This is a genomic window from Lysobacter sp. CFH 32150, from assembly GCF_022758295.1.
GTDB lineage: Bacteria > Pseudomonadota > Gammaproteobacteria > Xanthomonadales > Xanthomonadaceae > CFH-32150.
In genome coordinates this window covers 1-115,343 of sequence record NZ_JALDWJ010000009.1, presented here as the reverse complement: position 1 = coordinate 115,343, position 115,343 = coordinate 1, and the positions used below count along the sequence as shown (strand labels likewise).

The 115,343-nt window shown below is 63.8% G+C and carries 98 protein-coding genes and 3 pseudogenes; 38 read left to right on the top strand and 63 right to left on the bottom strand.

Annotated features, from left to right (window positions below):
• The first annotated feature begins 57 nt into the window (after positions 1–57).
• Entirely contained in the window at positions 58–1,053 is a 996-nt protein-coding gene (locus tag MO486_RS13315; RefSeq protein ID WP_242908580.1) for a DJ-1/PfpI family protein, read from the top strand.
• 122 nt (positions 1,054–1,175) lie between these two features.
• Here the strand turns inward: MO486_RS13315 and MO486_RS13310 are convergent, their stop codons facing one another.
• On the bottom strand, positions 1,176–1,793 hold the full coding sequence (locus MO486_RS13310) for a glutathione S-transferase (RefSeq protein WP_242908578.1): 618 nt from the start codon (positions 1,791–1,793) through the stop codon (positions 1,176–1,178).
• A gap of 62 nt (positions 1,794–1,855) precedes the next feature.
• The gene (locus MO486_RS13305; RefSeq protein WP_345779214.1) at positions 1,856–3,295 is read right to left on the bottom strand and encodes a M20/M25/M40 family metallo-hydrolase; all 1,440 of its coding nucleotides are present in this window, start codon (positions 3,293–3,295) and stop codon (positions 1,856–1,858) included.
• Between the two features lie 140 nt (positions 3,296–3,435).
• On the opposite strand from MO486_RS13305, the gene MO486_RS13300 reads away from it, so the two are divergent.
• The gene (locus MO486_RS13300; protein ID WP_242908576.1) at positions 3,436–3,912 is read left to right on the top strand and encodes an Lrp/AsnC family transcriptional regulator; all 477 of its coding nucleotides are present in this window, start codon (positions 3,436–3,438) and stop codon (positions 3,910–3,912) included.
• 110 nt (positions 3,913–4,022) lie between these two features.
• Positions 4,023–5,069, top strand: a complete 1,047-nt coding sequence (locus MO486_RS13295) for a pyridoxal-phosphate dependent enzyme (protein ID WP_242908574.1) — start codon at positions 4,023–4,025, stop codon at positions 5,067–5,069.
• Between the two features lie 39 nt (positions 5,070–5,108).
• Here the strand turns inward: MO486_RS13295 and MO486_RS16515 are convergent.
• The 3 genes and pseudogenes from MO486_RS16515 to MO486_RS13285 form a co-directional block, all read right to left on the bottom strand.
• Positions 5,109–5,315, bottom strand: a pseudogene (locus MO486_RS16515) (hypothetical protein); the annotation flags it as partial.
• Positions 5,316–5,523: 208 nt separating this feature from the next.
• A complete protein-coding gene (locus MO486_RS13290) occupies positions 5,524–7,830 on the bottom strand; it encodes a heavy metal translocating P-type ATPase (protein ID WP_242908979.1) in 2,307 nt (768 codons plus the stop codon).
• 55 nt (positions 7,831–7,885) lie between these two features.
• The gene (locus MO486_RS13285; RefSeq protein ID WP_242908572.1) at positions 7,886–8,290 is read right to left on the bottom strand and encodes a heavy metal-responsive transcriptional regulator; all 405 of its coding nucleotides are present in this window, start codon (positions 8,288–8,290) and stop codon (positions 7,886–7,888) included.
• Positions 8,291–8,550: 260 nt separating this feature from the next.
• Between MO486_RS13285 and MO486_RS13280 the strand changes: the two genes are divergently transcribed.
• Complete coding sequence (locus MO486_RS13280) at positions 8,551–9,591, top strand: DUF4440 domain-containing protein (protein ID WP_242908569.1); 1,041 nt, start codon at positions 8,551–8,553, stop codon at positions 9,589–9,591.
• A gap of 20 nt (positions 9,592–9,611) precedes the next feature.
• Here MO486_RS13280 and MO486_RS13275 read toward each other — a convergent pair whose 3' ends face one another.
• The gene (locus MO486_RS13275) at positions 9,612–11,171 is read right to left on the bottom strand and encodes a hypothetical protein (RefSeq protein ID WP_242908567.1); all 1,560 of its coding nucleotides are present in this window, start codon (positions 11,169–11,171) and stop codon (positions 9,612–9,614) included.
• A 412-nt stretch (positions 11,172–11,583) separates the two neighbouring features.
• Positions 11,584–12,207, bottom strand: coding sequence for a TetR/AcrR family transcriptional regulator (locus MO486_RS13270; protein WP_242908565.1), 624 nt, complete (start codon positions 12,205–12,207; stop codon positions 11,584–11,586).
• Between the two features lie 139 nt (positions 12,208–12,346).
• On the opposite strand from MO486_RS13270, the gene MO486_RS13265 reads away from it, so the two are divergent.
• Complete coding sequence (locus MO486_RS13265) at positions 12,347–13,330, top strand: alpha/beta hydrolase (protein WP_242908563.1); 984 nt, start codon at positions 12,347–12,349, stop codon at positions 13,328–13,330.
• Between the two features lie 96 nt (positions 13,331–13,426).
• Here the strand turns inward: MO486_RS13265 and MO486_RS13260 are convergent, their stop codons facing one another.
• The gene (locus MO486_RS13260; RefSeq protein WP_242908561.1) at positions 13,427–13,921 is read right to left on the bottom strand and encodes an Lrp/AsnC family transcriptional regulator; all 495 of its coding nucleotides are present in this window, start codon (positions 13,919–13,921) and stop codon (positions 13,427–13,429) included.
• On the opposite strand from MO486_RS13260, the gene MO486_RS13255 reads away from it, so the two are divergent.
• The 3 genes from MO486_RS13255 to MO486_RS13245 all read left to right on the top strand — a co-directional run bounded on the left by MO486_RS13255 (position 13,920) and on the right by MO486_RS13245 (position 15,888).
• Positions 13,920–14,639: a LysE family translocator gene (locus tag MO486_RS13255; RefSeq protein ID WP_242908559.1), complete on the top strand. Its 720-nt coding sequence runs from the start codon at positions 13,920–13,922 to the stop codon at positions 14,637–14,639. The two genes, MO486_RS13260 and MO486_RS13255, sit on opposite strands and share 2 nt — an antisense overlap.
• 112 nt (positions 14,640–14,751) lie before the next feature.
• The gene (locus MO486_RS13250; protein ID WP_242908557.1) at positions 14,752–15,132 is read left to right on the top strand and encodes a PaaI family thioesterase; all 381 of its coding nucleotides are present in this window, start codon (positions 14,752–14,754) and stop codon (positions 15,130–15,132) included.
• A gap of 48 nt (positions 15,133–15,180) precedes the next feature.
• Complete coding sequence (locus MO486_RS13245; protein ID WP_242908555.1) at positions 15,181–15,888, top strand: RraA family protein; 708 nt, start codon at positions 15,181–15,183, stop codon at positions 15,886–15,888.
• A gap of 38 nt (positions 15,889–15,926) precedes the next feature.
• Here MO486_RS13245 and MO486_RS13240 read toward each other — a convergent pair whose 3' ends face one another.
• From MO486_RS13240 to MO486_RS13225, 4 genes are all read right to left on the bottom strand, one after another.
• Positions 15,927–17,552 carry a family 43 glycosylhydrolase gene (locus MO486_RS13240; RefSeq protein ID WP_242908549.1) on the bottom strand — a complete coding sequence of 542 codons (1,626 nt, stop codon included), beginning with the start codon at positions 17,550–17,552 and terminating at the stop codon, positions 15,927–15,929.
• 29 nt (positions 17,553–17,581) lie between these two features.
• The gene (locus MO486_RS13235) at positions 17,582–19,462 is read right to left on the bottom strand and encodes a DUF3857 domain-containing protein (RefSeq protein WP_242908547.1); all 1,881 of its coding nucleotides are present in this window, start codon (positions 19,460–19,462) and stop codon (positions 17,582–17,584) included.
• A 145-nt stretch (positions 19,463–19,607) separates the two neighbouring features.
• Complete coding sequence (locus tag MO486_RS13230; RefSeq protein WP_242908545.1) at positions 19,608–19,955, bottom strand: hypothetical protein; 348 nt, start codon at positions 19,953–19,955, stop codon at positions 19,608–19,610.
• Between the two features lie 173 nt (positions 19,956–20,128).
• Entirely contained in the window at positions 20,129–21,004 is an 876-nt protein-coding gene (locus tag MO486_RS13225; RefSeq protein ID WP_242908543.1) for a class I SAM-dependent methyltransferase, read from the bottom strand.
• Between the two features lie 239 nt (positions 21,005–21,243).
• Between MO486_RS13225 and MO486_RS13220 the strand changes: the two genes are divergently transcribed.
• Together MO486_RS13220 and MO486_RS13215 are read left to right on the top strand one after the other, a co-directional pair.
• Positions 21,244–21,930 carry a ThuA domain-containing protein gene (locus MO486_RS13220; protein ID WP_242908541.1) on the top strand — a complete coding sequence of 229 codons (687 nt, stop codon included), beginning with the start codon at positions 21,244–21,246 and terminating at the stop codon, positions 21,928–21,930.
• 118 nt (positions 21,931–22,048) lie between these two features.
• Positions 22,049–23,716, top strand: a complete 1,668-nt coding sequence (locus MO486_RS13215; protein WP_242908539.1) for a glycoside hydrolase family 43 protein — start codon at positions 22,049–22,051, stop codon at positions 23,714–23,716.
• A gap of 237 nt (positions 23,717–23,953) precedes the next feature.
• On the opposite strand, the gene MO486_RS13210 is transcribed toward MO486_RS13215, so the two are convergent.
• Complete coding sequence (locus MO486_RS13210; RefSeq protein WP_242908537.1) at positions 23,954–24,781, bottom strand: MBL fold metallo-hydrolase; 828 nt, start codon at positions 24,779–24,781, stop codon at positions 23,954–23,956.
• Here MO486_RS13210 and MO486_RS13205 point away from each other — a divergent pair.
• The 3 genes from MO486_RS13205 (at position 24,780) to MO486_RS13195 (ending at position 26,641) form a co-directional block, all read left to right on the top strand.
• Positions 24,780–24,926 carry a hypothetical protein gene (locus tag MO486_RS13205; RefSeq protein ID WP_242908535.1) on the top strand — a complete coding sequence of 49 codons (147 nt, stop codon included), beginning with the start codon at positions 24,780–24,782 and terminating at the stop codon, positions 24,924–24,926. The two genes, MO486_RS13210 and MO486_RS13205, sit on opposite strands and share 2 nt — an antisense overlap.
• 90 nt (positions 24,927–25,016) lie before the next feature.
• Positions 25,017–25,979 (top strand): LysR family transcriptional regulator, encoded by a 963-nt coding sequence (locus MO486_RS13200; RefSeq protein WP_242908533.1) that lies wholly within the window; start codon positions 25,017–25,019, stop codon positions 25,977–25,979.
• A gap of 311 nt (positions 25,980–26,290) precedes the next feature.
• Complete coding sequence (locus tag MO486_RS13195; RefSeq protein WP_242908531.1) at positions 26,291–26,641, top strand: hypothetical protein; 351 nt, start codon at positions 26,291–26,293, stop codon at positions 26,639–26,641.
• 3 nt (positions 26,642–26,644) lie between these two features.
• Here MO486_RS13195 and MO486_RS13190 read toward each other — a convergent pair whose 3' ends face one another.
• Positions 26,645–27,478 carry an AraC family transcriptional regulator gene (locus tag MO486_RS13190; RefSeq protein WP_242908529.1) on the bottom strand — a complete coding sequence of 278 codons (834 nt, stop codon included), beginning with the start codon at positions 27,476–27,478 and terminating at the stop codon, positions 26,645–26,647.
• A 117-nt stretch (positions 27,479–27,595) separates the two neighbouring features.
• Between MO486_RS13190 and MO486_RS13185 the strand changes: the two genes are divergently transcribed.
• Entirely contained in the window at positions 27,596–28,549 is a 954-nt protein-coding gene (locus MO486_RS13185) for an alpha/beta hydrolase (protein ID WP_242908527.1), read from the top strand.
• 50 nt (positions 28,550–28,599) lie between these two features.
• Here MO486_RS13185 and MO486_RS13180 read toward each other — a convergent pair whose 3' ends face one another.
• Positions 28,600–29,319: a response regulator transcription factor gene (locus MO486_RS13180; RefSeq protein ID WP_242908525.1), complete on the bottom strand. Its 720-nt coding sequence runs from the start codon at positions 29,317–29,319 to the stop codon at positions 28,600–28,602.
• Positions 29,316–30,752 (bottom strand): annotated as a pseudogene (locus tag MO486_RS13175) (ATP-binding protein); the annotation flags it as partial. The pseudogene MO486_RS13175 and the gene MO486_RS13180, both read right to left, overlap by 4 nt.
• Before the next feature lie 257 nt (positions 30,753–31,009).
• Here MO486_RS13175 and MO486_RS13170 point away from each other — a divergent pair.
• The 3 genes from MO486_RS13170 to MO486_RS13160 all read left to right on the top strand — a co-directional run bounded on the left by MO486_RS13170 (position 31,010) and on the right by MO486_RS13160 (position 34,939).
• Entirely contained in the window at positions 31,010–32,935 is a 1,926-nt protein-coding gene (locus MO486_RS13170) for a potassium transporter Kup (RefSeq protein WP_242908523.1), read from the top strand.
• A gap of 101 nt (positions 32,936–33,036) precedes the next feature.
• The gene (locus tag MO486_RS13165) at positions 33,037–34,083 is read left to right on the top strand and encodes an oxidoreductase (protein WP_242908521.1); all 1,047 of its coding nucleotides are present in this window, start codon (positions 33,037–33,039) and stop codon (positions 34,081–34,083) included.
• A 181-nt stretch (positions 34,084–34,264) separates the two neighbouring features.
• On the top strand, positions 34,265–34,939 hold the full coding sequence (locus MO486_RS13160) for an N-acetylmuramoyl-L-alanine amidase (RefSeq protein ID WP_242908977.1): 675 nt from the start codon (positions 34,265–34,267) through the stop codon (positions 34,937–34,939).
• Between the two features lie 47 nt (positions 34,940–34,986).
• On the opposite strand, the gene MO486_RS13155 is transcribed toward MO486_RS13160, so the two are convergent.
• On the bottom strand, positions 34,987–38,547 hold the full coding sequence (locus tag MO486_RS13155; protein ID WP_242908519.1) for an EAL domain-containing protein: 3,561 nt from the start codon (positions 38,545–38,547) through the stop codon (positions 34,987–34,989).
• A 295-nt stretch (positions 38,548–38,842) separates the two neighbouring features.
• On the opposite strand from MO486_RS13155, the gene MO486_RS13150 reads away from it, so the two are divergent.
• Positions 38,843–39,127 (top strand): hypothetical protein, encoded by a 285-nt coding sequence (locus MO486_RS13150; protein ID WP_242908516.1) that lies wholly within the window; start codon positions 38,843–38,845, stop codon positions 39,125–39,127.
• A gap of 54 nt (positions 39,128–39,181) precedes the next feature.
• On the opposite strand, the gene MO486_RS13145 is transcribed toward MO486_RS13150, so the two are convergent.
• Complete coding sequence (locus tag MO486_RS13145; protein ID WP_242908514.1) at positions 39,182–39,463, bottom strand: hypothetical protein; 282 nt, start codon at positions 39,461–39,463, stop codon at positions 39,182–39,184.
• Positions 39,464–39,497: 34 nt separating this feature from the next.
• Between MO486_RS13145 and MO486_RS16510 the strand changes: the two genes are divergently transcribed.
• On the top strand, positions 39,498–40,745 hold the full coding sequence (locus MO486_RS16510) for a HAMP domain-containing sensor histidine kinase (RefSeq protein ID WP_242908512.1): 1,248 nt from the start codon (positions 39,498–39,500) through the stop codon (positions 40,743–40,745).
• A 90-nt stretch (positions 40,746–40,835) separates the two neighbouring features.
• Here the strand turns inward: MO486_RS16510 and MO486_RS13135 are convergent, their stop codons facing one another.
• Entirely contained in the window at positions 40,836–41,036 is a 201-nt protein-coding gene (locus tag MO486_RS13135; protein WP_242908510.1) for a hypothetical protein, read from the bottom strand.
• Between the two features lie 155 nt (positions 41,037–41,191).
• Positions 41,192–44,164 carry a TonB-dependent receptor plug domain-containing protein gene (locus MO486_RS13130; protein WP_242908508.1) on the bottom strand — a complete coding sequence of 991 codons (2,973 nt, stop codon included), beginning with the start codon at positions 44,162–44,164 and terminating at the stop codon, positions 41,192–41,194.
• A 725-nt stretch (positions 44,165–44,889) separates the two neighbouring features.
• On the opposite strand from MO486_RS13130, the gene MO486_RS13125 reads away from it, so the two are divergent.
• Entirely contained in the window at positions 44,890–46,323 is a 1,434-nt protein-coding gene (locus MO486_RS13125; protein ID WP_242908506.1) for a PLP-dependent aminotransferase family protein, read from the top strand.
• A gap of 43 nt (positions 46,324–46,366) precedes the next feature.
• Here the strand turns inward: MO486_RS13125 and fghA are convergent, their stop codons facing one another.
• The 4 genes from fghA to MO486_RS13105 all read right to left on the bottom strand — a co-directional run bounded on the left by fghA (position 46,367) and on the right by MO486_RS13105 (position 49,846).
• Positions 46,367–47,197, bottom strand: a complete 831-nt coding sequence (fghA, locus tag MO486_RS13120) for an S-formylglutathione hydrolase (RefSeq protein ID WP_242908504.1) — start codon at positions 47,195–47,197, stop codon at positions 46,367–46,369.
• Between the two features lie 23 nt (positions 47,198–47,220).
• Complete coding sequence (locus tag MO486_RS13115) at positions 47,221–48,336, bottom strand: S-(hydroxymethyl)glutathione dehydrogenase/class III alcohol dehydrogenase (protein WP_242908502.1); 1,116 nt, start codon at positions 48,334–48,336, stop codon at positions 47,221–47,223.
• A gap of 113 nt (positions 48,337–48,449) precedes the next feature.
• Positions 48,450–49,130 carry an alpha/beta family hydrolase gene (locus tag MO486_RS13110; protein WP_242908500.1) on the bottom strand — a complete coding sequence of 227 codons (681 nt, stop codon included), beginning with the start codon at positions 49,128–49,130 and terminating at the stop codon, positions 48,450–48,452.
• An 8-nt stretch (positions 49,131–49,138) separates the two neighbouring features.
• Entirely contained in the window at positions 49,139–49,846 is a 708-nt protein-coding gene (locus tag MO486_RS13105; protein ID WP_242908498.1) for a DUF72 domain-containing protein, read from the bottom strand.
• 32 nt (positions 49,847–49,878) lie between these two features.
• Here MO486_RS13105 and ligD point away from each other — a divergent pair, with 32 nt between their 5' ends.
• From ligD to MO486_RS13085, 4 genes are all read left to right on the top strand, one after another.
• A complete protein-coding gene (gene ligD / locus MO486_RS13100; protein WP_242908496.1) occupies positions 49,879–52,665 on the top strand; it encodes a DNA ligase D in 2,787 nt (928 codons plus the stop codon).
• A gap of 18 nt (positions 52,666–52,683) precedes the next feature.
• Entirely contained in the window at positions 52,684–53,574 is an 891-nt protein-coding gene (locus MO486_RS13095) for a Ku protein (RefSeq protein ID WP_242908489.1), read from the top strand.
• 194 nt (positions 53,575–53,768) lie between these two features.
• On the top strand, positions 53,769–54,581 hold the full coding sequence (locus MO486_RS13090; RefSeq protein ID WP_242908487.1) for a tetratricopeptide repeat protein: 813 nt from the start codon (positions 53,769–53,771) through the stop codon (positions 54,579–54,581).
• Between the two features lie 412 nt (positions 54,582–54,993).
• Entirely contained in the window at positions 54,994–57,675 is a 2,682-nt protein-coding gene (locus MO486_RS13085; protein ID WP_242908485.1) for a LuxR C-terminal-related transcriptional regulator, read from the top strand.
• A 5-nt stretch (positions 57,676–57,680) separates the two neighbouring features.
• On the opposite strand, the gene MO486_RS13080 is transcribed toward MO486_RS13085, so the two are convergent.
• Together MO486_RS13080 and MO486_RS13075 are read right to left on the bottom strand one after the other, a co-directional pair.
• Positions 57,681–58,727, bottom strand: a complete 1,047-nt coding sequence (locus MO486_RS13080; protein ID WP_242908483.1) for a hypothetical protein — start codon at positions 58,725–58,727, stop codon at positions 57,681–57,683.
• A gap of 40 nt (positions 58,728–58,767) precedes the next feature.
• A complete protein-coding gene (locus MO486_RS13075) occupies positions 58,768–59,895 on the bottom strand; it encodes a S1 family peptidase (protein WP_242908481.1) in 1,128 nt (375 codons plus the stop codon).
• Positions 59,896–59,970: 75 nt separating this feature from the next.
• On the opposite strand from MO486_RS13075, the gene MO486_RS13070 reads away from it, so the two are divergent.
• The 6 genes from MO486_RS13070 (at position 59,971) to MO486_RS13045 (ending at position 63,930) form a co-directional block, all read left to right on the top strand.
• The gene (locus MO486_RS13070; RefSeq protein WP_242908479.1) at positions 59,971–60,693 is read left to right on the top strand and encodes an RNA polymerase sigma factor; all 723 of its coding nucleotides are present in this window, start codon (positions 59,971–59,973) and stop codon (positions 60,691–60,693) included.
• A gap of 52 nt (positions 60,694–60,745) precedes the next feature.
• Positions 60,746–61,087 carry a hypothetical protein gene (locus tag MO486_RS13065; protein WP_242908477.1) on the top strand — a complete coding sequence of 114 codons (342 nt, stop codon included), beginning with the start codon at positions 60,746–60,748 and terminating at the stop codon, positions 61,085–61,087.
• A 10-nt stretch (positions 61,088–61,097) separates the two neighbouring features.
• Positions 61,098–61,526, top strand: coding sequence for a DUF2231 domain-containing protein (locus MO486_RS13060; protein WP_242908475.1), 429 nt, complete (start codon positions 61,098–61,100; stop codon positions 61,524–61,526).
• A 111-nt stretch (positions 61,527–61,637) separates the two neighbouring features.
• Positions 61,638–62,471 (top strand): AraC family transcriptional regulator, encoded by an 834-nt coding sequence (locus MO486_RS13055; protein WP_242908473.1) that lies wholly within the window; start codon positions 61,638–61,640, stop codon positions 62,469–62,471.
• Positions 62,472–62,682: 211 nt separating this feature from the next.
• Positions 62,683–63,024, top strand: a complete 342-nt coding sequence (locus tag MO486_RS13050) for a hypothetical protein (RefSeq protein WP_242908471.1) — start codon at positions 62,683–62,685, stop codon at positions 63,022–63,024.
• A 132-nt stretch (positions 63,025–63,156) separates the two neighbouring features.
• Positions 63,157–63,930: a hypothetical protein gene (locus MO486_RS13045; protein WP_242908469.1), complete on the top strand. Its 774-nt coding sequence runs from the start codon at positions 63,157–63,159 to the stop codon at positions 63,928–63,930.
• 547 nt (positions 63,931–64,477) lie between these two features.
• Here the strand turns inward: MO486_RS13045 and MO486_RS13040 are convergent.
• From MO486_RS13040 to MO486_RS13025, 4 genes are all read right to left on the bottom strand, one after another.
• A complete protein-coding gene (locus MO486_RS13040) occupies positions 64,478–65,284 on the bottom strand; it encodes an MBL fold metallo-hydrolase (protein WP_242908467.1) in 807 nt (268 codons plus the stop codon).
• Positions 65,285–65,368: 84 nt separating this feature from the next.
• A complete protein-coding gene (locus MO486_RS13035) occupies positions 65,369–67,102 on the bottom strand; it encodes a protein-disulfide reductase DsbD (RefSeq protein WP_242908465.1) in 1,734 nt (577 codons plus the stop codon).
• Positions 67,103–67,118: 16 nt separating this feature from the next.
• Positions 67,119–68,225: a redoxin domain-containing protein gene (locus MO486_RS13030; protein WP_242908463.1), complete on the bottom strand. Its 1,107-nt coding sequence runs from the start codon at positions 68,223–68,225 to the stop codon at positions 67,119–67,121.
• 10 nt (positions 68,226–68,235) lie between these two features.
• Positions 68,236–68,715 (bottom strand): cupin domain-containing protein, encoded by a 480-nt coding sequence (locus tag MO486_RS13025; protein ID WP_242908461.1) that lies wholly within the window; start codon positions 68,713–68,715, stop codon positions 68,236–68,238.
• 154 nt (positions 68,716–68,869) lie between these two features.
• Here MO486_RS13025 and MO486_RS13020 point away from each other — a divergent pair, with 154 nt between their 5' ends.
• The gene (locus MO486_RS13020) at positions 68,870–70,267 is read left to right on the top strand and encodes a PLP-dependent aminotransferase family protein (protein WP_242908459.1); all 1,398 of its coding nucleotides are present in this window, start codon (positions 68,870–68,872) and stop codon (positions 70,265–70,267) included.
• A 176-nt stretch (positions 70,268–70,443) separates the two neighbouring features.
• Here MO486_RS13020 and MO486_RS13015 read toward each other — a convergent pair whose 3' ends face one another.
• The gene (locus MO486_RS13015; protein ID WP_242908968.1) at positions 70,444–71,706 is read right to left on the bottom strand and encodes a phospholipase D-like domain-containing protein; all 1,263 of its coding nucleotides are present in this window, start codon (positions 71,704–71,706) and stop codon (positions 70,444–70,446) included.
• A gap of 191 nt (positions 71,707–71,897) precedes the next feature.
• On the bottom strand, positions 71,898–72,740 hold the full coding sequence (locus MO486_RS13010; RefSeq protein WP_242908457.1) for a helix-turn-helix transcriptional regulator: 843 nt from the start codon (positions 72,738–72,740) through the stop codon (positions 71,898–71,900).
• A 143-nt stretch (positions 72,741–72,883) separates the two neighbouring features.
• Between MO486_RS13010 and MO486_RS13005 the strand changes: the two genes are divergently transcribed.
• Positions 72,884–73,867 (top strand): alpha/beta hydrolase, encoded by a 984-nt coding sequence (locus MO486_RS13005; RefSeq protein WP_242908455.1) that lies wholly within the window; start codon positions 72,884–72,886, stop codon positions 73,865–73,867.
• A 150-nt stretch (positions 73,868–74,017) separates the two neighbouring features.
• Here the strand turns inward: MO486_RS13005 and MO486_RS13000 are convergent, their stop codons facing one another.
• The 15 genes from MO486_RS13000 to rlmE form a co-directional block, all read right to left on the bottom strand.
• Positions 74,018–76,675, bottom strand: a complete 2,658-nt coding sequence (locus MO486_RS13000) for a M1 family metallopeptidase (RefSeq protein ID WP_242908453.1) — start codon at positions 76,673–76,675, stop codon at positions 74,018–74,020.
• 182 nt (positions 76,676–76,857) lie between these two features.
• On the bottom strand, positions 76,858–78,150 hold the full coding sequence (locus MO486_RS12995) for an adenylosuccinate synthase (protein WP_242908451.1): 1,293 nt from the start codon (positions 78,148–78,150) through the stop codon (positions 76,858–76,860).
• Between the two features lie 178 nt (positions 78,151–78,328).
• On the bottom strand, positions 78,329–78,517 hold the full coding sequence (locus tag MO486_RS12990; protein ID WP_242908449.1) for a DUF2065 family protein: 189 nt from the start codon (positions 78,515–78,517) through the stop codon (positions 78,329–78,331).
• Positions 78,514–79,377, bottom strand: coding sequence for a protease modulator HflC (gene hflC, locus MO486_RS12985; protein ID WP_242908447.1), 864 nt, complete (start codon positions 79,375–79,377; stop codon positions 78,514–78,516). Before hflC ends, MO486_RS12990 begins: the two co-directional genes overlap by 4 nt.
• Positions 79,374–80,471 carry an FtsH protease activity modulator HflK gene (hflK, locus tag MO486_RS12980; RefSeq protein ID WP_242908445.1) on the bottom strand — a complete coding sequence of 366 codons (1,098 nt, stop codon included), beginning with the start codon at positions 80,469–80,471 and terminating at the stop codon, positions 79,374–79,376. The genes hflC and hflK overlap by 4 nt, the downstream gene beginning before the upstream one ends.
• Positions 80,472–80,535: 64 nt before the next feature.
• Entirely contained in the window at positions 80,536–81,852 is a 1,317-nt protein-coding gene (hflX, locus tag MO486_RS12975; protein WP_242908443.1) for a ribosome rescue GTPase HflX, read from the bottom strand.
• 84 nt (positions 81,853–81,936) lie between these two features.
• Positions 81,937–82,221 (bottom strand): RNA chaperone Hfq, encoded by a 285-nt coding sequence (gene hfq, locus MO486_RS12970; protein WP_242908441.1) that lies wholly within the window; start codon positions 82,219–82,221, stop codon positions 81,937–81,939.
• Between the two features lie 121 nt (positions 82,222–82,342).
• Entirely contained in the window at positions 82,343–83,299 is a 957-nt protein-coding gene (gene miaA / locus MO486_RS12965) for a tRNA (adenosine(37)-N6)-dimethylallyltransferase MiaA (RefSeq protein ID WP_242908439.1), read from the bottom strand.
• A 63-nt stretch (positions 83,300–83,362) separates the two neighbouring features.
• Positions 83,363–84,856 (bottom strand): sodium/proline symporter PutP, encoded by a 1,494-nt coding sequence (gene putP, locus MO486_RS12960; protein ID WP_242908437.1) that lies wholly within the window; start codon positions 84,854–84,856, stop codon positions 83,363–83,365.
• 120 nt (positions 84,857–84,976) lie between these two features.
• Positions 84,977–87,406, bottom strand: coding sequence for a TonB-dependent receptor (locus MO486_RS12955; protein ID WP_242908435.1), 2,430 nt, complete (start codon positions 87,404–87,406; stop codon positions 84,977–84,979).
• Positions 87,407–87,431: 25 nt separating this feature from the next.
• Positions 87,432–89,489: a tetratricopeptide repeat-containing sulfotransferase family protein gene (locus MO486_RS12950; RefSeq protein ID WP_242908433.1), complete on the bottom strand. Its 2,058-nt coding sequence runs from the start codon at positions 89,487–89,489 to the stop codon at positions 87,432–87,434.
• A gap of 101 nt (positions 89,490–89,590) precedes the next feature.
• Positions 89,591–90,490, bottom strand: coding sequence for a dihydropteroate synthase (gene folP, locus MO486_RS12945; RefSeq protein WP_242908431.1), 900 nt, complete (start codon positions 90,488–90,490; stop codon positions 89,591–89,593).
• Positions 90,491–90,523: 33 nt separating this feature from the next.
• On the bottom strand, positions 90,524–92,179 hold the full coding sequence (locus MO486_RS12940; RefSeq protein WP_242908429.1) for a tetratricopeptide repeat protein: 1,656 nt from the start codon (positions 92,177–92,179) through the stop codon (positions 90,524–90,526).
• A gap of 146 nt (positions 92,180–92,325) precedes the next feature.
• Entirely contained in the window at positions 92,326–94,221 is a 1,896-nt protein-coding gene (ftsH, locus tag MO486_RS12935) for an ATP-dependent zinc metalloprotease FtsH (protein ID WP_242908427.1), read from the bottom strand.
• A 37-nt stretch (positions 94,222–94,258) separates the two neighbouring features.
• Positions 94,259–94,903, bottom strand: coding sequence for a 23S rRNA (uridine(2552)-2'-O)-methyltransferase RlmE (rlmE, locus tag MO486_RS12930; protein ID WP_242908422.1), 645 nt, complete (start codon positions 94,901–94,903; stop codon positions 94,259–94,261).
• A 66-nt stretch (positions 94,904–94,969) separates the two neighbouring features.
• Here rlmE and yhbY point away from each other — a divergent pair, with 66 nt between their 5' ends.
• A complete protein-coding gene (gene yhbY, locus MO486_RS12925; protein ID WP_242908420.1) occupies positions 94,970–95,275 on the top strand; it encodes a ribosome assembly RNA-binding protein YhbY in 306 nt (101 codons plus the stop codon).
• Positions 95,276–95,309: 34 nt separating this feature from the next.
• On the top strand, positions 95,310–95,678 hold the full coding sequence (locus tag MO486_RS12920; RefSeq protein WP_242908406.1) for an Mth938-like domain-containing protein: 369 nt from the start codon (positions 95,310–95,312) through the stop codon (positions 95,676–95,678).
• Positions 95,679–95,682: 4 nt separating this feature from the next.
• On the opposite strand, the gene MO486_RS12915 is transcribed toward MO486_RS12920, so the two are convergent.
• The 5 genes from MO486_RS12915 to surE are packed head-to-tail and all read right to left on the bottom strand — an operon-like array spanning position 95,683 to position 99,433.
• Positions 95,683–96,570 (bottom strand): endonuclease/exonuclease/phosphatase family protein, encoded by an 888-nt coding sequence (locus tag MO486_RS12915; RefSeq protein WP_242908404.1) that lies wholly within the window; start codon positions 96,568–96,570, stop codon positions 95,683–95,685.
• Positions 96,567–97,331, bottom strand: a complete 765-nt coding sequence (locus MO486_RS12910) for a peptidoglycan DD-metalloendopeptidase family protein (protein WP_242908402.1) — start codon at positions 97,329–97,331, stop codon at positions 96,567–96,569. Before MO486_RS12910 ends, MO486_RS12915 begins: the two co-directional genes overlap by 4 nt.
• Entirely contained in the window at positions 97,331–97,945 is a 615-nt protein-coding gene (locus MO486_RS12905; RefSeq protein ID WP_242908400.1) for a YqaA family protein, read from the bottom strand. Before MO486_RS12905 ends, MO486_RS12910 begins: the two co-directional genes overlap by 1 nt.
• Positions 97,946–97,961: 16 nt before the next feature.
• Positions 97,962–98,642: a protein-L-isoaspartate(D-aspartate) O-methyltransferase gene (locus MO486_RS12900; RefSeq protein ID WP_242908398.1), complete on the bottom strand. Its 681-nt coding sequence runs from the start codon at positions 98,640–98,642 to the stop codon at positions 97,962–97,964.
• On the bottom strand, positions 98,639–99,433 hold the full coding sequence (gene surE / locus MO486_RS12895) for a 5'/3'-nucleotidase SurE (RefSeq protein ID WP_242908396.1): 795 nt from the start codon (positions 99,431–99,433) through the stop codon (positions 98,639–98,641). The genes MO486_RS12900 and surE overlap by 4 nt, the downstream gene beginning before the upstream one ends.
• Positions 99,434–99,556: 123 nt before the next feature.
• Here surE and MO486_RS12890 point away from each other — a divergent pair, with 123 nt between their 5' ends.
• Positions 99,557–100,132, top strand: coding sequence for a Smr/MutS family protein (locus MO486_RS12890; protein ID WP_242908393.1), 576 nt, complete (start codon positions 99,557–99,559; stop codon positions 100,130–100,132).
• Between the two features lie 94 nt (positions 100,133–100,226).
• Here the strand turns inward: MO486_RS12890 and truD are convergent, their stop codons facing one another.
• From truD to MO486_RS12845, 9 genes are all read right to left on the bottom strand, one after another.
• A complete protein-coding gene (truD, locus tag MO486_RS12885; RefSeq protein WP_242908391.1) occupies positions 100,227–101,261 on the bottom strand; it encodes a tRNA pseudouridine(13) synthase TruD in 1,035 nt (344 codons plus the stop codon).
• Between the two features lie 10 nt (positions 101,262–101,271).
• Positions 101,272–101,766, bottom strand: a complete 495-nt coding sequence (ispF, locus tag MO486_RS12880; protein WP_242908389.1) for a 2-C-methyl-D-erythritol 2,4-cyclodiphosphate synthase — start codon at positions 101,764–101,766, stop codon at positions 101,272–101,274.
• Complete coding sequence (ispD, locus tag MO486_RS12875; protein ID WP_242908387.1) at positions 101,763–102,446, bottom strand: 2-C-methyl-D-erythritol 4-phosphate cytidylyltransferase; 684 nt, start codon at positions 102,444–102,446, stop codon at positions 101,763–101,765. Before ispD ends, ispF begins: the two co-directional genes overlap by 4 nt.
• Positions 102,443–102,748, bottom strand: coding sequence for a cell division protein FtsB (ftsB, locus tag MO486_RS12870; RefSeq protein WP_255747112.1), 306 nt, complete (start codon positions 102,746–102,748; stop codon positions 102,443–102,445). The genes ispD and ftsB overlap by 4 nt, the downstream gene beginning before the upstream one ends.
• A 24-nt stretch (positions 102,749–102,772) precedes the next feature.
• The gene (eno, locus tag MO486_RS12865; RefSeq protein WP_242908385.1) at positions 102,773–104,056 is read right to left on the bottom strand and encodes a phosphopyruvate hydratase; all 1,284 of its coding nucleotides are present in this window, start codon (positions 104,054–104,056) and stop codon (positions 102,773–102,775) included.
• Positions 104,043–104,975 carry a hypothetical protein gene (locus MO486_RS12860; RefSeq protein ID WP_242908383.1) on the bottom strand — a complete coding sequence of 311 codons (933 nt, stop codon included), beginning with the start codon at positions 104,973–104,975 and terminating at the stop codon, positions 104,043–104,045. The genes eno and MO486_RS12860 overlap by 14 nt, the downstream gene beginning before the upstream one ends.
• Positions 104,968–105,804: a 3-deoxy-8-phosphooctulonate synthase gene (kdsA, locus tag MO486_RS12855; RefSeq protein WP_242908381.1), complete on the bottom strand. Its 837-nt coding sequence runs from the start codon at positions 105,802–105,804 to the stop codon at positions 104,968–104,970. The genes MO486_RS12860 and kdsA overlap by 8 nt, the downstream gene beginning before the upstream one ends.
• Positions 105,801–107,468, bottom strand: a complete 1,668-nt coding sequence (locus tag MO486_RS12850) for a CTP synthase (RefSeq protein ID WP_242908379.1) — start codon at positions 107,466–107,468, stop codon at positions 105,801–105,803. The genes kdsA and MO486_RS12850 overlap by 4 nt, the downstream gene beginning before the upstream one ends.
• A 161-nt stretch (positions 107,469–107,629) precedes the next feature.
• Positions 107,630–108,376: a hypothetical protein gene (locus MO486_RS12845; RefSeq protein WP_242908377.1), complete on the bottom strand. Its 747-nt coding sequence runs from the start codon at positions 108,374–108,376 to the stop codon at positions 107,630–107,632.
• Positions 108,377–108,570: 194 nt separating this feature from the next.
• On the opposite strand from MO486_RS12845, the gene parE reads away from it, so the two are divergent.
• Both parE and MO486_RS12835 read left to right on the top strand, forming a co-directional pair.
• The gene (gene parE, locus MO486_RS12840; protein WP_242908375.1) at positions 108,571–110,460 is read left to right on the top strand and encodes a DNA topoisomerase IV subunit B; all 1,890 of its coding nucleotides are present in this window, start codon (positions 108,571–108,573) and stop codon (positions 110,458–110,460) included.
• 132 nt (positions 110,461–110,592) lie between these two features.
• Positions 110,593–112,545: a prolyl oligopeptidase family serine peptidase gene (locus tag MO486_RS12835; RefSeq protein ID WP_242908373.1), complete on the top strand. Its 1,953-nt coding sequence runs from the start codon at positions 110,593–110,595 to the stop codon at positions 112,543–112,545.
• A 102-nt stretch (positions 112,546–112,647) separates the two neighbouring features.
• On the opposite strand, the gene hutG is transcribed toward MO486_RS12835, so the two are convergent.
• Together hutG and MO486_RS12825 are read right to left on the bottom strand one after the other, a co-directional pair.
• A complete protein-coding gene (hutG, locus tag MO486_RS12830) occupies positions 112,648–113,427 on the bottom strand; it encodes an N-formylglutamate deformylase (protein WP_242908371.1) in 780 nt (259 codons plus the stop codon).
• 17 nt (positions 113,428–113,444) lie between these two features.
• Entirely contained in the window at positions 113,445–114,704 is a 1,260-nt protein-coding gene (locus tag MO486_RS12825; protein WP_242908369.1) for an FAD-dependent oxidoreductase, read from the bottom strand.
• A 258-nt stretch (positions 114,705–114,962) separates the two neighbouring features.
• Between MO486_RS12825 and MO486_RS12820 the strand changes: the two are divergent.
• Positions 114,963–115,343 (top strand): annotated as a pseudogene (locus tag MO486_RS12820) (peptidase M4 family protein); the annotation flags it as partial.

Below are 115,343 nucleotides of genomic sequence, written 5' to 3'. Positions count from 1 at the left end.
CCGCTTTTGCGCGCACGCCTTGCGCACGCTTGCGGCATTCCAACTCGGGGGCTTCCCATGCGCGCCTTACTGATCGCTGTGGTGATGTTGTTTTCGCTCGTTGTTCCGCGGCCGGCATCGGCCGCCCATGCGCCGCATTCAAAACCCGAGGTGCGCGTCGGCATCCTCCTCTTCGATGGTGTCCAGATCATCGACTTCTCCGCGCCGTACGAAGTCTTCGGTACCGCCGGCTTCGGCGTGGTGACCGTCTCGCATGACGGCAAACCGGTGAAGACCGCCATGGGATTGACCGTCACCCCGGACCACAGCTTTGCCGACGCGCCGGGCTTCGATGTGTTGCTGGTTCCTGGTGGTGAGGTACATGAGGCGCATCACGACAAAACGGTGTTGGACTTCGTCCGCACGCGCTCGGAGTCGGCACGCTACGTCCTGTCGGTCTGCACCGGCGCGTACATCCTCGGCGGGACCGGGTTGCTGGACGGACTCAAGGCGACCACGTTCCATAGGGCGCTGGACGGCCTGGCGAACATGTACCCCAAGGTTGACGTGGTGCGCGACGTACGCTGGGCGGACAACGGCAAGTACATCACCTCCGCCGGTTTGTCCTCCGGCATCGACGCGGCCTTGCATCTCGTGGCGAAACTGCGCGGCGAAGAGAAGGCGCGCGCTACGGCATTGCACCTCGAGTACGACTGGCACCCAGAAGGTGGTTTCGTCCGCACCCGGATGGCCGATCGCAACATGCCCAATGCGCTGGAGAAAGCCATTGCGTGGCCCAAGGACATTGCCTTCGAACAACTCATCTCCGTCGGCGACGAACGCAACTGGCGTGCGCGCCACCGCGTCACATCGAGCACCACGCCAGCCGAACTTCTGGAACTCATCGCCCGCGGCGCCGAAACGCTTGAAGGCTGGAAGCGCGAAACGGGAAGCTACCGCTGGCAGAACATCGTCGACGGGGAGCGCACGACACTGGCGTTCGCGACCTACCCTTCCGACACGAGCGGCTCGTACGAAATCGAAATCACCATTGCCGTGGATGACATCCAGTAAGCGGATGTCCGCTTTCGGCCGGTAGCGGTCTTTCGATCCACCCAAATCGACTACGGCCAGAGCGGACATACGCAACACTTGGATAAGCGGAACGCGAATTGCCTTCGCTTGACAGCAGACTGCTAATCCTGTGTTTCCCCCGATAGTGGCGTGGCACGCATCGACAGCCGGGCCTCGAACGCATCCAGCCAGGCGGAGAGGCGCGGCCGCTTCTCGCGGAAGTCCGGCAGTTCGCGGAACTCAATCCAGCTTAGTGCGGTGGCAACGGCAATATGGCCGACATGAACCGCGGCATCGACGTCCAGCTCCCGCTCCAGCCAGTCGTAACTGGCGATCATCTTCTCGACGTAGCCGTCGCGCAGCGGTGAGTAGCGCAGTGCCTCTGGCCGACGGACCGTTTCCCAGCGCACCGCTATGCCGGCGTCGGCCAGCCCTTGCGCTACCGCCTGCACGCGTAACACGTGCCATCTGGCCTCGCCGTTGACCGGGATCAGCTTCGGACCATCGTGCAACGTGTCGAAGTAGGCGCAGATCACGTCCGAATCGAAGATGGGCGACAAGCCCGGTCGCAGCAGCACCGGCACTTTGCCAAGCGGATTCTCGGCGAAGACCTGTTCGTTCCGATTGGTCGGACTGGTCTCGTGGTGCATCACTTCGACCTGCGATGCGAGACCGGCTTCGTGAGCAAACACCAGGGCTTTGCGGGCGTAGGGGGAATGGGTTTGATAGAGGAGTTTCATGGTGTGAAAGAGATCCAGTGAGAAAGGAGAAATGACGAGATCAGATCGGGTCGCGCGATGGTTCAGCTCGCCTGCACGTCTTGCAGATCGCTGGTTACAGGCATGGAGGCGATCACGCATGCATCTCGCAGCAGCAGCGCCATCGCGGCGGTGATGCGCTTTGCGTACGGGATATGCAGGAACTCGTTCGGGCCGTGCGCGTTGGACTGCGGACCGAGCACGCCTGTCACCACGAACTGTGCGTCGGGAAAGCGGTCGCCCAGCATGGCCAGGAATGGAATGCCGCCACCACCGCCGATCGGCGCGCTGGGTACGCCGAACACGCAGCTTGAGGCGCTATCAAGGCTGGCCTGCAGCCACGGCTGTGCCACAGGCGCATGCCAGCCCTGGGACACCATGTCGATTCGAAACGAAACCTTGCATTGGTACGGCGGATCCCTTTCGAGCAGTGCCTTGAGGCGCTGCGCAGCAACCTGCGGATCGAGCGTCGGGGGCAGCCGCAGACTGAGCTTGAGCACGGTCACCGGCTGCATGACCGCAGCTGCGTTCGCTACGCTCGGAAAGCCGTCGATGCCGGTGATCGCCACCTGCGGTCGCCACGAGCGATTCAGAACAAGCTCGGTCACGTCATCGTGAACCGGCGCCATATCCTCCGGAAACGGTAACGCCGAATGGAAGCCGGTGCCGAGCGCGGCCGCGGCCCGGGCTGCCTGCGCACGACGCGCATCGGGAATGCTCACATGAAACTCGCGTGCTATTTCGCCGGTGGCAGGATCCTCCAGGCGCGAGAGCAAGTAGTTCGCGATCCGGAAACTGGACGGCACCACACCCGATGCGTCGCCGGAGTGAACGCCTTCATTGAGCACGCGCACGGTCAGGGCGCCCGCCACCTGGCCTCGCAATGACGTCGTCAGCCACAGCTGGTCGTAGTTTCCACACCCCGCGTCGAGCGCAATCACGACGGCCGGAACACCGAGCCGTGGCGCCAGATGGTTCATGTAGTACGGAAGGTCCGCGCTACCCGATTCTTCGCAAGCTTCGATCAGGATCATGCACCGCGGATGTGCCTGCCCCTGCTCGCGCAGTGCCCGTACTGCGGTGATGGCGCTGAAGATCGCGTAGCCATCGTCAGCGCCGCCACGACCGTATAGCCGATCATCTTCGATCGACGGGTGCCAGGCGCTCCGCCCGTTCGTCCATCCCGTCATGGGTGGTTGCTTGTCGAGGTGTCCGTAGATGAGCACGGGCGCGCCGTCATCGCCGGGAATGTCGACGAAGATCACCGGAGTGCGTCCCGGCAGAGTGACCACGTCGACGCTCGCGCCTGGCACGTCAGCAAGTTGTGCGCGCGTCCACTGCGTCATCAATCGCACGGCTCGATCCATGTGGCCGTTGGCCGCCCATTCCGGATCGAATGCGGGCGACTGACAGGGAATCGCCACGTAGTCGAGCAACGCGGGCATAACGTCAGCCTTCCAATGCTGCTCGATGAAGTTCTGCAATCTCGAAAAATCCATTGGCCTTTGTCCCGACGGTGAGGCTAGGATGCTAGAGACGCCGTGTTGTCGAATGGCCGCGATCTGCACCCGGCTTGCGCGTTTTTTCTGCGCAGTGGCCGCCCATCGCCCGGAAACAAAAGTCCATGGAACTCGATAGATTCGATCGCCAACTGCTGAACCTGATGCAGGAGGACGCTGGACAGACGGCAGATCGCCTGGCGGAGCAGGTCGCCCTGTCGCCCTCCGCAATCCAGCGCCGCATACGCCGCCTGCGCGAGCAAGGCGTCATTACACGCGACGCGGCAGTGGTCGATCCGCGCAAGGTGGGGCGACCGACCTTCTTCATCGTTTCGCTGCAGGTCGAACGCGAGCGCCCAGAACTGCTGGCGCAGTTGCGCAAATGGCTGGCGGCACAGGAACACATCCAGCAGGCGTTCTACGTCACGGGCGAAGCCGACTTCGTGCTGATCATCACCGCGCCCGATACCGAAACCTACGACGCCCTGATGTCGCGCATGGTCGGCGAGAATCCCAACGTGAAACGATTCACAACCAATGTGGCGTTGAGCGTGGTCAAGCGTGGGCTGACTATCCCGATTCCCCTGGAGGACACCGAGTGACATCGTCGTAGGCGCGCCACACGGTTTTGGGGCGGTCATAGCGCCGCTTTTCCGCGAACGAGCATGCAATCTTGCGGCCGATCCGCGACCGCCCTCGCCATACTGGCGGCATGAACAATACCTCGACCGAACTGACCTGGGATCCCGCGCAGATTTGGGCGGATTACCAGCCGACACCGCTCCTGGAGCTGCCTGCACTGGCCCGTCGCGCCAACGTGGCTCGCCTCTTCGTGAAAGTGGAAGCTGAGCGTCCGCTTGGCAACTTCAAGGCACTGGGCGGCATGTTCGCCGGCCTGCGGGCGCTCGGCCGCGTTGCAGGCGCAGTATTTCCGCATGATCTCGGCCATGACTTGCGCGCGCCGTTGCCGCGATTGATCTGTGCCAGCGACGGCAACCACGGCCTCGCTGTTGCAGCCGCCGCCGCCCGCGCAGGGACGAGCGCCCGTGTCTATCTGCCGGTAGATGTAAGTTCGGCGCGGGCGCAGCGCATCGAGGCCTTTGGCGCCGAAGTGGTCTGGATTGACGGAACCTACGATGACGCCGTGTGCGCTGCAGCCGAGGCAGCACGAAGCGGTGAAGGTTTGCTTATTCCCGACACGACCTCCGATCCGCATGACACGATCGTCCAGGACGTGATGGATGGGTACGCAGTGATCGCGCGCGAGTTGGTCGCGCAATTTCGTGCAGAAGGAAACACCCGCCCCAGTCACCTGTTGGTGCAAGCCGGTGTTGGCGGCCTCGCCGCGGCGATGGCGGATGGACTGATGGATCTGATGCAAGCACCGCATCGGATTGTGGTCGTCGAACCAAAGTCCGCCGCATGTGTGGCTCACGCATTGGCGGTCGGACATCCGGTGCACATCCCGGGAGAGCTGCGCACATCGGCAACGATGCTGTCGTGCGGGCTAGCCTCGGCGCCAGCGCTGCAAATTCTGCAGCGCCACGACGCCCGTGCCGTAGTCGTCGACGAGGACGAACTCCGCACTGCCCCTCAAGCATTGCGCGAAGCTATGGGACCCGCAACGACCGAGTCCGGCGCGGCCGGCCTCGCCGGCCTACTGCATCTGGCCGCGAATCCTGCGTTGCGTGCGGAGCATCAGCTTGACGCAAATAGCGTTGTTCTGCTGATCGTCACCGAGGGCATTGTCAACGGCTAAGCGAACGCGCAATGGCTGCGAGGCCTGACGAAGGGCGGCTCACGGCCAAAGCGGACACAAGTTAATGGTCAGCTTGAAAACTGCCGGAACCCCGCTCCATGCCGCACCGAGAATGCGGATTGCCGAGCCGAGAAACATGGCCAGCAGAGCGACGGCTACGATTACGTCCGGCCACCCGGCATTGCGTGAGCATTCCCACACTGAGGCCAGGTTCACATCGCCATGCCGATAAGGCGTCAGCAGACGCTGCACACCACATCAAGATTCAGCAATGCCGCCACCTATCCCTTCGAAGATTGGAATGGTGGAGTTACTCAAGACAAGGGATCTACTCCAGGGTTAGCGAAACATTGAAATTTGCATTGCACTGCATCAATCCTGGGCGCGTCCATCCCGCCATCGCACGGAATAAGAGTGCACCGATGTTTGCCTAGGCAGCGCGAAGGCACCTGTATCAGTGGCAGGAAGCGGCTGGCTTGCTTTCTCTGAAGGCGTGTTCCTGACTCCGCGATGACGGTGATCGCGCCAAGCGCAGCGCATTGGTCACGACGGATACCGAACTCAAGCTCATAGCAAGCGCCGCAATCATCGGACTGAGTAACAAGCCGAACACTGGGTACAGCACGCCGGCAGCAATAGGCACGCCGATGGCGTTGTAGAGGAACGCAAAACCCAGGTTCTGTTTCATGTTGGCGACAGTGGCATCCGAGATTTCTCGTGCTCGCAGGATGCGCCGCAGATCACCTTTGACCAACGTTACCTGCGCGCTCGACATCGCCACGTCCGTGCCCGTGCCCATCGCAATGCCGACATCGGCGGCGGCTAACGCCGGAGCATCGTTGATGCCGTCACCGGCCATCGCCACACGGCGGCCTTGCGCCTTGAGCTGCTGCACCAGTTCGGCTTTATCTTTTGGTCGCACTTCGCCACGCACGTCTTCAATCCCGAGCGTGCGACCCACGGCTTCTGCAGTGGCCTGTGCATCGCCTGAGGCCATCACGATGTGCAAGCCCGCGGCCCGCAATTCGTTTAGGGCGGGCAGCGTAGTCGCCTTGATCGGATCGGCGACGGCCACCGCACCTGCCAGACGGCCTTCCACCGCCAGGAACATCACGCTAGCGCCTTCCTTGCGCAACCGTTCGGCACTTTCCAGCACGGGTGTGATGTCAGCGCCGACTTCGGCCATCAACGTTCTGTTGCCGAGTGCCAGTGCCTTTCCGGCGACGCGTCCGCGCACGCCCATGCCGGTCACCGAATCGAAATCCTCGGCGCGCTCCAGTGTCAGATTGCGACGTTTGGCCTCGGCCAGAATCGCTTCTGCGAGCGGATGTTCGCTGCCTTGCTCCAAGCTCGCCGCCAGTTGCAGCACTTGCTCAGCGGTGAAGCCTTCGGCCACGATGCTATCGCGGAACGCCGGTCGCCCCTCGGTCAGGGTGCCCGTTTTATCGACGATCAGCGTGTCGATGATGCGCAACTGTTCGATGGCTTCGGCATCCCGGAACAACACGCCGTTTTGCGCTGCGCGTCCGGTGGCGACCATGATCGACATCGGTGTCGCCAGTCCCAACGCACAGGGACAGGCAATGATCAGCACCGACACCGCGTTCAGGACGGCATAGGTCCAGGATGGTTCCGGGCCCAACAGGCCCCAGCCAAAGAATGTCAGCACGGCGATAGTCAGTACCGCGAGGACGAACCAGAACGCCACCTTGTCCGCCATGCGCTGCATCGATGCCCGAGAACGCTGCGCCTGCGCCACCAATTGCACGATCTGCGACAACACCGTTTCCGAACCGACTTTCTCCGCGCGGATGATCAGGCTGCCGGTGCCGTTGATCGTCGCTCCTATGACGCGTGCGCCGTGCGTCTTTTCGACCGGGATGGGCTCGCCGGTCAGCATCGACTCATCAACACTGGAGCGGCCTTCGAGGACCACGCCGTCCACGGGCACCTTCTCCCCTGGTCGGACGCGTAAGCGATTGCCGACGTGGACATGCTCCAGCGGAATGTCTTCCTCGCTGCCGTCGTCGTTGATACGACGTGCCGTCTTCGGTGCCAGCCCCAGTAATGCTTTGATCGCCGCGGAGGTTTTGGAACGCGCGCGCAACTCAAGTAACTGGCCGAGCAGCGTCAACGACACGATGACGGCTGCAGCCTCGAAATACACACCGACGCGGCCGTGTTCGCGAAACGAAGCCGGGAACAAGTCCGGGGCAATGGTCGCCACGACGCTGTAGCCGAATGCCGCCGCTACACCGATGCCAATCAGCGTCCACATGTTGGGACTGCGGTTACGAATCGACTGGGCGCAACGTTCGAAGAAGGGCCAACCGGCCCACAGGACGACCGGGGCGCCCAGGGCCAGTTCGACCCAGATGCGCGCCTCAGTCGTGAGGAAGGAGATGCGAGGACCCAGCATCGCCAGCGCCAGCACGAGCGCGGTCAGCGGCAACGTCCACCAGAAGCGACGCGAAAAGTCGCTCAGCTCCTGGTTGTCTTCCTCCTCCAGGCTTGGCATTTCCGGTTCAAGCGCCATGCCGCAGATCGGGCATGTGCCCGGTCCGGGCTGGCGAATCTGCGGATGCATCGGGCAGGTGTAGATCGTGCCGGTCGGCAATGGCTCTGCAGGTGCCCCGCTCGATGGTCTGAGGTGCTTCGTCGGTTCCGCTACGAACCGCTCGCGGCAGCGTGCCGAACAGAAGTAATAGTCGGCGCCCGCATGCTTGGCATGATGAGCGGTCTTCGAGGGATCGACCGACATGCCACACACCGGATCGATCACAGTGTGGGCGCTCCGTACTGGAGAATGGTCGTGATCATTGTTCATGCATTTCCTCTGCTAGCGCATTGAGGATTGGACATTGCTTGAGCGCCCCGTGCCCCGGGCAGGCCGCGACCAGGGTTTGCAACCCCGCGCGTATGCGGGAGAGTTCGGCGAGCTTGTGGTCGATGTCGACCAACTTGGCAGTGGCCGCCGCCTTGAGAGTCGCCATGTCGTCGTCGCGATGATCCGACAGTGCGAGCAACTCGCGGATCTCGTTTAAGGTGAATCCCAACGCTTTGGCCCGGCGCACGAAGCGCAATCGCGCGACATCTTCCGGCCGATAGTCGCGATAGCCAGATGCGCGCCGGGCCGGAAGCGGTAGCAGGCCATTGCGCTCGTAATAGCGCACCGTATCGATGGGAACGCCCGCTTCGCGGGCCAATTGACCGATATGCATGGGCGATTGTCCGGGGAACCTGATCGGATTCTGCAGGTTGGACCTTAGTCCAGAGTCAAGCCATCGATATGTCCCTGCCTATATTGATCCCGGATCTCGCCGCCTTCAGGGCTTGTCGTGTTCTTCGGCGCTCGATGTCGTCCAGCGCCGATCAAAATGCCGAGATGGCGCGGCCACTTAGGGAGGAGTAGCGTGGCGCGGCGGCGTTCACAATGTCATTTCATGGAACATCCGTTGAAACAACTGGAGCTCGTGGACACATGAAATTGTCCGTCCGGCTATTGCTTGCTGCCCTCATCGTGGCCGTTCTCGCGATCGCGTTCATCTACTCCGGGATCTATAACATCGGTGCTGATGATCCGCATTACCGCCTAGTCCATTCACTGCTGGAAGTGACACGGGAGCGCTCGATCGAGGCCCGTAGCGATGAGATCAGCGTTCCGGATCTGAATGACAAGACCCGGATACGTTCTGGCGCCGGTAACTACGATGCAATGTGCACGGGCTGCCACCTGGCGCCCGGCATGCCCCCAACGGAGCTGAGCAAGGGGCTGTATCCGCCCCCACCGAATCTTGCGAAACGTGCCGCGCAAAACCCCGCCGAAGACTTCTGGGTGATCAAACACGGCATCAAAGCGACCGCCATGCCAGCTTGGGGCAAGAGCATGGAGGACGAATACATCTGGGGCATGGTGGCGTTCCTCCGCAGTCTGCCGCAGTTGAATGCCGAGCAATACCGCGCGACCGTCGCAACGAGTGGCGGGCATTCGCACGGCGGCGGAGAAACCGGTGAGCCGGAACATCATGACGAGCACGATGAGGAGTCCAGCGAGCCTTCGCATGCTGCCAGGCCGGAGCCGGAGATGCATCCCCATGCCGACGGCAAGCAGCATCTGCATGACACGTCAGCGACGGGATCGCCGGAAGCCGCAGCAAAAGCCTTGCATGCCGCGCTGTCATCCGGCGATGCCGCGCAGGTCCAAGCGCTACTCGACCCCGAAGTGTTGATCCTGGAAAGTGGCGGCGCAGAACGTTCCCGCGCCGAGTACGCCGCGCACCATCTACAAGCCGACGTGGAGTTCCTGAGACACGCCAAGTACGTGGTGCAACGTCAGACTGGCGACAGACTAGGCGACATGGCCTGGGTGGCCACTGAGTCGTCCATCGACGGCGAGTCCAACGGCCAGTCGGTCAAGCTGACCAGCGCAGAGACACTGGTGCTGCGCAAATCCACCGATGGATGGAAGGTCATCCATGTGCATTGGTCATCGCGACCACGGCAAGACAAACACACTCACTGATTATTGGAGCTTCCCGCTTATTAGTGACGCTTCTCTGGCGCCGCCACGTTCGCTGGTGGAGTCTCTGAGTGGTGTTGCATGGCGTCTTCGAGTTTCCAGCGCAGGAACACCATGGTCGATAGCGGATCGCCACCATAAACCTCGTCCAAGCCCGCTGGCAGGACGTGCTGGCTGATGACCACACCGACGCCGAAAGTACCGAAGCGGGTGGCACTGAAATCGCGCACTGCGCCGATGCTGAGCTTGTCGACCTGAAACATCTGCCCGTGCCGTGGCGAATCGTCAGCGAACAGCTCATCTTTCTCGCCGGATTCAAAGCGGCCGAATAGCGTCCAAGCCGGTGCCAGGTGCAAAGCCGATTCCAACAACCAGGCATCGGTGGTGAGACCAGGATTCTTCTTGTTGCGACCCCAGGCCAGCATGGCTTGCCAATCGCCGTCCGCAATTTCGCGGTGATAAGCCACAGAGGCTGTGGTGCGGTCGATATCGACGTCTGGTTCGAGTTGTTCGGGTTCGTTCAAGCGCGCACGACTGATTTGCAGCGCCCAATTCGGCGTCGGGTTGTAGCTCACACGGACGGCAGTGGAATCGAGCGAGTGTAATTCGATGTCATAACGGTCCTGGTCAGGCTCGCGGCCATTGAAGACCGACGCCTCGATCTTCCAATTGCCATGCACGTAGCCACCAGTGAGTACACCGAAAGTGATATGGGAGGAATCAAGCCAGTGATGTCCCAACGGCGCTTCAGGATTATCGACACCGGAAAAGCGATGCATGAACGCCGGGGGGGCCAATGCCGGTTCACCAGGCAGGCCAAAATAGACGAACCAGGCGTTATTCGCGGCCAGCGGCCTGCTGTAACTGACCGCCAACTCCATAAACAGATCGTGTGGATGTTGGTGATCGATCAAAGGCGTCAGGCCATCAGCCGTTTCGCCGGTCTGCAGCAGCAGCGGGTAGCCCTTCTTGCCAATCAAGATCGGGTCCAGCGATACCATCGCGCGCCAGCCGAACGTGCCTGCGCCCACCATCCGATGGCCCATCAACATGCCCATGCTGGCTGCAAACACATCATCATCGCCACGTGGGCCGGGCTGATGGTCGTAGGCGACATTGGCAAAGCCGTGCGTCATCAGGTTCCAATCGCCACGCGTGAAATGCTTCCCACCCATTGGTGTCGCTTCTGGCTGCCAACTGGTGCCGGAGGCCTCGCGTGACATGGGATACGGACCGAGTAAGCCCATCATCTCGCCGCCATGGACGGGCTGCTCCCCATGTCCGGCATGAGCTTGATCAACCACCGGATGTGCCGAGGGGTGGTCCGGGTGTGTTTCAGCAGGTTGCTGCGAGGGTTGCAGATAGCGAGACGTTTCCTCTTCCGAAGATGGCTCTGGCTGAGGAACAGGCGCAGGTTGGGGTTGTAGATACTCCGATGGCTGCGACTGCTGCGTGCCCGATGGCGGCGTCGATGACTGTGGCGTTGGTGGATGTTGCGAATGCTGTGCGCGCGCAGTCGACGTTACGCTCGACGCAAAGCAGATGAACAAGCAGGAAGCGACGGAGTAGGAAAGCTGGCGCATGGTGTGAACCGCTCTTGTCTCCTGTTAGCTCAGCGGAACACATAGCGGGTCGACATGCCGTGACCATCGGCAAGGCCGGCAACTGGGTGCATCAGCCATCCTGCTGCGTGTTTGTAGCTTGAAAATGCCGATCGCCAGGTCCGGTCGCGACTCAAATGCCGGACAACTAGATCGTGGAGGCCCAGAAAGGGAAAGGCGGGCGTAACGCTCCTGCCCGGGCGGCTGGGTCATCAAGCCTGTGGTTGCGTGAGGTCGATTGCATGCCGAGCAGCTTGCGAGCCATCGCTCGCATCGTCTACTCGTATTCGCAATCTGCATCTGATGGCGCGCGCAATCCAACGATGGAGAAGCTGCTGGATGCGACTACTCGCATTCTCGCAGGCACGAGCGTCGTCTCGCTCGGTGCAGGCGACTACTGCAGATATCCGACTACCATGCGCGTGGTCTCGTCGACGAGCTTTCCAACCGCTTCATTCGAGAGCATTTCGGGGTGGTGCAGAACCGCAGTATGGGCCACCGCTTCTATCGAGTTCGCGCACACGAATGCCGCAAGCTCCAGGTCGATCGCGCGAAGTTCGCTGCGGTGGTCCTCAAGATAGGCAATGAAGAGCGCATAGGCCTCGCGATTGAATGCCTCTACATGCTCAAAACGCCCCGTGCGCGGAATCTGCTCTGCCAGGACGCGATGCAGCTTGGGGTCGATGCGATGCGCCTCGATCGCCACGCTTACGAGCCTGCGCACCGCTTTCTCAACCGGCTGCGAGGCCACCTCCGCCAGTGCGCGACGGACCACCTGCATGATGTCCTGATTGTGCCGATCGATGACGGCGGCAACGAGCGCCTCTTTGCCAGGGAAGTACTGGTAAAGCGAACCAATGCTCACGCCCGCCTTTTCAGCGATGCGGTTGGTGCTCGCTTTGTCGAAGCCTTCCCTGACCAGAATGCGAGCTGTCGCTTCAATCAGCGCGTCAACCGTCGCGCGCGACCTCTCTTGAGAGGCGTGCTTTCTAGGTTTGGTAAGTGGCTTGCGCGCCATTCTTCTCCTGCGTGCCGAATGCGAGTGGAAAATGAGAGCTATTGCTCGCATTGTATTTCCAGACGGCGACAAATGGACAAGTGACATTGCTTGCCGAGTCGACGAAGAAATCCGCACTCGCATCCAAGCCGGAGTAGTCATGAGCGTTGGGAAGACCGCAACAGCACCGCAGGTTCGAGAGGATGGAAGGACACAGGGGTTGCTGTCGGACGATGCCGGACCGAGCTGGCAGAGTCGCTGCATCAATGGTCTTCTACGGCTTCTTCCCATCAAGAAGCAAACGGCGTCCGCTGCGGCCGTGCAAGAGCACGTGCGCAGACTGGCACTGCGGCCGGCCCCCTATGGACCGACAGGTCTGGGTCGAGGTGTCGAGGTAACGTTGAAGAACGTCGCGGGATGGCCTGTCTACTACACGGCGCCGTCTGCAAATCCCGATGTGGGCCACTACGTGGTGTTCCTGCATGGCGGCGGCTATATCAACGAGATCGTTCGCGCGCATTGGCGCTTCATCGGTGACCTGACCCGTAATGCTGGCGTCCGTTGCGTCGTTCCCATCTATCCGCTGGCTCCCGGTGCCACCGCGAAGGACGTCGTGCCGGCCATGGGCGACTTGTTGCGCAAGCTTCTGGAAGATGCCGCGCCTGCGAAGGTCACGGTGATCGGCAATTCTGCGGGTGCCGGATTGGGACTGGCGACAGCGCAATGGTTACGGGACGCCGGATCTCGGCAACCGGACCGCCTGGTGCTGATTTCGCCCGCGCTGGATGCTGCGCTCAGCCAGCCAGAGCACATGGCGATCGCCGCTCGTGACCCCATGCAGGCCATTCCCGGCATCCTCGAAGCGGCGCGTCTCTATGCGGGCGACTTGGATGTCGCCCATCCGTATGTCAGTCCATTGAATGGCGATTTCCGCGGACTGGCGCCGATGATCGTGTTCTCCGGCACGCTCGACCTTCTTTATCCGGACAGCATCGAACTGGCCGCGAAGGCGCGGGCGGCGGGCGTGCCGATCGAGCTACATCTACGACAGGGTCAACCACACAACTATGCAGTGCTGCCGACACCAGAAGGCCGACAGGCGCGTGCGACCATTCTGCGTGTCGCTGCCCAGGGACTTTCGTAAACAGCGGCCGATCAGATTCCGCCTTGAGTCACTGCCGGTTTCGATGACCGGCTGCATCCGGCCAAGAGCGGACGTGCGCAAATCTGGAGGGCTTTCCTACTTTGCGCTCAACGGAAGAGGTCGGTCTTCAACGACGCTCTTCATGACGAGCGTGGAGGTGAGTCGCTGGACGCCGGGCAGCGTAGACAAGCGCTCGTCGTAGAGAAGCTGGAAGGCTGGCAGGTCACGAGCGATGACGTGGAGGAGATAATCCGGATCGCCAAAGAGCCGTTGCGCCTGGATCACCTGGGACACTTCCGCGACCGCGGCCTCGAATGCTTCGACGGCCTGGCGATCGCCCTCGCGTAGCGTGACGAAAACGATCGCTGAGAAGTTCAGGCCAAGCGCACCGGGGTCGAGCTGAGCGCGGTAGCGCTTGATGGCGCCGGACTGCTCCAAGGCTCGGAGTCGACGATGACAAGGCGAGACGCTGAGGTTGACGCGTTCGGCCAGCTCCGTGACCGAAAGTCGCCCGTCTGACTGCAGTTCAGCAAGGATTTTTCTATCTGTGGCGTCCATATGGACATATTTTTGCCAATTCTTAGCTTGCATGGCAAATAATTGGAAGCACATCGCTGAGTATCAGGAATATTCTGCCTGCCACAGGGCCGGCGGGCTCTTCTGCCTGACGGGAGAAGGGGTGGATGAAGCCATGATGCTGGGCACTTTGGCCGCCTTCTGGGCGGTGTCGCTTCTGTTCGTGATCACGCCCGGTGCGGACTGGGCCTACGCGATCTCCGCGGGCATGCGTGGACGCGTGGTCACGCCCGCTGTGACCGGACTGCTGTTCGGACATTTGGCGGCGACCATAGTCGTAGCCGCCGGCGTGGGTGCCCTCGTCGCCAGCATCCCGATCGCATTGACGATGCTCACCGTGACCGGAGCAGCCTATCTTCTGTGGCTCGGCATCAGCATGCTCGCCCACCCGCCCGTGCCGAGCGCCGGAACAGACCAGGAATCGGGACCATGGATTCGATGGCTGGCAAAAGGCGCCTGCGTGAGCGGCCTCAATCCCAAAGTCTTCCTGCTGTTCTTGGCATTGCTGCCGCAGTTCACCGATCCGACAGCCGGTTGGTCCATTCCGGCGCAAGTCATGGCCCTGGGACTGGTCCACATCCTGAGTTGCGGTGTGGTCTATCTCCTCGTTGGGTTCGGATCGCAGGCCGTATTGCGCTCACGCCCACGAGCCGCCCAGGCCGTCAGCCGGTTCTCTGGCGGTGCAATGATCGCGATCGCCGTGATCCTGCTCGCTGAGCGACTCGGCAGCTGAAGCACCAACATCTTTACAGGCAAGCGCCATGACGAAATCTTCGAATCAACGGAGCGACTCCGAATCGCAAGCCTTGGAGCGGGTTCGCTCCAGCTTCGCTTTGCAGGGGCTCATGGCGCACCTGGGCGCTGAGCTGGCCGACGTCGCGCCGGGGCGCGTCGTGATCCGGTTGCTGTTCCGCGATGAACTCACGCAGCAGAACGGTTTCTTCCACGCTGGTGCCACGAGCGCCATCGCGGATTCGGCCGGAGGATACGCGGGGCTCACTCTGTTCCCGGCTGGCAGCTCGGTCCTGACGGTCGAATACAAGATCAACCTGCTGGCGCCTGCACAGGGCGACCATCTGGAAGCGATTGGATCCGTAGTGCGATCGGGGCGAACCCTGACCGCTTGCCAGCTCGAAGTGTTCGCCGTGGCAGGGGGCGAGCGAACCCTCGTTGCATTGGGACAGCAGACGCTGATCTGTTTGCAGGCGAAGCCCGACTCGCGCTGACGCCGACGCTCCACATCTACTTGCTCCGCCGCATTCCGAGGACACAGCATGGAATCCGTAAAGCTTCAACGAACCTACCTCGACCTCACGACACCGCATGTTGCCGATGCGTGCATGCGGCTCGGCATCCCGGTTCGCTGCGCGCCTACCGGCATGCGTCCCTTGTGGAATAACACGCACTTGGCCGGTCGTGTCTGCCCCGCACGGCACTACGGCAGCGTCGATGTATTTCTGGAAGCCATCGATCGAGCGGCTCCTGGCGATGTTCTCATCGTCGACAACGAAGGCCGTCAGGATGAGGCCTGCGTCGGAGACCTGGTGACGCTGGAAGCAAGCCGCGCAGGTTTGTCGGGGATCGTCATCTGGGGATTGCACCGCGATACCGCCGAACTGCGGACGATACGCCTGCCAATCTTCAGCCTCGGCGTCCTGCCGGTCGGCCCGCAGCGACTGGACAGACAAGAATCCCATGCGCTTTCCTCCGCCACCTGCGGCCAGCACATGGTCACCGCCGACGACTTCGTGCTCGGTGACGACGATGGCGTCCTGTTTGTTCCGCTAGCCCGTGCTGGCGAGGTCGCCGAAGTGGCCGCCAGCATCCGCGACACCGAACGCCATCAGGCGGCCCGCATGCACTTCGACACAACGCTCAGGAAGCTTTGCCACTTCGACGAGTACCTCGCGGCACGGAACTCGGGTGCGGACATCACGTTCCGACAACATCTGCGTTCCATCGGCGGGGAGATCGAGGAGTAGCGTCGACACGTCAGCGAACCCATCGCTGCATCAGAGGGTCATGATCGTTCGATCACACGGTAACGGAGGTCCCTCAGCACGACTCCGCCACTACCCGCACTGTAGACACCGACCTTCAGGCTCAGGAAACCACCAAAGACGTTGTGGTGCAGGCCGGAGACTTCCATGCGCGTGGGATGCAGTCGCCATGAGCGACCATCGTCGTGGGAGTACTCGTAGGTGACGATGTGCTGGTCGTTGGTGAGCCGCACGCGCACGCGCCGATTCGCGATCGGAACTCGCCCCCAGACCTGTTCTTCCGCGTACTGGAACGTCTTGATCGTGTCGCGCGCGAAGCCCACGCCCACGAAGGCCTTGTGGTTGTAGAACAACAACAGGCCACCTTCAGCGTCGCTATCGAGTTCCAGCGTGACTTCCACCTGGTAGGCGCGGTCCGGCACGATGAAGGCCAACGGCGAGCTGTCCGCTGGCGAAGTTCCCACCGCCGCCAGTTTCAGTGCATTGCCTGTGCGCACGACGCGCTTCATCTCATCGGAACTGGGGTCGTGGAACGCCCACTGGATGCCGAAGCGGTCGGTGGAAAAGTCATCCGACAACGCGAACCCAGCAGAGCTCGTCTTGCCCTTAGCCGGCTTGCGAATGGGCTTGGACAGGTCACCGCCCTTGGCGCGAAACCAGCCGTCTGACGTCCACTCGATGGGCTCCAGCAGGGTCTGGCGGCCCAGCGTCCTGAAGCCATTTTCGTAAGCGTGGTAGACCATCCACCAGTCGCCGGCGGGACCTTCCACCAGCGAAGCGTGTCCTCGCGACCACCAGGGCTCGGATGCCGACAGCGTGCGTACCAAAGGATTGTGCGGACAATGTTCCCAAGGTCCATGCACCGATCTTGATCGGGCTGCAATCACCATGTGACCCGTCGGCGGCCCGGCCGTGCCGCCTACCGCGGTGATCAGATAGAACCAGTCGTTGTGGCGGAGCAACTTCGGACCTTCCGGTGCGAAGTTCTCGACGATCCAGTCGTCGGGATACCGCCATGGACTGTAGGCAGGCTCGAGCGCGCCATCCGTCGCGAGCCCGTCGTCGGTGAGCCGGATCCTGCGGATGCCGTTGACGAAGAGATAGCGCTTGCCGTCTTCGCCGACGACATGGCCCGGATCGATGCAGTCGAAGATCTTGAGATCGACCGGTTCGCTCCAGGGCCCGCGGATGTCGTCGGCCCAGATCGCGTAGATCGACCAGCGTTTGTCGTCGGGATTGGCGGGAAGGTAGATGTAGTAGCGGTCGCCGTGCTTGCACAGGTCGACCGCCCAGATCGTCCCGAGTTGCTTTCGCAATGCCGCGCCGATGGGCGCCCAGTTGACCAGGTCGGTCGAATGCCAGATCACCAGGCCTGGATAGGAATAGAACGACGAGAACGTCATGTAGTAATCGTCGCCATCCTTGAGGATGGTCGGATCCGGATGGTCGCCGGCGACGATGGGGTTGAGGTAAGTGCCGTCCCCCAGATCCGCCTTGCGCTGCCCTTCTATTCCCTTCCCCCATCGTGGGGTGATCGGGCCACATTCCGATGCTGGCGGCCGCGCTTCTGACAGCAAGGGCAATGGCGATACCACCGCTCCTGCCGCCAAGGCCTTGAAGAGAGTTCTGCGGGTGATGTTCGACATGAGGCACTCGGTCCTGTCAGTGCGTCCTCTCACTCCGTCCCGTAGACAACCTGTGCCTTGAGGTTCGACAACACTTTCTTCATGAATGCATCGTACCGGGCGTTGAATTCAGGGGTGCAGATTGGACCAGGCGTGCGGTCATCAAGTACTCGCCTGACCTTGAGCACGTTGTCCTTCAGCTCATAGGTTGCAGCGTAGCTCAACGTATCGTTCGACAGCGACAGATTCGGCGGCACCGCAAGCACTTTGAGGTCCTTGGCGAATTCGTAGGTGTATTCCTCCTCCGAGTATCCACTGCCGCATGCGGTATCGAACTGCCCCTCGACTTCGTCCGATGCCTGCGCCGCAAATGCCATGACACTTCCAATGCTGAAAAACATGGGCTGGATCGGGAACGCGCCCGGTACCGGCAACATGTCTTTGACTTCGAACTGCGCGGCATAGCGATGCCTGTCCAGCAAGGCCTTGGCGTCATCCCATTCGATGCCGCCGCTGGCCTCGTGGCCAATCGCCTGGAAGTAGTTCTTGACCATTTCCTTGCGCTGCTCGTCCGTGACATTACGGAAGCCGGCGCGCGATGCACTCGCGAACATTCCCTCCACCGCGACATCCACTTGCGCCGTGACCGACCCGTCGGCCTGAATCTTGAGCGTCGTCGTCATGCGCTGGCGGTTACTGCCCAACGGCATTGCCGGAGTGCGTGTGCCTTCACGATATCCGTTGACCAGAAGCACCGGCTTGCCCGCGCTGTTGGGCGGCAACATCCCGAACGGTGTCTCCGAGGACGTGGAGTCCAGGTAGAGGTCCAGGCTGGGGATATAGGTGATGACGTGGTTCACCATCGACACCACCGGGACCTTGGGCAGCGTGTAGGAGTTGCCTGCGTTGATGAGGGCTTGCTGGCTGGTGACGCCCTTGGCGGTCAGCAGCGCTTGCAGCAGGGTTGCATGGTCCTTGCAGTCGCCCATGCGGTTGTCGAGTACGAAATCGGTATCGCGCGGCACCACCGCACCCAGGCCGATGCAGTTGCCGGCATAGGTGATGTTGGTGGCAACCCAGTCGTACAGCGCGCGCGCAATGTCACGTGGTTCCTTTTTTCCGGCCGCGACCTCGTCGGCCAGTTTCTGGATGCGCGGCGTCACCGCAGCCTTGGGCTGCGCGCGCAAGCCGTAGGCATCGGCAATGCTGGCGTAGTCGCGGAAGGTGGAAAAGGCAAAGCCTGGCGACTGTTCGATATCGTAGACCGACCAGTCCTTGCGCTTGCTCTTCACCGGGTTGCGATTCTGCCAGGACCATTCGACGACCTTGCGGTCGGCTTTCTGTTCGTTGCGTACTTCCTTCAGCTGCCAGGCGCGGTGTTGCGTCCATAGCGATGCCGGTGCATCGATCTTGATGCGCACATCGCCGTAGTAGGTGGAGGTGCTGAAGCTCTCAACGGTCGAGAAATGCCCGTCGAACATCGGCTTGCTGCCAGTCAGCTTGTAGGACAGCACCACGGTGTCGTTGACCTCTACGTCGGGAAACACCACGGCCATGGTGGTGACGTCGGAGAACGCCGGCCCGCCGTCACCCTTGCCGCCGTTGGTCTGGACCTGGAAGTTCGATTCCGGCACGTCGATGCGGCGACCATCCGCCTTCAGCGTGTAGGCGGCGATCACATCGGCCTTCTGGATGCTGGTGCTGTAGCTGATCGAGGTCCGTTTCAGGTACTCGACCGCCTGCTCCTTCAACACCTTCACTGCCCATTCGCGGCTCTCGATGAAGGACCCGTCGGCATTGACCGTGTAGTCGATGTTGTAGCGCTCGGTCTGTGCGAACAGTTCCGGCGCTTCGTCTTTTTCAGCTGCCAGAACGGTGGCGCAGGCAAGCCACGATACAATCGCCAGCCAGCGGAATATTCCGAGCTTCATGCATGATCCCCATTGAGTGGTTGCGGCGCGACATACCGGCGCAAACGATCCTAGCAGGCTGCCGTCTATCGCGCCGGGCGAGACCCGGGAGCAGATTTCCGACCTGCTGAATCAAGCCGAGCCGCGAACCGGCTTGAATGAATTGTTAGGTGCCGTGTCGACGAAGGCGCTGCCACCCAAAGCGAACACCAGCAAAAGCCGCCACGAGCATCGCCGGACAGACCCACCCAAAAAGGATCGCGATACCAGAAGTGTTGTTGTCATAGCGCCCTTCCGGGAAATGCTGTCCCAAAGCGTGACCAGCCGCTATGCCGGACGGGATATAGACAAGGGTGGTGAACAGGACAGTGCACAGCCAGCCAGCGAATATGGCGATCAGGCACCGAAGCCAGAACCGACGAGGTCTTGGAATGAGCAGCAGCACAAATACCAGCACAGGAATGAGCCAGACCCACAAGACTTTCACATACTCAAACTTTGAGACTGGGTCCATGATTTCAGTGTCCAAAGTCGCCTGATGCCTAGTAGGCCCCAAATAGGGGATATGCGACCGATGTTCAGGCAGCCTCCGGACGCCGTCAAGGCAACTCTGAGCAGGGAAAATCAGGTGAGTTATGGATAGGCCAACGCCCCGACGCTGCGCAGAATGTCCGCACAAGTGGACATCTAGACGCTGCGAAACAACGCGGGCTGATCGATACTCGCCACGTTGACGTACTCGAGCCACGGCTCTCGAGCGATGATCGGGGTGCAAGGTCCGAGGGTGCAAATGCGAATCTCGCGCGTGACAGCCTCCTGCCTCAGCCGGGTCAACACATCCCTCAGCATCGCGCCTGTGAACGGCGTGTACAGATAGAACATGGTCCCCATCGACAGATCGGCTTCTCGCGCGTCCTGCCGAACGAACGTTACATTGGCCAGGTTCAGTGCATTCGCGCAACGCTGTGCGCAATCCACATACGCCGCTTCCCACTCAATGCCTATGCAACGGGCACCCGTGCAGATGGCGGCAAGTAATGGAACATGTCCCAGGCCGGAACCAAGGTCGATCAACACATCACGTTCGGCGATTTTGGCACTGCCAATCAGCTCGAAAATGTGGCGCGCCGGAGTGGGTTGATAGAACACCATCTCCGCGGCCAGCTCAGCAATTCCGGGCGCGGGCTCGTCCAATTGCAGGACGCCACTGAGTAGCGTATCGAGATAGTCGTAACTCTCGCCGTCGACCTGCTGCCCTGCGTGCCCATTCGATCCGACCGCGGGCGCCCACTCAAGCATTCGCTCCGCGCCCATGCCACGTTGTATTTCTTGACGGATCGACTGATAGAGCCGCTGGTTGGCCGCTTCAAGGTCAGCGCACAGGGTTTTCATCCTGTCGTGAAGATCCGCGCCAGGCACGAACGCAAGATAGTTCTCAAGGCGATCCAGCGCTTCTATGCGCTGGCGCAATCGATTCGGTTCGAGCAGCAAATGGTCATGCTCCAATTCGCTGATCAAGGCATGTAATGTTTCAATCACTCTTCCGTAGTCCCCGCATTCCATGGCACTCCTGATTTACCGACACAACACACCTGATCGCGCGGATGACCGACATATACATCCAAAAACTACCCTGGCCGACCTCGACGCGATGTGGAGCATCAATGTCTTGCTCCTCGTAGCATCGATGGTGACGGCGAGCAGGTACGTTACCTGTGCGTCGCTCTTCCTGACACCTCTTTCGGCATAATCCGGAGATGCGTCGACATGTCGTGATATTGCTTTGCTTGCTCATCGCGTTGATGGCAGATGCCGCTCCGTCGGGTGCCGCGGCGGAACGCGTACTGGTGTTCAGCAGGACGGCTGGCTACCGGCATGACTCGATTCCGACCGCGGTGGCGACGCTGCAACGGCTGGCGACCGAAGCGGGCCTCGTCGCCGACCACAGCGAGGACGCCGGCGACTTCAACGCGGCCAACCTTGCGCGTTATCGCGTGGTGGTGTTTGCAAGCACCACTGGCGACGTGCTCGACCCGAAGCAACAGCAGGCGCTGGAAGACTTCATGCGTCGCGGCGGTGGTTTCGTCGGCGTGCATTCGGCGGCCGACACCGAGTACGACTGGCCGTGGTACGGCCGCCTGGTCGGCGCGTACTTCCTGTCGCATCCACCGGGCCTGCAGTCCAGCCGCGTGCAGCCCGAGCGCAACGGCCGGCCCGTCGGCACGGCGTGGCCGATCCGCGATGAGCTCTACAACTACCGCGGCAACCCGCGCAGACAGGTGCAGGTGGTCGCCACCGTGGACGAGCGCCTGTACGAGGGCGGCACCCTGGGCGCGGATCACCCGATCACCTGGTGCCACGCCTTCGCAGGCGGACGCAGCTGGTACACCGGCCTGGGCCACGATGCCGCGCTCTACGACGATCCGAATTTCCTGGCGCAGTTGCGGCGCGGGTTGCGCTACGCGGCTGGCCAGTCCGTCGACTGCTGAGGCACAGCGCGCAGGATCTGCACCCATTCGTCTTTGGAATAGACGGCGATAAATCCTTCATTGGTCGTGACCGGCCTATCGGGTGAAGCTCCACGATCGCGACCATAATGGCTTCCGAATGAAACGATTTGCACTGGCGCTAGCCGCCTGCATCGCCGCGCTGCCGGCATTAGCGGGCGACGTGACGTTCACTGAAGTCCGTTATGCGGGCGATGACGGCGGCCCTGCCGTTGCGCCGACGCAGTACCGCAACCCGATCGTCGCCGGCTTCTATCCGGATCCTTCCGCGATCCGCGTGGGCGACGACTTCTACCTCGTCACTTCCACCTTCGGTTACTTCCCGGGCCTCCCGATCTTCCGCAGCCGCGACCTGGTGTCGTGGCACCAGATCGGCAACGCCATTGATCGTCCCGGCCAGCTCAACTACGCCAACGACGAACTGACGCGCGGCTTGTTCGCCGCGTCGATCAGCCATCACGACGGTACGTTCTACATCGCCAACACGTGCTTCTACTGCGACGGCGGCAACTTTATCGTCACTGCGAAAGATCCGGCGGGCCCGTGGTCCGATCCGGTGTGGCTGGGGTTCGAGGGCATCGATCCTTCGCTGTTCTTCGACGACGACGGCAGCGCGTGGATGGTCAACAATGGCATGCCCGAAGGCAAGCTACGTTACGACGGGCATCGCGCGATCTGGCTGCAGCAGTTCGACGTGGCGACGAAGAAGATGGTCGGCCCGCGCAAAGTACTGGTCGATGGCGGCGTCGACCCGGCCAGCAAGCCGGAGCATGTCGAAGGTCCGCACCTGTTCAAGCGTGACGGCTGGTACTACCTGACCGCGGCCGAAGGCGGCACCGGCGAACAACACGCGCAGATGATCTGGCGCAGCCGGCAGGTCGCCGGTCCGTACGAACCCTGGTCGGGCAATCCCGTACTGACGCAGCGCGATCTCGATCCTGCGCGCGCGAATCCGGTCACCTCCACCGGACACGCGCAATTCATCGAACTGAAGGACGGATCGTGGTGGGCCGTGTTCCTCGCCACGCGTCCCTACCGCGGCAACCAGTACAACCTGGGGCGCGAGACCTTCCTGCTGCCGGTCACGTGGCGCGATGGTTGGCCCGTGATCCTGCCGCGCGGCGAACGTGTCCCGATGGTGCTGGCGCGCCCCGCGTTGCCGCGCGATCCGCAGCTGGTGCCAACCAGTGGTGCCTTCGAGTGGACCGAGCGCTTCACCGCCGGCAAGTTGCCACCGCAGTGGATGACGATCCATCCACCCAAACAGGCCTGGTTCGCGACCGGAGCCGACGGCCTGCAGGTCAAGCCGTCGTCCACGCCGCTGGGCGGACACGGCAGCGGCGGCGGACAACCGGCCTACCTCGCGCATCGCCTGCAACACCATCGCGCGACGCTGACCGCGACGCTCGCGCCTTATCAACCGGTTGCGGGTGAACTGGTCGGGCTGGCGCTGTTCCAGAACGAAACCCACCACTACGTCGTCGGTGTGGAACAGGGCGAGCATGGTGCCGCGGTGGCGCTCTATCGCCGCGCGAACAAGGACGAACCCGCGACTGGGAAACGACAAGCCAGCATGGATCTGCCCTCCTCCGATAAGCCGGTGTCGCTGCGCTTCCAGCTCGATGGCCCACGCCTCGATGTCTTCTACGCGGTGGAACCCGGGCAGTGGAAACCGCTCGCGACCGAACTGGATGCCAGCCTGCTGAGCACCGATGTTGCCGGCGGCTTCATCGGCGCCACGTTCGGGCCGTATGCATTCCGGCCATGACATGAACGTGTCGATCAATCTGGACTGATCGGGTCGGGCTCAATAGCTCATTGAGCCTCCTGTGGTGCGTGTCGTCGCTTGGATCAAGCAGCCACTGATACGAACAGGCCCCGCGATGCCGGGGCCTGTTCTGTTGGCATCAGGCACTACTTGTTTGCGGCTTCTGTCGCGAGGGCGCGTTGCAGCGTTGTGCATCTTCGCTGCATGGCCGCGACATGCATGGCCAGGCGGGGGCCATCACGGCCATGTCATCTCGCCCTTGGCGACCTTGGCGCTCAGCTCCAGCGAAGGCACGCCGCCGACGTCGGGATAGCGCTGCTTCAGCGCCGCGATCAGTTCACCGGAGTTCTTGGCCTTTGCCGTTTCCTCATCGAAGGCGCGGATGTAATCGCCGGTAAAACGCACCGCATCGAGGTTCTGCGGCGAACCCGGCTTGAAGTGGCCCGGGATCACGGTGTCGGGCTTCAGTGCGGCGATGCGATCGAGTGTCGCCAACCAATCGGCGTGCGACTGCGGCGTTTGGGTATCCGCCATCCACACGTGTTCGCCTGCGAAGACACCAATACTTCCCAGCACCGTTTTGATCGACGGAATCCACACGAACGTGCGATCGGGAGTGGGGCCGTCGACACCGACGATCTCAAGCGTGTTTCCTTCCAAGTCGATCTTGTTGCCTTCGATCGGTTCTGGAATCACGACTTTGCCGGGGGCGCCCGCGCCAAGCTTCGGGCCCCAGAACTGCAATTTGCCGGCTGAGGTTTCCTGGATGTGCGCGATGGTCTGCTGTGTGGCGAGCACCTTCGCTTCGGGGAAAGCCGTCGTCAGCGTCACCAGGCCGAAATAGAAGTCCGGATCGCCATGGCTGATGTAGATCGTGGTCAGGCGCTTGCCGGAGGCCTTGATCAGGCCGACCAGCTTCTGCGCATCGATGGTGGAGAATTGCGCGTCGATCAACACCGCGTCGTTCGCGCCGGTGACCAGCGTCGAGGAGACTTCGAAGATGCCGTTTGCACCGGGGTTGTAGGTCTCGGTCTTCAGCGGTTGAGTGACGGGTGCGGTGGCCATGGGCGTCGTCGCCTCGCTATTCGTGGAGGTGGGCGCCTTCTCGGCGCAGGCGGTGAAACCAACGGCAACTGCGATTGCGCAGGCGGCGCTCAGCGCGTGTTTTTTCATGGTCGTGGTCCTGATGGGTATTCGCTGGTTGGGCTGACGTGATTCGGTTGGACACGATCACGATAGGACACTGAAACGCAGCGAAAAACCGCGTATAAGTCGAATAACTGTTGCACAGATCGAGCGAATGGATCGGATCACCGCCATCAACGTGTTCGTCGAGGTAGCTGACCGCGGCAGCCTGACCGCTGCGGCGGACGTGATGTCCATGTCGCGGGCGATGGTGTCGCGCTATCTGGCCGAGCTGGAGGACTGGCTGGGTGCCCGGCTCCTGCACCGGACCACGCGTCGCCTCAGCCTGACCCCCGCCGGCGAAGCGGCACTCGCACGTTGCCGCACGATCCTGGAGTTGGGCGAAGACATGCGCGCAGCGCTGGCAAGTCCGGACGCTGCGCCGCATGGCCAGATCCGCATCACGTGCAGTACCTCGTTTGGCCTCAGCCACATGGCCGCGGCCGTGGCGGACTATGTAGCGCGCTATCCCGGCACCGCGGTCGACATGATGCTGATCGACCGTGCGGTGAACCTGGTCGAGGAGCGCATCGACCTGGCGATCCGGATCAGCGGCGAACTCGATTCGGGCCTCATCGCGCGCAGACTCTCGGTGTGCCGGTCGGTGCTGTGCGCGTCGCCGGCCTATCTCGCGGCGCATGGTGTTCCGCAGCGCCCGGAGGATCTGGCGACGCACAACTGCCTGACGCACCACTACGTCGGCAGGAGCCTGTGGCATCTCCAACGCGATGGCGAAACGGCATCGGTCGCGGTCAGCGGCAACATCAGCGCCAACGAGGCGACGGTGCTGCTGCAGGCGGTGCGTGCGGATGCGGGCATTGCCATGCTGCCGACTTATCTCGTCGCACCGTTGATCGCTGCCGGAACACTTGCCGTCGTGTTGCCGGCCTATGCACTGGACGCGATGGGCATCTACGGCGTCTATGCGTCACGAAGGCAGATGCCGCTGATCGTGCGCAGCTTTCTCGATTTCCTTGCTGCGCGCTTCGGCGAGGATCCGGAGTGGGATCGAGTATTCGGGCCGATCCAGAATCCGGCAATGCAGGAGCCAAAGCGCGGAATCCGACCGGAATCGTGAACGGTTCAGGCATCGGATGGCGTTGGGCAAGACTTGATGCGATTTTCAGCGGGGCACTGACAAAAGAGCGCAAATTCCCAAGTGGCCAACGTCGTCCGCGCGGCGGCCACGCCGGCTAGCACTCGGGGGAGAGGTGGCCGGGACGTATTTTTCTGATGGCCCGGGAGCCGATCGGGCGCGTCGGCGTAGGTGAATTCCCCGATTGAGTCGCAGACGGAAGGGCCTGTAGCTTTTTCCGGACACGGACGTGTGGCGGATGGCGCTGCTCGTTGGGGATATGCGGGGAATTTCCAGCGTCAAGGGACGCGCCAATGGAAATCATCATCTACAAGGCGAAGTCGGGGCAGTTCCTGCTGGTGCCGAACTGCTTCCTGCCATCGCAGGAGGCCGTGCGCATGCATGGTCCAGTGCGACGCCATGGCCGTGCATTCGTATCGGATGCCAATCCCTCGAAACGCTGGCAGGCACTTGTCGTCGAGATCGACCGATGCACGTACGCCGTCGTGACTGCCGCCGAAGCCGAACGCATTTTCACGACGCATCGCCGCGATGCAGCGTTGGAGGCCACTCGCGTTGCCCGGTTGCGACAGTGGTCGAAGCGCAGTCGGCCCCTGGCACGGTTGCGGACAGGAAAAGTGCTTAGCCGGCTACGGCGGCTTTGACGATCAGCGCCTGGGTTCCTGCGCCTGCTTCCATTCCCGGGGCGAGAGGCCGCAGGTCGCCTTGAAGGACCTCGACAACGCCGATTCGCTGCCATAGCCGACCTCATCGGCGATGAGCTTCAGCGAACGTCCTTGCCGCAACGCCTGCTGCACCAGGGCAACACGCCATCGCTGGAGATAGACACCTGGCGTGCAACCCACGGTCTCGCGGAATGCATTCGCGAAAACGCTTCGGGACATGCCGGCAATCGTCGCCAGCCTTTCCAGGCTCCAGTCTTCCGCGGGCCGCTCATGCATGGCGACCATCGCTAACCGCAATCGCGGGTGCGCCAGGCCGGCCAGCATCCCGACCTGCGTCTGCCCGCTATCCATCAGGTGGCGCAGGATCTGGATCAGCACCACTTCGAACAAGCGATCGAGCAGCGCCCTGCGCCCGCATCGTTCCTCGAAGGCCTCTTCGAAGATCAGTGCGAGCACATCGCCCGATCCCTTGAGCTGTTCCAGCGGAAGGCAAACGAACGCAGGCAGCGTGGCCGCAACCGGATTCGCGCTGCCACCTTCGAATCGCAGGTCGGCACAGGTGAGCTCGGCTCCCTCCTTCATGTCCATGACAAAACGATGCGCCAGGGGTCGCGGATACAGCAGCAGGCTGGGTGAGGTGATCCGCAACTCCTCTGCGCCGCGATGGCTCACGCTGACCGCGCCCCGCTTGACCAGGTGCAACTGGCCGGTATCGCCCTCCGGGGCCAGGTCGTTGATCCCGCACAGCGTCCCCGCATGAAACATTTGGGCCCGCACTGAGAAACGCTCGAGCAGCACTTCAAGCCGATCGGCCATATTGATACTCCGGGTCATCTTTTCAGGATTTTAAGCAACATTCCGTACCCCGCGTGCCTGCAAAGTACGTCCTGCCGACAGGCATTGCCTCCCCACCCCACTTCCAAGGAGAACACCATGAACGTTCTGAATCGCGCCCTGGCCTCGGCCGTGCTGGCCCTCGCCGCTTCCGGCCAGGTCGCAGCTGCACAGCCCGTTGGTTCGCAGGGCAACGCACCCGTCGCAGGCATCGAAAAGGCTGCCAGCTACATCACCACCCGTGACGGCGTGCAGCTCTACTACAAGGACTGGGGCCCGCGGAACGGTCCGGTCGTCGCCTTCAGCCACGGCTGGCCGCTGAACTCGGACAGCTGGGAATCGCAGATGATCTTCCTGGCTTCGCAGGGCTATCGCGTCGTCGCCCATGACCGTCGCGGACATGGCCGCTCCAGCCAACCCTGGGAAGGCAACGACATGGATCACTACGCCGACGACCTGGCGGCGGTGATCGACACCCTCGACCTGAAGGACGTCACCCTGGTCGGCTTCTCGACCGGTGGCGGCGAGGTGGCGCGCTACATCGGCCGCCATGGCACGAGTCGAGTCAAGAAGGCCGTGCTGGTCAGCGCCGTGCCGCCGTTGATGCTCAAGACGGAAAGCAATCCGGGCGGCCTGCCGATCGAAGTGTTCGACGGCCTGCGCAAGGCGTCGCTGGATAACCGATCGCAGCTGTACCTGGACATCGCCTCGGGTCCGTTCTTCGGCTTCAACCGTCCCGGTGCAAAACCTTCGCAGGGCCTGATCCAGTCGTTCTGGGTGCAGGGCATGCAGGCGGGCCACAAGAACACGTACGACTCGATCGCGGCATTCTCAGCCACCGATTTCCGCGACGACCTGAAGAAGTTCGACGTGCCCACCCTGGTGGTCCATGGCGACGACGACCAGATCGTGCCGATCGATGCGTCCGGCAAAGCCTCGGCCAAGCTGATCAAGAACGCGCAGCTGATCGTCTATCCAGGTGCGCCGCATGGCTTGGCCGACACGCACAAGGATCGGCTCAACCAGGATCTCCTGGACTTCATCCGGAAGTAATGATCCGCAAACCATCGGCCCCGCAATCGCGGGGCCGATGCAATATCGCTCTAGTCCTGGGATCGCGACAGGAACCGCAAGCCGATGCCGGGCTCGGTCGCGATCCAGCGTGGCGCCGCTGCATCATCGCCAAGTTTCTGTCGCAGCTTGCCGACGAGGATGCGCAGGTAGTGCGTGTCATCCTGGTGCGTCGGCCCCCACAGTTCGCGCAGCAATTGAGGCTGCGTGACTACGCGGCCGGCATGCTGGACGAGGAACGCAAGCAGCGCGTACTCCTTGCGCGACAGCGGCACGGGTTCACCGGCGATGCTCACTTCGCGGCGCGACAGGTCGACGCGCAGGTGGCCATCGTCGAATACCGGCGCTGCCTCACCGGAACTCGCCCGCAGTCGCAGCAGTGCACGAATGCGCGCCATCAATTCCTGTACGCCGAATGGCTTGGTCACATAGTCGTTGGCGCCGGCATCCAGCGCCGCCACCTTCTCCGTCTCGCTTGAGCGGACGGTCACCACGATGACCGGCACCTGCGACCACTGCCGGATGTCCTGCAGCACCTGCAATCCGTCGCGGTCCGGCAGGCCCATGTCGAGCACCACCAGATCCGCGCCTTGGGTCGCCAATGCTTCCAGGCCGGAATCGCCGGTCTCCGCGAGGCCGACCGTGTAGCCCTGGGCGCGCAGGCTGATCTCCAGGAACTTCCGGATCTGCGGTTCGTCATCGATCACCAGCACGCGCGCGGGTGCCGCTGTCGCTTGCGGAAGGTCGGTCATTGCGGCGGCGCCTTGAACGGCAACGTGATGCGAAGGTGGGTGCCGCGGCCATCCGGACCAGGCAGCGCTTCAACTTCGCCACCATGGGCGCCGATCATGCCGCGACAGATCGCCAGGCCGAGCCCCGTGCCGTGGCGGCCGCGATCGCCGCGCTCAACGCTGTAGAACATGTCGAAGATGTGTCGGCGTTCTTCCTCGGGGATGCCAGGTCCGCGGTCGCGCACTTCGATGTGCAGCTTGTCGTTTTCCCGCCATGCGGCAATCGCCACGACTTCGTCCGGCGGCGAGAACTTGGCCGCGTTCTCGATCACGTTGAACAATGCCTGTTCCACCAACGCCGGGTGCACCCAGATCGGGCCGAGGTCGTGGTCCACTGAGACTGCGAATCGCGTACCGGGCTGGTAGCGATGCAAACGTCCGACCGCCGATCCGATCAGTTCATCGACGCCGATCCAGTCGCGGTTGAGCGCGAGTGAGCCATGGCCCAGGCGTGTCATGTCGAGCAGGTTCTGGATGTAGCGGTCCAGACGTTCGCCTTCGCTGCGCACGGTGTCGAGCAGTGCATGACGATCGTCGTCGTTCATCGATTGGCCATAACTATCCAGACTGCCGGCGGCGCCGATGATCGCCGCCAGCGGCGTGCGCAGGTCGTGCGACACCGATGAAAGCAAGGCACTGCGCAGGCGTTCGGTCTCGTTCGCGACACGCTCCGATTGCAGGTCGGCCACCAGCCGCGTACGCAACAGCGCCTGCGCGACGTCGTTGACCATGTCCCTCGCCAGTTGCCGCCGGCGTTCATCCAGCTGGACATGGCCTGGAAGTTTCAAACCGATCACGCCCAGTGCACCCCGCGGCGCCTGCAACGGCAGGAACCACCAGCCATGTTCCTCGATCGTCTCGGCATGACGTTGGGTCAGTCCTTCGATCTGGCGCAGTACCGGTAGCGCAGGCGGCTGGACGTCTGCGGCATGCAGGCCGCGCTCGCCCAGGCGAACCCAGACATGAGCATCCAGGCTCTGCCTGAAGATGTCGTTCGCCACCTTGACGACTTCGTCCTCGTCCGCGGCGACGGCGAGGCGTTGCCCGAGTTGCTGGCGGGCCAGGGCATCGCGGTTTGCGGCACGCAATGCCTGCACCTGCATGGCAAGGCGCGAAGCGAGGCGTCCAGCCAGCAATGCCGCCGCGAGGAACAAGGCGACCGTCGCAACGCCCTGGCTTGCGCTGATGTAGAAGGTGTAACGCGGCTCGATGAAAAAGAAGTTGTAGGCAAGGAAACACAACAACGCGGTGAGCACGGCCGGACCGGTATGCGTGCGCGCGGCCACCACCAGCACCGCCAGCATGAACACCAGCGACAGATCGTCTAGCCCGACCCAACGCTCCGCGGCGGCCGCAACGAACACCGCCAGCAGCGAGCCCACTACCGCCAGCAGGTAGCCGGCGGCGGGGTTGACGGTACCTGTCGATTCGTCATTCGGATGCATCGGCGGTTCCATCGGGGACAAGCCATTGTGCCGGGAGCGCATCGATTTCCCCATCTGCGCGTCGTCCGGCCCGGGAAAATTTACGCGGAATTTACGCGTGAGGCGCCAGAGGCGGCTTCTGCGTTTATGCCCGGCACGGGAACACTGGCATCCACGCCGATACGTATCGAAGCGGCCTTGCAGCGTGCCACGACGCGAGAAGACCAATGAGCACCACGACCGAAAGCCCTGACTCCGCAATCGCACTTTCCACCCAACACGATCGTGGCGGCGCCAGCTTTGGCGCGCTGATGCTCGGGGCTATCGGCGTCGTCTTTGGCGACATCGGCACCAGTCCGCTGTACACCATGAAGGAAGCGTTCTCGCCGCACTACGGCCTGACGCCAGACCATGCCACCGTGCTCGGCATCCTGTCGCTGGTGTTCTGGTCGCTGGTGATTGTGATCACGGTGAAGTACGTCCTCGTGATCATGCGCGCCGACAATGAGGGCGAAGGCGGCATCATGGCGTTGACCGCGCTGGCGCAACGCACGTTGCCGCCTGCATCCAAAGCGGCCTACTTGGTCGGCATTCTCGGCGTATTCGGTGCCGCGCTGTTCTTCGGCGACGGCGTGCTGACGCCCGCGATCTCGGTGCTGTCGGCAGTCGAGGGCCTCGAAGTCGCTACGCCCGCGCTGCACAGCTGGGTGCTACCGGTCACCATCGCGGTGCTGTTCTTCCTGTTTGCGACGCAGCGCTTCGGTACGGACCTGATCGGTCGCGCCTTTGGTCCGATCATCGTCCTGTGGTTCCTGGCGTTGGCCGCGATCGGTGTTCTCAGCATCAGTCGCAATCCGGAAGTCCTGAATGCACTCAACCCCTGGTGGGGTGCCCGCTTCTTCATCGAACACGGCTGGCACGGGATTTTCATCCTGGGTGCGGTGGTGCTCGCCGTCACCGGTGGTGAAACCCTGTACGCCGACATGGGCCATTTCGGCCGCCGCCCGATCACGTTCGCCTGGAACTTCCTCGTGCTGCCCGCTTTGACCATCAACTACCTTGGCCAGGGCGCGCTGCTGCTCGCCAATCCCGAAGCCGTCAAGAACCCCTTCTATCTCGGCGTGCCGGAATGGGCGCTCTATCCGATGGTTGGTCTCGCGACAGCGGCCACGGTGATTGCCTCGCAGGCGGTGATCAGCGGCGCCTACTCCGCTACACGACAAGCGATCCAGCTCGGCTATCTGCCGCGCATGGCGATCAAGCACACATCCCGTCAAACGATGGGCCAGATCTATATCCCGTCCATCAACTGGCTGTTGATGTTCGCAGTGATCGCGACCGTGATCGGCTTCGGCAGTTCCACCGCGCTGGCGACCGCTTATGGTGTCTCCGTGACAGGCACGATGCTGATCACCAGCATCATGCTGATCGTCGCGATGCGCGCACGTGCGGCGATGCCCAGCTATGTGTTCTGGCCGCTCGCGGCACTGTTCGTGCTGGTGGACGTGGCATTCCTGTTCGCCAACCTGGTGAAGTTCATGGATGGTGCGTGGTTCCCGATCGCACTGGGCATCGTCGTGTTCACCATGCTGCGCACCTGGGGACGTGGACGCCAGCTCCTGCAGGCCGAGATTCTCAAGGACGGCATCAAGCTGGATACTTTCCTGCCCGGCCTGATGCTGTCGCCACCGGTTCGCGTGCCGGGCACGGCGGTGTTCCTGACGGCACAGCAGGGCATCGTGCCGAAAGCCCTGCTGCACAACCTCAAGCACAACAAGGTGCTGCACGAGCGGAATGTGCTGCTGACGGTGGAGACCAAGGCCGTGCCCTTCGTGCCGACGAATTCGCGGCTCACCATCGACACCATCGGCGAGGAGTTCTATCGCGCGACGATCCGCTACGGCTTCATGGAAACGCCCGATGTTCCACTGGCCCTGATGCGGTCCAGCGATTGCGCCAGCATCTGTTTCGACCCGATGGACACTACGTACTTCGCGAGCCGGGAAACCATCGTCGCGATCCGACACCGCGGCATGCCCATCTGGCGCGACAGGCTGTTTGGGTTCATGCACCGGAATGCGGCGCCGGCAACGGATTTCTTCCGCATCCCGACTACGCGGTTGGTGGAGCTGGGCGCACCTGTCGAGATCTGAGCCCGCGTCAGAGGAGGCATTCTGCAATCTCCATCGCGCCGTTCTCACCTGCGACCAACGCGAAATTTGTACTCTTGGTCCAGCCTTGACAGGAACAGTGCATGAGCGAGCGCGAAGCCCCTCTACGTGTGTCGTTGGTTGGCTATGGCTTCGCCGGCCGCACGTTCCATGCGCCGCTGATCCAGGCCGTGCCCGGTTTGTCGCTGGACTTCGTGGCTTCGCGCGATGCCGGCAAAGTGCATGCGGACCTGCCGGACGTCGAAGTCATCGATGATCCGATGCGCGCAGCAACCGACCCGCGCGCCGACCTGATCGTCATCGCCTCGCCCAACGACAGCCATGCATCGATCGCTCGCGCCGCGCTGTCGGCAGGCAGGAATGTCGTGGTCGACAAGCCGTTCACGCTGTCGCTGACCGAAGCCCGTGCACTCGGCACGCTGGCGCAGGAGCGCAATTGCCTCCTCTCCGTCTTCCAGAACCGTCGCTGGGACACCGATTACCTGGCGATCAGGCAGGCGATCGACGACGGACTGATCGGCGACGTCATGCATCTCGAATCGCGCATCGATCGCTTCCGTCCCCAGCCGCGTCCGCGATGGAGGGAACAGACGGGGCCTGGAAGCGGCGTGCTGTGGGACCTGGGACCGCATCTGGTCGACCAGGCGTTGCAGTTGCTTGGATGGCCGGACACCGTGCAGGCATGCGTCGCGGCACAGCGTGAGGGGGCGCAAGTGGATGACTGGATGCACATCGTGCTCGGCTTCGGCCAACGACGCGCCATCCTGCATGCCGGCATGCTGGCCGCCGGTGGCAGCCATCGCTTTCTCGTGCACGGCACGCGCGGCAGCGTGGTGAAACGACAACCCGATCGGCAGGAGGCGCAGCTGGTCGCGGGGTTGCGCCCTGGGGATGCGCAGTGGGGTGTCGATGACGACGACCTGTTCGTATACGACGAATCTGGCTCCGCACGACGCATGGCGGTACCGCGCGGCGACCAGTCGCGCTACTACGCTTCGATACGCGATGCGCTGCTCGGGCACGGTGAGAATCCGGTCCCACCCGTGCAGGCGATCGCGGTGATGGCGGTGCTCGAAGCGGCTGTCGTCTCGGCGCGCGAAGGGCGTGTTGTTGTGCCTGATTTGGGTTGAGTTTGGGCGTGGCGAATCGCGACTTACGTCGCTCCCACAGGTGTGGGGTGGGCGTGGGGCGTGGACGCATGGATTCGATGCAAGCACTATTGACGCTCTTTCGAAGCGGGTGGAGAGCATCTTGCGATCGAATCCACGGCGACTGGCGGTATTGGGCGCGGTTCTGTTGCTTGCCGCGTGCATGCATGCACCGCAACGCAACCCGATGGCGCAGTGGGTGCCGTCGCCGAACTACAGCGCGCGCAAGGCCACGCTGATCGTCTTGCATTACACCGAGCAGGAGTCGGTGCAGCAGAGCCTGCACACGCTGCGCACGCGCAACTCGGGCGGGCCGGTCAGCGCGCACTATCTCATCGGAAAGGATGGCGAGCTCTACCAGCTCGTCGCCGACGAGCATCGCGCATGGCATGCCGGTGGCGGCAGCTGGGGCGCGATCAGCGACGTCAACTCGGCTTCGATCGGCATCGAGATCGACAACAACGGCCGCGAGCCGTTCCCGGAACAGCAGATCGCGACCTTGCTGCGCCTGCTCGACGACCTGTGCACGCGCCATGGCATTCCGCGCACCAACGTCATCGGCCATGCCGACATGGCGCCGACGCGCAAGATCGATCCGGGTGCTCTGTTCCCATGGCAGCGCCTCGCCGATGCCGGGTTCGGGCGCTGGCCTGCGGCCGACCGTGGTCCGGCGCCGCTTGGCTTCGATGCGATGGTGGCACTACGCCTGCTCGGCTATCCGCTCGACGATCCCGCGGCCGCCATCCGCGCCTTCCACCTGCATTACCGCGGTATCGATACGACGACGCTCGACGAGGAAGATGCCAGCCTCTTGTACGCGCTGACTGCCGAAAGATAGCGATTTTCATCGCGACTTACGTCGCTCCCACAGGGGAGCGGGCGCCGCTACTTCGCCTCTTCGGACTCCATTTCCTGCAGGACATCGTGCGCGAATCCGTTGCTCCTGTGCCACAACTGCTCGAGTTCATGCACCGGCATGGCGCGTGCGATGTAGTGGCCCTGCACCTGGTCGCAACCGTGCGCACGCAGGAATTCGAGTTGCTCCACCGTTTCCACGCACTCGGCGACCACGCGCATATTGAGTCGATGCGCCATGTCGATGATGGCCAGTGTGATCGAAGCATCTTCGGCATTGGTCGTGAGGTCGCGGATGAAGGCGCCGTCGATCTTGACCGTGTCCACCGGGAAGCGGCGCAGGTAGGCCAGGCTGGAGTAGCCGGTTCCGAAATCGTCCACTGAGATCCGCACGCCCAAAGCTTTCAAGCGCTGCAGCATCTCCACGCTGTATTCGGCATCGCCCATGACGGCGCTTTCGGTGAGCTCCAGCTCCAGATGCCCCGGCATCACCTTGTACTTCTGGAGGCTGGCGGCGGTGACCGACGAGAGGCCGAGCGGATCGTTATCGATGTGCACGCGCCGGCGGGGATCGGCCGGCGCCGGCAGCAGGCTCTTGCGCATGATCTGCTGGGCCGAGACGTTGACCGCGATCGGCAGCGGCCCAAGGCCGGTGCGCTGCCAGTTGCGCAACTGACGACACGCCGTGGTGATCACCCAGGCGCCGACCGGCACGATCAGGCCGGTGTCCTCCAACACCGGAATGAACTGCGCCGGCGACACCAGTCCGTGGCCAGGCCGATGCCAGCGCACCAGGGCCTCTACCCCGGTCCAGCGACCGCTGCGCAGGCAGACCTTGGGCTGGTAGTGCAGCTCGAATTCCTCCCGCTCCAGGGCGCCGCGCAATGCCAACTCCAGCTCGAGCTTCTTGCGGACGCGCAGGTTCATCGCCTCCGTGTAGAAGCGGTAGCAATTGCGGCCGCCCTGCTTGGCCTCGTACATCGCCAGGTCGGCGTAGCGCACCAGGCTGTGCATGTCGTTGGTATCGGACGGATACACGGTGATGCCGATGCTGGCGGTGGTGCTGACCGCGTGATTCTCCACGTCGAATGGCACCGCCAGCGTGTTCTGGATCTTCTTGGCGACCTTGGCGGCGAGCTGCGGATCGCTGGGCGTCAGCAGGACCATGCCGAACTCGTCGCCTCCGAGCCGCGCGACGGTGTCGCGCAGGCGCAGGCAGCCTTGCAGGCGTTGACCGACCTGGCGCAGCAGTTCGTCGCCGACCGCATGCCCGAGGCTGTCGTTGATGTCCTTGAAGCTGTCCAGGTCGAGGAATAGCAGGAACACCTGCCAACCATGGTTGTCGGCCATCGCCATCGCGCTTTCCAGCGATTCGTGGAACAGGCGACGGTTGGGCAGGCCGGTCAGCACGTCGTAATGCGCCAGTTGCTGGAGGCGCTGCTGGGCTTCCTTGCGCTCGGTGATGTCCTGGCCCGTGCCCACCATCCCCGTGACCCGCCCGTGGCCATCGATCAGCATCCGACCCCGCGTCTGGATGACGCGAACCTCGCCGTCCGGGCAAACGACGCGATGCTCGAAATCGAATGGCTGTTTCTGGTGGAAGGCTCGATCGACAGTGCGCAGGACAAGCCTCTGGTCCGCTGGATAGATCAGCCTCAGATAGCCTTTTGGTGTGTGCTCGAAATCCTGCGGATCGCTTCTGTGGATGCGATACAGCTCATCGCTCCACGTGATCCTGTTGCTGGCGAGGCTCCACTCCCAACTGCCGACATGCGCAATCTGCTGGGCCTCGGCGAGATGCTGCTGGTTATCGGCGAGCGCGCTTTCCGCCCGCTTCCGCGCCATGAACTGCCCGAGCAAACTGCCCAGCGTATCCATCATCCCGAGCAATTCCGGATCTGGCTCCTGGATCGCAGGGGCATGGAACTCAGCCACGCCGAACACTTGCGTGCCGCTGAGGATCGGAAAACCGATCCCACCAAGGAATCCCTGTCCGGCGGCAGACCAGGCACGAGGCGAATCCGTGCCGAGCGCGACATTGGGGACCCACAAGGGCTGGCCACTGGCCCAGATACGACCAGGCAGTTCTTCTCCCGGAACGACGGACATCGCCAACGTCATGTCCAGGAAGGCATGGGCCGAGTCACCAGTGTCCGGATGCTGCCAGACCTCGACGCAGCGCATCGTATTGGTGATGTTGTCGACGGCCCACAAGGCGCCGACCGTCCACCCCATTGCCGTACCCACCGCCTCCAGCACTTTCGGCGCGGCGTCAGCGAGCGTGGCCGATTCGATCAGCGTGGCGGCGGCGGCGGTTTGCGCAACGAGCCTCCGGATCGCGCGCTGGCGTTTGATGTCATGCAGGAACGCACTGAATTTGTACGTCCCCCCCAGCTTGGTCGGCCAGATCGTCAATTCGACCGGGAGTTCATGGCCATCGCGATGCAGCGCCGTGATCTCGATGCGTTTGTTCAACACCGGTCCCTCGCCGGTCGCGAGGAAATGCTGGATACCGCGGTAATGGGCTTGCCGGAATGGTTCTGGAATGAGAATCTCGGCCATGTTGCGACCCACCACTTCCTCGCGTGACCAGCCCAGGGCGCTTTCGGCCTGCTTGTTCCAGTCCAGGATCACGCTGTGGGTATCGATGGCGATGTAGGGATCGTACGCCGTGTCGATGATGGCGCGGGCTTCGTCCTGGCTCTCCCGCAACTCCTGTTCGGTGAGTTCGTGTTGTCCGATCTCGGCCTGCAGCGCGTCGTTGGCCTGCGCCAGCTCAGCGGTGCGCTCGTGGACGCGTTGCTCGAGCTCGTCATGCATTTCCCGTAGCGCGTTCATCCGGTCTTGATGAAGGCTGACTTCACGCGCGCGCCGCGCGTCCGCCATCGAGACCATGAGGGTGGTCGCAAGCAACATGAAGGTGAAGCAGGAGATCGTCACCGCCATCCAGAAGTTGGGAATGGTCGGCGCGCCCACCGTCGCCACGCACAACGGCGAGAAAATCGCCGCGGCCATGCCGGTGTAATGCATGCCGCAGATCGCGGCGCCCATCAGCAACGCGCTACCGCCCTTGCGCCAGAAGCCCGACAGCAGCGTCTCGAGGCGAAGCTGGAATGCGATCCACAATGCCGCCCACGACGCCACCATGGCGATGACGATCGACAGCACGAACAGCATGGGGTCGTAGATCACCGGCGGCCGCATCTCCATCGCCGCCATACCGGTGTAGTGCATGGAGGCGATGCCGATCCCCATCAGCACGCCACCGCGTGCCAGGCGCCGCAGCCCCAGGCTGTCCCTGCTGACCGTGTGCAAGGCGAAGCCGGAAACGACCATCGCGATGAGCAGCGACAGGGCCGTGATCGGCCCGTTGTAGGACATCGGGATGGGCAGCCGGAACGCCAGCATGCCGATGAAATGCATCGACCAGATGCCGATCCCCATCGAGACCGCGCCGCCCACCAGCCAATAGCGCGCGGCCGGCCCGGCACTGGCCGTCACCCTCGACGCCAGGTCCAAGGCTACGTACGAGGCCATGACCGCAACGGCCATCGACAGCATTACCAGCCAGTAGTCGTAGGTGCCTTCCATGCGCCACCACTTCGAAGAAGTGTCCGCGTACCACTGCGGTGCAGACCAGCCTAGTACCACAAGCCCGGGTTAGCCGGGTGAAAGCCACCGTATACCCCCAGCGGAGCCGCTTCAACCAGGCCCGGCGGCAGGGCCGCCAAGGCCTGATTCCAGGCACCTGAGGGAAGGCAAAAAACGACGACCACAACGGATCGCTGATGCGATGAACGACGTTACGTCGACATTGACGCCATGCGCGCAGCGAACTAACAGCACAAAGCGCAATGCTTGGTAGCCAGTTACCGAGGAGCCATCGATGCCTACCAAAAACACACGGGATGATTCGAATCAGTCCCGCCCCGAGAACAGGGGCGGCCGGCAGCAAGGTCGTGGATTCGCCGATATGGAGAACAACGAGCAAAGCAAGATCATCAGGACCGGAGGAGAAGCCGTCAGTGGTGACAAACCGAAGGCAGCCGATCAGAGGGTCGGTGCGCGCAGGAATCGTCCAGAGTCACGCAAGCACGACGAGAAACCGGCATGGCTGTCCGCCACCAGCGATCGTGACGAGCAGGATGAGCACAGCGGCGGGCATCAGTAGGACTTCAACCCCATCGCACCGACAACGCAATCGTTGAAACGAATCACCAAGCGCTCAGGCCGCGGTCGCCGATGCCAAAGCACAGTCGTCGGTACTCGAGTGTAGGGAACGTCCTAAAGCTTCGGCGTGTGCCTGGCACGCATCCATCGCGGCTCGCTTGCCCGCAGGTCCGCCCTCGAAGCGCCCGAGGTCGATCTTGTCGGCGGCCGCAAAGTGCGCGCCTTCCGCGCGGCCAGCCGTGGGGAAGCAGGTAATTCGGTAATGGATGCCGTTCGCGACAGCCTCCCATTCGCCCGGGAGGAAACGGCTTGGTGTCCAGCTGAGTTCGTTCGTCATGCCCGCAACGTAAGGCCTGGCCGTCTCAAATCCTGTGAAGGCCGACCGCTCCTGCAAGCCGGATGCCCGCAAACGGCGTCAGGCCTCGGTCTGCGCAACTGGAACGAACAGGGCGTATGGTGCGGGAATGATGCACGAGTTCCTCACCGCGAACCGGGCGGAACTGATCGCACGGTGCAGGACCAAGGTCGCCCAGCGAGCGCCTCCGGGCGTGCTTGAGAAAGAGTTGGAACACGGGGTGACGATCTTCCTCGAACAGCTCATCAAGACGCTCCAGGTGGAACAGACGTCGGACCCGATACGCAGTCGCAAGGTGTCCGGACCGTCCGGGGGAGGCAAGCCGGCGCTATCGGAGATCAGCGAATCGGCGGCGCTGCACGGCAAGGAGTTGTTGCAGCACGGCTTCACGGTCGAGGAAGTCGTTCACGACTATGGCGATTTGTGCCAGTCCATCACCGACCTGGCATTCGAACGGGGCGTACTCATCGACATCGATGAGTTCAGGACGCTCAATCGCTGCCTGGACAACGCCATCGCCAATGCCGTCACCGAGTTCGGCTACCAACGCGATTCCGTCGTGGCCGGCCTGCAGGCCGATGCGTTGAACGAACGGCTGGGCTTCTTCGCCCACGAACTGCGGAACCTGCTGTGCACCGCGACGCTGGCGCTTTCGATCATCAAGGAAGGCAATGTGGGTTTGAGCGGCGCGACGGGTGGCGTGCTCGATCGTGCCCTGGTGGGCCTGGCCAATCTGATCGACCGCTCCTTGGCCGATGTGCGGATGGCGGCTGGAGCGCCCGTACAGAACCAGCTGTTTTCTCTGGCCGACTTCATCGCCGAGATCAAGCTTTCCGCATCGCTCGAGGCGAAGGTCAAGAACTGCATATTGACGGTCTCGCATGTCGATCCGCTGCTGGCGGTCGATGCGGACCGCGACCTGCTGCTATCGGCGGCAGGGAACCTGTTGCAGAACGCCTTCAAGTTCTCGCACCCGCTCAGCGAAGTGAGCCTCAACGCCTATGCCGTGGGCGATCGCATTCTGATCGACGTTGAAGATCGCTGCGGCGGCTTGCCCCCAGGGGCCGAAACGATGTTCCTTCCGTTTACGCAGATGGGCGCGGATACCAGTGGCCTGGGCCTGGGCCTGTCGATCTCTCGCCGCAGCGTTGAAGCGAACGATGGCACTCTCAGCGTTCGCAACGTTCCCGGCTCAGGATGCGTGTTCACCATCGATCTGCCCCGCCACTCGTTGCCGGTAGTTGCTGCCGTCAGTACGGTGTAGTGCCCCGCGACTTTGGCGTTCGTAACATCGCATTGGTTGAGGCAAGCCCCGCACGGCCATTCGTAACGCCTGCTTAGACTTGAATCGTCGCTAAGCAGAATTGCCGGACGGCTCGTCGGACTGGGTGTGCTCCCGCTTCTTTTTGTTCAGGGCAAGAATGCCCTTGCCAAGCCAGAAAATCCCAAACCCGTCAAAGATGAAACTCAAAGGACTGAAGTCGCCCAGGAACACCGATTGATCAGAGAGCACGCCAATCGCAATGATCACGATGCCCCAGTAGATATCCAGCATTCTTCCTCCAGCAGTTGATGTTGCCGCACGCCTGAAGCCAAGTCGTCCCGAGCCTTCGCACCAGAAAAATACCCCGCACCGGCAATGGCGGCCGGTGCGGGAAGTCCGGGGGGTTACTCAATGGCACCATGGATGGCGCTCTATGTGCTGGTGAATCAGAAGTCGTAGCTGACGCTCAGGCGGAACGAGCGCGGTGCCTGCCAGGCGATCGGTTGGTGGAAACGCGATGCGGGGTTTTCGCGTTCGTTCACCGCGGTAACGGCGTCTTCGTTGAACAGGTTGAACACGTCGAGTCCGACACGGAGTCCTTCCAGCCACTTGGGCTGGTATGCGATCTGGACACCCACGTTGCGCTGCCATTCCGTCCGGCCCCACGAGCCACGTGGCGATGGCCTGCCTCCGCAATAGAACGAGACGTTCGAGTACAGGGTTGGGTCCTGCGGCGTAATCGGTCCGGCGTAGCTGCCGAAGCAGTTCTTCGGGCGCCCCGACTGGATCAGGATATTGCTGCCGACGCTCCACTCGTCGGTGACCTTGTAGGCGCCGAACACCTTCAAGGCATGGCGGCGATCGTTGGGCAGGTAACCGTAGGAGTGCTCGGTGAACTCGGCGAAGTCGAAATCGGCGGTGATGCCGGCGTCAGGCTGCGCCAGGTCCGACTTCACGTAGCCCTCGCTGTTGCCGAAGCTCTTGGCCCAGGTGTACGAGCCCTGCACGGTCCACTTGTCGTCCCAGGCGCGTTCGAAGAAGAACTCCAGGGCCTTGTAGGTGCGGTTCGGCTTGGGCAGGCCGAGCACCGAGTTCGGTATGACGAGCTGCGTCAATCCGTTCGGGCCATCGCCGTCGAGGTCGACATTCATGGTCAGGTCGGTGCCGGGGTTCATCAGGAAACACGCACTGGTGGCGTTGGCGATGCGTCCGGCTTCATGCACCGCGATGACATTACCGGCTGCATCGAACTCGTTCGGGGTGTAACCGTTCGCCACCGCCCAGTCGTACGGACGCTGGTAGCCACAGTAATCGTCCATGCCGGCGCTCATCTTGCGATAGATGCCGCGCACGCCTGCACTCCACTTCTCGCTCAGCTGCTGCTGGAAGCCGACGATGTACTCGTCCTGGTACAGCGGCGAGAGGTTCGGATCGACCACGCCGCGCGGGTCGTTGGCCACGCCGTCGGCCTGCACCACGGTGCCGAGATTGGTGCCCAGCTGCGGCAGGTCGAAGCGGCCGCCGGTGAAGGTGCCGTTGGACGCGTAGTAGGTCTGGATATCCGTTTCCGCACCCGCCAACCGTACGTTGGTGTTGGTCATGATCGGGATGTAGTAACGGCCGGCGTTGCCGAACAGCTTGGCGCTGGAATCGCCGTGCACGTCCCAGGCGAAGCCCAGGCGTGGCGCGCGAGTGTTCTTGACCTCGACGAAGGTCACGCCATCGGCGTTGAGGTTCTTGAACGACTCGCTGCGGAAGCCGAGATAGGCGAGGAAGTTGTCGGTGACCTGCCAGCGGTCCTCGAGGTACCAGGCGGTGTTCTCGGTGTCGAATTCGCCGCCGTTGGCGAACTGGCGGACCGTGACGATCGTGGTGGTGCCGACGGGGACATTGGCCTCGATCTGTGCCGGGAGGTCGATGTCGTCGATGTCGTCCACGGTGTACTGCAAACCACCGGAGGACACGGTCTGGGCGATGGAATGGATTTCCTCGCGGTCGAGGCCGAAGCGCAGGGTGTGGTCGCCGATCGCCCACTCGCCATCGATGCGGTAGGCGGTGCGGCTATCGCCGTCTTCATCCGTGCCGAAGCTCTGTTGCACCGCGCAGCCATGCTGGTGACTGTCGCGGTTGTCGAACACGTATGGACAGTCCTGGTTCGGCACGATGGAGGCATTGACGTACTCGCCCTTGCCGTACAGCGCCGACAGGGTGAGGGTGTCGGTCAGGTAGCCGGTCCACCGCGCGCTGTAGTTGTCGCCGCCGGTGAGGAACGTGGTCCGGCCGACCTCGCGGATGCGATCGGTGCCCCATGGCGTGCGCGTGTCGTAGGACGTGCGCAGGGTCTCGTCGCGATCACGGAAGGCGGTGAGTTCGAGCAGGTGGTTGTCGTTGATGTTCCAGTCGAGCTTGACCAGTCCCTGCGAGTTGGAGGCTTCGTCATGGTTGCTGCGCGTGGCGGTCTGCCGGCCAGCGGCGTTCTGCGTGCCGTAGAAGTCATCTTCGTCTTTTTCGCCCTGGTACAGGCCGTACAGGAACAAGCGGTCCTTGATCAGCGGACCACCGGCGGCCACGGTGTAGATCAGGTTGGAGCGTTCGGTGTTCGAGTCCAGCAGCACGAACGGACCGCTGCCGTTGTCGACACGGCCGACGCGCTGGGTGGGCGCGCGCAATGCATCGGGCGACCAGACCGCGCCCACGCTGAACTTCCACTCGTTGGTACCGCGCTTGGTGATGATATTGGTTACGCCACCGAGCGAGCGGCCAAACTCCGCGCCATAGCCGCCGGTCTTGACCTGGGTCTCGGCGATACCTTCGAACGGCACCTCGTTGTATGCCAGGCCACTGCGGATATTGGTGACATTGAAACCGTTGATGTAATACGCGTTCTCCGCCGCCGAAGCGCCGCCAAACGACACGGCATTGCCGCCAAAGATGTCGGTACGCACCGTGCCCGGTGCCAGGAGCGCCACGGCCGCGACGTTACGTGCCACCGGCAGGCGGTCGATGACTTCCTCCGTGAGCACCGTGGCCGACTCGACCGAGGTCACGTCGATCGGGTTGATCGCGCCGGTGCCGACGACGGTGACGGTGTCGAGGGCGGCAGCATCCCCGCTGCCCTGAAAATCGACGTTGGCGGCGGTGCCTACGTTGACGCTGACATTGCGGGCACTGCCCCCATTGCGCGTCACGGTGTACTGGCCGGGAGCCAGCGCCGAGAAACGGTAGTTGCCGTCAGCCCCGACCGTGATGGTGCGGGAGAATCCGGTGGCTGGATTCGACACGGTAATGGTGTCGCCGGCCGTGGCATTGCCGGCGACGGCACCTGCGGTGTTGGATTGGGCGTGGATGCTGCCGGCGAAACACAAGCCGAGAGCGACACAGAGTGTGCTGCGCCGTAGCGCGCGATGACGATGAATCATGATGGATGGATTCCCCGGAGCATGGTGGTGATGGGTCACGCTTAGCGACGCCGATTGCGCCGCGCGTAACGAAAACCAAACTATTTGGGAAGCGAAGACGCAGCTAGAACCAGGCCTGGTGCTTACATCGGATCCAGTTGCGTGTCCGGATCTGCGAAGAACGCTCGGCACGCGCTGGACATGCCGCAGCGGTGGTCAGTCGATTGCTGATTGGCGTTTGTCCCGGAAACGTCGGCCTGCGCAACGTATCCATGCGCAGGCATCGTCAGTGATCGTCATTCGCACGCGCGCTTCTGTTCCGCGGCCATAGGACGATGCGATCCCGCAGGCTAGGTCCAGTTGGACGACTTTCATTGGGACCAGTGGCGCCGATGTGGCCGACGTCGCATTGCATGCAGTCGTATTGCATGCATGCGTATCGGGTACCTATTTCAACATCGCATTGAGTGTCCGCCCGGACACTTTGGAGTGTCCGGGCGGACACTCGTGGACATGCCTGTCCGAGCTACATCAAGGCGTTCGTGGATGGCACGGGTTATGCATCCGCCACTGGTTCAGGCCATTGATGCAAAGACACGCCGTGGAGGGACGCGACATTTCAATCCATGATCGATCCAACCCTGTGACGCACCATGCGCGTCGCCGGCACGTGCCGTTGTTGCGCATGCAACTGCCCAATCGGACTCACGCTGTCTTTCCGGAGTGCCAATCGTTGGGACCCTGCCATGCACCTTGAACTCGACGGTCTTGGTCCATTGCATGCCCAGCTCACCCGCGCACTGCGCGACCGCCTAGTTGCGAGCATCGGCGGAGGATCGCGCCTGCCATCCTCGCGCCAGCTCGCGAATGAGCTCGGCATATCGCGCAACACGGTGATGGCGGCCTATGAGCAGTTGCGTGCCGAAGGATTCATCGAATCACGGGCTGCGTCCGGCAACTTCGTGGCAGCGACCAGGCGCATCGACTCACCTGCTGCCACGCGCGAACGACTCGAGCCGCAGTCACGTTACTCGCGCCGCATGCGCAGGTACCACAACCAATCGAACCTGCCGAGTCACCACATCAGCGGTGTGCGCTACAGCTTCGATTGCAGCACGCCATTGACCAATCCTGCATTGACCAGTGCCTGGGCGCGCGAACTGGCACGTGCCGCTGCCTACACCTCGCCCTTCAATGCCGAAGCCCAGGGGTTACCCGAGTTACGCGAGGCCATCTGTGACTATCTGGTGCGCCGGCGCGGCGTCCAGGCCACTCCCGATGACGTACTGGTGGTCGCGGGAACCCAGCAGGGCATCGCGTTGACCGCACGCGTATTGCTGGACGAAGGCGATGAAGTTGCAATCGAGGAGCCTCAGTACTTTGCGACCCGGCAGGTACTGCAGGCCCACGGCGCCCAGCTGCATGGCGTGCCGGTCGATCAGGAAGGCCTGTGCTGCAGTGCACTTCCGGATGAAGCGCCGCGCCTGGTGTGTGTCACGCCGTCCCACCAGTTCCCGAGCGGCGCGATCATGTCCATGTCACGCCGACTCGCCCTGCTCGAGTACGCCGAACGCCATCGCTGCTGGGTCTTCGAGGATGACTACGACGGAGAGTTCCGCTATGACACCAAGCCGATCCCGGCGCTGCGTTCGCTTGACGGCGGAAACCGGGTCATCTATTCCGGCACGTTCTCGAAGGCGATGTTCCCGGCACTCCGCCTGGGTTACCTGGTGATGCCACCGAGCCTGCGGCAGGACTTCGTCGCCGCGAAGTGGCTCAACGACTTCAGTTCGCCCGCAATCGAACAGGCGGCCCTCGCCAACTTCATTGCCACCGGCGGATTCGAGCGGCACATGCGGCGCAGCGCGAAAGCATTGCAGGAGCGACGGACGGCATTGATCGACGGCCTGCGCCAGCATGCCGGGGACCGACTCGAGATCGCGGACTCGCACGCCGGGATGCATTTGCTGGTGTGGCTACGCGGAAAATCAAGGCAGCAGGGCGAGGCATTCCTCGTTCGCGCCCGCGCGGCGGGCCTCGGCATCCCGCCTATCGCACCCGAATACATGGACCCGCCCGACCGCGCCGGCATGCTGCTGAAGTACGCGGGCCTGTCGACCGCGGAAATACGTGAGGCGGTGCCGTTGTTCGTCCGCTGCCTCGATCAGATGGGGTTCTGAGCAAAACTTGCGGGGCCGTGCTGGAGGAGATGTTGATACCACATCACCTCCGCAACGCAGTCGCGTGGTGCGCGAAGTGCTCGCCGATGAAACTGGCAATGAAATAGTAGCTGTGGTCGTAGCCGGGGTGGCGTCGTAAGCGCAACGGGTGGTTGGCCTGCTTGCAGGCGGCTTCGAGCAATTCCGGCTTGAGTTGCGTGGACAGGAAATCGTCGGCTTCACCCTGGTCGACGAATAGCGGCAGGCGTTCCGACGCGCCGCGCACCAGTTCGCTGGCATCCCATGCCCGCCATGCGGCGCGATCGTCGCCGAGATAAGCGGCAAATGCCTTCTCGCCCCATGGCACCTGTGCAGGTGCCACGATCGGGGCGAACGCCGACACGCTGCGATAGCGTCCCGGGTTGCGCAACGCGATCACCAATGCACCATGGCCACCCATGGAGTGGCCACTGATGGCGCGTGCGTTGCTGGCCGGGAAGTTCGCTTCGATCAGCGCGGGCAACTCGTCGACCACGTAGTCGTACATGCGGTAATGCGCTGACCACGGCGCCTGCGTGGCATTGAGATAGAAGGCGGCACCCAAGCCGATGTCGTACCCCTCGGCGTCGGCCACGCCATCGCCACGCGGGCTGGTATCCGGTGCGACGACAATGATCCCGTGCTCGGCGGCATAACGCTGCGCGCCGGCCTTGGTGATGAAGTTCTGCTCGGTACAGGTCAGCCCCGACAACCAGTACAGCACCGGGCACGAGCCGTGCGCGGCTTGCGGCGGCAGGTAGACGCCCACGCGCATTTCGCAATCGAGCGCGCTCGAACGGTGTTTCCAGACTTGCTGCTCGCCGCCGAAACAGGCGTGCGACTCGATCTTCTCCATGTCCGTCCTTCAGTGCGCTGCTACTAGGCGTCGTAATGGATGACAGTCCGGATCGACTTGCCCTCGTGCATCAGGTCGAAGGCTTCGTTGATGCGTTCCAGCGGCAGGGTGTGGGTGATGAAGGGATCGAGGTCGATCTCGCCCTTCATCGCGTCCTCGACCATCCCCGGCAATTGCGTGCGTCCCTTGACCCCGCCGAAGGCACTGCCGCGCCATACGCGGCCGGTCACGAGCTGGAAGGGCCGCGTGCGGATCTCCTGTCCTGCGCCGGCCACGCCGATGATCACCGACTCGCCCCACCCCTTGTGGCAACACTCCAGTGCGGCGCGCATCACATCGACATTGCCGATGCATTCGAAGGAAAACTCGACGCCGCCGTCGGTCATCTCCACGATCACGTCCTGGATCGGCCGGTCGTGGTCCTTCGGATTCACCACATCGGTGGCGCCCATCTGCCGCGCGAGTTCGAACTTCCCGGGGTTGGTGTCGATGCCGATGATCCGCCCGGCCTTGGCCTGCCTGGCGCCCTGGATCACAGCGAGGCCAATGCCACCCAGTCCGAACACCGCGACGGTGTCGCCCGCTTTCACTTTGGCGGTGTTGTGCACCGCGCCGATGCCGGTGGTGACGCCGCAGCCGAGCAGGCAGACCTTCTCGTGCGGTGCCTCCGGGTTGATCTTCGCCAACGAGATCTCCGCCACCACCGTGTATTCGCTGAAGGTGCTGCAGCCCATGTAGTGGTGGATCGGCTGGCCCTGGTAGGAGAAGCGCGTGGTGCCGTCCGGCATCAGGCCCTTGCCCTGCGTGGCGCGGACCTTCTGGCACAGGTTGGTCTTGCCGGACTTGCAGAATTTGCACTCGCGGCATTCCGCCGTGTACAGCGGGATCACGTGGTCGCCCGCCTTGAGCGAAGTCACACCTTCTCCCACTTCCACCACCACACCCGCGCCTTCATGGCCGAGCACGGACGGGAAGATGCCTTCCGGATCGTCGCCGCTGAGGGTAAAGGCATCGGTGTGGCAGACGCCGGTGTGCGTGATGCGGACCAGCACTTCGCCTGCCCGCGGCGGATCGACGTCGATCTCGACGATCTCCAATGGTTTGCCCGGGGCGAAAGCGACGGCAGCACGTGACTTCATGGCGGATTCCCTTGCGTGGTGGGGTGCACGCTTCGACAGGAACGCAGGGATATAGAACGCGACACGCACAAACACAAGTCGCAGGACTGTTTGATTCGGGTGGAACGACGGATTCAATCCAGGTGGCTGGTGATCCACTCCGCCAGCGCATCGAGCGCTTCATCCAGCACCTGCGCGTCTTTCCGTCCCGAGCGTGCGGGCACATGGAAGGAATGATCGGCATCCTGGAACAGATGCAGCGTCGCGCGCTTGCCGAGGCGCTTCACCAGCGGCTGGAGGAGATCCAGCGTCGCGAGGTCGTCGCGCGTGCCTTGCAGGAACAGCATCGGCACCGTGACATCGAACAGGTGGGCGGCACGTTCGTCCGAAGGTTTGCCGGCCGGATGCAGCGGGAACCCAAGGAACACCAGGCCGCGAATCCCGGGCATCGGCGATTCGGCCTGCGCCTGCGAGGTCATGCGGCCGCCGAAGGATTTGCCGCCAGCGAACAGCGGCAGGCCCGGAAGCAGGCGCGCGGCCTCCGACACGGCCGCGCGCACGGCGGCGTGCGCAACACGCGGCGTATCGGTGCGCTTCGAGCCACGCTCCATGTAGGGAAACTGGTAACGCAGCGTGGCGATGCCGCGTGTCGCGAGTCCTGATGCAGTGACCGCCATGAACGGATGCGCCATGCCCGCCCCCGCACCATGCGCGAGCACATAACAGGCGCGTGCATCCGACGGCGCAAGCAGCAGGCCGGAGACGCGTTGCTCGGCGGCGTCGATGGCGATGGTCACAGGCTTCGGCTTCGACATGTCGTGACCTACAACGCGCCGAACCGCAACAGGGACTGCGCGTAACCCGGCGCAGTTGGCTCATGCATGAAATACACGTGGATGTCCTGCCACGTAGTCGCCAGCAGTCGCTGCCCCCACTGCGCAAGCGCATCGTCGGAATACTCTTCCAGGCGCAGGCGCACATAACCCCACGGTGCGGTTTCGACCAGCGGCGGCGGCGCATCGTTCTCGCGCTCGGACAAGCACAACGCGGCGCCTGCCGCCTTGAGCGCGGCGTAGACGTCGTCGTCGAACCAGCTGTCATGGCGGAACTCGAACGCGGCGCGATGATCGCCAGGCAGCACCTGCAGGAAGTCGGTGAGGCGCGGCAGGTCCTTCTTCAGGAACGGCGGCAACTGGAACAACACCGGGCCGCGCTTGGCACCGAGCGTTTCAAGCGTGCGATAGAGGTAAGCGACCGAATCGGCCGCGGCATCCGCCTTCAGGCGTGCATCGTGGGTGATGCGCCGCGAGGCCTTGATCGCGAAGCGGAAGTGCTCTGGTGTCGCTGCCGCCCAGTGTTCCAGCACCGACGCCTTGGGCATCTGGTAGAAGGTATTGTTGATCTCGACCGTGGGCAGGCGTTCGGCGTACCAGGCGAGCATGGCGTCCGGCTTTATCTTTTCGGGATAGAAGCTGCCCTGCCATTCCTTATAGGAATAGCCGCTCGCACCTGCCAACAGTCGTGCTGTCATTGGTCCGGCCCTGTGTCCAGGTAAATACCGACATGGCGAAGCTCAGCGAATATTCCGCCAAGCGCCGCTTCGAAGCCACCCCCGAACCGGCGCCGTCCGTGCCGGAAGGCGGCAGCGGGCCCTTGCTCTTCGTCGTCCAGCAACATTCGGCGCGGCAGCTGCATTACGACTTCCGGCTCGAATGCGATGGCGTGTTGAAGTCCTGGGCCGTGCCCAAAGGGCCTTCACTCGACCCGAACGACAAACGCCTCGCGGTCTACGTGGAAGATCACCCTTACGACTACGGCTCGTTCGAAGGCGTGATCCCACCCGGCCAATACGGCGCGGGCGAAGTGATCGTGTGGGACTGCGGCGTCTATAGTCCCGACGAAGGCGGCATCTGGTTCCATGACCGAGCCGAAGCCGAGCGCAGGGTTCGCGATGGCATCGCCGCCGGCAAGCTCAGCATCCAGTTGCGCGGCGAAAAGCTGAAGGGCTCGTTCGCGCTGGTGCGCACCAAGGACGCGAAGACCTGGCTGCTGATCAAGCACAAGGACCGCTTCGTGACGTCCACCAATGTCACTGTGCGGAATCGTTCCGTGCTGTCCGGCGTCGCAGTGAAGGACCTCAAGGTCGTGCCCGTGCACCAGATGCCGGCGGCGCAACTCGTCCCTACCGGCGACATCACCGCGATGCCAACGAAGCTCGAGCCCATGCTGGCAGAGGTCGCCGATGCTCCGTTCAACCACGCGGACTGGATGTGGGAGCCGAAGCTCGACGGTTACCGCGTGCTCGCCTTCATCGACGAGGATGGTGTGAAGCTGCGCTCGCGCCGCGGCCTCGAGCTGGCCAAGACATTCCCGAAACTGGCGGCGGAGCTGCGCCAGCAAGCCACCAGCGGCATGATCATCGATGGCGAAATCGTCGCGTTCGACGCGAGCGGAAAGCCGTCGTTCAACGCGCTGCAGAATCGCTTCCAGCTGAAGACGGAACGCGACATCACCGCAGCCGACAAGAACTCGCCCACCCTCTTCTACGCATTCGACCTGCTGCATTTCGAAGGTATCGATCTACGCAAGACGCCGTATCGCGATCGGCGGCGCTACCTCGCGCAATGCCTGCTGCCCTCGCCGCTCGTGCAACTCGTGCATGCGGCGGACGATGGCGTGGCGCTGCACTCGGCGGCACTCGCCAGCGGCTTCGAAGGCGTGATCGGCAAGCGCAAGGACAGCACGTATCAGGCGGGTCGTCGCTCTACGTCGTGGTTGAAGGTCAAGCCGACGCACAGCGCGGATTTCGTCATCGGTGGCTACACCAAGGGCAAGGGCTCGCGCGGGTCGCTCGGTTCGCTGCTGATCGGCTACTGGGACAAGGATGGCCTGCGTTATGCCTCGCACGTTGGTTCCGGCTTTGACGATCGCACGCTGGCGCAGGTGCAGGCGCGCCTCGAGCCGCTGACTGCGCGTACCTGCCCATTCATCGAAAAACCCGTAGTCAACGGGCCCGTCACCTGGGTGAAGCCAGAATTGGTTGTCGAAGTGAATTTCCAGCAATGGACGGAAGACGGATCCCTGCGCGCACCGATCTTCCTGAGGCTGCGCGACGACGTCGATCCGAAGACCGTGCACCGCATCGAGAGCCATAAACCTTCGAGTACGTCATCGTCATCCCTGCGGAAGCAGGGATCCAGTGCCTTGAAAACAAAGCAGGCAGCTCCACTGCCCGCGAATGACGAACAGAAAAAGAGCAAGAAGGCAGCCCCCGGCACGAAGGAAATCGACGAAGTCCTTGCCCAACTCGACAACACGAAGAAGGCCATCGAACTCGCTGTCGGCCAGCACAGCATCCGCCTCAGCAACCTCGATCGCGTCTACTGGCCCGCCGACGAAGCCTTGCAGCAACCCGCGCTGACCAAGCGCGACCTGCTGCGCTATCTCGCGCAGGTGTCGCCGCTGATGCTGCCGCACCTGGCCGACCGCCCGCTCACCATGATCCGCATGCCGGACGGCATCGATGGACAACGTTTCTTCCAGAAACACTGGACGCAGGAACGCCCGGCATTCACCGAGACCGTCACCGTGTTCTCGGAACACAAGGACGAACGCCACGAGTACCTGCTGTGCAACAACCTGCCCTCGCTGCTGTGGCTGGCGCAGTCAGGGACGCTCGAATTCCATGTCTGGCATTCGCGCGCGAAACCCGGCCCCGATGCGAAGTCGAAGTCCACCGACTATTCGAGTTCGATCGAGTCGCTGGAAGCCTCGGTGCTGAACTATCCCGATTACGTCGTGTTCGACATCGATCCCTACATCTACTCCGGCAAGGAAGCGAAAGGTGCGGAACCGGAGCTCAACACGGTCGCGTTCGAAAAGGGCAAGGACATTGCTTTTGCCCTGCGGGAACTGCTGCAAGGCATGAAACTGGAACCCATCGTCAAGACATCGGGCAAGACCGGCCTGCACGTGTTCGTCCCGATCAAGCGCACGCTCGATTTCGACGAGGCGCGCCATGTGTCCGAACTGGTCAGCCGGCACCTGATGCGCCTGCACCCTAAGGACATCACCATGGAGTGGAGCGTGCCCAAGCGCACCGGCAAGATCTTCATGGACCACAACATGAACGTGCGCGGGAAGACCTTGAACGTGGCTTATTCCCCGCGCGGCGCACCCGGGGCGCCGGTGTCGATGCCGCTGGACTGGGATGAGCTGGCCAAGGCCCATCCACTCGACTTCCGCATGACGAATGTGATAAAGCGGCTCTCCCGCACGGGCGATCGCTGGAGCGATGCCCTCAAACACAAGCAGGACCTGGCGCGAGCCCTGAAGGGCGGCAAGGCCTGAACCATCGGAGAAGCAGTCATGGCTGCACGTTCGATCGCATCGCTGACCGTCTCATTCGGCCTGGTGGCCATCCCGGTCAAGCTCTATTCCGCCACCGAGTCCAAGGGCGGCATTGCCTTCAACTTCCTGCACAAGGCCTGCGGGTCGCGGGTGAAGCAGCAGTACTTCTGCGCGCGGGAGAACATCCCGATCTCGCGCGAGGACATGGTCAAGGGCTACGAGTTCGCCAAGGACCAGTACGTGATGTTCACGCCGGAGGAACTGAAGGCGCTCGAAGAAACCGGTACGCACAGCGCCGACATCACCGAGTTCGTGCCGATCAGCGCGATCGATCCGGTGTACTTCGACAAGGCCTACTACCTCGCCCCGGACAAGGGCGGCGCCAAACCCTATGCGCTGCTGGCGAAGGCGTTGCGCGAATCGGGCCGCTGCGCGATCGGCCACTGGGCCGCGCGCGGCAAGTCCTACATCGTGATGATCCGCCCGGTCGAGGACGGCCTGGTCATGCAGCAGCTGCTGTACGACAGCGAAGTGCGCGCGATCAGCGAGATCGACATCCCCAAGACCGACGTCAAGCCGGCGGAATTGAAACTCGCGCAGCAGTTGATCGATGCGCAGAGCAGCAGCACCTTCGATCCGAGCCAGTACAAGGACGACGTCGCCGAGCGCGTCGAAGCCGCGGTGCAGCAGAAAGTGGAAGGCCAGGAAATCACGATGGCCGAGGAGCCCGAAGGCGGCGCCCAGATCATCGACCTCATGGAGGCATTGCGCGCCAGCCTGGAGAAGAAGGGCGCGGTGAAGGGCAAGGCCGCCACCAAGGCCACGCGCAAACCGGCCAAACAGGTACCGGCATTGGAAGTCGAAGAGGCCGAAGCACCCAAGCGCAAGGGCGCGAAGCGGGCGAAATAAGGGCCTGCCGATGCGCATGGAACAGGTCGCGTTGCTTCTCAGTGGCTGTCAGGTAGTGTTGCGTGGCGCCGCGCCTTGCTGCCTGCAAGGCCAAGCCGCGCGGCACCGCAGGGCAGCCACTGAGGAGCAACCCGGAGGGCCGGGCATCTTTATGCCCGGCGTGATCTGTTGCAAGCGCATCGGCAGGCCCTGACATGCATTCTTACGGCGTGCGCGACGTCGAAAAGCTGCTCCGCCTGCCCCGCAGCACGATCCGCGCACTGATCACCGCGGGTTTCGTCACGCCGGCGCGCGGCCCGCGCAACGCGTGGCTGTTCTCGTTCCAGGACCTGATCGTGCTGCGCACGGCACAGTCCCTGGCAACCGCGAACATCCCGCACCGCCGCATCGTCAAATCGCTCAAGGAACTGCGCAGCCGTTTGCCTGAAACGATGCCGCTCTCGGGACTGAGCATCAGCGCGATTGCCGATCACGTCGTGGTGCGCGAAGGCGGCAACCGCTGGCATGCCGAATCCGGGCAATACGTGCTCGCGTTCGAAGGCGATCCCGCCACGGGTTCCCTGCGTGTCATCGAGCAGGCGCAGGTGCCGGTCGAAACAGGCACATGGACCCTGCAAGGCATCGAGCTGGAAAGCTCGGACACCGACGCGGCGCGACGCGCCTATGAGCGCGCCATCGCCGCCGATCCGTCGCGGCTGGATGCGCGCATCAATCTCGGACGACTCCTGCACGAACTGCATCGCTTCGACGAATCCGAACAGGTCTATCGCGACGCGATCGCGATTCGCAACGACGATCCCCTGCTCTTCTTCAACCTCGGCGTGCTGCTCGACGACGCGGACCGCAAGCCGGAGGCCATGCAGGCGTACGAAGCGGCGCTACGCCTCGACCCGCAGCTTGCGGATTGCCACTACAACCTCGCGCTGCTGTACGAAGAACTGGATCAACCGAAGCAGGCCATCCGCCACATGTCGCAGTATCGGCGGCTGATGGGAGCGCGGGAGTAGCGACTGCGCTCGCCGCCGCAATGCCCCGTGATCGGGGCGTTGTTCCAGCGACGCCCCTGCAAGACACTATCCAACACAGTAAAAGGAACGCCGCGGACTCTCGGGGAGATCCGCGGCGGAATAAGGCTGTAGCTGGCCCCCTAATTACCAGCCCATGCCATAGCCGACGCCGCGCGTGCTGTCCTCGCCGCTTGGAGCTCCGGCTAACGCGCTGCCGATACTCTTGGATCTGGGCCGCGCAGCCTCCCCCCCGCCTTGGGGGGGCGGAGTGCTTCGTCCACATCCACCGGTCATCGGGTCCGGTTCCCGGCCACTGACGGACCCGCCGGCGCGGCCTGCGGGCCGTCGATATTGGGCTACGCTATGGGACAACTAGCGGAGGGTTCCCTTGCGCGTCGGTTGAAACGAGAACATGTCCGCGCCAGAGTTCATCCTCAAGACCACGCCGCCACGCATACCCCGCACTGCGCTCGAGCGCGAACCACTGCAGCGGATCTGGGCCAATGTCCGCGAGCGGACAACCATCGTCGTCATCGCACCCGCAGGCTTCGGCAAGACGACCTTGTTGGCACAGTGGCGTCGCAACTGGCTGAAACAGGGCGCGCTGGTCGCGTGGCTCGGTGTCGATGCCCAGGACGATCCAACCCGGTTCACCCTGGCGCTGCTGTCTGCGGTGAGCTCCGCGAGTGGTCGTCCCGCGTTCGACGCGCTGATGGCGCAATACGCGGCGGAGAGCGATCACGATATCGACGCACTGACCGGACTGCTGGCCGAGATCGCTTTTCTCGGCACGGAGACAGTGCTGATGATCGATGACGCCGAGCGATTGCCGGATGCGACCGTACGAACTTCGCTCCAGTACCTGCTGCACAACGCGCCGCCGAACCTGCACGTCGTGGTGAGTTCGCGGGTGCCGCTGCCCCTGCAGACCTGGGAGCTGGCCGCGAAGGGAAATTTCGCGACCATCGGTCCGGATGACCTGCATCTGCAACTCGACGAGTCGACGGCGGTGCTCGGGAAGCACTTCGGGCAACGCCTGAACCTCGATCAATGCACCCGACTGCACGAACTCACGGGGGGCTGGCCACTCGGCCTGCAACTGGTGGCGGCCACGATCGAACGCGAACCGGACCTGGCAGTCGCGATCGATTCACTCTCGGCGCGACGTGGCGATATCGAACGCTATTTCTTCGAATCGTTGCTGACCCGCCTGCCGGCGCCGATGACCGATTTCCTGATCCGCGTTGCCATCCTTGATCATCTGGCTGCCGACTTGTGCGAAGCGGTCACCGGCCATGCATCCGCAGGCCAATACATCGCCAGATTGATGGTGGAAACGCCGATCCTGAGCGTGGCGGGGTTGCAGGATTGGGTGCGCCTGCATCCACTCGTGCGCGACTTCCTGCTGAGCCGCTTCGAACAGCTGCCGATGGCCGAGCAACAGGAACTCCATGCTCGCGCATCGCACTGGTTCGCCGAACGTCAACGTTTCCACGAAGCGGCCTGCCACGCCCTGGCGTCGGGTAATGAATCGCTTGCCCACGCTTACGCCGAGCGGGCGCTATGGACGTTGACCCTCCAGGGCAAGTTGCTGGAAGCGCGCGAATGGCTGGATCGCATCCCGCCCGAAGTCGTGGCGGCGGATGTCGACCTGCGCCTGGTCGGTGCCTGGATCATGGCGATCGGCGAGCGCAACGCCGAGGCCTTGGAAATTTCGCAGGCGATCCTGCTCGATCCGGCGACGAATCCACAACGGCGGTTCGTGGCCGCGCGAGCAGCGTTCAGTGCCGCCGCCTACGGCGATCGACTAGGGCTGATGCCGGCCATCCTCGCGGACTGGCTCGCCTACAGGCCGGAACCGTCGGCATCGATCGAGGATCCGATCCAGGCCTTGGCCTATGCGAACGGCGTTGCGTTCATGGCCTTGCATGCTGGCGAAACGCAACGCGTACGGCAGCTGATCGGCCAAGTGCCTGCGAACGTGGACAATGATTCGTTGCGACTGCCCATCGCACACCGGCTCATGATCGTGGGACTCAGCCATCTCTGGGACGGAGAAGCATCCCGTGCCGAAGCAGCGCTGTGGCCGGCGCTGGTCAGCGCCGAACGGATCGCGGGCCGTCGCAGCATGGTCGCCAGCATGTATGCCGCGATGGTCGCCGCGGCTCTGCTCGAGCGCGACCAGCCAACGGCGGCACAAGCCCTGCTCGCACATCGTCTTGATGTCATCGAGCGGCACGGTGCTCCCGACGTCATCCTGCTTGCCTACCGCACGCTCGCCTATGTCGCTCTCAGCCAGGGCGACGAGCGGCGCGCCTTGAACATCCTCGAAAGCCTCGGCGAACTCGGCGAACGAAGACAGCTGCCGCGATTGATGCTGCATGGTTTCGCCGAACGGATCCGCCTGCATTCACTACGCGGCCGTTCCGAGACCGTGGAGTCCCTGCTCCAGGCGATGGCGGAACTCGAAGACGTGTTTGGCCAGACATCGTTTTCCTCGTTCCAATCGCTCTACAAACTGACGCGCGCGATCGCCACGACCTACGCCGCACTCGCACGGAACGATCTGGACGAATGCGATCGGCAACTGGAAGCGGCGGACGCGCTGGCGAACCAGCTGCACCGGGGTCGCGATGCCCTGACGATCCGGGTTTTGCGCGCGGTGGTTGTGCAGCGGCGCCACGCCGACAACGCGATGCCGCTGCTGGCCGAGGCGGTGGGCCTCGCCGCCATCCGCGGGTGCGACCGCCTGCTCGCCGATACCCATCCGCTGGCCGTGCAGATGGGCGCCGCGTTGCATGCTGCGCCAGCGGATGCGAAGGCACGGCGAACCGAAACCGAGCCAGGCCAGCAACCCTATTCGGCGCTACCCGAAAGAGCGGCCGCTTCCCGCAGTGGCCTGCTGACGACCAAGGAAACCGAAGTCCTCATCCTGCTCGACAAGGGCATGTCGAACAAGCTGATCGCACGCGCGATGGAGATCAGCGACGAAACGGTGAAGTGGCACATCAAGAACCTGTTTCTCAAACTCGCTGCAGGCACCCGGAAACATGCCGTAGATCGCGCCCGGCTCCTGGGATTGCTGGTCCACTAGGAGCACTACAGCGGCGACCACTGCGATTCGTCGGACGTATCGCACTCCTCCTGGCGGCAAACCAGGAACTTGGTGACCGGGTGGATTTCCCATAGCGAGAACCGCTTGGGTTGTCCGTGGAGCGGGTGGTCGGGATCGTTGTTGACGACGTGGGTGTTGTCGTAGAACAAGCCGCCTTCGATCCACACCGCCCATCCTTCCCGTTGCACCTTCCGCAGCTCGGCGGTGGTCCAGGTCGCGGGCCGGCGCTGCGGGATCATCTCGATCACGATCGCATCGAATTCGGAATACGCCGCGTCTTCGGACACCGGGATGTGGAAATCGTTGAACGCCGATCCCTTGAGCTTGCAGTTGACCGATTCGCCGCCACTGTTGGCGTGCGGTCCGCTGGAATCCTGGGTCAGGTAGGCGATCAGCTTGATCTTGTCGCCCTCGGAGACCTTGCCTTCGATCACATCGAGATCCGTCAGCTTGGCGCGTTCGTCCGCGTCGAGATCCTTGCGCTGGCCGACGAGGACATCGGCCTGCTGCTGCAGGAACGCAAAATCGTCGAAGCCGAGTGTTACGACCGGATCACCAGTCGGCACGTGCCGCTTCATCTTGTTGAAGATCGCTGCGGGCGTGTTGTTGACCGCGCAGCCCCGGGTCGGACAGGTCGAGAGATCGGTCGCGCATGCCGCCTCCGATTCGAATCCCGCCAGCACGGGTGGTTGCACGACCTCCAGATCGGAACTGCGCACCCAGCCGGAAGGCCCCTTGTCGAGTTGCACCACCAGGGAGAATGCGTGCGCCGTTTCGCCGCCAACCCATTTCAGGCGTGTCCCGGCAGGCAGGCGCGCAAGCGTCCATGCGCCTGGCGCTGGCCGGAGGCGCAGGGTCGTCTCGCGCTTGGTGACGACAGCGCCATCGGATCGCAGCGTCTGTTCCTCTTCGAGGACGGCGCCTTCGGGTGCGACGCCTTCGGGCGCAACGTCGCGCGTACCGCGGGTGGCGCAGGCCGCAAGGATTGCCAGCAGGACTGCCGCCAAGGTGGTTCGCACAAACTCGGACATGACACCTGCTCCTGTTGGTTTGTTGCAGTGACCACGATCCCTACGCAAGGATCGTGACGCCAAAAGCCGCCAGCACACGGTCGATGGGCGTGGCCAGCGCATGCGACTCCGCACCGGCAAAGAGCAAACCCACAGGTCGCTTTTGCGTTGTCGCCACCACCAGCGCGCCCGAATCCCCGTCGTCCGAAAATGAAGCGCTGCTCGCACGCAGCATGAGCTGATCCTCGAACACGAACTGTCCGCTCCCGAAGTCGACGGCCACATCCACGCTGATGTCGTCGATGCGGCCGTCGGTGCGCCCGGTGGTGCGCCCCAGCTTGGTGATGCGCATCCCGGTGACGGCCGGCAGCGACAGGCCGGACGCCAGGCGCGGGCCGTGGGCAAAGCCGGCGGTCACCGCGATCTGCGGGGCGATGCGTGCGATGGCCGCATCCATTTTGTTTCCGAAGGGTTCCAGCCGAACGAACTCGGTCAACGCGCCGATCCGATCCGTGCCGTTCTGTCCATTGTCGAGCCTGGACGGTTGCAGGATGGGAGTGCCCGGAGGCAAGCTGTTTTCGAAGGCAAGCACGTGGTTGTTGCCGAGGACGAAGCGGTCGGCACCGCGCAGCACGATCGCGGCGATCGTGCCAACCACGAAATCTTCTGCACTGGCGAACCCGATGGACAGGCCGCTGCGAAGCGGGCGAGTCCGCGCCTGGGCCGCCTTGATCCCTTTGCCCAGTGCGCGGAAAGCCCCCGTTTCGATCACATCGGTGCGGATGCCATCGAAATGCTCGGGGATCTTGTGCTTCCCCACCTGCGACTTCGGCAATTTGCGGCGCACGTAGACGCGTACCGCATGTTCGCTGCTGCCCTTGTTATCGCAATACCGGCGGCCAATGCCGACGCCGACGATGTTCGTGTCCTGGCGCGGCGAGGCGACATAGCGCGCACGGACGGCTCCACGCTTCGGCGCTCCGCGCAGCAGCAGGCGCACGGCCTCGCCCTTCCCCGCCCGGTAATCGTCATGCAGTTCGTCAGCGGACCAGCCTTTGAAGCGGCTTCCCATGGCGCGACCTCCCTGTGCACCTGCCGACCGAATGCGGATCGCGAGCCTATGGGCGACCCGATCGGCTGTGACCGGCATGCAACGGGGTAAACGCCGTTTACGGTCGGGGGCGGACATGCCGCTGGCGCACCACGGGTTCCGGGAACCTCATGCGCACTGGCGCATCCGATCAGTGATAGAAGGGAAAACACCATGGCCATGCCGGACAACGCGCTAGCGATCGACTATGCCTCGCTCGAGGACATGGCACTGGTTGCCTTGGCGCAAGGCGGTCACCGCGAGGCGTTCCGCCACATCATGCAGCGCTGCAACCAGCGCCTGTTCCGCGTTGCGCGCGGCGTGGTCAATGACGATGCCGAAGCCGAAGACGTGGTGCAGGAGGCGTACGTGCACGCGTTCGAAAAACTCGCGACGTTCCGCGGCGAGGCGACGTTGCTCACCTGGATGACGCGGATCGTCCTCAACGAGGCCTGCGGGCGGCTGCGGCAACGCCGCCCGAGCGTGGGCATCGAGCAGATCGACGTGGCGCAATCCGATGGCGGCCGGATCGTGCCATTCCCGTCGAAGTTCGGCAGCGAGGATCCGGCCGCGGCGGCTGCGCGGGAGCAGATCCGCAAACTCGTCGAACACGCCATCGACGATCTGCCTGAGCCCTTCCGGATCGTCTTCGTCATGCGCGAGATCGAAGAGTGCACGGTCGAGGAAACCGCATCCGGCCTCGACCTGCGTCCGGAAACGGTCAAGACCCGCCTGCACCGCGCGCGCCGGCTGTTGCGCACGGCGTTGCAGGACACCCTCGCGTCGACGCTGACGGAGGCATTCCCTTTCCTCGGATCGCGCTGCGATCGCATGACCGACGCCGTGCTGAAGCGGCTGGACCCCGTTCTTGCCGCACAGGATATCCACTCGTCGTGAGTGCGATGCCTGGTTCCGCTCCACTCGATGCGCCAACCAAGAGGGATTCGACATGCTGACTTATGCGCTTGTGGTGTTTGCAATTGCCGCCGTCGGCGGAATGCTGCTTGCCTCCCATGTACTCAGGGGTAAATTGGCCCCATGGGCACTCTCGATCGGGCACGCGTTGCTGGGCGCAACCGGCCTGGTCATGCTGGTTTACATCGTGCTGCAGGGCGCAGCCGCCGGCCGCGTCACTGCTGCACTGGGCCTGCTGGTTGTGGCGGCACTGGGTGGGTTTTACCTCGCGTCGCTGCACCTGCGCGGACGCATCGCACCGAAGGCCGTTGTGTTCATCCATGCCGGCGTCGCGGTCACCGGCTTCCTCACCTTGTTGAGTGCCGTGCTGGCCTAGGGCGCATCGCATGAAGCACCCGCTGCATCCAGCGCTGGTCCACTTCCCGATTGCATGCTGGTCGCTGGCCACGATGGCCGACCTGGCCAGCCTGCTGTGGGGCAAAACGGCGTGGATGCTGGCGGGCGTGCTGCTCGCCGTGGGCGTCGTGACCGCGATCGCCGCGATGGCGACCGGCTTCATCGAACTGTTGAAAGTCGATGCCGAACACCCTGCAACTCGCGACCTCAACCGGCACATGATCCTGGTCATGACCGCTTGGAGTTTTTATGCAGCGAGCCTGTTCCTGCGCCTGCAGGGCACCACCCTGACCCGGCCTGATGCAGTCGACATCGGATTGAGTCTTGCCGGTTTCGTGTGCCTGGGCATTGCAGGCTGGTTTGGTGGAAAGCTCGTGTATGCACATGGCATCGGGGTGGCGAAGCATCCGCCGGCGTAGAGTCGCCGTAATGAAAGGCCCCATGAGCTCCCGGCATTACTGGACGATCGATCAAGTCGCACGCCGCAGGCGTTGATAGGTTGGGGTCGAATCTTCAACGAGGACACCAGCATGTCGATCGCGGATAAAGCCGTTTGGGTCATCGAACGCAACTCGGGACGCCCCCTGACGCTCAACGCCATCGCCGAGGCCTGCGGCGTATCGCGGTCGCACCTTGCCAACGCCTTCGGCGCGGCGACCGGCTTATCGGTGATGAAATACCTGCGCGGCCGGCGCTTGAGCGCGGCCGCGCGCGCGCTCGCGGACGGCGCGCCCGACATCCTCGCAGTCGCGCTGGATGCCGGTTACGGCTCGCACGAGGCCTTTACCCGTGCCTTCCGCGAGCAGTTCGTGCTGACACCTGAAAGCGTGCGCGATCGCCGCAGCCTCGATGGCATCGCGCTCGTCGAGCCGCTCGAGTTGAAGGCAACTGCAGAACGCCACCTCGATCCGCCGCATCTCGTCGACGAGGGACTCGTGCGCGTGGTCGGCCTCTCCGAACTCCGTTCCTTCGAGACGACGATCAAGATCCCGGCGCAATGGCAGCGCTTCATGGCGTACTACGACGCCATCCCGGCGAAACTCGATCGCATCCCGGTCGGCGTGAGCCAGCCAGCGGACGACGAAGGCCAGTTCCAGTACATGTGCGCCGTCGAGGTCTCGGCTTTCGGCGAGAGTCCGAAGGAACTGCTGCAGCTCGAGATCGCGCCACGGAAATACGCGGTGTTCGAGCATCGCGGTCACGTGTCGACCTTGTACGAAAGCTATTCCACGATCTGGAACGAGGCGTTGCCGTCACGCGGCTGGACGCTCGCGGAGGCACCTACCATCGAGCGACACAATCCGACCTTTGATACGCGTAGCGGTGAAGGCGGCCTGACGCTATGGATCCCGCTGGAAGGCTAATACACACCGAGTTGCTTGGCTAACCGAACGCCTGTATTGGCACTCCTGACGCCGGGTCCTCCCCCTGGCGGTTTTTGGCTGGATTTCACGCCTTCCAAGCACATGCAGGATTAGGTTGCCCGGGCGGTCCACTGTCCACCCTGGCGTGGGCTGGCCGCCTGCCGTACCGGCCCCGCGTCTTCGCCGGCATACCATTGATTGGGAGGAGTTCATGAAGATTCGAAAGGGTTCGTTTTCAATCGCAGGACTGTGCGCGCTCGTCCTTGCGATCGGCTTCGCCGTACCCGTAGCCGTGGCCAAACAGCCAACTTCCGGCAAAGCCTGCGCTACCGAAGTCGCCGCATGCGGCCGCTGTGGGGATGGTCAGTGCGTCAAGAGTTGCGGCGAAACCCCAGCCACCTGCCCCAAGGATTGCGGAGTGGAATCGGAGCAACTGGTGTGCGGCAAATGCGGCGACGGCCGGTGCACGCCGCAGTGCGGCGAGACGGCACAGTCGTGTCCGAAGGACTGCGGCGTGGAGACGCGGCGCGGGTTGGCCATTCTGGACAACTGAAAGTGGCCGTATCCAACAGGCACGGACGTTTGTTGGAGAACACAAGCGAAGGAATAGCGTCATCCCGCCCAGTAAACAGGGTGCTGGGCGGACCGATCCCGTAGTTCACCTACTTAAATGGGGGAGTTACTCATGGTCTCCAAGCATATCCTGCGCCAATGCGCGCTCGCGGCGACGATCGCCACCGTTTCCATCGCCGCCTATGCCAGCCACAGCTGGAACAACTATCACTGGGCGCGTACGACTTCCTCGTTCACGCTCCAGGTCATCGACAGCGTGTCCTCCGACTGGAACGACGAGTTGAGTCTTTCGCTCTCGCAGTGGTCGCAATCACAGAAACTCGATCTTCAGATCACCGGTTCCGACGATTCCACGCGCGCGCGCAAGCAGTGCCGTGCGGTCGCCGGCAAGATCAAGGTCTGCAACGCGGCCTATGGCTTCAACGGCTGGCTCGGTCTGGCGTCGATCAACATCGACAGCCAGGGTCACATCACCCGCGGCACGGCGAAGATGAACGACAGCTACTCGTCGTACTTCGCCAGCCAGGACGAACGCCGTCACGTGATGTGCCAGGAAGTCGGCCATCTCTTTGGGCTTGGCCATACCAGCGAAGATGGCAGCAGCCAGCAGACCTGCATGGACTATTCCACCGATCCGCAGAGCACCGCACCCAATCAGCACGATTACGCGCAGTTGGAAGCGATCTACAACCATCTCGACAGCTACAACAGCTACGCCATCGGCGCCGCTCTCACGGCCGAGTCGAAAGACGTGCCGCCCATGGGCATCCGCGTCCGCAAGGGCGTATTCGACGAAATGTGGGCGGCACCGGATGGCAAGGGCGGCATCTGGGTACATCACGTCACCCTGGCACCTGGCCACGAACACACAGAACTGCTCGATTAGGCCCGGTCGTTTCCTGGTCCAGAAAACGCCGGGGTTTCCCGGCGTTTTTCGTGGTCGATCATTGTCCTGTCGGCGCAGGAATGACGACACCGTTCATTGCGCAATTTCGCACCGGGGTCGGCGAACCGAATTGATCGACGCGCGAGACAGCAATCTCACTGCCACTCACCGAGCCTGTGACGCGAACGTAGATGGGCGTGTCCTCGTCCAGACCAAAAGCCCTGGCGCGCGCCGGAAGATCCGCAGGCGCCGACACTTGCAGCGGCTGCGACTGCCCACAGAGTTGGAACGTGCCCTGCCCCGCGTGCTGCATGTACCAACCGGCGTATGCCTGACCCGATCCAGCAGGCGCCGTCTCAGACGTCTGCTTATCCGCGGCGACACAGCCGGACAAAGCGACCATTGCCCCGAGACCCATCAACCATCGCACTATCGATCTACGCATGACGCATCTCCCGATTGACGGCTAATCCAGCTTCAACATGAAATCAATCTCGGCCGTGTTTGAATCAGGCCATGCGCAGCGAATTCGGGGGAAACCGACGCCTCAGCCAGCTACTGCCTGCAGATAGCGATCGAACGATGCATCCACCGCCGCACGCCCCCCGCCGATGATATTGCGCCCCCAGGTGTAGCCGAAGACATCATCGAACTCGTAACCCTCAAGCAATGACCGCATGCGTCGGACGTCGCTGGGCTTCATCGGAATGTAGTTGGGATAGCTGTACATGAAGGTGACATGGCGCCGGTCGAACACGACCTGCAACGCATCGCCCGGGAACAAAGCACCGCCGGCACGCGGGCCATCCCGCCAATGCAAGGCCGTGCTACCCGGGAAATGACCGCCGCAGCGCAGGAGCGTCACGGCGTCGGACAACTTGTGTTCGTCGCCGCTCCAGAACTCGATGCGCGACGACGGCCGCTGCACCCATGCCTTGTCCGCTTCGTGCAGCAGGATGGGAACGCCGCCCAACGCCTCGCTCCACTCCACCATCGAGGTATAGAAGTGCGGGTGCGAGATGATGATCTGGTCCACACCGCCGCGTGCCTTCAACGCAGCGACCGCCGCATCGGTGACCAGGCTGACGCACTCCCAGAGGATGTTGCCCGCGTCCGTCGGCAGATACAGCGCGCGTTGCGGGATGGCGAAGTCCGATGGCAGGCCGATGCCTAGCAGGCCGGCATCGTCTTCGATCCGCAACGTGTACTTCGCAGCCAGCGCAGCGTGCGTCGTCCAGGTTTGTCCATTCCATCCGACGTATTGGCGGTCGTCCTCGCATATGGGGCATTGCGCGGGCGGCGTGGTCGTTTCCGAATACTGGGTACCGCAGGTCTCACAGATATAGAGGGGCATGTCAGAACCTCGCCAAGGGTTTCCGTCAGAACGCCGGCACAAGCGTGTCACTGTTCGATTTCAAGCACTATCAAAATGCGAGCTTTATCCACCACGACTGAGCGAGTGAGCAATCGCTGCCAGCGATAACACGCTGGGTAGTTTTGCACTCTGTCCGTTACCCGGGTAGCTGACATACAGCGGCACGCCCACCGCCCCCTGCTCTTTCAGCAGTGCGCCGATCGCCGGGTCGGGTTGCGTGTAGTCGGCAACCAGATACACGGCGCCAGTTTTTGCCAACAACTTGCGGAATTCATCGCGCCCCAGCACCGCCGTCTGGTTGACCTTGCACGTCAGGCACCAGTCGGCGGTCACATTGACGAACACAGGCGTCCCTTGCTGGCGTAGTTCGGCGAGACGCGCGGGCGTAAAACGTTCGGCACCGGCCGGGAGTGCGTGTGCCGTCGTCGACTGTGCTGGCGTGGTTGCGAGCGTCAATACCGGCAGAAAGGACAAGACCACGATCGCCACCGCAACGACGCGGTGCCGGGCGTTGGCGAAACGTTTCTTCTCGAACCACCACAAGCCCAGCACCAATGTCACCGCCGCGAGCAGCAGCAGCGCCATCGCATCGACGCCGCGCTGCTTGCCCAGCACCCACAGCAGCCAGATCACCGTGGCATACATCGGGAAAGCCAGCAGCTGTTTCAGCGTTTCCATCCACGCGCCAGGCCTAGGCAGCCAACGCGCCGTGGCCGGTACGAACGCCATGATGAGGAACGGCGAAGCGAGTCCAAAACCAAGCGCAAGGAACACCGATAGCGCAGCCGCGGGTTGCGTTGATGCAAGCGCGTAAGCCAGCGCGGCCCCCATGAACGGTGCCGTGCACGGACTGGCGACTACACAGGCCAGTACGCCAACCAGGAAGTCGCCGCGCAGTCCGCGATCCGGTATGCGACGACCGCCGATGCCTGTCAGTCCCGCGCCGAAATGCACCACGCCCGATAACCCCAAGCCGATGGCGAGCATCACCAGGGCCAACGCTGCAACCACCCCCGGTTGTTGCATGTGGAAGCCCCACCCCGCCACGGCACCACTGGCGCGCAAGGCGAGCACGATCACGCCCAATGCGGCGAACGACAGCATTACGCCAGCGGTGTACGCGAGTGCCCGTTTCTTCGCACCGATCGTGTCGTCGGTGGCCTGTAGCACCGACAACACCTTCAGCGACAACACTGGCAATACGCAGGGCATCAGGTTCAGCACGACGCCACCAACGAACGCAGTCAGTAGGACCAGAAGCCATTGCCACGGCACACTGGCATCCACGGTGTCGTGCCGAAGCGATGTCGGCAGGGAGAACGACAAGCGTCGCGTGGTGGGCGGATAACACACGCTGTTTTCGAGGCAGCCTTGGAAGGTGACCTTCAGTTCAAGCGGCTCGGACAACGATGCCGCCTTCACTGGCACCCGCAACTGCACGCGGTCGTAAAACACGGTGACGTTACCGAACTGTGGATCCAGATGCCGGCGGCCAGCAGGCCACTGCAACGCACCCAATGCATCGGGCGCGTTGACGGCAATGAGCGAGAAGCGGTCGCGATACAGGTAGTAGTGCGGCGGCATGATCCACTGCAACACGATCATGCCGTCGTCCAGCGTGCCGTCGTCCAGCACACGCGACGACAAGACAAACGCCTCTTCCACTGGAAGTGGTTCGACCTCGGCGGATGGCTTGGGTGCATCCGGCATTGCCGCCGCCGCCAGTGAGCCCATCAGCATCAGTAGTACGAGCCAGATCACTCGCGCCGATGCCGTCCAACGGTTCATCCGATTCATACCGGTGCTCCAGATATCAACGATGGCCACGCGCACGTGTTGCGCGGGCGGACTGCTGCAGGTGGCCGCCCTTGAGTTCGTCCACATCGACCTGCCCCACGATCCTCCCGCCCGCATCCACCACGATCACCGCCGGCACGCGATGGATACCGAAGCGACGGAACAGCGCACCTTCGCGATCCAGCGTCAGCGGCACGGGAATGCCGTGCTCGTTGCGGTAGTTGTGCAGGTCCTGTTCCGACGCCCACAGGCCCGACGCGATGCCCACCCATCGGACGCTGCGGTCACGGCCGAGCGCGACCAGTTGCTCGCGCAATGAGCGGCATCGCTTGGAGGAGCGTGGGCGCGTCTTCTCGAAATAGCCCTCGCACCAGGGCGACAGAAACGCCAGTACGGTCTCGCGCTTTCCAGCAGGATCCTTGAGCGCGATCTCGTAGCCTTCCAGGGTTTTCACTGTCAGCGATGGCACGACATCACCGATGCGTGCAGTAACCGGTGCGGCTTGCTGCCCAGACGAAGGTGGCGACATCGCAGCCGTCCTGGAATCGGACGCGGACGATTGGCGCGCACTGGCCAGCGCCGCGTCCAGCCGGGCATCGGCCAGATGACCTACGTATTGAATTCGACCCTCTTTGCCGATGACCACATGCTGCGGTGTCACGCGCAGGCCGAACAGCTCGCCCAGGCGTCCGTCGTCGTCGCGCACGATCGGCATGGTCAGTCCGTGCTCGCGGCGATATGCCTCGATCTGCGCCAGCGTGTCGTCGAAGCCGATATTGATGGCGACGACTTCCAGATCATCACCCGCGGTGCGCTTCACTTTTTCGAAATGCGGCATCTGGTCGCGGCACGGCACGCACCAGGTCGCCCAGAACTTCAGGTACACGGCCTTGCGTCCGCGCAATGCAGCCAGATCAATCGTCTTGCCATCGATGGTTGCGAGCCTGGGCGTCGGCGCCACGCGGCCAACCAGGCGCGTGCCGGCTTGCTTGGCGTAGTCCTGGCCGGTTTCGGCGCGCGCGGTCGGTGCACCGTGCGACAACAACATCACGGCCGACACGCCGGCGGCCGCCAATCGCCGTGCCCACGCATGGCGGTGTAAAGAAGAAAGAATGGCGGACATCCGAAATTCCTCAATCTACGAGGTCGAGCAGCGGCAGGCCGTGCTGCTGGCAGTAGTCGTGATAAGCCTTGAGTTGCGTCTGCGCAGACGCGCGCGCCTTCACTACCTGGCCGGGGCCGAGGAACTCCACCGTGCCCATCACCACTACCAGCACGGTCATCGGTTCATCGCCGACCACCTTCCACCAATCGATGTTGCCCGGCGGCTCGTACGCGTAATCGCCCGGGCCGAGGACTTCACCCGTGCACAACTGGCGCTGGCCGCTGAGGTTGTACGCATGGATCTCGCCGGTGTGGCGATGCAGCGGCATCACCGCGTCTGGCGCCATGCGCAGCAGTTCGACGAAGCCGCGGCCGTCGGCGAAGAAACGCAGCGGCTTCCACGATTTTTCCGGCGAGTCGGGAATCCACGGCAGGTCGGCGCTGCTGCAGATGCGCGCCGGCAGATATTCGATGAGCGATTTCGGTTGGGGCAGCAATGGGCTGGTCATGGCGCAGGCTCCGCGGGTGGCAGCGGGTCTTGGCGGCCCGTGGTGGATACCGTACGCTTTGACTGGTTCTCAAGATGCGCCAGTTTCTATGATTTCGATGGAACCAGTTTTTGAGTTTTCGATCGACTTTGCGAGTGTTGGTCCTAACGGCCGGATGCATCGGCTGCATGAGCAATTGCGCGCCGCCATCCTCGACCAGCGCCTGCTGCCCGGCGCAGAACTGCCTTCGACCCGCCGCGTCGCTACGGCTTACGGCATCGCCCGCAATACCGTCATCGCCGCCTACGATTTGTTGGTAGCCGAGGGCTACGTCGTAACGCGCGCCGGCGCGAAGGCCGTGGTGGCGGACCTCGGTGCGAGGCCGGCGGCACGTCGCCGCGCACGCCTGGAGGACGATCGACTCAATCCGCAGTGGCGGCTGCCGGCGTGGACGACGACAAGTCATGCGACGGACGCGTGGACGCCCGGATTTCGGCTCGGCACGCCCGAGCATCGTCACTTCCCCTTCGATATCTGGCGTCGACTACTGGCGCGCGCCTTCAACTCCCGCCACCCCGCCTCGTTCGGCTATCAGGATCCACACGGCCGTCCGCGGCTGCGCGCGGCAATCGCCCAGCACGTGTCATTTGCACGCGCCGTCGCCTGCAGCGCCGACGATGTAGTCGTCACGTCCGGCGCGCAGCAGGCCTTCGATCTGTTGGCGCGCGTGCTGGTGACGCCCGGCCGTACCAAGGTCGCGATCGAAGACCCGGGCTATCCGCCACTGCGCACCGCGATGGCTGCGGCGGGTGCGCAGTTGGTGCCCGTTCCGGTGGATGACGAAGGGCTGCGCGTGGATCAGCTGCCTAACGACGTGCGCATTGTCTATGTCACGCCGTCCCACCAGTTTCCGACGGGGGTGGCGATGTCGATGCCGCGACGCACGGCATTGCTGGCGTTCGCACGCAGGCACGGCGCGGTCATCATCGAGGACGACTACGACGGCGAATTCCGCTACGGCAACCGTCCACTCGACGCCCTGCAGACGCTCGATCGCGACGCGAGCGTGCTCTACGTCGGCACCTTTTCCAAGAGCCTGTTCCCCTCGCTGCGCGTAGGCTACGTCGCAGCTCCGGCGTGGGCGCGCGAGGCGCTGGCGGCAGTGAAGGAATGCGCCGATACCACCGGCAACGTGCAGGTGCAGGACGCACTTGCCCACTTCATCCTCGACGGCCACCTCGCGCGCCACGTGCGCAAGATGCGCAAGGTGTATGCGGAACGTCGCCAGGCGATGCTCGACGGTCTTGCGCAGGAGCTGCATCCCTGGTTGCAGCCGATTCCATCCGAAGCTGGCATCCATCTATCCACTAGCTATCGGGACGCAGGAGATGTCGAAGCCACTAGATGGATCATGTCGAAGGTTCGACAGCATGCGTCTGGCGCGCAATCCATCAGCGACTTCGCGATGAATAACACTCACGACATGGGCATCGTCTTCGGCATTGGATGCATCGAAGCGGACGCCGTTCGCGACGCTTTGCGAAGGCTGGCGGTCTCACTCAAGCGTCGGTAGCGAATGTATTGGAACAAGCGGTCGAGGAGCCAGCGCATGGTCAACGAACCTTGCCGGAACATTGATGGATGACTTGGATGCCTACAGGGCATTGGGGATCGATCTGGAGCCGCTATTGCCCAGCGATGTGCTGACCTGGCATCGCGGCTGTGATGCATAACCGATTGATGCGGTAACTACAGCTGGGATTTCAGCGGATAGATGAACTTCTCTGCCATTTTCTGCTGCCAGGGACGCTGCCGCCAGAGTTCGTAGGAATATGGCTTGCTTTGCTTCAGGTCGGTTTCGAATACCTCGGTCATCGCCTGGGCGAAGTCGTGGTCGTAGATGTTGAGGTTGGCTTCGTCGTTGAGTCGGAATGAGCGTGGATCGAAATTGGTCGAGCCTACCGATACGAGCTCGTGATCGACGATCAGCAGCTTGGTGTGCAGCATCGTCGGTTGGTACTCGTGGATCTCCACGCCGGCGAGCAGCAACGGGCCCCACTCGGCCTTCGACGCCAGACGCCCGGTATCGGAATCAGTGTGCGGTCCCGGCAGCAGGATACGGATGCGGACACCACGGTGGCGCGCCGCCACCAGGGCCTTGATCGCCAGCTCGTCGGGTACGAAATACGACATCGCCAGGTCGATCGATTGCGAGGCGGCCGCGATCGTCATCAGGTACATCAGGTGCATGCTCTCGCTTCCGCCCGACGGCGAAGCGATGAACATTTGTGCGTCCGCGTTGCCGACTGCTTCCAGTGGAGGAAAGTAGTCGGCGCCGTTCAGTATTTCGCCTGTCGTCTTGATCCAGTTGTCGTTGAACGCCGACTGCATGTGCGCGACCGCCGGACCTTCCAACCGGAAGTGCGTTTCGCGCCAGTGGTCGGGATCCTGCGCGTGCCCCAGCCACGGATCTGCGATGCCGACGCCCCCGGTGAAGCCGACGCGGCCATCCACTACCAGCAACTTGCGATGAGTGCGGTGATTGAGCCGGCTCAGGTTGTACCAGTGCAATGGACGGTAGCGGTGGATGCGAACGCCGGCTTTCCCCATGCGATCCAGCAGTGCCTCGTCCATCTTGACGCTACCGACCCAGTCGATGATCACGTTGACCGCAACGCCCGTCTGTGCACGTTCGCTCAGCGCCTGCGCGAACGCTTCACCAACCTGGCCAGACCAGTAGACATAGGTTTCGAACGTGATAGTACGGCGCGCCGAGCGGATGGCCCCGAGCATTGCCGGGAAAATCTCGTCGCCGTTCTGGAGCGCCGTCACGCGGTTCCCATGAACGATGGAGGGACCCAGCAGCACACCCATCTCGCGACGGTACTGTGCGTCGGCGATCGCATAACGATGCTCGATCTTGCGCTCGATCTTCTTTTCCGGGCCGACGAAGTTCAAGGCGAGGACCACCGCGAGCGCCGTCAGCAACGCGGTACAGACGATCCAGAGCAGGCGTTTTCGGTTCCAGTTCGGCATGACGGTACTTGCGGGCATCCATCCCTTCTTGGAACAGGAGATGCAAAAGTCACGAAATCTTCATCAGCCGACTGGCTGCCACTTCAGCGGCGGTGCATCGTTATCGCGATTGGCGTGAGAGGAGTATGAAATCGGACTGGCGGGCCCGTGGCGTCCGTCCACCGGTTTCAACCTGCTTGCATGTCGTCGCGAGCAAGCGCTCGGCAAAGTTCCGTGGTCGCATCGTCCACCGGGAAGCAGCATTCGATGTGCAGTTCGTCGATGGTGACGTCGCGCGGCGTGCCGAAGGTGGTGATGGTCGAGAAGAAACGCAGCTCGTGGTGGTCACGGCGCAGCACCGTCGTCAGCAACGGTGAAGGCGCGGTGCCCAGCTCGCGCGTGCGCCAGCGCGTCGGTACGCCTGGATACGCCAGCACTTCGTCCAACAAGGCGCGCGCGGCGGCATCCGTGGGCGCGGCCGCGACTTCGTCGTGCAGGTGGCGGATCAGGTCGCCGGCGACCTCATCCCAGTTCGCGACGGCCGGACGCAGGTCATCGGGATCGAAGATTTGCCGGATCATGTTCTTGTGCGCGCTGGCGCGGCCGCGCATCACGAAGCCGTTGACCCGTAGTGCAGCAGGGTTGGCCATCAGAATGTCCCAGCGCCGGTTGAGGACGAACGCCGGGTACGGTTCCTGCTGCGCGAGGATGAACTCGATCGCGCGGCGGACCTGCGCCATTTCGGGCGTGGCCAGCGCCGTTTCCGGGTACTTGGGAGCGTAGCCCGCGGCCATGAGCAACGCGTTGCGTTCGCGCAGCGGCATCTCGAGCGCGTCGGCGAGCCGCGCGATCGTGTCGCGGCTGGGTTGCGCCTTCCCGGTTTCGACACAGCTGAGATGGCGCGTGGACAAGCCCGCATCGAGCGCAAGATCAAGCTGGCTCAGGCGCCGGGCTGCGCGCCACTCGCGTAACAGCACGCCGACGTGGGCAGGCGTTGATGGCGATGACGAATGCGAGGCGATGGTGTCCATCGTCGTCATTTTACGGTTCCGTCCACAGGCAAAACCATGACCTGACAGGTCATGCATCCATGATCTCCCAGGTCATTGATTGAATGTTGCTGCCAGCGAATCATCGTCACCCATCGAACGGCAGTAATCACTCAGGAGATGACATGAATCGCAGGAGTTTCATTGGAATGGCTGGCGGTGCACTTGCGGCAGGCGTACTCACCGGATGCATGCCTCGCGTGGCCGGCGGCATCACCTCGGCCATGGCGGGTGGAACGATGGATGCCGCGGCTTTCCACGCCGCACGACGTTTCGCCAGGACCTCCTTCGGCAACATCGCATACATCGACCGTGGCGCTGGCGATGTCGCACTGTTCCTGCATGGCTTTCCGCTCAACAGCTTCCAGTGGCGGGGCGCGATCGATCGCCTGTCGCCCTATCGTCGCTGCATCGCGCCCGATTTCCTGGCGATGGGCTACACGGAAGTCGCCGAGGGACAGAGCGTCGCACCCGATGCGCAGGTTGCGATGCTAGTGGCGTTGCTGGACACGCTTTCGATCCCGACCGTCGACCTCATTGCGAACGATAGCGGCGGCCAGGTCGCCCAGCTCTTCGTGGTGCGGCACCCAGAGCGCGTCCGCACGCTGCTGCTGACGAACTGCGACGCCGAGACCGACAGCCCACCGCCGGCGATGCTGCCTGTCATCGCGCTGTCGAAGGAAGGGAAGTTCGTGGACCAATGGCTCGCGCCATGGCGTGCCGACAAGGCCCTCGCGCGTTCCGCGGAAGGCATCGGCGGGATGTGCTTCGCCGATCCGTTGCATCCGACCGACGAGGCCATCGAAACCTATTTCTCACCGCTGCTGAGTTCGCCGCGACGGAAGGCGCTGGCACATGCGTACGCCATCGCGCTCGAGCACAACCCGCTGGCCGGCATCGAGGCGGCACTCAAGCGCTGCCCTGTGCCGACGCGGATCGTGTGGGGCATGGGCGACACGATCTTCTCGCCGGCGAGTCCGGACTACCTCGACCGCAGCTTCGGCAACTCGCGCGGCGTGCGGCGACTGGAAGGCAGCAAGCTGTTCTGGCCGGAAGAACGCCCGGACGTGATCGCCGAAGAGGCACGCCGGTTGTGGGGCGCTGCTTAGAGCCCCGCAATGCGAGACCTTTCCCCTCGCCCCCGCAGCGGGGAGAGGGACAGCTTCGCGCAGCGAAGCAGGGTGAGGGGTACGCGAAAAGCGGTACCCCTCATCCGCCCTTCGGGCACCTTCTCCCCGCTGATGCGGGGAGAAGGAAGATCAACCGCCGTTCTTGTCCAGCCACGCACTGATCGCCGGAAGTCGTTCGTTGCGCACCTTGATGCGGTACTGCACGTTGGCGATGGCCGTTTCAGCCGGACGACGCGATCCTGCGGCGATGTGCGCATCCGCATAGGCCTTGATCTTGCCGACCATCGCCGGTTCAAGCGAGTTGCTGCCCAGGCCCGGGTAATAGCGGCTGAGGGAACTCGTATCGACCTTCTTGTCCACCTGCGCGCGGTGCGCGACGGCGAAATCGAAGGCGAGTTCGGGGTGCTGCCCCGCCACCGTGCTGATCATCGACGCACTGTTGGTCGCACCCGGCTCGTCGGTGAGCGCGAGTTCGAGAGCACGCTGCGCCAGCGCCTTGTCCTTCGCGATCGACAGCAGCGAATACAACATGTCCTTGACCAGTTGCGTCTTCTCCGCGACCGCATCGGCGTGCAGTTGGTCCCACGTTGCCTTGTCGGCATTGAGCGCGACCACACCAAGGATGGTGCGACGCAGGTCGGCCGGCATCGCCGTCGGATCGGTGGCTTGCGCGGCATAGCGGCGGCGCGCTTCCGCGATGACCTCCGCGTCGCCAAGCGAGCCCAGCGTACCGATCAGGTCGCTGCGCAGGATCGCGACCGGATCGGCCTCGCCCGGTTTTGCGGTCCAGCCGATCTTCGCGAACACCGGCGCCAGTCGCGCGATGGCGAATTTGCGGAATTTCGCCCGCCGCGCCGCGTCACCCGCGTAGTACGCATCGAGACTGGAGAACGCGCCGGCGATGTCGCCCCAGATCTGCGGATCGGCGTCGATGGGCGTAGCGGAAGCGAGATCGAGGTAATCCGACGCAGGCTGCTGGCCGGTCATGCCGAGCGCCCACGCATCGTTCAATATGCCGAGCTGGTCGATCGACGACAGCTTCGCAAAACCGTTGCGGACCTCCGCGAACTGCGCCGGCGCATACAGCGTCCGGTAGTAACCGGTCTGCCCGGCATTGACGACGACCGGGCCGCAGCCCGGCACTTCCAGCGTGCCGCTGCCACCGTCCACGAGCGTGCGCGCATCGGTGTTGCTGCCGACCACGGACGCGATCACGGGCACGCGCCACGACAGCGATTTCTTTTCCGGCCGGTCCTTGGTGAACTCGCCTTGCGTCAGTGCCAGTGCGGTCTTGCCGTCGACGCATCCGGACGCTGCGACGCGGATCAGCGGCACGCCCTGCTGCAGCGTAAAGTCGTGGGCGATGTCGAGCACCGGCTTGCCGGCAGCGGCCTGAATCTCGCGCCACAGATCGTCCGACACCGTGTTGCTGTAAGCGTGCTTCTTCATGTAGCTGCGCACGCCATCGCGCCACGCATCCGCGCCGACATAGCCCTCCAGCATGCGGATCACCGCCGAACCTTTCTGGTAGGTGATGGCATCGAAGGCCTGGCTGACCTGTTCCACCGTCTGCACGCGCTGCACCACGGGGTGCGTGGTCGCGACGGCATCCAGGCTCATCGCGAAATCACGGGCCCCCACCGCCGACAGCCCGGTGTTCCACTCCGGGTGCATCTTCTCGGTGGTGCGGCCCGCCATCCACGTGGCGAAGCCTTCGTTGAGCCAGAGATCGTCCCACCACTGCATCGTCACCAGGTTGCCGAACCACTGGTGGGCGATCTCGTGCGCGGCGACGCCGAACACGCGCTGCTTGTCCGACGGCGTGGAGATCGTGGGGTTCATCAGCAGCGTGTGTTCGAAGGTGAGGATCGCGCCCCAGTTCTCCATCGCGCTGAAGAACTGGCTGCCGCCCGGCGAGGCGATGTTGTCCAGCTTGGGCAGCGGGTAATCCACGCCGAAGTAATCGTTGTAATCGCGCAGCACATCCACGGACGAATCCAGCGCGAAGCGGGCCTGGTCGACCAGTCCCTTCTGCGTGGCGACACCGACCTCGATGTCGCCCATCTTCGCCGTGGCGCGATCGAAATCGCCCGCGCTGAAGAACAGCAGGTAGGTCGACATCTTCGGCGACGCCGCGAAGCGGACGCGCTTGCTGCCATTGCCCAGATCCGAGGTGTCCGCCACCGGCATGTTGCTGATCGCCATCTGCGCACTCGGCACGGTGGCTTCGAGGGTGAAGGTGGCCTTGTACGCGGGCTCGTCCCACGAGGGGATGAAGCGACGTGCATCCGGGGCTTCGAACTGCGTGAACAACGCGCGCTGCTTGCCGGCCTTGGTGTCGTAGTCGATCGCGAACAACCCGTTGGCCTGTGTGCTGATCTTGCCGGTGTAGTCCATGGACAGTTTGTAGCTGCCCACCGGCACTGGTTGTGCGAAGGTGAAGGTCGCCGTCTGCGCCGCGGCATCGACGCTGACCTGGGGCGCGGCGGCATACGTCGCGTTGCCGCTGGCAGGCGTCAGTTGCACCGAGGCGAACTTCATGTCGACCGCGTTGAGGACGATGCGTGTCGTGGGCTTCAACACGTCGACCGCAATCGTCACCTTGCCATCGAAACTGAGCGTCTCCGCATGCGGCACGAACGCCACGTCGTAATGCGTCGGCCGCACGTTGCGCGGCAATTGCGTGGTGGCCTGCACGGCGGCGGTTGCGGCCGGCGACTGCGCCACGGCGGTGATGGACAGGCCGGCAAGCGCCAGCGCGATCGCGGAAACCAGGGAACGACGCATGACATTTCCTCGGAAAACATGGCCCACCAGGGCCGACCGTCGGATAGTGGCGGCTCGCGGGCTGGCGACCCACCCCCGGAAGTCATGTAAACCAAAGTGCTCCGTCGACTTTCCATCCAGTACATGAAAGTGAAGAGGCCCCGCGTTGCGGGGCCTCTTGTGTTCATCGCTTGCCAGTGCGCCTAGGCGAAGGGGTCGTGCAACACAATGTTCGCGTCGCGGTCCGGGCCGGTGGAAACGATCGCCAGTGGGCAGCCGACGAGTTCTTCCAGTGCGCGCAGGTAGGCGCGTGCGGCGGCGGGGAGCTTGTCCCATTCGGTGATGCCGGCGGTGGTTTCTTCCCAGCCGGGGAACTCCAGGTACACCGGCTCGCATTCCTCCCAGCCGGCCGCGTCGAGCGGCGCGTATTCGGTGCGCTTGCCACGGTACTGGTAGGCGATGCACATCTTCAGCGTCGGCATGCCGTCGAGGATGTCGAGCTTGGTGATGCACAGGCCGGTGATGCCGTTGATCGCGACAGCGCGCTTCAACGCAACGATGTCGATCCAGCCGCAGCGGCGCGGGCGGCCGGTGGTGGCGCCGAATTCGGAACCACGCTGGCGGATGCCCTCGCCGACTTCGTCATTGAGTTCGGTCGGGAACGGACCGCCGCCGACGCGCGTGGCGTAGGCCTTGGCGATGCCGAGCACGTAGTCGATCGCATCCGCGCCGACACCGGTGCCGGCGAGTGCGCCGCCGACCGTAGTGTTGCTCGAGGTGACATACGGATACGTGCCGTGGTCGATATCGAGCAGCGAACCCTGCGCGCCTTCGAACAGCACGCGCTTACCCTGCTTGCGCAGGTCGTGAAGGATGCCGGCGACATCGCTGACCATCGGCTTGACGTAGGCGCCGAATTCGAGCGCTTCGTCGAGCGTCTGCTGGAAGTCGACGGCGTCGACGCCGAGGTATTTGGTCAGGACGAAGTTGTGGTAATCGAGCACCTCGCGCAGCTTCTCGGCCAACTCGGCCGGGTACTGCAGGTCGGCGACGCGCACGCCGCGGCGCGCGACCTTGTCTTCATACGCCGGGCCGATGCCGCGGCCGGTGGTGCCGATGGCCTTGCCGCCGGCGGCCTTCTCGCGGGCCTGATCCAGGGCGATGTGGTACGGCATGATCAGCGGCGTGGCCGGGCTGATCTTGAGGCGCGAACGCACGTCGACGCCGGTGGCTTCGAGTTCGGCGATCTCTTTCTTCAGTGCGGCGGGCGACAGCACCACGCCATTGCCGATCAGGCACAGCGCGTCGTCGCGCAGGATGCCGGACGGGATCAGGTGCAGCACGGTCTTCTTGCCGCCGATCACCAGCGTATGGCCGGCGTTGTGGCCGCCCTGGAAACGCACGACCGCACCGATTTCCTCGGTCAGCAGATCGACGATCTTGCCCTTGCCTTCATCGCCCCACTGGGCACCGAGAACGACGACTGACTGACCCATGGTGTATCACTCCAACAGCTTCTTGTAGGAGCGGCTTTAGCCGCGACCGTGTCACGCCATGTCGCGGCTAAAGCCGCTCCTACAGGGCAGACACGGAAAAAGCCGGCGGGTTGCTCAAGAGCTGCCCGTCCGGCTTTTATGCATTATCCGGGTTTTGCCCCATCGGGGCCACCCTGACCTACAGGTTGCGCACGAAATGCAGCGACAGCAGGCCCAGGATCACCACCGCACCACCGACCGCGCGTAGATGCCGGTCCGGCAGCCCCTGCAGCTGCTCCGCGGCGCGCTTCCAGCCACCGGGGGCGGCGAACAGGAGCAGCCCCTCCAGCACTGCCACCAGGCAGAGCGCGGCCCACAAATCGCTCATCGGTCGTTACGCAGGTACTGCAGGAACGGGTCGTTGCGCTCGAGGACGATCACCGCGTTGCCGTCGGAGAACGACCTGCGATAGGCCTCCAGGCTGCGGTGGAAGGCATAGAAACTCGGGTCGCGACCATAGGCCTGGGCGTAGATGCGCGCGGCTTCGGCGTCGCCTTCGCCGCGCAGTTTCTGCGCGTCGCGCTCGGCCTCGGCCACGATGACGGCCTGCTCGCGCTCGGCTTGGGCACGGATGGTCTGTGCCTGCTCCACGCCCTCGGCCCGCAATTTGCTCGCGACCTGTTGACGTTGCGAACGCATCTGGTTGTACACCGAGTCCAGAACATTACTGTCTTGTGGCACATCAATCCGCTTGATGCGGACATCCACGATTTTCACACCCAAAGTCGCTGCACCGCGGTTGATCGTTTCCAGCTGATCGCGGACTACCTGAGAACGATCACCAGCGACGACTTGCTGCAAGGTGCGCGAGTTGATCTCGTTGCGCAACGCGCTCTTGATGATCGGTGCCAATCGAGATACGGCCGTGGTCTCGTCACCGCCGGTGGCGCGGTAGTAGGCCCGGATGTTATCGATCCTGCCGACAGCGAAGAAGTCGACGCTGATGTCCTGTTTATCGGTGGTCATCGAGCGCTCAGGCTCGGCATCGAGTACATGCAGGCGACGGTCGAACACGCGTGCGGATTCTATCAATGGCCATTTGAAGTGCAGGCCGGGACCAACATCAGTGCGCACGACCTTACCCAGATTGAGCACGATCGCCGACTGGCCCTCGCCGACTGTATAGATCGAACCCAGAAAGGCGAGCAGGCCAACGGCGACAGCCATCATCCACGGAGAAAATTTCATCGTGTCCCCTCTTCACGACCGCTCGGGCGCGGACTGCGCTCCGGACGGACATCGTTGTTCGTAGCATTGACAGCCGGTGAAATCAGTTCAGGCGACAGCAGTGGTGGCGTGGCCGGTGCAGGCGCGCGACCACCTTGCATCGGCACGTAGATCAGCTGGCGACCATCACCACCAACCACCTTCCGGTTCTCTGACAGTACCTGTTGTAGCGTCTCCAGCCACAGGCGCTTGCGCGTGACTTCCGGGGCTCCCTGGTATTGCTCCAGCAGAAGCGAGAAGCGCTGTGCGTCGCCGGTAGCGCGCGCGATCGACGTTGTCTTATAGCCCTCGGCTGATGTCCTGAGCTGCGCTGCTTCACCTCGTGCTTCGGGAACAATCTTGGCGGCGTAGGCTTCCGCCTGGTTGATTGCGGTTTTCCGATCCGCATCGGCGCGCTGTGCTTCGTCGAACGCGTCCTTGACCTGTTCTGGGACACGGGCATTCTGCAGAGTCAGACCCGACACGATCAGGCCAGTTCTATATACGTTCAACGATTGCTGGAGGCGCTGAGTGACTGCACCAGTCAACTCTCCGCGAGCATTGAGGACCGTGTCCAGTTTGGAGCGGCCGACAAGCTCACGGACAGTACTGAGTGCAGCCTGTTCCAACATTGCCTTGGCGTCACGCGTACCGAACAGATAGAGCTTCGGGTCATCCACGCGATACTGCACGTTGACCTCGACACTGACCATGTTCCCGTCGCTGGTCAGCACCGGCACGGTATCGTTGAAAGCCTGGCTCTGGGTCGCGTTGACCTTGATCACACGCTCGACCGGCCACGGCAACTTGAAGTGCGGGCCAGGCTGCATGACGCGCGCGAACTGGCCGAAGCGCAGCACCACGCCGCGTTGCTGCTCGGTGATCAGCACGAAGCAGTTGAACGCCAGCCACAGCGCCACCACGATGCCGACCCAGCGGCCGATGCCGCCACCGCCGCCGCCGAAGACGCCGCGCAACGGATCGAGCAGCTTGTCGAAGCCACCGCCACCGCCCTTGCGTTGCCAGGGATTGCGGCCATCCTTGCCGGATGAACCGCCGGGTATGTTCCAGGCCATGCCTGCTCCAAAGGTTGGATTGCGCAGGCCGACGGCCCGAAACGCAATGAATGCGCAGTCGATTCTAGGTGGGGGTGCCCATTGCCTCAAGCAAGAGCGGTTTCAACGGCTCACCATACGCATGCGCTACCAACCGCGCGGCGTCGGCTTCGGCCAGGTCCAGGTGCAGGATCCAGCCGTGTTCGTCATGGCGTTCCGAGCGCACTGCACCGAGTTCGTGCAGCCGCGCGCGCAGGCGGCCCGCGCCCGGCGGCAACTGCACTTCGCCGGCGATCCGGCGCAGGCCGAGGCGTGCGCCCAGCGCCTCGCGCAACAGGTCGAGGCCAAGGCGATCGCGCGCGGAGATCCAGACCCGCTCGCGCATGGTGTCAATGAGTTCGCCATCCGGAACATCCCGTCGCGGTGACGCGCCTTCCACGCGGTCGATCTTGTTGTAGACCAGCAATTGCGGGATGTCGCCGGCGCCGATTTCTTCCAGCACCGCATCGACCTGGGCGATGCGTTCGTCGCGCAACGGATCGGAAGCGTCGATCACATGCAACAGCAGATCGGCTTCGCGCGCCTCGGACAAGGTCGAACGGAAAGCGGCCACCAGTTCGTGCGGCAGGTCGCGCACGAAACCGACGGTATCGGCCAGGACCACGCCACCGCCCGACAGTGCGATCCGGCGCACAGTCGGATCGAGCGTCGCGAACAGCAGGTCAGCGGCGTAGGCGTCGGCACCGGTCAGCGCATTGAACAACGTCGACTTGCCGGCATTGGTATAGCCGACCAGCGCCACCCTCGGCAGTTCGCTGCGTACGCGCGCACGGCGCATCTGCGTGCGCTGGACTTCGACTTTTTCCAAGCGCTTCTGCAACTGTTCGACGCGTTTCTGCAGCAGGCGGCGGTCGGTTTCGAGCTGCGTTTCACCAGGGCCACGCAGGCCGATCGAACCACCGCGCTGGCGTTCCAGGTGGGTCCAGCCACGTACCAGACGCGTGGCCATGTGCTTGAGCTGCGCCAGTTCCACCTGCAGCTTGCCTTCGTGGCTGCGGGCGCGTTGCGCGAAGATGTCCAGGATCAGGCCGGTGCGATCGACCACGCGTCGCTGCAGCGCCTTCTCGAGGTTGCGCTCCTGCCCCGGGCTGAGCGGATGGTTGACCAGGATCAGGTCGGCGCCGGTGGCGTCGGCCGCGGCCTTCACTTCCTCGAGCTTGCCGCTGCCGATCAGCGTGGCCGGGTTCGGTCGGTCGATACGGGCGGTCAGCAGCGCCGCGACGCTGGCGCCGGCGGACTTGGCCAGATCAGCGAATTCCTCCACCGCACCTTCATCCGGTGGACCACCGGCGTGGGGTTGGATGAGCAAAGCGTTTTCGCCCTTGCGGGAACGTTCAAACAACGGCGTGGCTCGTGCGGCGGATGCCGGGCATTGTCATCCAGATGGTGCCGGCCCGGGCAAAACCCAAGCCGTCACCCGCGGCCGTCACTCGGTCTCGTCGCTGTCGGGCTGGCCTTCTTCGCCGTCCCCGGCGGACTGCACGTAACCGCCGCCCGGTCCCACGCGCACGTTGCGCGCCGGCACCACGGTCGAAATCGCGTGCTTGTAGACCATCTGGCTGACGGTATTGCGCAACAGGACCACGAACTGGTCGAAGGATTCGATCGTGCCCTGCAGCTTGATGCCGTTGACCAGGTAAATCGAGACCGGTACGCGCTCGCGGCGCAGCGCGTTCAGGAACGGGTCCTGTAAAGATTGCCCCTTGGACATTGGTGTATCCCCAATTTGGATGTTGTTTTGTTATTCCGGCCCAAAGCCGCATTGCCCGACCCGCACTCCCCGCGGCGGCAACCGCTCGATGTTACACAACCCCGGCAAGCTTGGGAGGTAGCTAGTCCCCGTTCACGAAGAGGGCCAATGCCGCCTCCAGCGCCGGCCGGTCGGCGGCAGGATCGAACCAGCGCGCATCGAGTTCTCCGCGCAGCCAGGTCAACTGGCGCTTGGCGAGCTGGCGCGTGGCGAAAATGGCGCGATCGCGGAACTCCCCGGCGGTGGCGGCGTTATCGAGGTGTTCCCAGGCCTGCCGGTAGCCGACGGCGCGCAACGCCGGTAGATCGAGCGGGCGGGCAACTGCGCGCAATTGCGGGAGCGCGCGCAGGCGCTGCATTTCATCGAGGAATCCCGCAGCCAGCATCGCATCGAAACGGCGGGCGATGCGCTCGTGCAACACACCACGGTCGTGCGGGGCCAGCACCAGCTTGAGCACGCGCAGAGGAAGGCGCGACTGCCGGCTTTCGCGTTGCCACTCGCTGATCGGGCGTCCGCTTGCTCGATAGACCTCCAGCGCACGCTGGATCCGCTGTGGATCGGTGACATGGATGCGCGCTGCGGCGACCGGATCGATCGCGGCCAATTCGGCATGCAGTGCGGGCCAGCCACGTTCCTTTGCTTCAGCGGTGATGACTGCACGCAGTTCGGGGTCGGCTTCCGGCATCGGCGACAGGCCATGCAGCAGCGCATGGAAATACAGACTGGTGCCACCGGCGAGGATCGGCAACTTGCCGCGCGCGACGATGGCGTCGACCGCGGCGCGTGCATCGTTGGCGAATTCGGCCGCCGAATACGTCTGCCACGGCTCGCGCAGATCGAGCAGGTGATGCGGCACGCGCGCACGTTCGCCCGCATCCGGCTTGGCTGCACCGATGTCGAGCCCGCGATACACCAGCGCCGAATCGACGCTGACGATCTCGCCACCCAAGCGTTCCGCCCACTCCAGCGCCAGCGCGGACTTGCCCGAGGCGGTCGGCCCCATGACGGCGATGGCAAGTGGGCGTTTGTCGGAGGTCATTGCGTAGGGCGGGTCTTGACCCGCGGTCGGACGTTCAGCGGCGGGTCGAGACCCGCCCTACGTTCAATATCCATTCTCTTGCAGCGCCGCCTGCACCTGCGCGTGCGTCGCCTGCATGTCCGCCGTTGGTACGCGATCGAGCAGGCTGGCGATCACGATCGCGATCGACGCAGCGAAGAAGCCCGGCACCATTTCATACAACGCGCTACCGGTCTGCTTCCACAGGATCACCGTCAACGCACCCACGATCATGCCGGCGAGCGCGCCATTGCGGGTCATGCGTTGCCAGAACAGCGAGATCAGCACCACCGGCCCGAACGCGGCGCCGAAGCCGGCCCATGCATACGACACCAGGCCGAGCACGCGGCTCTCCGGATCACGCGCGATCCAGATCGCCACCAGCGACACCGCCAGCACCATCGCGCGACCGAACCACACCAGTTCGCGCTGGCTCGCGTGCTTGCGCACGAAGCCCTTGTAGAAGTCCTCGGTCAGTGCGCTCGAACACACCAGCAACTGGCACGACAGCGTGCTCATGATCGCGGCGAGGATCGCCGACAGCAGTACGCCCGCTACCCACGGATTAAACAAGAGTGTTGATAGTGCGATGAACACGCGTTCCGGATTCTCGCGCACCATGCCGCCCTGCTCCGGATGCGCGGCGAAATACGCGATGCCGAAGAAACCAACGGCCATCGCGCCGAACAGGCAGAGCACCATCCAGGTCATCCCGATGCGGCGCGCCTTGGGAATCGTCTGCAGGTCATCCGCCGCCATGAACCGCGCGAGGATGTGCGGCTGGCCGAAGTAGCCCAACCCCCACGCCAGCAGCGAAACGATACCGACGAAGCCCAACGAACCGCCCTTGAACCAGTCGAGACGGACCGGATCGACCTGTTCGACCAGGGCCAGGCTCGGGCCAATGCCACCGTTGCTGATGACCACCACGATCGGCGTCAGCACCAGCGCGAAGATCATCAGCGACGCCTGCACGGTGTCGGTCCAGCTCACTGCGAGGAAGCCGCCGATCAACGTGTACAGGATCGTCGCCGCCGCGCCCCACCACAGCGCCTGTTCGTACGGCACGCCAAACACGCTTTCGAACAGGCGCGCGCCAGCGACAATGCCACTGGCGCAATACACGGCGAAGAACACCAGGATCACCAGCGCCGACAGGATGCGCAACAACTTGCTCTCGTCGGCGAAGCGATGGGTGAAGTAATCCGGCAGCGTGAGTGCGTTGCGGGTGCGCTCGGTGTAGACGCGCAGCGGCCCGGCAACGAATTTCCAATTGCACCACGCGCCGGCGATCAGTCCGAGTGCGATCCACGCTTCCGACATCCCACCGACGTACAACGCGCCGGGCAAACCGAGCAGCAACCAGCCGCTCATGTCCGATGCGCCGGCCGACAACGCCGTGACGTAACTGCCGAGCGAGCGTCCGCCGAGAATGTAGTCGTCGAAATTCTTGGTCGAACGCCATGCGGCGAAACCAATCCCCACCATCAAAAGCAGGTAGATGGCAAAGGTGACGATGAGCGGTGTACTGGCGGTCATGCACAGGATCCCAGGATGCTTTGGCCGCAAGCTTACCGTGAGGACACCATCGGCCAGCTTCGGTCACTTCCAAAAAGAAGGGCCGGGACGCGAACGTCCCGGCCCCGACTCACTATGTGATCAGAACTCGCGCGAGAACCGGACACCCAGCGTGCGTGGTGGCGTCGACACGATGTACGGCTGGTTGCCGCAGACCAGCGTGGCGCATTCCGCGAACTTGGTCAGCTCCGTCCGCTTGTCGAACGCATTCTTCAGGAAGAAGTCCAGCGTCCAGCTGCCACGACGCCAACCCGCCGACAGATCGACCAGCGTGTAGGCATCGAGGTCGCCGAGCAGGTTCCGCTGCGCCTCGCGCAAATCGCTCACGCGATCGCCCTGATGGAACACGGCACCCTGGAAGTAAGCCTCGTATTGGCCGATATCCCAGGTGTAGCGACCGGTCAGGTTGGCCTTGATCTTCGGCGTGATCGGCAACCGATCTCCCTCGAAGGCAACGTCGAAGGGCCGGGCAGGGTCATAGCAGCTTGGTACCGGCATGTTGTTCGCATCGGTCTGCTCGCAATAGTCCTTCATGAGCTTCGCGTCGTACCAGGCTATTCCGCCCGAAAGGTTGAAGTTGTAGGTTGCCGCCCAGTTCAGTTCCAGTTCCACACCGTCGATGCGCGCCTGCGCGGCGTTGCGGATTTCCGTAAGTCCGTTCTGGCCCAGGTAGGAGAATTGGAAGTCGTCCCAATCCTGACGGAAGATCGCGCCGTTGAACGTCAGGCGGTTGTTCGCCCATGACGTCTTCCAACCGAGCTCGTAGTTGGTCAGGAAGTCGGACGTATACGGTGCGAGCGTACCTCGGCGGTTGATGCCGCCAGGGCGGAAGCCTTCCGACCACGTCGCGTAGACCAGTTTCGTGTCGCTGATTTCATAGGTGAGGTTGACGCGCGCGATCGAGTCGCTTTCCTTCACCCTCTTGTCGAGGTTGACGCAAGGCGCGCCGTGGAACTGTTCTGGCGAGAAGCATGCGGCCACGCCAGTGGACCCGCTGTATCCATCGCCGAAACCGAAGAAGCCCTTCAGGCTGTTGTTCGCGCGGAAGTAGCGCGCACCGCCGGTAACGGTCAGCTTGTCGGTGATATCGAACGACAATTCGCCAAACACCGCTTCGTCGCGGTCCTGACGCGCTTGTGCGGTCAGCCAGATCGTATCTTCCCAGCCAGGAACGGAAATGGACGACGCCAGGCCATCGACCTTGTAACGCTGCAGGATGTCATGGTCCTGCTCCTGCCAGAACACGCCGCCGACAAAGCGCAGGCGATGCTCCTTGGGTGAGGCGATGCGCAGTTCGTGGCTCGTCTTGGAGTATTCGTCCCTGGCCTGGATGTATTGCGACGGATTGATGAAGTCGCCATTGTCGTCGTAGAAGTAAGTGCCGTACCCGAATAAGGTGTCGTACCAGAAACCGTAATCGCTGTAGTCGGCCTCGGAATCGACATCGCGCTTGAGATGCGCGAACGCGTAGGTGAGATCGAAGTTGCCGATCTTGCCCTCTACGGTCAGCGCCGCCTGCATCCAGCGGTCGTCGGACGACTCCGGATAACCGTGCGACACCTGCAGATCGCCAACGCTCGGGTCGTAACCGGTGCTGCCCGAAGCAGTTTGTTTCTGGCCCATCACCATCGGTGTAATCGACCAGTTGTCGTTGAGATCGATCTTCAAGGCCACGCGCGCACCGACGGCGTCGGCGGTGTTGTAGTCGTTTTCGGCCAATGTGCTGTTGTCGCCCACAATGCCCGAGGTTGGAAACGTGCGCGTGCGATACACGTTGTCGACATAGCCGGCGTCGTGTTTCTGCCAGCCCACCAGCCTGATCGCGGTGTGGTCGTTGATCGGCATGTTGACCATGCCTTCGGTGACATTGCCGATCCCGCCGCCATCCATCACGTTCAGCTCGGCGCTGACGCTGGCCGCGAACCCGGTGGGATCGGGCTTGTTGGTGATGATGCGCAATGTGCCGGCCTGCGAGCTGGCGCCATACAGCGTGCCTTGCGGCCCCGCGAGCGCTTCCACGCGGTTGATGTCGTACATGTGGACATCGAGCGAGCCGGTGATCGAAGTGATCGGCTGTTCGTCGAGATAGACGCCGACGCTCGGCTGCGAACCGGAATGGTTGCCATCGCCACCGCTCGCAACGCCGCGCATGTAGACCTGCAGGAAGCCGGGGCCGGAGAACACGCCGCCGCCCGCGGTACCGTACGACAGGCTCGGGATCAGCTTGGCGTAGTCGTCGAAGTCGGAGACGTTCTGCTGCTCCAGTTGCGCCTGCCCGAGCGCCTGGATGCTGATCGGCACCTTCTGCAGGTTTTCCTCGCGCTTCTGCGCGGTAACCACGATGGTGTCCAGCGTCGGAGCCGTCTGCTCCTGCGCTGGCGCCGTATCGGCGGGTTTGGCGTCCTGCGCGAACGACACTGAGCCGAACGCGAGGTAGATCGCCGCAGCCAGCGGTAGTCTCCGCAAAGCCAGCGGCCGGCAACGCGCCATGTCCTTCTTCAACTTGTGCATCTGTTCCCCTCCCATGGTGGATGTATCAAGTAAGGCTATCGTCGCCCGCAGCGAACTCCGGAACGCCCGGATAGGCATCGAGCACCGGCCCCAGCGCCGCCTTCAGCGGCCCGAGCCATGCATCGAAGTGACGCCAATGGTCGATGCCTTCGCGATAGATCGGTTTGCGCACCTGCTCTGAACTGGCAGTACGTACCGGACGCTCGTTCTCGAAGAAGCGCAGGCACTGCGCCTCGAACGGCAATCCGCAGTAATCCAGCAGCCGTCGCACCTCGGCTTCGGTGTCATCCACCATCGTTTCGTAGATCACGCGATGGATGCGGCCGGGAAGCACCGTATCGAAATGCGCCATCAGCTCGACGTAGTCGCGGTAATAGCGGCCGAGGTCGTCGAGGTTGTAGCTGAAGTTCTGCCCGCGCGCGAAGTGCTGCTTGAAGCCAGAAAAACAGCACGCCAGCGGATGCCGGCGCGCATCGATGATCTTCGCCTTCGGCAGCGCCAGGTGGATCAGGCCGATGTGCGCGAAGTTGTTCGGCATCTTGTCGATGAAGAACGGCGCGCCGGTCTTGCGATGGATGCGCGTGCGCTCGATGTAATGCTCGCCCAGCTCGCGTACGGCTTTCGCATCGAGCGTCGCCAGTACGTCGTGATAAGGCGTCGCATGATCTGACGTTGCCTGATCAGAGCTACCTTGCTGGCGCAGCATCCGCGCGGTCGAAATGATCTCGGGCAATTCCATCGTCCCCTCGACCGCGGAATGGCTCGACAGTATCTGCTCGAGCAGCGTCGACCCGGCGCGTGGCAAACCGACGATGAAGATCGGGTCCGGCGCATCGCTGCCGAAATCCGCGCGCTGGCCGAAGAATTCCCTGGTGTAAACCTGCTTCGAGCGCCTGACGCGCGCCGACGTGTCGTCCGCCTTGTAGGGGACCTTCGCAAGGCGCAGCGCATTGCCCTCGAGGTAGTGCTGGAACGATTCCGCGTAGTCGCTGTTGTCCTCCAGCGCTTTGCCAAGCGCGAATTCCAGGTGATAGCGATGCTCGGTATCGAGGTCGGCCCGCTGCAGCTGGAGGCGCATCGTCTGCACTTCGTCGGCGCTGAACTGGAACGTCTTGAGGTTGGCCAGGCTCCAATAGGCCTCGCCGAAACCTGGATCCAGCGTGATGCTCTTGCGATAGGCATCGATGGCGCGATCCTGGAAACCCGCCGTCTTCAATGCATGGCCGTAACTCAGCCAGATCTTCGGATGTTGCGGATACTCGGCGAGGATGTCGGCATACAGTTCGATGGCTGGACTGTAGTCGCCCGTGCGACAGAGGACGACCGCCTTCAGGTTGCGATAACTCGGATTGGCAGGCTCGAGTTTCAGCAGCGTCTCGATCTGGACCAGGGCCTCGGCCGGCTTGTTGCTCCGGTGCAGTACCAGCGCGTAGTTCTGCCGCGCGGCATGGAAGCTCGGTGCCAGTTCAAGGCAGCGCTCCAGCAGATGCTCGGCGTCTTCATTGCGTCCCAACCGCGCCGCCACCTCCGCCAGCATGCGGATGGCGGGCACGTCGGTCGGCACCTGCTTCAGGTGCTGGCGCAACAGCGTTTCGGCTTCGGGGATACGGTTTTCGTACAGCGCCGTGGCGGCGGCCAGCAGGCGCGGATCGCGAGTCGAGAACTTGATGTGCGCCGCATAGGCCGCATCGGCGCCTGCGACATCGTCGATGGCGCGGAGATGATCCGCCAGCACCAGCCACGCCTGTGGCAGATCTGGCTTGAGCGCGACTGCGCGATGCAGCGCGGCGACCGCCTCGTCGCCGCGCCCGGCGCGACCGAGCGCGAGGCCGAGTTCGTATTGCGCCATGGCCCACTGCGGTTGCGCTTGCGCAAGCGGGGCCAGGATTTCGGTGGCTTGGGAGGCATTGCCGCGAGCGGTATGCGATGCGCCAAGCAACAGCAAGGCCATCGGATGGCTGCCAACGACCCTCAGGATTTCCGTGGCCTGTTCACCCGCAAGCGCGGGATCGGTGGCCAGGAGACGGGAAGCGTGAGCCAATGCGACCTCGAGCGAGGCCGTTGGCTCGGGTGCGTGGCTCATTCGACAACCATCCTCCCGGATCCCCTATCCGGAGGGTACGGCCGCGGATGCGCCGCACGCAAGGGTGGAAAGCGCTTTCAGCCACCGAATCGAGCCTGCAATCAATCCTCGTCTGGCCAGCGGATCGCAGGCGCGGCCGGCTTTCCCTTCGGCACGGTTTGTGTGGCGACCGCCTGCCACACCTTGAGGGCATCGACAGTGGCTGCGACATCGTGCACGCGCAGCAGTCTTGCGCCACGCTGCGCGGCGATCAGATGGGCAGCGACGGAGCCATGCACCCGATCGTGCGGATCGTCGCGGCCGGTGAGTTCGCCGATGCTTTTCTTGCGTGACAGGCCGGCGAGCAGCGGCACGCCGAGTTCGGTGAAACGCTCTAGTTGTGCCAGCAGCGCAAGGTTATGCGCGAGTGTCTTGCCGAAACCGAAGCCGGGATCGACGACGATGTTCTTCTTGCCGATGCCTGCCATCTCGGCGGAGAAAATGCGTTGCGCAAGGAAGCTGTGCACTTCGCCGACCACGTCGTCGTATTGCGGCGTGGCCTGCATCGAGCGCGGCTCGCCTTGCATGTGCATCAGTACGACCGGCACGCCAAGTTCCGCAGCGGCTTCCAGCGCGCCATCTCGACGCAGTGCGTAGACGTCGTTGATCATGCTGGCGCCGGCTTTGACGGCAGCGCGCATGACTTCCGGCTTCGAAGTGTCGATGCTGATCGGCACGCCGACCTGTTTCGCCAAGGCTTCGATCACCGGGATCACGCGACGCAGCTCTTCCTCGACGCTGACATCCTCGGCACCCGGTCGCGTGCTTTCGCCGCCGATGTCGAGCGCATCCGCGCCCTCCTCCACCAGCCGCAACCCGTGTGCGATCGCGGCTTCCAGCGTGGCGTGCTCGCCGCCATCGGAAAACGAATCCGGAGTGACGTTGACGATGCCGAGCACGCGCGGGCGATCGAGTTTCAGCACGCGGCCGGCACAGTCGAGTTGCGGAGTGGTGTCGAACATGGAGGCCCGAAGTCAGCGCTATCGCGCGTAACTTTACCCTGCCCTCGCGGTCGCCGGCTGACCCAGTCTCGCCAGGATGTCCTGGAACCGCGACAGGCTCCGCAGGCTTTCGAGGTCGGAGTCGTGCTCGATCCAGTCGCGGAATCCATGTCCCGTCGCGACCGCGCGATCGAGCAGATCCAGCGCGCGGTCGGTCTCCCCGAGGTGGGCATAGAAGCAGGCGGCGTTGTACAGCGTGCCAAACTCGTCCGGGCGCAAACGCAGCGCCGCCTCGATATTGCTTCGCCCGCCTTCCACATCGCCCAGGCGCTGCTGCAGCAGCGCGGCGTAATAGCGCGCACGACCGTTGCCCGGATCGGCGTCGGCTTCTTCCAGCGCCAATTGCAGCGCGCGGCGGGACATCGCGTCGGCGTGGGCTTTTTCGCCAAGGGTATTGGCAGCCAAGGCCGCCAGGCCCAGTGCCTGGAACTCGTCGGGCCGAGCCGAATGCGCCGCTTCGAATTCATCCCGCGCCCGGGCGTACAACCCGCGCGCGAAGCAGTGCCGCGCCAGGTAGTAATGCGCTTCGTACAAACGCGGATTCAGTGCAATGGCGGATTCGAACGCGGCGACCGCTGCAGTGTTGTCGCCGGTCAGCGACAGGATGTTGGCTTGCGCGACGTGCGCTTCGGCCAGGTCCGGCGCCAGCGCGAGCGCACGGCGGCTGGCTGCGAGCGCCTCGTCCAACGGCACGTCTTCGGGGCGCGCCATCCGCCATAACAGCAAATGCACTATCGCATCAGCCAGGCCGGCGTGCGCCTGTGCGTAGTCCGGGTCCAGTTGGATCGCGCGCCGGAACATCTCGGGCGCGCTCAACCAGGTGTCCGTGGCCTTCTTTGCCTGCAATTGGCGACCGCGCAGGTAGAAATCGTAGGCGTGCATGTCGCGTGGAGCGTTGCGCTCGAAGTCCAGCGCCTCAGGCGTCTTCAACGACAAGCGCAGGGCCTGTACTACGTTGCGCGCGATCTCCTCCTGGATCGCGAAGATGTCCTCCAGCCGGCGATCGAAATTCTCGGACCACAGGTGGTAGCCGTTGCCCGCGTCGATCAGCTGTGCGGTGACGCGCACGCGCTCGCCCGCCTTGCGCACACTGCCTTCCATGATCGCCGCGACGTTGAGCGCCCGCCCGATGTCGCGTGCATCGGTCGCGCCATCGCGGAAGCGGAACGACGAAGTGCGCGAGGCGACGCGCAGCCCGCGCACGGCGGCGAGCGCGTTGAGGATTTCCTCGGCAAGCCCGTCGCAGAAGTAATCCTGGTCCTTGGATTCGCTCATGTCGGCGAATGGCAGGATCGCCACGGAGGCTTCGGGTGCGGGTGCAGGTTGTGCCGCTATCGGCTGCTCCACCGCCGCACTATCGGCGGCGCGACGGCGCGGCAGGGTTTCGCTGTCCGTCGCCGCCGTTCGCTCGAGCCCGCGCGGGCCGAGGTCGTAGATCCATGCCAGCGACAGCGCGAGGACGAAGCCCAGGCCAAGCAGCACGATCAGCAGCTTCATCGTCCATGCCGGAAACCCGAGCGGCGCGAAAGTCGCATCGGCGATCTGGATCAGCAGCCAGCCGACCACCAGGTAGACCGCGATGGCACGGAAAATCCGCCGCCGTCGAAACTCGGCGAACGCGCGCTTGACCGAGACGCTCCAATCGCGCATCTGCGAACTTCCTTCCCTTCCGGGCCCATGCGCATGCTACACGCGGTCCGCGGCGATGACTGCCGTACAACAAAAAACCCCCACACTGGGTGGGGGTCTTGCCGGTTCCGGACAACGCGACCGCAGATTGCGGCCGAACCCGTCAGTCAGGTCTGCGCGGCCGGTCCACCGATGGGCGGCAGCGGCCGCGGTTCGTCCTTGCCGTTGCCGTTCTTGTTCCAGCTCATCGGCGGCGGCGGCTGGCGGCCTTCCATGATCGCGTCGATCTGCGGCACGTCGATGGTTTCGTACTCCAGCAGCAGCTTCGCCATCGAATGCAGTTTGTCGAGGTTCTCGGTCAGGATCGTCTTGGTGCGGCTGTAGGCCTTGTCGAGGATCGAGCGCACGACTTCGTCGATCTTGCGCGCGGTCTCGTTGGATACGCTCTTGTGTTGCGTCACCGAGCGTCCAAGGAATACTTCGTCGTCCTCTTCCGCGTAGGTGATCGGACCCAGCTCGTCGCTCAGGCCCCACTTGGTGACCATGTTGCGCGCCATCTTGGTCGCGCGCTCGATGTCGTTGCTCGCACCGGTGGTGACCTTGTCGGCGCCGAAGATCAATTCTTCGGCGACACGGCCGCCGTACAGCGAGCACAGCTGCGATTCGATCGCGGTGCGGTTGTAGCTGTACTTGTCACCTTCCGGCAGGTACATGGTCACGCCGAGTGCGCGGCCACGCGGAATGATCGTCACCTTGTAGACCGGATCATGTTCGGGCATGAGGCGGCCGACGATGGCGTGGCCGGCTTCGTGATACGCGGTGAGCGTCTTTTCCTGCTCGCTCATCGCCATCGAACGGCGCTCGGTGCCCATCAGGATCTTGTCGCGTGCGCGGTCGAAATGCTCCATGCGCACGTCCTTGGCGTTCTCGCGCGCGGCGAACAGCGCCGCCTCGTTGACGAGATTGGCGAGGTCCGCGCCGCTGAAGCCCGGCGTTCCGCGCGCGACGACCATCGGTTCGACGTCGTCGGCCAACGGGACGCGGCGCATGTGCACGCGCAGGATCTGCTCGCGGCCCTTGACGTCCGGCAGGCCGACCACGACCTGGCGGTCGAAGCGGCCCGGGCGCAGCAGCGCCGGGTCGAGCACGTCGGGGCGGTTGGTCGCGGCGACCACGATCACGCCCTCGCCGCCTTCAAAGCCGTCCATTTCGACCAGCAACTGGTTCAGCGTCTGCTCGCGCTCGTCATGACCGCCGCCGAGACCGGCGCCGCGATGACGGCCAACCGCGTCGATTTCGTCGATAAAGATGATGCACGGCGCATGCTTCTTGGCTTGTTCGAACATGTCGCGCACGCGGCTGGCGCCGACGCCGACGAACATTTCGACGAAGTCGGAACCGGAAATGCTGAAGAACGGCACCTTGGCCTCGCCGGCGATGGCACGCGCGAGCAGGGTCTTGCCGGTGCCTGGCGGGCCCACCATCAGCACGCCGCGCGGGATCTTGCCGCCGAGTTTCTGGAAACGACCGGGATCGCGCAGGAATTCGACCAGCTCGGAGACTTCGTCTTTCGCCTCGTCGCAACCGGCGACGTCGGCGAAGGTGACCTTGGTCTGGTCCTCGTTCAGCAGCTTGGCGCGCGACCGGCCGAAGCTCATCGCGCCCTTGCCGCCGCCCTGCTGCATCTGGCGCATGAAATACACCCAGATGCCGATGAACAGCAGCCACGGCAGCACGTTCATCAGGATCACGCCCAGCGACAAACCACTGGACGGCGGCGTTTGCACAACCGCGACCTTATGGTTGAGCAGGTCGGAGATGAGGTAATCGTCCCTGGGCGCACTGGTAGTGAACTTGGTGCCGTCCTTGCGTTCGCCGGTGATGGTGGTGCGGTCCTCGGCGATCGTGACCTTGGCCACGCGGTCGTCGCGCACCTGCTCCACGAACTGGTCGTAGGCGAGCGCGTCGTTGCCGCCCAGTTTCGGGCTGAAGCTCTGGAACACCACCATCAGCACGATGGCGACGACCACCCACAGCATCAGATTCTTGGCCAAGTCGTTCATCCGGTTAATTGATCCAAATCACTAAGGAGCATGCTACTTAATCTGCGCCCGGCTTCATTTTTGCAAGCCGACCCTGCGCCAGGGCATAGACTTCCGGCGAACGTTTGCGCGACGCCGCCGGCTTGCGGATCGACACCTTCGCATAGCGACGGCGCAGCTCCCGTATGTAATCGTCGGATCCCACGCCCTGGAACAGCTTGATCAGGAACGTACCGTCGGGACGCAGATGGTGGTCGGCGAAATCCATCGCCAGTTCCGCCAGGTGCATCATCCGCGGCTGGTCGACCGCATCCATACCGCTCTTATTGGGGGCCATGTCGGACAGCACAAGGTCCACGGGCAGGCCGTTTAGCGAGGCTTCCAGGCTTGATAAGACGGCATCCTCCCTGAAATCGCCATGAAGGAACTCGACCCCGGCCAGGGTTGGCATCTCCAGGATGTCCAGCGCGATGACGCGGCCACTGTCGCCCAATGCCTGCCGCACCCATTGCGACCAGCCGCCCGGCGCCGCGCCGAGATCGACCACGACCATGCCCGGTTTGAGCAGCCGGTCACGCTCGACCAGTTCCTCCAGCTTGTAAGCCGCACGCGAGCGCAGGCCTTCCGCCTGCGCCTTCTTCACGTAGGGATCGGCGAAATGCTCCTTCAACCAGCGTTGGCTGGATTTGCTGCGGGTCGCCATGTCGGAGCGGGCCTGTGGGAACGCCATGATACCCTGAGCACCCCCATTCACCTGCCGTCGTTCGCCATGCCTATCGCCTTGACCAATGCCCAGACCCGGTTCCTGCGAGGTCAGGCGCACGAACTCAAGGCGATCCTGCAGGTCGGCGGCAAGGGCATCACCGATGCGCTGGTGGCCGAGGTGGGCTTCGCGCTGGAACAGCACGAGCTGATCAAGGTAAAGGTCGCGGCCGAAGATCGCGAAGTCCGCGACGCCATGGTCGACGAACTGGCGCAACGCGCCGACGCCGCGCTGGTGCAGCGCATCGGCCATACCGCGATCCTGTACCGGCCGAGCAAGGACAAGCGGCAGATCGTGCTGCCGCGGGCATAAGGGCTCGTCAATCCGGCGGAAGCCGTGACCTTCGATGCAACTGAACCTCGAGCGCCCCGATTACACCTATTTCCTCCGCGGCGCCGACGGTGCGCAGGCGCTGGTCAACGATCGCACCCTGACGCGCAGCTTCATCATCGCGCCTGACACCCTGATCGAAGACTGGGCAGTGCGCGACGCCAAGGCGATGACGCCCACCGAGCTCGACCCGTTGCTCGCCCTGAACCCCGAGCTGATCGTACTTGGCACCGGCGCGAACCAGGTTTTTCCCGCTGCCGCCGTCATGGCGGCTTGCCTGTCGCGCGGCATCGGCATCGAAGTGATGAACAACGCCGCCGCCGCGCGCACGTTCAGCGTGCTCGCCGGCGAAGGGCGGCGCGTCGTGGCGGGTTTCCTGATCTAGCGATCTAGCGTGCTGGCCGGGACGCCGGCAGCCATTGCAGTCGTGCCCACACGCCGAAATGGTCGGAAGCCCAAACGCCATCCGCTTCGGGCTCGTCGAGGATGCGCCTCGCCTGGATCGGCCGGAACGCATCGGTCTGTGCGAAGAGGTGATCGATGCGGGCCGGCTCGTTGTAGAGGGGATTCAACGTCACGTGCTGCGGGCCTTCGGGATCGACGCCGGGATGGCCGGCGGCGTAGCTGTCGATGTAGCCGGCGCGCAACGGCGCAAGTTCGGCACTGCCCGCGGTGGTGTTGAAGTCGCCACCGATCAACACTGGCGCATCGCCGCGGGTCGCCTCGACGAAGGCCAACAGGTCGCTGATCTGCCGCGCACGCGTCGCGCCGCTGCGATCGGTGACGTTCAGATGGACGACATAGATGTTGAGCGGCCGGCCGTGCACCGACGCACGCACCCAGCCGGCCACGCGGTAGTCGTCCAATGGTTGCAACGATCGATCGCCCCGCGCCTGCGGTGGTTGCCGCGTCAGGATCGCGTTGCCGTAGCGGCGGACGCGATCGGGAGGATCGACCGAAACGAAATGCCAGGAGTAACCGAGTTGTTGCGCCAGGCTTTCGGCCTGATTAGGCAGCGTCGCGTCCTGCAGCACCTCCTGCAGCAGGATCACGTCCGGGTCCAGCCGACGCAGCGCATCGACGATCAGCATCTGCCGCCGCGGCCAGTCGTTGCGGTCGTGCCAGATATTCAGCGTGACGGTATCCAGGGACGTTGCCTCCGCTGCATCAAGCCCGCGCGGACTCGGTGTGGTCGAACGGCAGGCCACGAGCAGCAGCGCCAGCAACAGCACCACGATGCTGCGACAAGACCCCGAGATGGTGGCGCTGTAGGTCATTTCCTCGGCAGATACTGCAGTGGATCCACCGGCTTGCCGTTATAGCGAATCTCGAAATGCAGCATCTCGCGCGCCGCGCCGGTGCGGCCGAGCTCCGCGATCTGCTGGCCGGCTTTGACGAGTTGGCCTTCGTTGACCAGGCGCGCACGGTTGTGGCCGTAAGCGGAGAGCCAGGCGTCGTTGTGCTTGACGATGATCAGTTCGCCGTAGCCGACCAGGCCGGAGCCGGAATACACCACCACCCCATCGGCGGCCGCACGCACGGGGGCGCCGCTGTTGCCGGCGACATCAATGCCCTGCTTCGTCGGCTCGCCGGCGACATAGCGGGCGATCAGCTCGCCATCGGCGGGCCAGCGCCAAGCGATCGGGCTTGCCACCGGCATTGAAACCACGGGTGGCATCGGACGCACTGGCGTAGGTACGGACGGACGAGAACCTGCAGGCACGCTGGTGGATGGTCGCGTCGTCGCAACCGGCCGCGCACCGCCGCGCGGATACAAGCGCAGGCTCTGCCCGGGATAGATCGTGTACGGCGGAGCGATACCGTTCCATGCGGCGAGATCGCGCACGTCGATGCCATTGCGGAAGGCGATGCCGTACAACGTGTCGCCGCGTCGCACGACCGCGGTCGCGCCGTATTTCGGCGTCGACATGCGTGGTGTCGAGCGCGCAGCCCCGCCTTCGCGGATCACACGACTGCTGCCGCAAGCGGCCAGCAGCACGACGGAAAAGATCATCAGGACTTGGCGCATGCGCCGCATCATGCCGCCTGCGCCCGCAACACGAGCCAACCAATGCCGGCCACCACCACCGCTGTCGCGGCCCAGCCGATCGGTTCGATGTAACGGTGCAACGCCGCTTCCGCACGCGCGCCGCCGATGCGGACGGCGGCGGCGATCAGGTAGACACGCTTGCCGCGGCCCACCGCCATGCTGGCGAGGAACGGCAGCATCGGCACCCCCACTATCCCCGCGGCCCAGGTGAAGAACTTCAGCGGGATCGGCAGGAACCCGGCGATCACCAGCGCCCAGAACGCCTTCCATGGCGACTCGGCCGCGATGTCGCGCAGGTACACCACCCACTTGTCGATGTTGTCGATCCAGCCCAGCGATTCGAACAATGGCTTGATCAATTCATACGCGTAGTGGCCCAGCAGGTATCCAACCACCGCGCCGACCAGCGAACCAAACAAGCTCAGCGTCGCGAACCAGAAGCTGCGTTTCGGCTGCGACAGCGACATCGGCGCCAGCATCACTTCCGGAACGATGGGGAAGATCACGGCTTCCGCGAAGCTCAGCACGGTCAGCAATGCCGGCGCGCGCGGATGCCGGGCCCAGGTCAACGCGCGTTCGTATAAGGGGCCGAAGAGTTTCATGGGAACGGGTTCATCGCTAGTCGATCATCCCTGACAGCAGCGGCACGAACACCACCGGCGCGAGATTGGTCTCCTCGATCACGCCGTCGGCATCCTTGCGCAGGCGCAGCAGCGATTGCGAGGCGGCCCCGCCGACCGGCGCGACGAGGGTGCCGCCAGGCGCGAGCTGATCGGTCAACGCCGACACCAGGGCCGGCGCCGCGGCGGTGACGATGATCGCATCGAACGGCCCCAATTCTGGCCAGCCGATGCGGCCGTCGTCGTGCTTGCTGCGGATGTTCATGCCGAGCGTGCGGAATCGCTTGCGCGCGGTGCGCAGCAGTTCGCCGATGCGTTCGACGGTGAACACTTCCAGGCCAAGCGCGGCGAGGATCGCCGCCTGATAGCCGGAACCGGTGCCGACTTCGAGCACGCGCTTGGGCTGCGCGTCCTGCAGTAGGGCTTCGGTCATCTTGGCGACGACCCAAGGCTGCGAAATGGTCTGGCCGTGGCCGATCGGCAGCGCGGTGTCCTCGTAGGCGCGCGTGGCGAAAGCTTCATCGACGAACAAGTGGCGCGGCACGGTGCGGATCGCGTTCAGCACGCGCTCGTCGCGGATACCGGTCTCGCGCAGGCGGTCGATGAGCCGATCGCGGACGCGTTGCGAGGTCATCCCCATCCCAATCGCTTCCGGCTGTAGGCGGATGCGCGCGGTCATGGGTTGCCTTCCATGGCGCTGGCCTCCAGCGAAGCTGCAAGGCCGCCAACCCAACTCGCGACCTGGTCCAGCGCCTGGTAACGCGTCAAATCGACGTGGATCGGGGTGATCGAAATATAGCCAGCGCGCACGGCATGGAAATCCGTGCCGGCACCGGCGTCGGCCTCCGGGCCGGCAGCGCCGATCCACCACCACTGGCGGCCGCGCGGATCCTGCTGCGGAATGCAGGCCTCGGCGCGATGGCGATGGCCCAGGCGCGTGACCTCGAAGCCGGCGACTTCGTCCCACGCCACGTCGGGCACATTGACGTTGAGGATGGTGTCGGCCGGCAGTGGATCGGTCTTCAGGCGGGCGATGATCTCCACCGCCGCGCGCGCCGCGGTTTCGTAATGCCTGCCGACGTGATCGGCCGTCGCCAGCGACATCGCCACCGCCGGCAGGCCGAGGAAGCGGCCTTCCATCGCCGCGGCGACGGTCCCGGAATAGATCACGTCGTCGCCGAGGTTGGCGGTGGTGTTGATGCCGGAGACGACGATATCGGGCTCGACCTCGAACATGCCGGTGATCGCCACGTGCACGCAGTCGGTGGGCGTGCCGTGGATGCGCCAGGTCTGTGCATCGAGCTGCACCACCCGCACCGGGGCATCCAGCGTCAGCGAATTGCTGGCACCGCTGCGGTCGCGATCGGGCGCGACCACCAGCACTTCATGGCCGGCGCTGCGCAGGCCTGCGGCCAGGATCTTGATTCCGGGGGCGTCGACGCCGTCGTCGTTGCTAACGAGTACGCGCATGGTTTCCTTGCGACGCCGCGGACGAATGTGCGCGGCATGGAACGGTTGCCGGGCCATGATAGCCGAAGCCGCACGCGCATCGATGACATTGCATGCCACCGCGCACGCGTTAGGCTGTGACGCATGGCCAAACCGCCGCGCAGCGACAACCGCGTTCACGATGACGGCGTTCATGATGACCGCCGCGACGACGCCGCGCTGTTCCGCGACGCCATTGGGCCGGTGCGGGAACTACCCGCGACCGCACCACCTCCGGCAAAGCCGAAACCACGCCCTACCCCGCGCATGGCCCAGCGTGACGATGCCGAGGCACGCCACGAATTCCGCCGCATGCTGTCTGCCGATGCCCTGGAAGCCGGCGACGCGCTCAGCTATCGCCGCGATTCGGTCCCGCCGCGCACGCTGCAGAAGTTGCGACGCGGCCAATTCTCGGCACAGGACGAACTCGACCTGCACCATGCCGACGCGGCGCTGGCCGAAACCATGCTGCGCGGCTTCCTCACCGATGCGCGGCATGCCGGCCTGGGTTGTGTCCGCATCGTCCATGGCAAGGGCCTGCACGGCGATAGCGGAACGCCGGTGCTGAAGAACCTGGTCGATCGGCTGCTCCGGCATCGCGCCGATGTGCTCGCATTCCATTCGGCACCACCGGCGCAGGGTGGGACCGGGGCAGTGCTGGTGCTGCTAGCCAAGCGGTGAGCTTTTCGTAGGAGCGGCTTATAGCCCCGCGAGCTTGTCCTTCCAACATCAAGAGCTCGCGGCTGTAAGCCGCTCCTACAGCTACAAGCCGCCCCTATAATGCTCGCGTGCTCGCGTCGGCGATGTCGCCCAATTCCTGCAGCACGACCGTCGCATAACTGCCTGCCGGCAAGGCGAAACACAGGCACAGGCCCTCGGGACGCCACTCCCACTCGACTGCGTCGGGGCGCAATCGCAACGCACGGCGTTCCTGTTTCAAACCGGCCGCTTCGAGGCCCGTGCGCAAGGCCAATGCCTGCGCATCGGCGAGCACGGCTTCCTCGAGCGCGCGTGCCGCACCGGTCGTGCGCAGCTCGCCGGAACCCCACAATGGCCCGCTCGGATGGATATCGAACGCGGCCAGGCGCTGCTGCAAGACTTCGTTCCACGGCTCCGGACCGAACACACTGCGGCTGCCATCGAGCACCCAGACCTCGCCTTCGAGCTGCTGATCCCAGCAACCATCGGCCACGCGTGCTGCCAGCACCTGGTTGAAGAGCTCCGAACGCGCAGCGGAAAGGAAAATCGTGCGCTGTTCGCGACGCACGCGTCGGCCAGAAAACATGGCAAGTGCATTGGCCACGTTGTCGCCATCGCGACCAAAACGCTGTTCACCGAAGTAGTTGGGCACGCCGCGTGCGGCGATGGCGCGTAATCGCGCTTCGATCGCGTCGCGCCCGCCTTGCACGTCGCGCAGGAGCAATTCGAACCGATTGCCGGCCAGCGCACCCCGCGGCAGCTTCTTCGCGTGCCACGCGTGTCCGAGGACGCGAAGATCGGCGGATTCGAGCGTGGCGACATCGGGTGCGATTTTCTTCGGCAAATGCACGCTGAAGCGCTGACGGGTGACGGCATGCCGATCCTTCAGCCCGGCGTAACTGACGCCCATCTCCGGGATGCCCGCCCATTGCGCGATGCGCTTGGCGGCGAAGGCGGTATTCATGCCGCGCTTCTCGACCGTCAGCAACAGGTGTTCCCCGCTGCCGCTGGCCTCGAAGCCATCGATTTCCTCGACGATGAAATCTTCCGGAGTCGTGCGGATACGCGCGGACAGCACCGCCGCGCCATGCGCAGGTGGCTGCGTGCTCATGCGCGCACAGTCATGCCCGGAACACCAGACACACCGCCTGCGCGGCGATGCCCTCGCCACGGCCGGTGAAACCGAGTTTTTCGGTCGTGGTCGCCTTTACGCTGACGGCGTCGACGGCGACGCCCAGGTCTGCAGCCAGCACCTCGCGCATCGCCCCAGCATGCGGCCCGACCTTGGGGCGCTCGCAAATCACGGTGACGTCGGCGTTGCCGAGCGTCCAACCCCGTTCGCGGATCAGTGCATTGCAATGACGCAGGAAAGCACGGCTGTCCGCGCCTTTCCATTGCGGATCGTCCGGCGGAAAGTGCTTGCCGATATCGCCCAACGCCAACGCCCCCAGCATGGCATCGCACAGTGCATGGATAACGACGTCGCCGTCGGAATGCGCGAGCACACCCCTGTCATGCGGCACGCGCACGCCGCCGAGCATGACGTGATCGCCATCGCCGAATGCGTGGACGTCGAAGCCTTGACCGATACGGATGTTGAAAGGCGTGATGCTCATCGTTTCGAGAGTATGAACTCGAACAGCGCCAGGTCGGCAGGCGTGGTGACCTTGAAGTTGTCGTCGCTGCCTTCGACCAGCAACGGTCGATGACCCTGTCGTTCCATCGCCATCGACTCGTCGGTGACGGCGACGCCGGCATCGCGCGCAGCTTCGAGCGCACGCGTCAGTTGCAGGCGACGGAACAACTGCGGGGTGAGCGCACGCCACAGGCGTTCGCGCGGCTCGGTGCCATCGATGCCGCCGTCGTCGCCCGCACGCTTGAGCGTGTCGCGCACTGGCGCAGCTAGGATCGCGCCGACAGGATCGATGCGGCCGCGATTCAGGAGCTGGTCCAGATCATCGCGACGCAGGTTGGGGCGCGCGGCGTCGTGCACCAGTACGAAATCGTCCGGGCGGACGCTTTCTGGCAATGCCGCGAGCCCGGCCAGCACCGAGTCGGCGCGTTCGCTGCCGCCGATGCAGGTGACAAGTGGTTTGTCGGACAGGCTCTGCCAACCCGGCCAGCGCGTATCGCCTTCGGCGAGCACGACGACAGCGCCCTGCACGGTCGGGTGTGCGAGCAAGGCCTGCAGCGCGTGTACGATCAGTGGCTGGCCGGCGACGTCGAGGTACTGCTTCGGCACTTCGCTGCCGAAACGCGAGCCGCGGCCGGCGGCCGGCACGATCGCCCAGATCACTGCGTGTCCTTGTCGGCGTCGGCTTGCGGTGCCGGTTCGGTCTCGACCACCCGGTAGAACGTTTCGCCCGGCTTGATCATGCCCAGCTCGCTACGCGCACGTTCTTCGACCGCGGCTTCACCAGACTTGAGGTCTTCGACTTCAGCTGCGAGTGCTTCGTTGCGCTGTTTCAGGCCCGCGTTGTCGCGAGTCTGCTGCTGCACCTGCTGCTGCAGGGCGGCAACTTCGCGGTTGCCGCCACTGCCGAACCAGAGCCGGTACTGCAGCCACGCCAGCAGCGCGATCAGCAGCAATACCAGCATCCGGAGCACGCGCATCGACGGACGTCAGCGCTTCAACGAGACGAACGCATTGCGGCCGGCGTACTTCGCAGCCGCACCGAGTTGCTGCTCGATCCGCAGCAGCTGGTTGTACTTGGCGACACGGTCGCTGCGGCACAGCGAGCCTGTCTTGATCTGCGTTGCCGTGGTCGCGACGGCGATGTCGGCGATGGTGGTGTCCTCGGTTTCGCCGGAACGGTGCGAAACGACGGCGGCATACTTCGCACGATCCGCCATCGCGATCGCTTCCAGGGTCTCGGTCAGCGTTCCGATCTGGTTGACCTTGATCAGGATGGCGTTGCCGACGCCCTGGTCGATGCCTTCCTTGAAGATCTTCGGGTTGGTGACGAACAGGTCGTCGCCGACCAGTTGCACCTTGGTGCCGAGGCGTTCGGTCAGCAGCTTCCAGCCGGCCCAGTCGTGCTCGGCCATGCCGTCCTCGATGGTGACGATCGGGTACTGCGCGGCCCAGCTGGCGAGGAAGTCGACGAATTGTTCCGAAGTCAGGCGCTTGCCTTCGCCGGTGAGGTGGTACTTGCCGTTTTCGAAGAATTCGCTGGAGGCAACGTCGAGGCCGAGCAGCACGTCCTCGCCGGCCTTGTAGCCGGCCTTGCCGATCGCTTCGAGGATGGTTTCCAGCGCTTCTTCATTCGAACGCAGATCCGGTGCGAAACCACCTTCGTCACCGACCGCCGTGCTCAGGCCGCGACCTTTCAACACCGACTTCAGCGCGTGGAAGATTTCCGTGCCGCAGCGCAGCGATTCGGCGAACGAATCGAAGCCGACCGGCAACACCATGAACTCCTGCAGGTCGACGTTGTTATCAGCGTGCGCGCCGCCGTTGATGATATTCATCATCGGCACGGGCAACGAAACGCCTGCGCCATTGGCGAGGTGTTGCCACAGCGGCTGTTTCTTCGACGCGGCAACCGCATGCGCGTTCGCCATCGACACGCCGAGCAGCGCGTTGGCGCCGAGGCGGCCCTTGTTCTCGGTGCCGTCGAGATCGATCAGGCGGCGGTCGAGCGCAGCCTGGTCATTGGCGTCGGAACCTTGCAGCGCCTGCGCGATCGCGCCGTTGACATTGGCGACCGCCTTCTGCACGCCCTTGCCGAGATAGCGCGTCTTGTCGCCGTCGCGCAGCTCGACCGCTTCCTTGGTACCGGTGGAGGCGCCGGACGGCACCATCGCGCGGCCAAAACTGCCGTCGCTCAGGGTGACTTCGGCTTCGAGGGTCGGGTTGCCGCGGCTGTCGAGGATTTCGCGGGCGTGGATTTTAGTGATTTGCACTGTTTGCGGCTCCAATGAACGTCTTCAACTCGCTGCTCGGGTTGCATTTCCCGTCCAGCGCCTGGTCCAGGTAGATGGCATTCACACCGGTGGCCTTGGCCATCGCTTCCAGTTCGAACGTGGTCGCCGAGAGCAGCATCAGGCTGCGCCCGAGATGGACCGGGTTCTGCATCTGCGCCAGCTTGGCGCGATTCTCGGCGTCGATGCCCGGCATGTGCGCCGCGATCTCCAGCACGCGCGCGCGGAATTCGGCGGCGAGCCCCTTCTTTTCGAACAGCGCGGAGGCGGCGTCATCGTCGAGGCCCTGCGCTTCGATCAAGGCGGTCGCGCAACCGTTGACACGATCGGCTTCGCCCAGCAGTGGCGCGATCGCTTCTGCTTGCGCGCGCAGCGTGTCGCCGCCCGGTCGCAGGTGCGGGGGCACTTCGCAGCCGGCGTCCACGGCCTGGTTGACGGCGATGAAGAACCGATCGTAAGCACGCGTCGGCGTCAACGAATCGTCCTCGCCGTCGAGCGTGCGCTGCATCTTCGCCTTGGCCAGTACCAGGGACTTCTCGGCGAGCACTTCGTCCGGATCGGTATGGGCAGGCACGAAGCCCTGCGCATCCAGGATCCCATCCGGACCTTCGTCCAGTTCCGCGGACACCGCCGCGTAAACGTCTTCGGCAAGTCCCTTGGCGGCGATGCGCTTGATCAGGTCGGCGTCAGTCAAACCTTGCTTCTGGACCTGCGCGTCCACGCACTCGCGGAAGTCGGATTCCAGTTGCCCGCGCTCGATGTATGCGGCGATGGCGGGAGGGAGTGCCTTGTCGGATTGGTCATCGCCTGCGATGACCGGTAGCGAAAACCCCGCGACCAAAAGCGCCACGGCCAGCACGCGCACTCCGGCCTGCGCGGGGCCGCCAGTTCGGTTAGGCATTCGTCGACTCCAGGAATCCGTTCTTCTTGGTGATGCGATCGAGCTCGAGCAGCGTTTCCAGCAGGGCCTTCATCTTCGGCAGCGGCCATGCGTTCGGGCCGTCACTCAACGCCTTGTCCGGATCCGGATGCGTTTCCATGAAGATGCCGGCGATGCCGACCGCCATCGCCGCGCGCGACAGCACCGGCACGAATTCGCGCTGGCCGCCGGACTTGCCGTCCATGCCGCCGGGCAACTGCACCGAATGCGTCGCGTCGAACACCACCGGGCAACCGGTGTCGCGCATCACCGACAGCGAGCGCATGTCGGAGACGAGGTTGTTGTAACCGAAGCTGGCGCCGCGTTCGCAGACCATGATCTGCTCGTTGCCGGTCGCCTTGGCCTTGGCGGCGACGTGCTTCATTTCCCATGGCGACAGGAACTGGCCCTTCTTGATGTTCACCGGCTTGCCGGCGCTGGCGACTTTCTGGATGAAGTCGGTCTGCCGGCAGAGGAATGCCGGCGTCTGCAGCACGTCGACGACGGATGCGACTTCGTCCATCGGCGTGTATTCGTGCACGTCGGTCAGTACCGGCACGCCGAGTTGCTTCTTCACTTCGGCCAGCACTTTCAAGCCTTCTTCCAGACCGGGGCCGCGGAAGCTGGTACCCGAGGTGCGGTTGGCCTTGTCGAAGCTGGACTTGAAGATGAAATTGATGCCGAGCCCGGAGGTGATTTCCTTGAGCGCGCCGGCGGTATCGAGCTGCAGCTGCATCGACTCGATCACGCAGGGGCCAGCGATCAGGAAGAAGGGCTTGTCGAGGCCGACCTCGAATCCGGCGAGTTTCATGCGCTCGCCTCCTTCAGCAGGCGCCCGCCCGCCTTGTGCTCGCGCGCGGCGCGCACGAAGCCGACGAACAGCGGGTGGCCGTCGCGAGGGGTCGACAGGAATTCAGGATGTGCCTGGCATGCGAGGAACCACGGATGCTGCGACTGCGGCAGTTCGACCATCTCGACCAGCGTTTCGTCGAGCGACTTGGCGCTGATCACCAGGCCCGCGTTCTCCAGCTGGTTCAGGTAACGGTTGTTGAACTCGTAACGATGGCGATGGCGCTCGCCGACGATGTCCTTGCCGTACACCTTGTGTGCCAGCGTGCCGGGCTTGATGCGTTGTTCCTGCAGGCCCAGGCGCATGGTGCCGCCGAGGTCGCTGTCTTCGCTGCGGCGCTCGACCTCGCCCGAGGCGGTACGCCATTCGGTGATCAGGCCGATCACCGGGTGCGGCGACTGCTTGTCGTTCTCGGTGCTGTTGGCGCCGTCGAGGCCGAGCACGTTGCGGGCGACGTCGACCACCGCCGCCTGCATGCCGTAGCAGATGCCGAAGTATGGAATGCCATGTTCGCGCGCGAATTTTGCGGTCAGCACCTTGCCTTCGAAGCCGCGATCGCCGAAGCCGCCCGGAACGAGGATGCCGTCGACGCCCTCGAGCGCCTTGTCACCCTCGCGCTCGATGTCCTGCGATTCCATCCACTTCAGCTTGACCTTGGTGCGCTGGCGTAGACCGCCGTGCTTGAGCGCTTCGGCCAGCGACTTGTAGGCGTCCTGATGGTCGATGTACTTGCCGACGACGGCGATGGTGACGTCGTCGACCGGATGCTCGGCCGCGTCGACCACCGCGTTCCACTCGGACAGGTCGGCCTCCGGCTTGGCCTTGGCGTCGAGGCGCAGGCGCTCGACCACGATCTGGTCCAGGCCCTGGCCATGCAGCCACATCGGGATCTTGTAGATATTGTCGAGGTCGACGGCGGAAATGACGGCCTTTTCCGGCACGTTGGTGAACAACGCGATCTTGCGACGCTCGCCATCCGGCAGCGGTTGTTCGCTACGGCACAGCAGCACGTCGGGCTGGATACCGATCGAGCGCAGTTCCTTCACGGAGTGCTGCGTCGGCTTGGTCTTCAGCTCACCCGCCGCGGCGATGAACGGCACCAGCGTGAGGTGCATGAACAGCGCCTTCTCCGGACCGCGTTCGGTACGGATCTGGCGGATCGCTTCGAGGAACGGCAGCGATTCGATGTCGCCGACCGTGCCGCCGATCTCGACCAGGGCGACGTCGTAGCCCTCGGTCGCGGCGTCGATGCAGCGCTTGATCTCGTCGGTGATGTGCGGGATCACCTGCACGGTGCCGCCGAGGTAGTCGCCGCGGCGTTCCTTGCGGATCACCGATTCGTAGATCTTGCCGGTGGTGATCGAGTTCTTGCCGGACAGGCGCGTGCGCAGGAAGCGCTCGTAATGGCCGAGGTCGAGGTCCGTTTCGGCGCCGTCGTCGGTGACGTAGACCTCGCCGTGCTGGAACGGGCTCATCGTGCCCGGATCGACGTTGATGTAGGGGTCTAGCTTCATCATCGTCACGCGCAGGCCGCGCGCTTCGAGGATGGCCGCCAGCGAGGCCGCTGCAATGCCCTTGCCAAGGGAGGACACCACGCCGCCGGTGACGAAGACGAGTGGAGTCACAGAACTGGGGGGAGTCATGTGTTTTGCTACCGCTGGAAAGGCATAGTCTACCGGCTAGGCGCGCGGGCCGCGACTATGGCGATGCAAATCCTTGTTCCTGTATGCAAAAAAACGCCCCGGCAAGCCGGGGCGTTTGCTGTCGCGAGCCGCGTTCGCCTGGATCAACGGCGATCGTATGCATCCGGACGCTTACTGCGGGTCTTCGACTTGCGCGGCTTCTCCTGAGCACCGGTTTGCCCTTGGAGTTGGCCCTGCGCGGCGGCATCCACCGTAGCGCCAGTGTTGTCTACCGTGGCCTGCCCGGCCACATCGGCATTCGCTCCCACCGCAGCGCCTGTCGCAGCGGCGGCATCAGCTGCAATCGAGCCGGCCGCGCCAACCTGGGCAGCCGCACCCAAGGCCGAGTTGGCGGCGGCATTGGCGTTGCCGCTGATCGTTTCGGTGGCCTGCGCGGCGGCGTGGGTCGTCGCCTGTGCCCCAGTACGTGCGGCACCGCGCACTGTCGCGCCAACCTGGCTGCCCACTTGCGTACTGGCGTCGACGCCGCCACTCACGGCACCGCCAACCTGTGCCGCCGTGCCCTGCGCCGTGTGCGCGACGCCGCTGACCAGTCCGCCGTGCGTCGTCGCTTGGCCGTTGCCTTCCGCCTCGGCCCGGGCACGGGCGTCCGCCTCGGCCTTGGCTTTCGCCTTCGCGCGTGCACGCGCGTCGAGTCGGGTGTTGGTCTGGAGACCGGTGTCGATGCCGGTATTGGCGTTGATGTCGGTGCGGGCGCCGACGCCGACGCCGACCGGGCCCACTTGAGCGCCGACGCCGGTATTGCCGCCGATCCTGACACCCACCTGGGCGTACGCGACCGGCAACGCAATGGCGCTCGCGATCATGGCGGTTAGAAGAGTCTTGCGCATGTCCTATCTCCTGCAGGTCTTGTTGCGCCGCCTGCACTTCGATATGAAGCGAGTGCGACGCAGTGACCGTAGGCAATCGCGCCCGACTCACGCCTGAATTCACGCATGGGGACTTTCACCCAGCCTTCAGCGCGAGATCAGCGTGCGTTCACGCTATCCTGCCTGTCTTCGCAGGACGTACACATCCATTACGCATGAGCAGTCGCTACAACGCCGCCGATATCGAAGTCCTCTCCGGCCTGGACCCGGTCAAGCGCCGCCCAGGCATGTACACCGACACCACGCGCCCGAACCACCTGGCGCAGGAAGTCGTCGACAACGCCGTGGATGAAGCGTTGGCCGGCCACGCCAGCGAGATCGAAGTCACGCTGCATGCCGATGGTTCATGCGAGGTGTCCGACGATGGCCGCGGCATGCCCGTGGACATCCACCCCGAAGAAAAAATCCCGGGCGTCGAACTGATCCTCACGCGCCTGCACGCGGGCGGCAAGTTCAGCAACAAGAACTACACCTTCTCCGGCGGCCTGCACGGCGTTGGCGTCAGCGTGGTCAATGCGCTGTCGAAGCAGGTCGATGTGTTCATCAAGCGCGACGGCAATGAATACCGGATGCAATTCGCGCACGGCGATCGCACGTCGAAGCTCGAAGTCGTCGGTAGCGTCGGCAAGAAAAACACCGGCACCCGGCTTCGCTTCTGGCCGGATCCGAAATACTTCGATACGCCCAAGTTCAACCTGCGCGCACTGAAGCACCTGCTGCGCGCCAAGGCCGTGCTGTGCCCGGGATTGACCGTGCGCCTGCACGACGTGGCCACCGACGAACGCATCGAATGGCATTACGAAGACGGCCTGCGCGATTACCTGCGCGGCGAACTCGAAGGGCGCGAGCTGCTGCCGCCGGATCTGTTTGTCGGCCAATTGAACAAGGACACCGAGATCGCCGACTGGGCGGTCGCTTGGGTTCCAGATGGCGAACTGGTGCAGGAAAGCTACGTCAACCTGATCCCGACCGCGCAGCACGGCACCCATGTCAACGGCCTGCGCACCGGCTTCACCGATGCGCTGCGTGAATTCTGCGACTTCCGCAACCTGTTGCCGCGCGGCATCAAGCTGGCGCCGGAAGACGTGTGGGACCGGGTCGCCTTCGTGCTGTCGGTGAAGATGACCGACCCGCAATTCAGCGGGCAAACGAAAGAACGATTGTCATCGCGCCAGGCCGCGGGCTTCGTCGAGGGCGCTGCACACGACGCGTTCTCGCTATGGCTGAACCAGCACACCGAGATGGGCGAAAAAATCGCGCAACTCGCGATCGAACGCGCCAGCGCGCGCCTGAAGACTGAAAAGCAGATCACCCGTAAGAAGGTCACCCAGGGTCCCGCCCTGCCCGGCAAGCTCGCCGATTGCATCTCGCAGGATCTCTCGCGCACCGAACTGTTCCTGGTCGAGGGCGATTCGGCCGGCGGCTCGGCTCGGCAGGCGCGCGACAAGGATTTCCAGGCGATCCTGCCGTTGCGCGGCAAGATTCTGAATACGTGGGAAGTCGCCTCCGGCAGCGTGCTGGCTTCGACCGAAGTGCACGATCTTGCCGTGGCCATTGGTTGCGATCCCGGCAAGGACGACATCTCGGGTTTGCGCTACGGCAAGGTCATCATCCTCGCCGACGCCGATTCCGACGGCCTGCACATCGCCACGTTGCTGACCGCCTTGTTCCTCAGGCACTTCCCCGCGCTGGTCGCTGCCGGCAACATCTTCGTGGCGATGCCGCCACTGTTCCGCGTCGACGTGGGCAAGCAGGTGTTCTACGCCCTGGACGAGGAAGAGAAGCGACTGCTGCTGGAGCGGATCGAGCGCGAAAAGCTCCGGGGCGCGGTCCATGTCACCCGCTTCAAGGGCCTGGGCGAGATGAACCCGCAGCAGCTGCGCGAATCCACCATCCTCCCCGACACCCGCCGGCTCGTGCAGCTCACCGTCGACGACGACGGCGAAACCCGCTCGCTGATGGACATGCTGCTGGCGAAGAAGCGCGCGGGTGATCGCAAGTCGTGGCTGGAGGCGAAGGGCGATCTGGCGACGCTGGAAGTCTGACGGCCAGAGGCATGGCCATCGAAAACGCGCCGCTATTCAGCTTTCCCCACTCATGGCCTATTGGTCGCTATGGGCCGAGTCGGTAACCTGTGCCGGCCTCGGGGAGAGGCGAACCAACTCGAAGGGAACCCCATGCAACGCAACTGTATTGCGCACTGGACGTGCGCGCTGTTCGCGATCGCCGCGATTCCGGCAGCCGCCCAGCAAATCCCGGTCACCGATTTCGCGAAGCGCTCCGAGGCGTGGGGTGCAACGCTCTCGCCGACGGGCGAGTACGCCGCGATCGAAGTGCCGACGCCCGACGGCCTGGAAACCCAGCTCCAGATCGTCAAACTGGACGGCAGCGGCAAGACGCAGGTGCTGCGCTTCGGCAGGATGGAACACGTGTCCGACGTGACGTGGACCGCGGACGACCAGGTCGTCGTCGCGCGCGCGCGCCTCGAACCACTCAAGGCCCGGCCGTATTCGACTGGTCAGCTGATGACCTCCGACGTCAATGGCAAGAACCAGGACGTCCTGTTCGGTTACGTGCCCGATAGCGGCACCAAGCGCGGCAGGCGCAAGGACGAAGGCTGGTCGAGTCTGGTGAAGGTGCTCGATGAAGAGCCCGGCATGGCGCTCGTCGACTTCACGTGCGCGACCTGCGGCGAGGAACCGGACACGGTCATCTTCCGCGTCAACACCCGCACGGGCGAGCGCAAGGAACTCGAGCGCGGCGATCAGCTCGCGTGGTACCAGTTCGACCGCACGGGCGAGCCGCGCATCCGCCGCACCCTCGACGACCGCGACGAACCGGTGTTGCACTACCGTCGCACGAAGGGCGGCGCCTGGGAGTCCATGCCTAAATCCATCGCGGGTCGCATGATCTCGGGCTCCCGCTGGGATGCGGACAACAACACCCTCTATGCGTTCGTCTCGGATGCGCTCGAACCCGCGCAGGCCTATCGCATCGACCTCGCGGCGGGCACCCGCACCAAGCTGGCCGGCAGTCCCGACACTGAAGTGGCGGGCTGGCTCAACGAAGGCCGCGGCGGCACGCCGTTCGCTGTGTACTCCAATACCGATAAGCCGTCGATCCAATACATCAAGCCGGAATCGGAATGGGCCAAGCTGCACGCGGGCCTGATGAAGACGTTCCCCGGCAACATGGTTTGGTTCAATGACTTCAGCCGCGACGGCAACCGCGTGTTGTTCTCGGTGTCGTCCGACCGCAGCCCGGGCGATTGGTACCTGTACGACCGTGACGTAAAGAAGGCCCAGAAGCTTATCGAGTTCCGTCCGTGGGTGAATCCCGCGAAGATGGCGCCGACGCGTCCGATCACCATCACCGCCCGCGACGGCACGAAGCTGTTCGCCTTTTACACCGCGAACGGCACCGGCCCGAAACCGACGATCGTCATGCCTCATGGCGGCCCGTTCGGCGTCAACGATACCTGGGGTTTCGAGTCCGACGTGCAGTTCCTGGCCAGCCGCGGCTATGCCGTGCTCCAGGTGAACTACCGTGGTTCCGGCGGCCGCGGGGAGGCGTTCGAACGCTCGGGCTGGAAGGAATGGGGCGGCAAGATCCAGGAAGACATTACCGACGGCCTGAAGTGGGCGATCGACAACAAGCTGGTGGATGCGAACCGCGTATGCATGTACGGCGCGAGTTTCGGCGGCTATTCGGCGCTGGTCCAGCCCATCCTCAATCCGGGGATGTACAAGTGCGCCATCGGCTACGTCGGCGTCTACGACCTGCCGCTCATGCGCAAGACCGACAACAATCACGGCGAGACGGACCGGATTGATCGCTTCTGGCAGCGCACGCTCGGCACCGACATGACGGCCCTGGCGCGTATTTCGCCTGCACTTCGTGCGAAGGAAATCAAGGTGCCCGTGATGCTCGTGCACGGCAAGGACGACAACACCGCCGACTTCAACCAGCACAAGGCGATGTCGGCGGCCCTGCGCGATGCCGGTCAACCGGCGGAGGAGTTCCTTGCAGCCGGCGAAGGCCACGGCTTCGCGAAGCCGGAGAACATCGCTGAGCTCTATCGGCGCATGGAAGTGTTCCTCGCGAAGCACCTCGGGACGCCTGCGCAGTAAAAACGCACCGATGCGAAAAAGGGCGGCCTTCGGGCCGCCCTTTTTTTTCGTCCCGCTTTCAGTCGACCAACGCGTGCCAGTGCCTGCGCCCGATGTCGTTCCTCATGCGAGCACGGCTTCCAACAGTCGGCGGATGATCAATTGCGCGCGCGGCGCATGGGCGTCGTCCCATGCGAAGGTTGTTTCATCCATATAGATGCGCTGGCTGATCTCCAGCTGCACGGCATCGATGCCCTCCGCGGGATTGCCGTAGTGACGGGTGATGTAACCGCCCTTGAAGCGACCGTTCACCACCCAGTCGTAACGCGATTGCGCGGCGACGACGGCTTCAAGCCGGCCCTGCAACGCGGGCGAGCAGCTGGCGCCACCCGCGGTACCGAGGTTGAGGTCGGGCAAGCGGCCATCGAACAGGAATGGCACTTCGCCCCTGATCGAATGCCCTTCCCATAACACGACGCGGCCGTGCAGCGAGCGGATGCGAGCCAGCTCGTCGTGCAAGGCAGCGTGATATGGCTGCCAGTAACGTTCGACCCTCGACGCGATTTCGTCGGGCGTCGGTTCCTCGCCTTCGCGATACACCGGCTCGCCGGAGAACTGCACGATCGGGCACAACCCGGTCGTGTTCTGTCCCGGATACAGCGAAACATCATCCGGCGAACGGTTGAGGTCGACGACGTAGCGCGAATAGCGCGGCACCAGCATCGATGCACCAAGTTCCCGCGCGAAGTCGTACAGACGCGAGACGTGCCAGTCGGTGTCCGGAGCGCGACGCGCGGATTCGGTCATCGGCCCGGCGATAGCGGCAGGGATCTCGCTGCCATCGTGCGGCAGGCTGATCAGCAGCGGCGCGGTGCCGCGGTGCACGGTCACTACATCGTTCATGCGCGAAGTTTAGCCGCTCAGGCGAACCGTTCCGGGCGATACGGCGCCGGATCGATCGCAGCCTCACGCCCCGTGACGAGATCGGCGACCAGCTGTCCGGTGCCAGCGCTCATGCTCACGCCCATCATGCCGTGGCCGGTCGCCAACCACAGGCCATCGCGACCGGGGACACGACCGATGATGGGGATGTCGTCGCAACTCATCGGCCGCCAACCAAACCATTGTTCCCGCAGGTCCGGACCGACTGGAACACGCAGGTATTCGGCGGCGCCGCGTTCGAGCGCCGCCAGGCGGCGCGCGTTGAGCGAATCGTCGTAACCGGAAAATTCCATCGTGCTGCCGAGGCGGAAGCCGCTGCCCCATGCAGTCACGCAGACCGAGCGCTCACGCAGCACGATCGGCCGCCTGGGCACGAGCTGCGGCGCGGAATAGGTGATCGAGTATCCCTTGCCGGGCTGCATCGCGCGTTTCAGCAAGGGGGCGCCGATCACGTCGGCGAGCCGTGGCGACCAGGCACCGAGCGCGAGCACGACATCGCCTGCATGCAGCACGCCAGCGTCGGTACCGATGCGCACGCCGTCGCGTTCCGTCGCCAGCGATTGCAGCCCACGCTGTTCGTCGATGACACCACCGCGCTCGCGCACCACGCGCGCAAGTTCGGCGACGTAGTGATCCGGACGCAGCACCGCGTCGCCGTCGAAACGAATCGCGCCTGCGACGCCGGGCAGCAGCGCCGGTTCCTGCGCCTGGTACGTCGCGCCGTCGATCGCTTCGACCTGCACGCCGAGTTCGCGCAGCGCGGCGTGCTCCTCCTGCCCATGGGCGAATGCGCGTGGATCGCGATAGACGTAATCGAGCCCGGTTTCGCTGAACTCGCAGTCCAGGCCGTAATCGCGCACCCATGCCGCCAGTCGCGTGCGGGAATCGTTGAGGATGGCCGACTTCGCCAACGCACTCGTACGCCAGTCACGGGAGTTGCAGCGCGCGGCGAACGTCAGCAGCCAACGCCACAGCGCCGGATCGATGCGCGGCTGGATATACAACGGCGCATCGGGAGTCAGCATCCAGCGAAGTGCGGTCGCGACCATCCCTGGTGCGGCCAAAGGTGGCGCGTGGCTCGGTGTGATCGTGCCGCAGTTGCCGTGCGAGGCGCCGCCGCCGATGCGGCCGGCATCGATCACCCGCACACCACGTCCGGATTCGAGTAATGCCAGGGCGGAGGACAGGCCGATCACCCCGGCCCCAACCACCACGATGTCGTCATTTATTTTTTGCATCGCAGCATAGATTCGTTTGAAACGATCCCGAGGGGCTCATGAAAACGCTTTTTGCGGCCTTTGCTGCAAAGCAGCATGACATGAACGAATGATGACACCTAAGTTCCGTACGCCCTAACGCCCGCACCGCGCTGCACGGACAGCCGCCGGATGGCCTCAAGGTCACTTCGGCGCCGCGGTTGGGGGCGAACGAAGTGTATGTGCCTAGTGTCTGGCTTTGGCCGGATCTTTCGACAACACTTCTCAGGGGTTACACGAATGCACTTGCAGTCTCGTTTGCTCAGCGCCGCCATTCTCGCCGCGCTCGCCGCTGCCGCACCCGCTTTTGCCGCCAAGGCCGACCATCCGGCCGCCGGCCGCGCCCTCGGCCTGATCGATGGCAACAAGGCGGCGGCGCATCGTGCCGATGCCGACGCCTTCTCGGTCAAGGACGTGATCGTCGACCGTGACGGCACCGAGCACGTCCGCGTCGAACGGACCTACCGTGGCCTGCCGGTGATCGGCGGCGACATGGTCGTGCATTCGCGTAATGGCCAGCTCAAGGGCACCAGCCTGACGCTGAAGTCGAGCGCCCGCCCGGACATCCATGGCGGCAAGCTCAGTGGCGACGACGCCACCCTCGCTGCCGGTGTCGACTTC

Excerpts from the sequence above, each read along its gene's own strand:
- MO486_RS13315 (WP_242908580.1), top strand. The coding sequence starts at position 58 with ATGCGCGCCTTACTGATCGCTGTGGTGATGTTGTTTTCGCTCGTTGTT.
- MO486_RS13310 (WP_242908578.1), bottom strand. The coding sequence starts at position 1,793 with ATGAAACTCCTCTATCAAACCCATTCCCCCTACGCCCGCAAAGCCCTG.
- MO486_RS13300 (WP_242908576.1), top strand. The coding sequence starts at position 3,436 with ATGGAACTCGATAGATTCGATCGCCAACTGCTGAACCTGATGCAGGAG.
- MO486_RS13295 (WP_242908574.1), top strand. The coding sequence starts at position 4,023 with ATGAACAATACCTCGACCGAACTGACCTGGGATCCCGCGCAGATTTGG.
- MO486_RS13290 (WP_242908979.1), bottom strand. The coding sequence starts at position 7,830 with ATGTCGGTCGATCCCTCGAAGACCGCTCATCATGCCAAGCATGCGGGC.
- MO486_RS13285 (WP_242908572.1), bottom strand. The coding sequence starts at position 8,290 with ATGCATATCGGTCAATTGGCCCGCGAAGCGGGCGTTCCCATCGATACG.
- MO486_RS13280 (WP_242908569.1), top strand. The coding sequence starts at position 8,551 with ATGAAATTGTCCGTCCGGCTATTGCTTGCTGCCCTCATCGTGGCCGTT.
- MO486_RS13275 (WP_242908567.1), bottom strand. The coding sequence starts at position 11,171 with ATGCGCCAGCTTTCCTACTCCGTCGCTTCCTGCTTGTTCATCTGCTTT.
- MO486_RS13270 (WP_242908565.1), bottom strand. The coding sequence starts at position 12,207 with ATGGCGCGCAAGCCACTTACCAAACCTAGAAAGCACGCCTCTCAAGAG.
- MO486_RS13265 (WP_242908563.1), top strand. The coding sequence starts at position 12,347 with ATGAGCGTTGGGAAGACCGCAACAGCACCGCAGGTTCGAGAGGATGGA.
- MO486_RS13255 (WP_242908559.1), top strand. The coding sequence starts at position 13,920 with ATGGCAAATAATTGGAAGCACATCGCTGAGTATCAGGAATATTCTGCC.
- MO486_RS13260 (WP_242908561.1), bottom strand. The coding sequence starts at position 13,921 with ATGCAAGCTAAGAATTGGCAAAAATATGTCCATATGGACGCCACAGAT.
- MO486_RS13250 (WP_242908557.1), top strand. The coding sequence starts at position 14,752 with ATGGCGCACCTGGGCGCTGAGCTGGCCGACGTCGCGCCGGGGCGCGTC.
- MO486_RS13245 (WP_242908555.1), top strand. The coding sequence starts at position 15,181 with ATGGAATCCGTAAAGCTTCAACGAACCTACCTCGACCTCACGACACCG.
- MO486_RS13240 (WP_242908549.1), bottom strand. The coding sequence starts at position 17,552 with ATGTCGAACATCACCCGCAGAACTCTCTTCAAGGCCTTGGCGGCAGGA.
- MO486_RS13235 (WP_242908547.1), bottom strand. The coding sequence starts at position 19,462 with ATGAAGCTCGGAATATTCCGCTGGCTGGCGATTGTATCGTGGCTTGCC.
- MO486_RS13230 (WP_242908545.1), bottom strand. The coding sequence starts at position 19,955 with ATGGACCCAGTCTCAAAGTTTGAGTATGTGAAAGTCTTGTGGGTCTGG.
- MO486_RS13225 (WP_242908543.1), bottom strand. The coding sequence starts at position 21,004 with ATGGAATGCGGGGACTACGGAAGAGTGATTGAAACATTACATGCCTTG.
- MO486_RS13220 (WP_242908541.1), top strand. The coding sequence starts at position 21,244 with ATGGCAGATGCCGCTCCGTCGGGTGCCGCGGCGGAACGCGTACTGGTG.
- MO486_RS13215 (WP_242908539.1), top strand. The coding sequence starts at position 22,049 with ATGAAACGATTTGCACTGGCGCTAGCCGCCTGCATCGCCGCGCTGCCG.
- MO486_RS13205 (WP_242908535.1), top strand. The coding sequence starts at position 24,780 with ATGGGCGTCGTCGCCTCGCTATTCGTGGAGGTGGGCGCCTTCTCGGCG.
- MO486_RS13210 (WP_242908537.1), bottom strand. The coding sequence starts at position 24,781 with ATGGCCACCGCACCCGTCACTCAACCGCTGAAGACCGAGACCTACAAC.
- MO486_RS13200 (WP_242908533.1), top strand. The coding sequence starts at position 25,017 with ATGGATCGGATCACCGCCATCAACGTGTTCGTCGAGGTAGCTGACCGC.
- MO486_RS13195 (WP_242908531.1), top strand. The coding sequence starts at position 26,291 with ATGGAAATCATCATCTACAAGGCGAAGTCGGGGCAGTTCCTGCTGGTG.
- MO486_RS13190 (WP_242908529.1), bottom strand. The coding sequence starts at position 27,478 with ATGGCCGATCGGCTTGAAGTGCTGCTCGAGCGTTTCTCAGTGCGGGCC.
- MO486_RS13185 (WP_242908527.1), top strand. The coding sequence starts at position 27,596 with ATGAACGTTCTGAATCGCGCCCTGGCCTCGGCCGTGCTGGCCCTCGCC.
- MO486_RS13180 (WP_242908525.1), bottom strand. The coding sequence starts at position 29,319 with ATGACCGACCTTCCGCAAGCGACAGCGGCACCCGCGCGCGTGCTGGTG.
- MO486_RS13170 (WP_242908523.1), top strand. The coding sequence starts at position 31,010 with ATGAGCACCACGACCGAAAGCCCTGACTCCGCAATCGCACTTTCCACC.
- MO486_RS13165 (WP_242908521.1), top strand. The coding sequence starts at position 33,037 with ATGAGCGAGCGCGAAGCCCCTCTACGTGTGTCGTTGGTTGGCTATGGC.
- MO486_RS13160 (WP_242908977.1), top strand. The coding sequence starts at position 34,265 with ATGCATGCACCGCAACGCAACCCGATGGCGCAGTGGGTGCCGTCGCCG.
- MO486_RS13155 (WP_242908519.1), bottom strand. The coding sequence starts at position 38,547 with ATGGAAGGCACCTACGACTACTGGCTGGTAATGCTGTCGATGGCCGTT.
- MO486_RS13150 (WP_242908516.1), top strand. The coding sequence starts at position 38,843 with ATGCCTACCAAAAACACACGGGATGATTCGAATCAGTCCCGCCCCGAG.
- MO486_RS13145 (WP_242908514.1), bottom strand. The coding sequence starts at position 39,463 with ATGACGAACGAACTCAGCTGGACACCAAGCCGTTTCCTCCCGGGCGAA.
- MO486_RS13135 (WP_242908510.1), bottom strand. The coding sequence starts at position 41,036 with ATGCTGGATATCTACTGGGGCATCGTGATCATTGCGATTGGCGTGCTC.
- MO486_RS13130 (WP_242908508.1), bottom strand. The coding sequence starts at position 44,164 with ATGATTCATCGTCATCGCGCGCTACGGCGCAGCACACTCTGTGTCGCT.
- MO486_RS13125 (WP_242908506.1), top strand. The coding sequence starts at position 44,890 with ATGCACCTTGAACTCGACGGTCTTGGTCCATTGCATGCCCAGCTCACC.
- fghA (WP_242908504.1), bottom strand. The coding sequence starts at position 47,197 with ATGGAGAAGATCGAGTCGCACGCCTGTTTCGGCGGCGAGCAGCAAGTC.
- MO486_RS13115 (WP_242908502.1), bottom strand. The coding sequence starts at position 48,336 with ATGAAGTCACGTGCTGCCGTCGCTTTCGCCCCGGGCAAACCATTGGAG.
- MO486_RS13110 (WP_242908500.1), bottom strand. The coding sequence starts at position 49,130 with ATGTCGAAGCCGAAGCCTGTGACCATCGCCATCGACGCCGCCGAGCAA.
- MO486_RS13105 (WP_242908498.1), bottom strand. The coding sequence starts at position 49,846 with ATGACAGCACGACTGTTGGCAGGTGCGAGCGGCTATTCCTATAAGGAA.
- ligD (WP_242908496.1), top strand. The coding sequence starts at position 49,879 with ATGGCGAAGCTCAGCGAATATTCCGCCAAGCGCCGCTTCGAAGCCACC.
- MO486_RS13095 (WP_242908489.1), top strand. The coding sequence starts at position 52,684 with ATGGCTGCACGTTCGATCGCATCGCTGACCGTCTCATTCGGCCTGGTG.
- MO486_RS13090 (WP_242908487.1), top strand. The coding sequence starts at position 53,769 with ATGCATTCTTACGGCGTGCGCGACGTCGAAAAGCTGCTCCGCCTGCCC.
- MO486_RS13085 (WP_242908485.1), top strand. The coding sequence starts at position 54,994 with ATGTCCGCGCCAGAGTTCATCCTCAAGACCACGCCGCCACGCATACCC.
- MO486_RS13080 (WP_242908483.1), bottom strand. The coding sequence starts at position 58,727 with ATGTCCGAGTTTGTGCGAACCACCTTGGCGGCAGTCCTGCTGGCAATC.
- MO486_RS13075 (WP_242908481.1), bottom strand. The coding sequence starts at position 59,895 with ATGTCCGCCCCCGACCGTAAACGGCGTTTACCCCGTTGCATGCCGGTC.
- MO486_RS13070 (WP_242908479.1), top strand. The coding sequence starts at position 59,971 with ATGGCCATGCCGGACAACGCGCTAGCGATCGACTATGCCTCGCTCGAG.
- MO486_RS13065 (WP_242908477.1), top strand. The coding sequence starts at position 60,746 with ATGCTGACTTATGCGCTTGTGGTGTTTGCAATTGCCGCCGTCGGCGGA.
- MO486_RS13060 (WP_242908475.1), top strand. The coding sequence starts at position 61,098 with ATGAAGCACCCGCTGCATCCAGCGCTGGTCCACTTCCCGATTGCATGC.
- MO486_RS13055 (WP_242908473.1), top strand. The coding sequence starts at position 61,638 with ATGTCGATCGCGGATAAAGCCGTTTGGGTCATCGAACGCAACTCGGGA.
- MO486_RS13050 (WP_242908471.1), top strand. The coding sequence starts at position 62,683 with ATGAAGATTCGAAAGGGTTCGTTTTCAATCGCAGGACTGTGCGCGCTC.
- MO486_RS13045 (WP_242908469.1), top strand. The coding sequence starts at position 63,157 with ATGGTCTCCAAGCATATCCTGCGCCAATGCGCGCTCGCGGCGACGATC.
- MO486_RS13040 (WP_242908467.1), bottom strand. The coding sequence starts at position 65,284 with ATGCCCCTCTATATCTGTGAGACCTGCGGTACCCAGTATTCGGAAACG.
- MO486_RS13035 (WP_242908465.1), bottom strand. The coding sequence starts at position 67,102 with ATGAATCGGATGAACCGTTGGACGGCATCGGCGCGAGTGATCTGGCTC.
- MO486_RS13030 (WP_242908463.1), bottom strand. The coding sequence starts at position 68,225 with ATGTCCGCCATTCTTTCTTCTTTACACCGCCATGCGTGGGCACGGCGA.
- MO486_RS13025 (WP_242908461.1), bottom strand. The coding sequence starts at position 68,715 with ATGACCAGCCCATTGCTGCCCCAACCGAAATCGCTCATCGAATATCTG.
- MO486_RS13020 (WP_242908459.1), top strand. The coding sequence starts at position 68,870 with ATGCATCGGCTGCATGAGCAATTGCGCGCCGCCATCCTCGACCAGCGC.
- MO486_RS13010 (WP_242908457.1), bottom strand. The coding sequence starts at position 72,740 with ATGGACACCATCGCCTCGCATTCGTCATCGCCATCAACGCCTGCCCAC.
- MO486_RS13005 (WP_242908455.1), top strand. The coding sequence starts at position 72,884 with ATGAATCGCAGGAGTTTCATTGGAATGGCTGGCGGTGCACTTGCGGCA.
- MO486_RS13000 (WP_242908453.1), bottom strand. The coding sequence starts at position 76,675 with ATGCGTCGTTCCCTGGTTTCCGCGATCGCGCTGGCGCTTGCCGGCCTG.
- MO486_RS12995 (WP_242908451.1), bottom strand. The coding sequence starts at position 78,150 with ATGGGTCAGTCAGTCGTCGTTCTCGGTGCCCAGTGGGGCGATGAAGGC.
- MO486_RS12990 (WP_242908449.1), bottom strand. The coding sequence starts at position 78,517 with ATGAGCGATTTGTGGGCCGCGCTCTGCCTGGTGGCAGTGCTGGAGGGG.
- hflC (WP_242908447.1), bottom strand. The coding sequence starts at position 79,377 with ATGAAATTTTCTCCGTGGATGATGGCTGTCGCCGTTGGCCTGCTCGCC.
- hflK (WP_242908445.1), bottom strand. The coding sequence starts at position 80,471 with ATGGCCTGGAACATACCCGGCGGTTCATCCGGCAAGGATGGCCGCAAT.
- hfq (WP_242908441.1), bottom strand. The coding sequence starts at position 82,221 with ATGTCCAAGGGGCAATCTTTACAGGACCCGTTCCTGAACGCGCTGCGC.
- miaA (WP_242908439.1), bottom strand. The coding sequence starts at position 83,299 with ATGACCTCCGACAAACGCCCACTTGCCATCGCCGTCATGGGGCCGACC.
- putP (WP_242908437.1), bottom strand. The coding sequence starts at position 84,856 with ATGACCGCCAGTACACCGCTCATCGTCACCTTTGCCATCTACCTGCTT.
- MO486_RS12955 (WP_242908435.1), bottom strand. The coding sequence starts at position 87,406 with ATGCACAAGTTGAAGAAGGACATGGCGCGTTGCCGGCCGCTGGCTTTG.
- MO486_RS12950 (WP_242908433.1), bottom strand. The coding sequence starts at position 89,489 with ATGAGCCACGCACCCGAGCCAACGGCCTCGCTCGAGGTCGCATTGGCT.
- folP (WP_242908431.1), bottom strand. The coding sequence starts at position 90,490 with ATGTTCGACACCACTCCGCAACTCGACTGTGCCGGCCGCGTGCTGAAA.
- MO486_RS12940 (WP_242908429.1), bottom strand. The coding sequence starts at position 92,179 with ATGCGCGATTGGAGCGTCTCGGTCAAGCGCGCGTTCGCCGAGTTTCGA.
- ftsH (WP_242908427.1), bottom strand. The coding sequence starts at position 94,221 with ATGAACGACTTGGCCAAGAATCTGATGCTGTGGGTGGTCGTCGCCATC.
- rlmE (WP_242908422.1), bottom strand. The coding sequence starts at position 94,903 with ATGGCGACCCGCAGCAAATCCAGCCAACGCTGGTTGAAGGAGCATTTC.
- yhbY (WP_242908420.1), top strand. The coding sequence starts at position 94,970 with ATGCCTATCGCCTTGACCAATGCCCAGACCCGGTTCCTGCGAGGTCAG.
- MO486_RS12920 (WP_242908406.1), top strand. The coding sequence starts at position 95,310 with ATGCAACTGAACCTCGAGCGCCCCGATTACACCTATTTCCTCCGCGGC.
- MO486_RS12915 (WP_242908404.1), bottom strand. The coding sequence starts at position 96,570 with ATGACCTACAGCGCCACCATCTCGGGGTCTTGTCGCAGCATCGTGGTG.
- MO486_RS12910 (WP_242908402.1), bottom strand. The coding sequence starts at position 97,331 with ATGCGGCGCATGCGCCAAGTCCTGATGATCTTTTCCGTCGTGCTGCTG.
- MO486_RS12905 (WP_242908400.1), bottom strand. The coding sequence starts at position 97,945 with ATGAAACTCTTCGGCCCCTTATACGAACGCGCGTTGACCTGGGCCCGG.
- MO486_RS12900 (WP_242908398.1), bottom strand. The coding sequence starts at position 98,642 with ATGACCGCGCGCATCCGCCTACAGCCGGAAGCGATTGGGATGGGGATG.
- surE (WP_242908396.1), bottom strand. The coding sequence starts at position 99,433 with ATGCGCGTACTCGTTAGCAACGACGACGGCGTCGACGCCCCCGGAATC.
- MO486_RS12890 (WP_242908393.1), top strand. The coding sequence starts at position 99,557 with ATGGCCAAACCGCCGCGCAGCGACAACCGCGTTCACGATGACGGCGTT.
- truD (WP_242908391.1), bottom strand. The coding sequence starts at position 101,261 with ATGAGCACGCAGCCACCTGCGCATGGCGCGGCGGTGCTGTCCGCGCGT.
- ispF (WP_242908389.1), bottom strand. The coding sequence starts at position 101,766 with ATGAGCATCACGCCTTTCAACATCCGTATCGGTCAAGGCTTCGACGTC.
- ftsB (WP_255747112.1), bottom strand. The coding sequence starts at position 102,748 with ATGCTGGTATTGCTGCTGATCGCGCTGCTGGCGTGGCTGCAGTACCGG.
- MO486_RS12860 (WP_242908383.1), bottom strand. The coding sequence starts at position 104,975 with ATGCCTAACCGAACTGGCGGCCCCGCGCAGGCCGGAGTGCGCGTGCTG.
- kdsA (WP_242908381.1), bottom strand. The coding sequence starts at position 105,804 with ATGAAACTCGCCGGATTCGAGGTCGGCCTCGACAAGCCCTTCTTCCTG.
- MO486_RS12845 (WP_242908377.1), bottom strand. The coding sequence starts at position 108,376 with ATGCGCAAGACTCTTCTAACCGCCATGATCGCGAGCGCCATTGCGTTG.
- parE (WP_242908375.1), top strand. The coding sequence starts at position 108,571 with ATGAGCAGTCGCTACAACGCCGCCGATATCGAAGTCCTCTCCGGCCTG.
- MO486_RS12835 (WP_242908373.1), top strand. The coding sequence starts at position 110,593 with ATGCAACGCAACTGTATTGCGCACTGGACGTGCGCGCTGTTCGCGATC.
- hutG (WP_242908371.1), bottom strand. The coding sequence starts at position 113,427 with ATGAACGATGTAGTGACCGTGCACCGCGGCACCGCGCCGCTGCTGATC.
- MO486_RS12825 (WP_242908369.1), bottom strand. The coding sequence starts at position 114,704 with ATGCAAAAAATAAATGACGACATCGTGGTGGTTGGGGCCGGGGTGATC.